General features: G+C 55.0%; 104 protein-coding genes, 1 tRNA gene, 2 rRNA genes and 1 riboswitch (1 of these 108 cut by a window edge). Of the genes, 40 read left to right on the top strand and 67 right to left on the bottom strand.

What is annotated here, in order from left to right; translation table 11 throughout:
- The 3 genes from acs to CUN67_RS01535 all read left to right on the top strand — a co-directional run.
- On the top strand, nucleotides 1–1779 hold the 3' portion of the coding sequence (gene acs / locus CUN67_RS01545) for an acetate--CoA ligase (RefSeq protein ID WP_208713715.1). The gene continues 177 nt to the left of window position 1, outside the view; 1779 of the gene's 1956 nt are visible here — the last part of the coding sequence; the start codon falls outside the window, past its left edge; it ends in the stop codon at nucleotides 1777–1779.
- 172 nt (nucleotides 1780–1951) lie between these two features.
- The gene (locus CUN67_RS01540) at nucleotides 1952–2281 is read left to right on the top strand and encodes a DUF485 domain-containing protein (RefSeq protein WP_208713714.1); all 330 of its coding nucleotides are present in this window, start codon (nucleotides 1952–1954) and stop codon (nucleotides 2279–2281) included.
- On the top strand, nucleotides 2278–3927 hold the full coding sequence (locus CUN67_RS01535; protein WP_208713713.1) for a cation acetate symporter: 1650 nt from the start codon (nucleotides 2278–2280) through the stop codon (nucleotides 3925–3927). The genes CUN67_RS01540 and CUN67_RS01535 overlap by 4 nt, the downstream gene beginning before the upstream one ends.
- Before the next feature lie 74 nt (nucleotides 3928–4001).
- Here the strand turns inward: CUN67_RS01535 and CUN67_RS01530 are convergent, their stop codons facing one another.
- The 3 genes from CUN67_RS01530 to CUN67_RS01520 all read right to left on the bottom strand — a co-directional run bounded on the left by CUN67_RS01530 (nucleotide 4002) and on the right by CUN67_RS01520 (nucleotide 5806).
- Complete coding sequence (locus CUN67_RS01530) at nucleotides 4002–4547, bottom strand: YfaZ family outer membrane protein (protein ID WP_084871864.1); 546 nt, start codon at nucleotides 4545–4547, stop codon at nucleotides 4002–4004.
- A 145-nt stretch (nucleotides 4548–4692) separates the two neighbouring features.
- Entirely contained in the window at nucleotides 4693–5388 is a 696-nt protein-coding gene (locus CUN67_RS01525) for an LrgB family protein (RefSeq protein WP_084871863.1), read from the bottom strand.
- Complete coding sequence (locus CUN67_RS01520; protein WP_208713712.1) at nucleotides 5381–5806, bottom strand: CidA/LrgA family protein; 426 nt, start codon at nucleotides 5804–5806, stop codon at nucleotides 5381–5383. Before CUN67_RS01520 ends, CUN67_RS01525 begins: the two co-directional genes overlap by 8 nt.
- A 106-nt stretch (nucleotides 5807–5912) precedes the next feature.
- Between CUN67_RS01520 and CUN67_RS01515 the strand changes: the two genes are divergently transcribed.
- Complete coding sequence (locus CUN67_RS01515) at nucleotides 5913–6815, top strand: LysR family transcriptional regulator (RefSeq protein ID WP_208713711.1); 903 nt, start codon at nucleotides 5913–5915, stop codon at nucleotides 6813–6815.
- A 15-nt stretch (nucleotides 6816–6830) separates the two neighbouring features.
- Here the strand turns inward: CUN67_RS01515 and CUN67_RS01510 are convergent, their stop codons facing one another.
- From CUN67_RS01510 to soxR, 4 genes are all read right to left on the bottom strand, one after another.
- Entirely contained in the window at nucleotides 6831–8480 is a 1650-nt protein-coding gene (locus CUN67_RS01510) for a Na+/H+ antiporter (protein ID WP_208713710.1), read from the bottom strand.
- 139 nt (nucleotides 8481–8619) lie between these two features.
- Nucleotides 8620–9969, bottom strand: a complete 1350-nt coding sequence (locus CUN67_RS01505) for an NCS2 family permease (RefSeq protein WP_084871859.1) — start codon at nucleotides 9967–9969, stop codon at nucleotides 8620–8622.
- Nucleotides 9970–10177: 208 nt separating this feature from the next.
- Nucleotides 10178–10843 (bottom strand): glutathione S-transferase family protein, encoded by a 666-nt coding sequence (locus CUN67_RS01500; protein ID WP_208717048.1) that lies wholly within the window; start codon nucleotides 10841–10843, stop codon nucleotides 10178–10180.
- Between the two features lie 50 nt (nucleotides 10844–10893).
- The gene (gene soxR / locus CUN67_RS01495) at nucleotides 10894–11370 is read right to left on the bottom strand and encodes a redox-sensitive transcriptional activator SoxR (protein WP_084871857.1); all 477 of its coding nucleotides are present in this window, start codon (nucleotides 11368–11370) and stop codon (nucleotides 10894–10896) included.
- 83 nt (nucleotides 11371–11453) lie between these two features.
- Between soxR and soxS the strand changes: the two genes are divergently transcribed.
- Both soxS and CUN67_RS01485 read left to right on the top strand, forming a co-directional pair.
- Nucleotides 11454–11882 (top strand): superoxide response transcriptional regulator SoxS, encoded by a 429-nt coding sequence (gene soxS / locus CUN67_RS01490; RefSeq protein WP_084871856.1) that lies wholly within the window; start codon nucleotides 11454–11456, stop codon nucleotides 11880–11882.
- 327 nt (nucleotides 11883–12209) lie between these two features.
- Nucleotides 12210–12491, top strand: a complete 282-nt coding sequence (locus CUN67_RS01485; protein WP_208713709.1) for a YjcB family protein — start codon at nucleotides 12210–12212, stop codon at nucleotides 12489–12491.
- A 54-nt stretch (nucleotides 12492–12545) separates the two neighbouring features.
- Here CUN67_RS01485 and CUN67_RS01480 read toward each other — a convergent pair whose 3' ends face one another.
- Both CUN67_RS01480 and CUN67_RS01475 read right to left on the bottom strand, forming a co-directional pair.
- Entirely contained in the window at nucleotides 12546–13496 is a 951-nt protein-coding gene (locus CUN67_RS01480; RefSeq protein WP_208713708.1) for an ATP-grasp fold amidoligase family protein, read from the bottom strand.
- Nucleotides 13497–13504: 8 nt separating this feature from the next.
- Nucleotides 13505–14761: an oligosaccharide flippase family protein gene (locus tag CUN67_RS01475; protein ID WP_208713707.1), complete on the bottom strand. Its 1257-nt coding sequence runs from the start codon at nucleotides 14759–14761 to the stop codon at nucleotides 13505–13507.
- Between the two features lie 526 nt (nucleotides 14762–15287).
- Here CUN67_RS01475 and CUN67_RS01470 point away from each other — a divergent pair.
- The gene (locus tag CUN67_RS01470) at nucleotides 15288–15683 is read left to right on the top strand and encodes a transposase (protein WP_084871852.1); all 396 of its coding nucleotides are present in this window, start codon (nucleotides 15288–15290) and stop codon (nucleotides 15681–15683) included.
- 905 nt (nucleotides 15684–16588) lie between these two features.
- Here the strand turns inward: CUN67_RS01470 and CUN67_RS01465 are convergent.
- Together CUN67_RS01465 and CUN67_RS01460 are read right to left on the bottom strand one after the other, a co-directional pair.
- Complete coding sequence (locus CUN67_RS01465; RefSeq protein ID WP_208713706.1) at nucleotides 16589–17548, bottom strand: DMT family transporter; 960 nt, start codon at nucleotides 17546–17548, stop codon at nucleotides 16589–16591.
- Nucleotides 17549–17620: 72 nt separating this feature from the next.
- Nucleotides 17621–18451: an AraC family transcriptional regulator gene (locus tag CUN67_RS01460; protein ID WP_208713705.1), complete on the bottom strand. Its 831-nt coding sequence runs from the start codon at nucleotides 18449–18451 to the stop codon at nucleotides 17621–17623.
- 125 nt (nucleotides 18452–18576) lie between these two features.
- Here CUN67_RS01460 and CUN67_RS01455 point away from each other — a divergent pair, with 125 nt between their 5' ends.
- The gene (locus CUN67_RS01455; protein WP_439332270.1) at nucleotides 18577–19119 is read left to right on the top strand and encodes an isochorismatase family protein; all 543 of its coding nucleotides are present in this window, start codon (nucleotides 18577–18579) and stop codon (nucleotides 19117–19119) included.
- Here the strand turns inward: CUN67_RS01455 and CUN67_RS01450 are convergent.
- Nucleotides 19109–20242: an L-dopachrome tautomerase-related protein gene (locus CUN67_RS01450; protein WP_208713704.1), complete on the bottom strand. Its 1134-nt coding sequence runs from the start codon at nucleotides 20240–20242 to the stop codon at nucleotides 19109–19111. The genes CUN67_RS01455 and CUN67_RS01450 overlap by 11 nt on opposite strands.
- A 198-nt stretch (nucleotides 20243–20440) precedes the next feature.
- On the opposite strand from CUN67_RS01450, the gene parS reads away from it, so the two are divergent.
- The 3 genes from parS (at nucleotide 20441) to CUN67_RS01435 (ending at nucleotide 21701) form a co-directional block, all read left to right on the top strand.
- Nucleotides 20441–20884 carry a type II RES/Xre toxin-antitoxin system antitoxin gene (gene parS / locus CUN67_RS01445; RefSeq protein ID WP_208713703.1) on the top strand — a complete coding sequence of 148 codons (444 nt, stop codon included), beginning with the start codon at nucleotides 20441–20443 and terminating at the stop codon, nucleotides 20882–20884.
- A complete protein-coding gene (locus CUN67_RS01440; RefSeq protein ID WP_208713702.1) occupies nucleotides 20881–21342 on the top strand; it encodes an RES family NAD+ phosphorylase in 462 nt (153 codons plus the stop codon). Before parS ends, CUN67_RS01440 begins: the two co-directional genes overlap by 4 nt.
- A 149-nt stretch (nucleotides 21343–21491) precedes the next feature.
- Nucleotides 21492–21701 carry a YdgH/BhsA/McbA-like domain containing protein gene (locus CUN67_RS01435; RefSeq protein WP_208713701.1) on the top strand — a complete coding sequence of 70 codons (210 nt, stop codon included), beginning with the start codon at nucleotides 21492–21494 and terminating at the stop codon, nucleotides 21699–21701.
- A 156-nt stretch (nucleotides 21702–21857) separates the two neighbouring features.
- Here the strand turns inward: CUN67_RS01435 and ssb1 are convergent, their stop codons facing one another.
- Entirely contained in the window at nucleotides 21858–22403 is a 546-nt protein-coding gene (ssb1, locus tag CUN67_RS01430; RefSeq protein WP_208713700.1) for a single-stranded DNA-binding protein, read from the bottom strand.
- 213 nt (nucleotides 22404–22616) lie between these two features.
- Between ssb1 and uvrA the strand changes: the two genes are divergently transcribed.
- Nucleotides 22617–25445, top strand: a complete 2829-nt coding sequence (gene uvrA / locus CUN67_RS01425; protein ID WP_208713699.1) for an excinuclease ABC subunit UvrA — start codon at nucleotides 22617–22619, stop codon at nucleotides 25443–25445.
- A gap of 224 nt (nucleotides 25446–25669) precedes the next feature.
- Complete coding sequence (locus CUN67_RS01420; protein WP_084871842.1) at nucleotides 25670–26734, top strand: NAD(P)-dependent alcohol dehydrogenase; 1065 nt, start codon at nucleotides 25670–25672, stop codon at nucleotides 26732–26734.
- Here CUN67_RS01420 and CUN67_RS01415 read toward each other — a convergent pair.
- The 6 genes from CUN67_RS01415 to dnaB form a co-directional block, all read right to left on the bottom strand.
- Nucleotides 26731–27081: an MmcQ/YjbR family DNA-binding protein gene (locus CUN67_RS01415; protein ID WP_208713698.1), complete on the bottom strand. Its 351-nt coding sequence runs from the start codon at nucleotides 27079–27081 to the stop codon at nucleotides 26731–26733. The two genes, CUN67_RS01420 and CUN67_RS01415, sit on opposite strands and share 4 nt — an antisense overlap.
- 2 nt (nucleotides 27082–27083) lie before the next feature.
- Nucleotides 27084–27500, bottom strand: a complete 417-nt coding sequence (locus CUN67_RS01410; protein ID WP_208713697.1) for a secondary thiamine-phosphate synthase enzyme YjbQ — start codon at nucleotides 27498–27500, stop codon at nucleotides 27084–27086.
- 137 nt (nucleotides 27501–27637) lie between these two features.
- Nucleotides 27638–28831 carry an amino acid aminotransferase gene (locus tag CUN67_RS01405; protein WP_208713696.1) on the bottom strand — a complete coding sequence of 398 codons (1194 nt, stop codon included), beginning with the start codon at nucleotides 28829–28831 and terminating at the stop codon, nucleotides 27638–27640.
- A gap of 48 nt (nucleotides 28832–28879) precedes the next feature.
- On the bottom strand, nucleotides 28880–29494 hold the full coding sequence (locus CUN67_RS01400; RefSeq protein WP_208713695.1) for a YitT family protein: 615 nt from the start codon (nucleotides 29492–29494) through the stop codon (nucleotides 28880–28882).
- Nucleotides 29495–29722: 228 nt separating this feature from the next.
- Nucleotides 29723–30214: an Lrp/AsnC family transcriptional regulator gene (locus CUN67_RS01395; protein ID WP_084871837.1), complete on the bottom strand. Its 492-nt coding sequence runs from the start codon at nucleotides 30212–30214 to the stop codon at nucleotides 29723–29725.
- A gap of 128 nt (nucleotides 30215–30342) precedes the next feature.
- Nucleotides 30343–31749 carry a replicative DNA helicase gene (dnaB, locus tag CUN67_RS01390; RefSeq protein ID WP_208713694.1) on the bottom strand — a complete coding sequence of 469 codons (1407 nt, stop codon included), beginning with the start codon at nucleotides 31747–31749 and terminating at the stop codon, nucleotides 30343–30345.
- Between the two features lie 74 nt (nucleotides 31750–31823).
- Between dnaB and CUN67_RS01385 the strand changes: the two genes are divergently transcribed.
- A complete protein-coding gene (locus CUN67_RS01385) occupies nucleotides 31824–32807 on the top strand; it encodes a quinone oxidoreductase (RefSeq protein ID WP_208713693.1) in 984 nt (327 codons plus the stop codon).
- Between the two features lie 191 nt (nucleotides 32808–32998).
- Here the strand turns inward: CUN67_RS01385 and pspG are convergent, their stop codons facing one another.
- The 3 genes from pspG to CUN67_RS01370 form a co-directional block, all read right to left on the bottom strand.
- The gene (gene pspG, locus CUN67_RS01380; RefSeq protein WP_208713692.1) at nucleotides 32999–33265 is read right to left on the bottom strand and encodes an envelope stress response protein PspG; all 267 of its coding nucleotides are present in this window, start codon (nucleotides 33263–33265) and stop codon (nucleotides 32999–33001) included.
- A 257-nt stretch (nucleotides 33266–33522) separates the two neighbouring features.
- Complete coding sequence (gene dusA, locus CUN67_RS01375) at nucleotides 33523–34518, bottom strand: tRNA dihydrouridine(20/20a) synthase DusA (RefSeq protein ID WP_208713691.1); 996 nt, start codon at nucleotides 34516–34518, stop codon at nucleotides 33523–33525.
- Nucleotides 34519–34616: 98 nt separating this feature from the next.
- Entirely contained in the window at nucleotides 34617–35867 is a 1251-nt protein-coding gene (locus CUN67_RS01370; protein WP_208713690.1) for a conjugal transfer protein TraF, read from the bottom strand.
- 449 nt (nucleotides 35868–36316) lie between these two features.
- Here CUN67_RS01370 and zur point away from each other — a divergent pair, with 449 nt between their 5' ends.
- The gene (gene zur / locus CUN67_RS01365) at nucleotides 36317–36838 is read left to right on the top strand and encodes a zinc uptake transcriptional repressor Zur (RefSeq protein WP_208713689.1); all 522 of its coding nucleotides are present in this window, start codon (nucleotides 36317–36319) and stop codon (nucleotides 36836–36838) included.
- Between the two features lie 69 nt (nucleotides 36839–36907).
- Here zur and CUN67_RS01360 read toward each other — a convergent pair whose 3' ends face one another.
- The 4 genes from CUN67_RS01360 to CUN67_RS01345 form a co-directional block, all read right to left on the bottom strand.
- On the bottom strand, nucleotides 36908–37120 hold the full coding sequence (locus CUN67_RS01360) for a CsbD family protein (protein WP_084871830.1): 213 nt from the start codon (nucleotides 37118–37120) through the stop codon (nucleotides 36908–36910).
- A gap of 163 nt (nucleotides 37121–37283) precedes the next feature.
- Complete coding sequence (gene dinF, locus CUN67_RS01355) at nucleotides 37284–38609, bottom strand: MATE family efflux transporter DinF (protein WP_208713688.1); 1326 nt, start codon at nucleotides 38607–38609, stop codon at nucleotides 37284–37286.
- A gap of 92 nt (nucleotides 38610–38701) precedes the next feature.
- Nucleotides 38702–39316 (bottom strand): transcriptional repressor LexA, encoded by a 615-nt coding sequence (gene lexA, locus CUN67_RS01350; protein WP_208713687.1) that lies wholly within the window; start codon nucleotides 39314–39316, stop codon nucleotides 38702–38704.
- A gap of 105 nt (nucleotides 39317–39421) precedes the next feature.
- Nucleotides 39422–39790: a diacylglycerol kinase gene (locus CUN67_RS01345; RefSeq protein WP_208713686.1), complete on the bottom strand. Its 369-nt coding sequence runs from the start codon at nucleotides 39788–39790 to the stop codon at nucleotides 39422–39424.
- A 126-nt stretch (nucleotides 39791–39916) separates the two neighbouring features.
- Between CUN67_RS01345 and plsB the strand changes: the two genes are divergently transcribed.
- Nucleotides 39917–42340, top strand: coding sequence for a glycerol-3-phosphate 1-O-acyltransferase PlsB (plsB, locus tag CUN67_RS01340; protein WP_208713685.1), 2424 nt, complete (start codon nucleotides 39917–39919; stop codon nucleotides 42338–42340).
- A gap of 70 nt (nucleotides 42341–42410) precedes the next feature.
- Here plsB and ubiA read toward each other — a convergent pair whose 3' ends face one another.
- The 4 genes from ubiA to CUN67_RS01320 all read right to left on the bottom strand — a co-directional run bounded on the left by ubiA (nucleotide 42411) and on the right by CUN67_RS01320 (nucleotide 45141).
- Nucleotides 42411–43295, bottom strand: a complete 885-nt coding sequence (gene ubiA, locus CUN67_RS01335; protein ID WP_208713684.1) for a 4-hydroxybenzoate octaprenyltransferase — start codon at nucleotides 43293–43295, stop codon at nucleotides 42411–42413.
- Between the two features lie 5 nt (nucleotides 43296–43300).
- The gene (gene ubiC, locus CUN67_RS01330; protein ID WP_208713683.1) at nucleotides 43301–43819 is read right to left on the bottom strand and encodes a chorismate lyase; all 519 of its coding nucleotides are present in this window, start codon (nucleotides 43817–43819) and stop codon (nucleotides 43301–43303) included.
- Nucleotides 43820–43961: 142 nt separating this feature from the next.
- Nucleotides 43962–44372 (bottom strand): phosphate-starvation-inducible protein PsiE, encoded by a 411-nt coding sequence (gene psiE, locus CUN67_RS01325; RefSeq protein ID WP_084871824.1) that lies wholly within the window; start codon nucleotides 44370–44372, stop codon nucleotides 43962–43964.
- Nucleotides 44373–44442: 70 nt separating this feature from the next.
- The gene (locus CUN67_RS01320) at nucleotides 44443–45141 is read right to left on the bottom strand and encodes a UTRA domain-containing protein (RefSeq protein WP_208713682.1); all 699 of its coding nucleotides are present in this window, start codon (nucleotides 45139–45141) and stop codon (nucleotides 44443–44445) included.
- Between the two features lie 225 nt (nucleotides 45142–45366).
- On the opposite strand from CUN67_RS01320, the gene CUN67_RS01315 reads away from it, so the two are divergent.
- The 6 genes from CUN67_RS01315 to CUN67_RS01290 all read left to right on the top strand — a co-directional run bounded on the left by CUN67_RS01315 (nucleotide 45367) and on the right by CUN67_RS01290 (nucleotide 51620).
- Nucleotides 45367–46428 carry an ABC transporter substrate-binding protein gene (locus CUN67_RS01315; protein ID WP_208713681.1) on the top strand — a complete coding sequence of 354 codons (1062 nt, stop codon included), beginning with the start codon at nucleotides 45367–45369 and terminating at the stop codon, nucleotides 46426–46428.
- Between the two features lie 12 nt (nucleotides 46429–46440).
- Nucleotides 46441–47253, top strand: a complete 813-nt coding sequence (locus tag CUN67_RS01310) for an alkaline phosphatase family protein (protein WP_208713680.1) — start codon at nucleotides 46441–46443, stop codon at nucleotides 47251–47253.
- Nucleotides 47250–48095, top strand: a complete 846-nt coding sequence (locus CUN67_RS01305; protein WP_084871820.1) for an ABC transporter permease — start codon at nucleotides 47250–47252, stop codon at nucleotides 48093–48095. Before CUN67_RS01310 ends, CUN67_RS01305 begins: the two co-directional genes overlap by 4 nt.
- A gap of 10 nt (nucleotides 48096–48105) precedes the next feature.
- A complete protein-coding gene (locus tag CUN67_RS01300) occupies nucleotides 48106–48891 on the top strand; it encodes an ABC transporter permease (RefSeq protein WP_208713679.1) in 786 nt (261 codons plus the stop codon).
- Nucleotides 48892–48893: 2 nt separating this feature from the next.
- The gene (locus tag CUN67_RS01295) at nucleotides 48894–49886 is read left to right on the top strand and encodes an ABC transporter ATP-binding protein (protein WP_208713678.1); all 993 of its coding nucleotides are present in this window, start codon (nucleotides 48894–48896) and stop codon (nucleotides 49884–49886) included.
- Nucleotides 49887–49994: 108 nt separating this feature from the next.
- Nucleotides 49995–51620, top strand: coding sequence for a Na/Pi cotransporter family protein (locus CUN67_RS01290; RefSeq protein ID WP_208713677.1), 1626 nt, complete (start codon nucleotides 49995–49997; stop codon nucleotides 51618–51620).
- 30 nt (nucleotides 51621–51650) lie between these two features.
- Here CUN67_RS01290 and gntU read toward each other — a convergent pair whose 3' ends face one another.
- From gntU to gntR, 3 genes are all read right to left on the bottom strand, one after another.
- Entirely contained in the window at nucleotides 51651–52991 is a 1341-nt protein-coding gene (gene gntU, locus CUN67_RS01285; RefSeq protein ID WP_208713676.1) for a gluconate transporter, read from the bottom strand.
- A gap of 2 nt (nucleotides 52992–52993) precedes the next feature.
- The gene (gene gntK, locus CUN67_RS01280; RefSeq protein ID WP_084871815.1) at nucleotides 52994–53530 is read right to left on the bottom strand and encodes a gluconokinase; all 537 of its coding nucleotides are present in this window, start codon (nucleotides 53528–53530) and stop codon (nucleotides 52994–52996) included.
- Nucleotides 53531–53670: 140 nt separating this feature from the next.
- Nucleotides 53671–54666, bottom strand: coding sequence for a gluconate operon transcriptional repressor GntR (gene gntR / locus CUN67_RS01275; protein ID WP_208713675.1), 996 nt, complete (start codon nucleotides 54664–54666; stop codon nucleotides 53671–53673).
- A gap of 330 nt (nucleotides 54667–54996) precedes the next feature.
- Here gntR and CUN67_RS01270 point away from each other — a divergent pair, with 330 nt between their 5' ends.
- Nucleotides 54997–55491, top strand: coding sequence for a GNAT family N-acetyltransferase (locus CUN67_RS01270; protein WP_208713674.1), 495 nt, complete (start codon nucleotides 54997–54999; stop codon nucleotides 55489–55491).
- Nucleotides 55492–56167: 676 nt separating this feature from the next.
- Here CUN67_RS01270 and ggt read toward each other — a convergent pair.
- Entirely contained in the window at nucleotides 56168–57910 is a 1743-nt protein-coding gene (gene ggt / locus CUN67_RS01265; RefSeq protein WP_208713673.1) for a gamma-glutamyltransferase, read from the bottom strand.
- 190 nt (nucleotides 57911–58100) lie between these two features.
- Between ggt and CUN67_RS01260 the strand changes: the two genes are divergently transcribed.
- Nucleotides 58101–58391 (top strand): DUF2756 domain-containing protein, encoded by a 291-nt coding sequence (locus tag CUN67_RS01260; protein WP_208713672.1) that lies wholly within the window; start codon nucleotides 58101–58103, stop codon nucleotides 58389–58391.
- Here CUN67_RS01260 and ugpQ read toward each other — a convergent pair.
- The 10 genes from ugpQ to CUN67_RS01210 all read right to left on the bottom strand — a co-directional run bounded on the left by ugpQ (nucleotide 58388) and on the right by CUN67_RS01210 (nucleotide 68454).
- Nucleotides 58388–59131 (bottom strand): glycerophosphodiester phosphodiesterase, encoded by a 744-nt coding sequence (gene ugpQ / locus CUN67_RS01255; protein WP_208713671.1) that lies wholly within the window; start codon nucleotides 59129–59131, stop codon nucleotides 58388–58390. The two genes, CUN67_RS01260 and ugpQ, sit on opposite strands and share 4 nt — an antisense overlap.
- Nucleotides 59128–60201: a sn-glycerol-3-phosphate import ATP-binding protein UgpC gene (locus tag CUN67_RS01250; RefSeq protein WP_208713670.1), complete on the bottom strand. Its 1074-nt coding sequence runs from the start codon at nucleotides 60199–60201 to the stop codon at nucleotides 59128–59130. The genes ugpQ and CUN67_RS01250 overlap by 4 nt, the downstream gene beginning before the upstream one ends.
- A 1-nt stretch (nucleotide 60202) precedes the next feature.
- Nucleotides 60203–61048 (bottom strand): sn-glycerol-3-phosphate ABC transporter permease UgpE, encoded by an 846-nt coding sequence (ugpE, locus tag CUN67_RS01245; RefSeq protein ID WP_208713669.1) that lies wholly within the window; start codon nucleotides 61046–61048, stop codon nucleotides 60203–60205.
- Complete coding sequence (ugpA, locus tag CUN67_RS01240) at nucleotides 61045–61932, bottom strand: sn-glycerol-3-phosphate ABC transporter permease UgpA (protein WP_208713668.1); 888 nt, start codon at nucleotides 61930–61932, stop codon at nucleotides 61045–61047. Before ugpA ends, ugpE begins: the two co-directional genes overlap by 4 nt.
- Before the next feature lie 61 nt (nucleotides 61933–61993).
- On the bottom strand, nucleotides 61994–63310 hold the full coding sequence (gene ugpB / locus CUN67_RS01235; protein ID WP_084871806.1) for a sn-glycerol-3-phosphate ABC transporter substrate-binding protein UgpB: 1317 nt from the start codon (nucleotides 63308–63310) through the stop codon (nucleotides 61994–61996).
- Between the two features lie 223 nt (nucleotides 63311–63533).
- On the bottom strand, nucleotides 63534–64247 hold the full coding sequence (gene livF / locus CUN67_RS01230) for a high-affinity branched-chain amino acid ABC transporter ATP-binding protein LivF (RefSeq protein ID WP_208713667.1): 714 nt from the start codon (nucleotides 64245–64247) through the stop codon (nucleotides 63534–63536).
- A gap of 1 nt (nucleotide 64248) precedes the next feature.
- Nucleotides 64249–65016, bottom strand: a complete 768-nt coding sequence (gene livG, locus CUN67_RS01225; RefSeq protein ID WP_013507459.1) for a high-affinity branched-chain amino acid ABC transporter ATP-binding protein LivG — start codon at nucleotides 65014–65016, stop codon at nucleotides 64249–64251.
- The gene (locus tag CUN67_RS01220; protein WP_208713666.1) at nucleotides 65013–66284 is read right to left on the bottom strand and encodes a high-affinity branched-chain amino acid ABC transporter permease LivM; all 1272 of its coding nucleotides are present in this window, start codon (nucleotides 66282–66284) and stop codon (nucleotides 65013–65015) included. Before CUN67_RS01220 ends, livG begins: the two co-directional genes overlap by 4 nt.
- Complete coding sequence (gene livH, locus CUN67_RS01215; protein WP_084871802.1) at nucleotides 66281–67207, bottom strand: high-affinity branched-chain amino acid ABC transporter permease LivH; 927 nt, start codon at nucleotides 67205–67207, stop codon at nucleotides 66281–66283. Before livH ends, CUN67_RS01220 begins: the two co-directional genes overlap by 4 nt.
- Before the next feature lie 119 nt (nucleotides 67208–67326).
- Nucleotides 67327–68454 carry a branched-chain amino acid ABC transporter substrate-binding protein gene (locus CUN67_RS01210; RefSeq protein WP_208713665.1) on the bottom strand — a complete coding sequence of 376 codons (1128 nt, stop codon included), beginning with the start codon at nucleotides 68452–68454 and terminating at the stop codon, nucleotides 67327–67329.
- Nucleotides 68455–68858: 404 nt separating this feature from the next.
- Between CUN67_RS01210 and panM the strand changes: the two genes are divergently transcribed.
- A complete protein-coding gene (gene panM, locus CUN67_RS01205) occupies nucleotides 68859–69245 on the top strand; it encodes an aspartate 1-decarboxylase autocleavage activator PanM (protein WP_208713664.1) in 387 nt (128 codons plus the stop codon).
- Between the two features lie 53 nt (nucleotides 69246–69298).
- Here panM and rpoH read toward each other — a convergent pair whose 3' ends face one another.
- The 4 genes from rpoH to ftsY all read right to left on the bottom strand — a co-directional run bounded on the left by rpoH (nucleotide 69299) and on the right by ftsY (nucleotide 73438).
- The gene (gene rpoH, locus CUN67_RS01200; RefSeq protein WP_208713663.1) at nucleotides 69299–70156 is read right to left on the bottom strand and encodes an RNA polymerase sigma factor RpoH; all 858 of its coding nucleotides are present in this window, start codon (nucleotides 70154–70156) and stop codon (nucleotides 69299–69301) included.
- A gap of 249 nt (nucleotides 70157–70405) precedes the next feature.
- Nucleotides 70406–71389: a permease-like cell division protein FtsX gene (gene ftsX / locus CUN67_RS01195; protein ID WP_208717046.1), complete on the bottom strand. Its 984-nt coding sequence runs from the start codon at nucleotides 71387–71389 to the stop codon at nucleotides 70406–70408.
- Complete coding sequence (gene ftsE, locus CUN67_RS01190) at nucleotides 71379–72047, bottom strand: cell division ATP-binding protein FtsE (protein ID WP_084871797.1); 669 nt, start codon at nucleotides 72045–72047, stop codon at nucleotides 71379–71381. Before ftsE ends, ftsX begins: the two co-directional genes overlap by 11 nt.
- Nucleotides 72048–72052: 5 nt before the next feature.
- Nucleotides 72053–73438, bottom strand: a complete 1386-nt coding sequence (gene ftsY / locus CUN67_RS01185) for a signal recognition particle-docking protein FtsY (RefSeq protein ID WP_208713662.1) — start codon at nucleotides 73436–73438, stop codon at nucleotides 72053–72055.
- 229 nt (nucleotides 73439–73667) lie between these two features.
- On the opposite strand from ftsY, the gene rsmD reads away from it, so the two are divergent.
- Nucleotides 73668–74258 carry a 16S rRNA (guanine(966)-N(2))-methyltransferase gene (gene rsmD / locus CUN67_RS01180; RefSeq protein ID WP_208713661.1) on the top strand — a complete coding sequence of 197 codons (591 nt, stop codon included), beginning with the start codon at nucleotides 73668–73670 and terminating at the stop codon, nucleotides 74256–74258.
- On the top strand, nucleotides 74258–74527 hold the full coding sequence (locus tag CUN67_RS01175; protein ID WP_208713660.1) for a DUF1145 family protein: 270 nt from the start codon (nucleotides 74258–74260) through the stop codon (nucleotides 74525–74527). The genes rsmD and CUN67_RS01175 overlap by 1 nt, the downstream gene beginning before the upstream one ends.
- Before the next feature lie 84 nt (nucleotides 74528–74611).
- Here CUN67_RS01175 and CUN67_RS01170 read toward each other — a convergent pair whose 3' ends face one another.
- Nucleotides 74612–74968 (bottom strand): DUF2500 domain-containing protein, encoded by a 357-nt coding sequence (locus CUN67_RS01170; RefSeq protein WP_208713659.1) that lies wholly within the window; start codon nucleotides 74966–74968, stop codon nucleotides 74612–74614.
- Between the two features lie 165 nt (nucleotides 74969–75133).
- Between CUN67_RS01170 and CUN67_RS01165 the strand changes: the two genes are divergently transcribed.
- Both CUN67_RS01165 and CUN67_RS01160 read left to right on the top strand, forming a co-directional pair.
- Complete coding sequence (locus CUN67_RS01165; protein WP_208713658.1) at nucleotides 75134–75763, top strand: lysoplasmalogenase; 630 nt, start codon at nucleotides 75134–75136, stop codon at nucleotides 75761–75763.
- 93 nt (nucleotides 75764–75856) lie between these two features.
- Nucleotides 75857–78124, top strand: a complete 2268-nt coding sequence (locus CUN67_RS01160; protein WP_208713657.1) for a zinc/cadmium/mercury/lead-transporting ATPase — start codon at nucleotides 75857–75859, stop codon at nucleotides 78122–78124.
- 17 nt (nucleotides 78125–78141) lie between these two features.
- On the opposite strand, the gene tusA is transcribed toward CUN67_RS01160, so the two are convergent.
- Complete coding sequence (gene tusA / locus CUN67_RS01155) at nucleotides 78142–78393, bottom strand: sulfurtransferase TusA (protein WP_208713656.1); 252 nt, start codon at nucleotides 78391–78393, stop codon at nucleotides 78142–78144.
- Nucleotides 78394–78711: 318 nt separating this feature from the next.
- On the opposite strand from tusA, the gene CUN67_RS01150 reads away from it, so the two are divergent.
- Both CUN67_RS01150 and CUN67_RS01145 read left to right on the top strand, forming a co-directional pair.
- The gene (locus CUN67_RS01150; protein WP_208717045.1) at nucleotides 78712–79377 is read left to right on the top strand and encodes a 7-cyano-7-deazaguanine/7-aminomethyl-7-deazaguanine transporter; all 666 of its coding nucleotides are present in this window, start codon (nucleotides 78712–78714) and stop codon (nucleotides 79375–79377) included.
- A 117-nt stretch (nucleotides 79378–79494) separates the two neighbouring features.
- Nucleotides 79495–80052, top strand: coding sequence for a DcrB family lipoprotein (locus CUN67_RS01145; RefSeq protein ID WP_208713655.1), 558 nt, complete (start codon nucleotides 79495–79497; stop codon nucleotides 80050–80052).
- Between the two features lie 83 nt (nucleotides 80053–80135).
- Here the strand turns inward: CUN67_RS01145 and glgP are convergent, their stop codons facing one another.
- The 5 genes from glgP to glgB form a co-directional block, all read right to left on the bottom strand.
- A complete protein-coding gene (gene glgP / locus CUN67_RS01140; RefSeq protein ID WP_208713654.1) occupies nucleotides 80136–82583 on the bottom strand; it encodes a glycogen phosphorylase in 2448 nt (815 codons plus the stop codon).
- Between the two features lie 21 nt (nucleotides 82584–82604).
- Nucleotides 82605–84038, bottom strand: coding sequence for a glycogen synthase GlgA (gene glgA, locus CUN67_RS01135; protein ID WP_208713653.1), 1434 nt, complete (start codon nucleotides 84036–84038; stop codon nucleotides 82605–82607).
- Between the two features lie 61 nt (nucleotides 84039–84099).
- The gene (gene glgC / locus CUN67_RS01130; RefSeq protein ID WP_208713652.1) at nucleotides 84100–85395 is read right to left on the bottom strand and encodes a glucose-1-phosphate adenylyltransferase; all 1296 of its coding nucleotides are present in this window, start codon (nucleotides 85393–85395) and stop codon (nucleotides 84100–84102) included.
- Nucleotides 85396–85405: 10 nt separating this feature from the next.
- A complete protein-coding gene (gene glgX / locus CUN67_RS01125; RefSeq protein WP_208713651.1) occupies nucleotides 85406–87385 on the bottom strand; it encodes a glycogen debranching protein GlgX in 1980 nt (659 codons plus the stop codon).
- Nucleotides 87385–89568, bottom strand: coding sequence for a 1,4-alpha-glucan branching enzyme (gene glgB, locus CUN67_RS01120; RefSeq protein ID WP_208713650.1), 2184 nt, complete (start codon nucleotides 89566–89568; stop codon nucleotides 87385–87387). The genes glgX and glgB overlap by 1 nt, the downstream gene beginning before the upstream one ends.
- A gap of 108 nt (nucleotides 89569–89676) precedes the next feature.
- On the opposite strand from glgB, the gene CUN67_RS01115 reads away from it, so the two are divergent.
- Entirely contained in the window at nucleotides 89677–89853 is a 177-nt protein-coding gene (locus CUN67_RS01115; RefSeq protein ID WP_208713649.1) for a hypothetical protein, read from the top strand.
- A gap of 68 nt (nucleotides 89854–89921) precedes the next feature.
- Here CUN67_RS01115 and asd read toward each other — a convergent pair whose 3' ends face one another.
- The gene (asd, locus tag CUN67_RS01110; protein WP_208713648.1) at nucleotides 89922–91031 is read right to left on the bottom strand and encodes an aspartate-semialdehyde dehydrogenase; all 1110 of its coding nucleotides are present in this window, start codon (nucleotides 91029–91031) and stop codon (nucleotides 89922–89924) included.
- Nucleotides 91032–91242: 211 nt separating this feature from the next.
- On the opposite strand from asd, the gene CUN67_RS01105 reads away from it, so the two are divergent.
- Nucleotides 91243–91836 (top strand): YhgN family NAAT transporter, encoded by a 594-nt coding sequence (locus tag CUN67_RS01105; RefSeq protein ID WP_208713647.1) that lies wholly within the window; start codon nucleotides 91243–91245, stop codon nucleotides 91834–91836.
- Between the two features lie 107 nt (nucleotides 91837–91943).
- Here CUN67_RS01105 and panS read toward each other — a convergent pair whose 3' ends face one another.
- The 3 genes from panS to lysC form a co-directional block, all read right to left on the bottom strand.
- On the bottom strand, nucleotides 91944–92861 hold the full coding sequence (gene panS / locus CUN67_RS01100; protein ID WP_208713646.1) for a ketopantoate/pantoate/pantothenate transporter PanS: 918 nt from the start codon (nucleotides 92859–92861) through the stop codon (nucleotides 91944–91946).
- Nucleotides 92862–93050: 189 nt separating this feature from the next.
- Nucleotides 93051–93743: an aquaporin Z gene (aqpZ, locus tag CUN67_RS01095; protein ID WP_208713645.1), complete on the bottom strand. Its 693-nt coding sequence runs from the start codon at nucleotides 93741–93743 to the stop codon at nucleotides 93051–93053.
- Nucleotides 93744–94005: 262 nt separating this feature from the next.
- Nucleotides 94006–95361: a lysine-sensitive aspartokinase 3 gene (lysC, locus tag CUN67_RS01090; protein ID WP_208713644.1), complete on the bottom strand. Its 1356-nt coding sequence runs from the start codon at nucleotides 95359–95361 to the stop codon at nucleotides 94006–94008.
- Between the two features lie 113 nt (nucleotides 95362–95474).
- Nucleotides 95475–95669, bottom strand: a riboswitch (Lysine riboswitch).
- Between the two features lie 419 nt (nucleotides 95670–96088).
- On the opposite strand from lysC, the gene pgi reads away from it, so the two are divergent.
- From pgi to CUN67_RS01065, 5 genes are all read left to right on the top strand, one after another.
- Nucleotides 96089–97735: a glucose-6-phosphate isomerase gene (gene pgi / locus CUN67_RS01085; protein ID WP_208713643.1), complete on the top strand. Its 1647-nt coding sequence runs from the start codon at nucleotides 96089–96091 to the stop codon at nucleotides 97733–97735.
- 638 nt (nucleotides 97736–98373) lie between these two features.
- Entirely contained in the window at nucleotides 98374–98622 is a 249-nt protein-coding gene (yjbE, locus tag CUN67_RS01080) for an exopolysaccharide production protein YjbE (RefSeq protein ID WP_084871778.1), read from the top strand.
- A gap of 75 nt (nucleotides 98623–98697) precedes the next feature.
- The gene (locus tag CUN67_RS01075) at nucleotides 98698–99345 is read left to right on the top strand and encodes a YjbF family lipoprotein (protein WP_208713642.1); all 648 of its coding nucleotides are present in this window, start codon (nucleotides 98698–98700) and stop codon (nucleotides 99343–99345) included.
- Nucleotides 99342–100079 carry a capsule biosynthesis GfcC family protein gene (locus tag CUN67_RS01070; protein WP_208713641.1) on the top strand — a complete coding sequence of 246 codons (738 nt, stop codon included), beginning with the start codon at nucleotides 99342–99344 and terminating at the stop codon, nucleotides 100077–100079. The genes CUN67_RS01075 and CUN67_RS01070 overlap by 4 nt, the downstream gene beginning before the upstream one ends.
- Nucleotides 100079–102172 (top strand): YjbH domain-containing protein, encoded by a 2094-nt coding sequence (locus CUN67_RS01065; protein WP_208713640.1) that lies wholly within the window; start codon nucleotides 100079–100081, stop codon nucleotides 102170–102172. Before CUN67_RS01070 ends, CUN67_RS01065 begins: the two co-directional genes overlap by 1 nt.
- 104 nt (nucleotides 102173–102276) lie before the next feature.
- Here CUN67_RS01065 and metH read toward each other — a convergent pair whose 3' ends face one another.
- Complete coding sequence (metH, locus tag CUN67_RS01060; RefSeq protein ID WP_439332269.1) at nucleotides 102277–106008, bottom strand: methionine synthase; 3732 nt, start codon at nucleotides 106006–106008, stop codon at nucleotides 102277–102279.
- Nucleotides 106009–106158: 150 nt separating this feature from the next.
- Here metH and iclR point away from each other — a divergent pair, with 150 nt between their 5' ends.
- Nucleotides 106159–106989 (top strand): glyoxylate bypass operon transcriptional repressor IclR, encoded by an 831-nt coding sequence (gene iclR, locus CUN67_RS01055; RefSeq protein WP_208713639.1) that lies wholly within the window; start codon nucleotides 106159–106161, stop codon nucleotides 106987–106989.
- Here the strand turns inward: iclR and aceK are convergent.
- The 4 genes from aceK to metA form a co-directional block, all read right to left on the bottom strand.
- Nucleotides 106986–108719 (bottom strand): bifunctional isocitrate dehydrogenase kinase/phosphatase, encoded by a 1734-nt coding sequence (gene aceK / locus CUN67_RS01050; protein ID WP_208713638.1) that lies wholly within the window; start codon nucleotides 108717–108719, stop codon nucleotides 106986–106988. The genes iclR and aceK overlap by 4 nt on opposite strands.
- Before the next feature lie 48 nt (nucleotides 108720–108767).
- Nucleotides 108768–110072: an isocitrate lyase gene (aceA, locus tag CUN67_RS01045; RefSeq protein WP_208713637.1), complete on the bottom strand. Its 1305-nt coding sequence runs from the start codon at nucleotides 110070–110072 to the stop codon at nucleotides 108768–108770.
- 17 nt (nucleotides 110073–110089) lie between these two features.
- Entirely contained in the window at nucleotides 110090–111688 is a 1599-nt protein-coding gene (gene aceB / locus CUN67_RS01040) for a malate synthase A (RefSeq protein WP_208713636.1), read from the bottom strand.
- Nucleotides 111689–111952: 264 nt separating this feature from the next.
- Nucleotides 111953–112882: a homoserine O-acetyltransferase MetA gene (metA, locus tag CUN67_RS01035; RefSeq protein ID WP_208713635.1), complete on the bottom strand. Its 930-nt coding sequence runs from the start codon at nucleotides 112880–112882 to the stop codon at nucleotides 111953–111955.
- A 488-nt stretch (nucleotides 112883–113370) separates the two neighbouring features.
- Here metA and CUN67_RS01030 point away from each other — a divergent pair, with 488 nt between their 5' ends.
- On the top strand, nucleotides 113371–114696 hold the full coding sequence (locus CUN67_RS01030; RefSeq protein WP_208713634.1) for a carbohydrate porin: 1326 nt from the start codon (nucleotides 113371–113373) through the stop codon (nucleotides 114694–114696).
- Between the two features lie 116 nt (nucleotides 114697–114812).
- Here the strand turns inward: CUN67_RS01030 and rrf (CUN67_RS01025) are convergent.
- The 3 genes from rrf (CUN67_RS01025) to rrf (CUN67_RS01015) form a co-directional block, all read right to left on the bottom strand.
- Nucleotides 114813–114928, bottom strand: a 5S ribosomal RNA gene (gene rrf, locus CUN67_RS01025).
- Nucleotides 114929–114960: 32 nt separating this feature from the next.
- Nucleotides 114961–115036 (bottom strand) — tRNA-Thr (locus tag CUN67_RS01020).
- A 14-nt stretch (nucleotides 115037–115050) separates the two neighbouring features.
- Nucleotides 115051–115166, bottom strand: a 5S ribosomal RNA gene (gene rrf, locus CUN67_RS01015).
- Nucleotides 115167–115343 lie beyond the last annotated feature (177 nt).

Genomic DNA, 115343 nt, shown 5'->3' with positions numbered 1-115343 from the left:
TTTGCCCCGGATAATATTTCCATTCGCTGGTATGAAGATGGCACGCTGAATCTCGCGGCCAACTGCCTTGATCGCCATTTGCAGACGCGTGGTGATCATCCCGCCATCATCTGGGAAGGCGATGACGCCAGCGAAAGCAAAACCCTCACCTTCCGCCAGCTGCACGGGGAAGTGTGCCGTTTTGCCAACGTACTGAACGGCCTTGGCGTGAAGAAAGGCGACGTGGTCGCTATCTATATGCCCATGGTGCCGGAAGCCGCGATTGCCATGCTGGCCTGCGCCCGTATCGGCGCGGTGCATTCGGTGATTTTTGGTGGTTTCTCACCGGAAGCGGTGGCCGGACGCATTGTCGACTCCAGCGCCAGACTGGTGATCACCGCCGATGAAGGCGTGCGCGCCGGACGCAGCATTCCGCTGAAGAAAAATGTCGATGACGCCCTGAACAACCCCAACGTCACCAGCGTCAGGAACGTGGTGGTGTTTCAACGCACCGGGAAAGATACCGGCTGGCGTGAGGGGCGTGACCTGTGGTGGCATGATCTGATGGCTGACGCCTCCGATCAGCATCAACCGGTGGCGGTGAACGCGGAAGATCCGTTGTTTATCCTTTATACCTCCGGCTCCACCGGTAAGCCGAAAGGCGTGCTGCATACCACCGGCGGTTATCTGGTGTATGCCGCGACCACCTTTAAGTATGTCTTTGATTATCATCCTGATGATGTTTACTGGTGCACCGCCGATGTGGGTTGGATCACCGGTCACAGCTACCTGATTTATGGCCCGCTGGCCTGCGGTGCCACCACGCTGATGTTTGAAGGTGTGCCAAACTGGCCGAAGCCGAGCCGTATGGCGGAGGTGGTGGATAAACATAACGTCACGCTGCTGTACACCGCGCCGACGGCGATTCGCGCGCTGATGGCCGAAGGTGACAAAGCCATCGAAGGCACCCATCGCACCAGCCTGCGTATTATGGGGTCAGTGGGCGAACCGATTAACCCGGAAGCCTGGGAGTGGTACTACAACAAGATTGGTGACGGTCGTTGCCCGATTGTCGATACCTGGTGGCAAACCGAAACCGGTGGCTTCATGATCACCCCGTTACCAGGTGCCATCGAGCTGAAAGCCGGTTCCGCCACCAAACCCTTCTTTGGTGTGCAGCCCGCGTTAGTGGATAACGAAGGCAATACCCTCGAAGGGGCAACCGAAGGCAATCTGGTGATTGTCGATTCATGGCCAGGCCAGGCGCGTACCCTGTTTGGCGATCACCCGCGTTTCGAGCAGACCTATTTTTCCACCTTCAAAAATCGCTACTTCAGCGGTGACGGTGCCCGCCGTGATGAAGATGGTTACTACTGGATCACCGGCCGCGTGGATGACGTGCTGAACGTTTCCGGTCACCGCCTCGGTACGGCGGAAATTGAATCCGCGCTGGTGTCGCATCCGAAGATTGCCGAAGCGGCGGTGGTGGGCATTCCGCACAGCATCAAAGGCCAGGCGATCTATGCTTACATTACGCTGAACCATGGTGAAGAACCGTCGCCAGAGCTTTATACCGAGGTACGTAACTGGGTACGTAAAGAGATTGGCCCGATTGCCACCCCGGATGTGCTGCACTGGACCGATTCACTGCCGAAAACCCGCTCCGGCAAAATCATGCGTCGTATTCTGCGCAAGATTGCCGCGGGCGATACCAGTAATCTGGGCGATACCTCAACCCTGGCCGATCCTGGCGTGGTAGAGAAACTGCTGGAAGAGAAACAATCCATCAAAATGCCCTGATGGAGCTTAACCCCGGCGGTGAGGTTCAGCCTGCTTAGCAAGGCTCCTCATCGCCAGCCTTACCTTACGTCGTACTCTTCAACATCGCATTTATTAAATAATTAGAACATTCAGGCAGTTAACATCACGCTTTGGTGAGGTTGCTGCCTGCCTTGCCTCTGGAGAAACTGTGATGAACGAAGCCGTAAACCCTCAGGAAGCTGTGTGGCAGCAAATCGAGAGCAATCCGCGCTTTCAGGAACTGGTGCGTAAACGCCAGGCCTTTGCGCTGTTGCTGAGCCTGATCATGCTGGTGTTGTACGTGGGTTTTATCCTGCTGATCGCCTTTGCCCCCGCCTGGCTTGGCACGCCGCTCCATCCCGGCACCAATGTGACGCGGGGCATCCCCATCGGCGTGGGCCTGATTATCATTTCCTTCGTGCTGACCGGCGTCTATGTCTGGCGCGCCAACGGCGAATTTGACCGTCTGACCAAACAGATCCTGCGCGAGGTGAAACAATGAAGCGCCTGCTCCCGCTGTTCCTCGCCGCTGCACCACTCAGCGCCTTTGCCGATGCCATCACCGGTGAAGTACAAAAACAGGCCACCAACTATGAAGCCATCATCATGTTCGTGGTGTTTGTTGCCGCGACGCTGGGCATCACCTATTGGGCCTCAAAACGTACCCGTTCACGCAGTGATTATTACACCGCAGGCGGCAACATTACCGGCTTTCAAAATGGGCTGGCGATGGCGGGTGATTTTATGTCTGCCGCGTCGTTCCTTGGTATTTCGGCGCTGGTGTATACCTCGGGTTATGACGGCCTGATTTATTCACTCGGCTTTCTGGTCGGCTGGCCGATGATCCTGTTTCTGATTGCCGAACGCCTGCGTAACCTTGGTCGTTTTACCTTTGCCGACGTCGCCTCTTATCGCCTGGCACAAAAACCGATTCGTACCCTCTCCGCCTGCGGCTCGCTGGTGGTGGTGGCGCTGTATCTGATTGCGCAGATGGTCGGAGCCGGAAAGCTGATTCAGCTGCTGTTCGGCCTTAACTACCATATCGCGGTGGTGCTGGTGGGGATCCTGATGGTGATGTATGTGTTGTTCGGCGGCATGCTGGCAACCACCTGGGTGCAAATCATCAAAGCGGTGCTGCTGCTGTTCGGGGCCAGCTTTATGGCGCTTATGGTGATGAAGGCCACCGGCTTCAGTTTCAATACCTTGTTTACCGAAGCGATGGCGGTGCACCCGAAAGGCGCGGCGATTATGCAACCTGGCGGGCTGGTGAAAGATCCGATCTCCGCGCTGTCGCTGGGGCTGGGGCTGATGTTTGGTACCGCCGGTTTGCCACATATCCTGATGCGCTTCTTCACCGTGGCAGATGCGCGTGAAGCGCGTAAAAGCGTGTTCTGGGCCACCGGATTTATGGGCTATTTCTACTTCCTCACCTTTATTATCGGCTTCGGTGCGATCCTGCTGGTGGGGGCGAATCCGGCGTTTAAAGATGCCAGCGGCGCGCTGATTGGCGGCACCAATATGGCGGCGGTACATCTGGCGGATGCGGTGGGCGGCAGCCTGTTCCTCGGCTTTATCTCCGCCGTGGCCTTCGCCACCATTCTGGCGGTGGTGGCCGGTCTGACTCTGGCCGGTGCCTCTGCGGTTTCTCATGACCTGTACGCCAGCGTGATCCGTAAGGGTCAGGCCACCGAGCGTGAGGAGCTGCACGTATCGAAAATCACCGTGCTGGTGCTGGGCGTGGTGGCGATTGCGCTGGGGATTTTGTTTGAGAAGCAAAACATCGCCTTTATGGTCGGCCTGGCGTTCTCGATTGCGGCCAGCTGTAACTTCCCGATTATCCTGCTATCGATGTACTGGTCAAAACTGACCACGCGCGGTGCGATGATTGGTGGCTGGCTTGGCCTGCTGACGGCGGTGGTGCTGATGATCCTCGGCCCGACGATTTGGGTACAGGTGCTGGGACATGCGACACCGATTTATCCCTATGAATATCCGGCGTTGTTCTCGATGCTGGCGGCCTTTATCGGCACCTGGCTGTTTTCCATCACCGACAGTTCAGAGCAGGGAGCCGCTGAACGGCGACGTTTCCGTGGACAGTTTATTCGTTCGCAGACGGGAGTGGGGATTCAGCAGGGGAAATCGCACTGACCAGGTCGGCATGAATGCCGACCCTACAACAATCACGTAGGGTGCGCATTCATGCGCACCTTGACGGGATCACATCAGAAACGCAGTGATGCGCCCACATACGGGCCATCGGCCAGTACGTTGTCTTTGCGGCTGCCTTTGTTGTTCAGCTCGATGTACTGATAACCGACACGCACGTTCAGCAGCGAGATCGGGGTGAAGCTCAGGCCGCCAGACATTTCCTTGTAGCTGTCGAGGTGATCAGAGAACGCTTCTGGCGCGTAGTAGTAGCCACCGTACAGGCCCCACATACGGTTGAAATTGTATTGCGCACCCGCACCCACTGCCACAGTAAAGCCGTCTTTACCATCTTCCGGATGAGTGAACAGCGCTTTCGCGGTCGGTGCCAGACGCAGACCGCCGAAATCAACGTTATAACCCAGCCCCAGGCCGTAGCTGCTGCCGTCGTGATCGCTGCGCAGCCAGTTGCCATTGAGGAACAGGCCCGGTGAGGTCGTACCAAGGCCAAGGTTGAGGTTGGTGGTGTGTTCACCCACGTCAACACTGCCCTCAATTGCCTGCGCGCCGCTGCTCAGCAGTGCCAGACCCAGTACGCTTCCTGTAACAAGTTGCTTTAACATGTAATTCCACTCCATGAAGGACAATCAATTCGGCGGAAAGGGTAAACAGCCAGGCGGCAGGAAACAACTTTATTTGGCAAGCTTTACGTAAACAGGAATTACCAGATAGAGCAAAACGGCCCTTACGGGCCGTTAAGTGCAGAGATTATGCCTGCCACATCAGGTGGCCCAGCAGCGGTGCGAGGATCACCGTTACCACGCCGGAAAGCATCATCACCAGGCTGGAAACCACGCCTTCCTGCTGGCCAATCTGGTAAGCACGCGCCGTACCGGCACCGTGCGATGCGGCACCAAAGCCCGCGCCTTTCGCCACCCCCTGCTTAATCGCGATCCGCAGGAACAGAAAATCCCCGACCGCCATGCCAAACACCCCGGTGATCACCACAAACAGCGCCACCAGATCCGGTTGACCGCCAATCGGTTTAGCCGCTGCCAGCGCGAATGGCGTGGTGATGGAGCGCACCGCCAGGCTGCGCTGGATGGATTCCGGCAAGGTCAGCAGCCGTGCCAGCCATACTGAGCTACAAACGGAAACCAGCGTCGCCGTCGCCACGCCAAGACTGAGCGATAACCAGTGGCGTTTAATAATTTCCTGGTTTTCATACACCGGTACCGCAAAGGCCAGGGTGGCCGGGCCGAGCAGCCACAGCAACCAGTGGCTTTCGGCGATATAGTCTTTCCAGCTCACATGGGTTACCAGCAGCAGCACCACTAACACCAGCGGCGTCATCACCAGCGGCATCAACAACAAGGTACGCCAGCGACGATAAAGCCGTTTGTTGAGGTAATACACCAGCAACGTCAGCACCAGACATATCAGGCTGATAATCAGGTCATTCATGACGTGCCTGCTTACGCGCGGCGCGCGCCATTTCAAAACGGTAAACCCTGTCAACCACCAGCGAGGTGGCAGCCAGTACCAGCAGGGTACTAAGCGCAATCACCACACAGATGCGCCAGCCTTCGCTACGCAGCAGATCGCTGTAGTTCACCACCGCCACCACCGCCGGAACAAAGAACAGCAGCATCTCGGCCAGCAACCAGTTCGCCCCGGCTTTGACCCAACGCAGCGGAATCACATGCGTCATGATTAACACCAACAACAAAACCATGCCGACAACGTTGGCGGGTAGCGGCAAATGCAGCCAGCCCACCAGTTTGTCGCTGGCCATAAACAATCCCACATACAGCACCAGCTGTAACGGGACGAAAACACGCTGCAGGATGTCCGTTCTGCGCGGACTCAATGCGAACGCCATTTTCCCTTCTCCCCGGTAAATAAATCAGGTGTTCAGTATAAAACGCAGGCAGAGTGTGAAAAAAATGAATTAATATTATTCAATCTATGCCAATAAGGAATACTTTATGGACGTCCGCGCTCTGCGCTACTTTACCGAAGTGGTGCGCCAGCAAAGTTTTACCCGCGCCGCGCAGAAACTCTATGTCACTCAGCCCACTATCAGCAAAATGCTGCGCCAGCTGGAAGAGGAGCTGGGCTGTACGCTGCTGCTGCGTGACGGGCGTAAGCTGCACCTTACCGATAGCGGCCAGGCGGTGTATCAGCGTGGACTGGCAATTTTGCAGGAATTTCATCAGCTGGAAGCCGAGATTGGTGACATCAACCAGTTGAAAACCGGTGAGCTGCGCCTCGGTATTCCGCCGATGGTCGGGATGCAGATTGCCGGTTCCATCTCGGCGTTTCGCCGCCGCTATCCGGGTGTTGAGCTGAAGATCGCTGAATTTGGTGGTCTGACTGTGCAGCAGGCGGTGCTGGATGGCAGTCTCGATATCGCGCTGACCGCGCTGCCGGTTGACCCCGATCTCCCGCTCAATACGCTGGAGCTGATGCATCATCCCCTCTGTGTGCTGCTCCCCCGCACCGCACCCTGGCTCAATCGTACTCACCTTGGCTTAGGCGAGCTGGCGGAGCATCCGCTGCTGATTTTCAACGAAGAATTTTCCCTGAACCGGCAGCTGATGAAGGCGTTCCATCGCCTTGGCTTAACCGCGAATATCGCGGTGCGCAGCGGTCAGTGGGATTTTCTGGCGGCGATGGTGCAGGCAGAGATGGGGCTGGCGATTCTGCCGGAACCGATTTGTCAGCGGCTGGATAAGCAATCGCTGCTGTGGCTGCCGCTGGAATCGGAGCTGAAGTGGAGTCTGGGATTGATCTGGCGGGAAGGCAGTTATTTGTCGCGCAGTGCCCAGGCGTGGATTGCCTGCTGCCGTGAGCACTGGCCGGATAATGCGCCGCGCATCTCAGTGTGATGCGCGGCCCATCCGTTACTCCTCTTTCTCGATCAGCAGGGCTTCCAGCAGGTCGAGATCGCGCAGCAGTTTCTGCATGGTTTCATTGGAGATTTGCTGGGTGGCGCGCAGATGGTAAACCTCAGCGCGTTCCGCCCTGATCGCCGTGAGACGGAAGCGGCGTTCAAGGTTTTCGGCAAACAGTGCCTGTTCCAGCTCATCTTTACCCACGACGCGACGACGCAGGTTGCCAATCACCCGCAGGCTGACTTCTTTCAGCAGTTCCGGATCGATGTTTTCCTGGGTGTCTTTTTCCAGACGTTCTTCCATCTTATGCAGGCTATCAATCGCCACTGTCGCCATCGCGGCACGCGCGCTTTGCACCTCGCGACGATGCCCCGCTTTGTCGGTGCCCTCAATCCCACGCAGCAGGAGCGGCAGCACCACTACGCCGACCAGCAACGAGAACAGGATCACGCCCGTGGCGATAAACACCAGCTCGTAACGCGCCGGGAAGACATCACCGTTAGTGAGGAACAGCGGAATTGACAGCACACCGGCGAGGGTGATCGCACCGCGTACCCCAGCGAAAGAAGCAATCAGCAGCTCACGCAGCGAGTAGCTGGCGAACTCCAGCGGCTTTTTCTTCAGGAAACGCTGACTGCCGCGTTTCATCAACCACAGCCAGCCAAAACGCACCACCATCAGCGCGCCATACACCAGCATGATATCGGTAAACAGCATCCACAGTTCAACATTGGGATCGGCATTGGCTTGCGCCACTGAAGTTTCGAGGATGTCCGGCAGTTGCAGACCCAGCATCAGGAACACCATGCCGTTAAACACGAATTCCAGCATCTGCCAGACGCTGTTCGCGCGCAGACGCATCGCCAGCGGTGCCTGGCGGATAATACCGGAACGGGTGATGGTCATACCCGCCGCCACTGCCGCGAGGATGCCCGACACCCCAAGATGTTCCGCAATCAGATACGAGGCAAACGGCAGCAGCAGCAGCAACACGGTTTGCGTCGCCGGATCATCCCCGCTCCAGCGGCTCAGCAGGCGCAACGAGCGACCGTACAGCCAGCAGACCGCCACACCGGCCACCAGGCCGCCCACCGCCACTTTGAGAAACTCAACGCTGGCGCCGCCCCAGCTGAACACCATGGTGCCCATCGCCACGGCGACGGCAAATTTAAGTGACACCAGGCCGGATGCATCGTTCATCAGGGCTTCGCCCTGCACAATCGACATAATTTTCTTCGGGATACGCCCTTCACCGACGATACCAGAGAGCGCCACCGCATCGGTGGGTGACAGTACTGCCGCCAGGGCGAAGGCCGGGATCAGCGGGATGCCCGGCACCAGCCAGTAAATCAGGTAACCGATCCCCACCACGGTGATCAGCACCAGCACCAGTGCCAGGCCGATGATTTCGCGCCCGTGATGCAGGAATTCGTTAATCGGCGTTTTCCAGCCGTCGGCGAACAGTAAGGGCGGAATGAACAGCACCAGAAACAGTTCAGGATCAAAATCGACATGCAGACCAAAGGTGGGCCAGGCGAGCATCGCACCAGCGGCAATCTGCACCAGCGGCAGCGGGATTTGAAACGGCAAAATACGGGCCGCGACGCCGGAGAGGGACACCACCAGCGTCATGATGAGAATAGTAAAGAAGATTTCCATGCTTTCCTTAGGCGAATCGTAATCGTTAAAGCGATGTTGTTGCGCTGGAAAGTGTAAAACAAAATGCCGCACGACAGGGAAACCCGTCGTGCGGCAGCGCAAGGAAAGATAATAATTCGGACTTCAGGAGATTTTCAGATCAGATGGCCCAGCCACCGGCGTAGAAAGCCACCAGCGCCACAGCAATCACCACGGTGCCGAAATTCAGCTTACGCCATTCACCGGCAAACAGGCGACCAATCACCAGGGCCGCAAAGCCGAGCATGATGCCGGTAACAATGTTGCAGGTCAGCACGATAAACACCGCCGTCAGCAGACCGGACATGGCATCGACAAAATCGTTGAAATCGATTTTTGCCACGTTGCTCAGCATCAGCAAACCGACGTACATCAGCGCAGGCGCGGTGGCGTAAGCCGGGACCAGATACGCCAGCGGTGACATAAACAGAATCACCAGGAACAGCAGGCCAACCACAATCGCCGTCAGACCGGTTTTACCGCCCGCCGCCGTACCAGCCGCCGATTCGATATACACCGCTGCCGGGGAGGCCCCCACCAGGCCAGCAAACAGGCTGCTGACGGAGTCGGTGGTCAGCGCGCGGCCGCCATTAATGATCTGCCCGTCTTTATCCAGCAGATTGGCCTGACCGGCTACTGCACGAATGGTGCCGGTGGCATCAAAGACTGCGGTCATCACCAGGGCCAGCACCGTCGGCAACACGGCCGGTTGCAGCGCGCCCATGATATCAAGGCTGAACACCAGCGACTGACCACTGGCATCTTTCAGGCTCGGCATGGCAAACAGCCCCTGATATTTCACCGCCGGATCGAAAATCAGCCCGACGATAGAAATTCCGACAATGGTCAGCAGGATGCCGCCTGGCACGCGACGTTTTTCCAGACCGAAAATAGCCGCCAGCCCGACCAGCGCCATGATTACCGGGAAGGAGGCAAAGTGCCCCAGTTCCACTGGCAAACCGGCTGCCGGATTTTTCACTACCAGGCCAATGCTATCGGCAGCAATCAGCAGCAGGAACAGGCCGATACCGATCCCCGTACCATGCGCTACGCCCATTGGCAGGTTGCGCAGAATCCAGGCACGAATGCCGGTAGCGGAGATTACGGTAAACAGCAGTCCCATCAGGAATACCGCCCCGAGGGCAATCGGCACACTGATATGCTGCCCCAGCACCAGGCTAAAGGCGGTGAACGCGGTCAGCGAGATGGCACAACCGATCGCCATCGGCAGGTTTGCCCACAGCCCCATCAGGAGGGAACCGAAGCTTGCCACCAGGCAGGTCGCGACAAAGACCGCCGTCGGAGAAAAACCCGCTTTGCCGAGCATGCCCGGTACCACAATGACGGAATAAACCATCGCCAGGAAGGTGGTTAACCCTGCCAGCACTTCCTGACGCACGCTACTACCGCGTGCTGAAATCTTGAACCAGGCGTCCAGTTTTCCACTGGCCGGGCGAGAATCGCCAGACATAATTAATCCTCTGCATTTTTTGTGTTGTGAGTGGCCGCGCGGCTACCGTTTGCCTGCCGTCCTGGTGCACGTTTCTGTTGTGAAGAAACAAAGCAAACGTTTACGTAGCCGCGTATTTCTGGTCGTAAAAGGGGGAACACAGAAAAAAGGCAAACGATTATCCGGTTAATGGCGGGCGATTTTCAACTGATAATCTGGCATAACCCATTTAACCGCTGAAATTTATCGGACCGCCCTGCTCCAGCGCCCGCTGCCAGGCTGCCCGTTGCTCCATGCTTTCCAGCCAGCGCTGGCTGGCGGGCATATCACGCAAACCGCTGCGCGCGCGCATCGCCAGCAACGGAAAACTCATCTGGATATCGGCAATGGTGAAACGATGACCGGCAAAGTAAGGATGCTGGCTCAGATGTTGCTCTATCACGCTACCGTGCAACACCAGTTGTTTGTTTAGCCAGGCTTTCTGGATACCCGCGCTGAGCGCTTTGCCCGCCGGGCGCAGCAGCCAGGGCACGGGCTTTTTGCCCAACTGGCCGAATACCAGCTTCATCACCAGCAGTGGCATCAACGATCCCTCGGCATAATGCAGCCAGTAGCGAGCCTGAATCTGCGCATCCTCATCGGCAGGTTTCAGCCGATACTCGGCATCATATTTTTCTGCCAGATATTCGAGAATGGCCCCGGACTCCGCCACCACGCGATTGCCATCGGTGATCACCGGGGATTTGCCCAGCGGATGCACTTTTTTCAGCGACTCCGGTGCCAGCAAGGTGCCTTCACGTTGGTAGCGCTTGATTTGATAAGGCACCGATAACTCTTCCAGCAGCCACAGCACCCGATGTGAACGAGAATTTTCAAGATGGTGAACAGTGATCATCATGGCTTCCTGACCAATGGATTGACCCGGCAAGTATAGATGATGAGGAATCAGCGTTTCTGTTCGTCCTGTTGTGGATCGAGTAACACTGCGCCTGAACCCTGCTCTGCCAGCCGGTCACCGGGGTTGCGTAACGGACAGTCGCGCATCGACAAACAGCCGCAGCCGATACAACCGTCGAGATCGTTACGCAGCCGCGTGAGCGTTTCAATGCGTTTATCCAGCTCCTCGCGCCAGTGCTGGGTTAATGCGTCCCACTCCTGGGTCGACATACGTTTGTTGGCAGGCACATGCATCAGGCTGTCGCTCACCGTGGCGAGCGGAATACCGATGCGTTGCGCAATTTTAATGATTGCCACGCGACGCAGCACATCACGGCTGTAACGCCGCTGATTGCCGTTGTTACGCGTGCTGGAAATCAAACCTTTGGTCTCATAGAAATGTAGCGCCGAGACCGCCACGCCGCTGCGCTTCGCCACTTCGCCCGGCGTCAGGACGGGTTTCGGGTAGTTGCGTTCTTTTTTCATTTGGCTCTTTACCTCAAGTTAACTTGAGGAATTATACTCGCTCCCCATTGAAACTTCGAATATCTACTCAGAAGGATGTGGTTATGATGCAAGAGGAAATCATTCATTCACTGACGCACTGGATCGATCAGAATCTGGATAAAACCCTGTCAATTGATGAAGTAGCGGCCAAATCAGGTTATTCCAAATGGCACCTGCAACGTATGTTCCGTACCGTGACGAAACAAACGTTGGGCGGCTATATCCGCGAACGTCGCTTAACGCTGGCAGCAGAAGCGCTGCGCCAGACGCAACGCCCGGTATTTGATATCGCGATGCAATACGGTTACGACTCACAGCAAACTTTTTCCCGCGTATTTCGCCGTCAATTTTCACAAACACCGACCGCCTATCGCCATACCATGCGCCGCCAGGCGATGATCCAGCGTCCACGGCTGGTGAGCTTTGATTGTAACGAGAATTTGGCCAGCTTTACCCAGCGTACCACCGGCGAGTGCTGCCCGATCCGCTAATCCTTGCTGCGCGCCCCCTGCGGGCGCAGTTAAAAAGACGCGCGATAAATCGCGCCGCTACGGTTCCGTACTGTGGTTTATCAGGTCAGCATAAATGCTGACCCTACGCCTGGAACAAAATCCTCCCCACTACATCGATAAAATTTTTTCTACCATACCAGGTATAAATTTTGTTCAAAGTTTCAAATCGAGTGATATAATGTGACCCAAGTCACAGAATAATACGTAGTACGACGGCCTGAAGGGCCTCCCTGACCTTCCTTCTTTGCCGCCAGTGATGTCCGATGAGTGTCAGGGATGTTACTGATTCATAGAGGTTCGTTGCAGATGGCTACTTTAACCACCAGTCTTATCGTTATGCGCTGGGAATTGCTGAGCGCAATAATGATGTTTTTCGCCAGCACCCTGAAAATTCGTTTTCGTCAGAACAGCCACCATGTGATGGCACTGATGTGCGGCGGAATCGGCCTGGGCATGTCCTGCTGGTTTGTCACCGGCCTGTTGGGCATCACCCTGAGCCTGGAAAATCTGCATAACTTTATGGAAATCACCAAAAACGCCTTCGTACAGGTGATGAGCCAGACCCCTGCCGATTGGCCAATGCCCTGATTTCTGGCAATAAAAAACCCCGCATCGCGGGGTTTTTTATTTTGCTGTGTGATTTCAAATTTTCTTCAATACGGCCGGGATGTTGACATCCCCCACCGCACCGCCCGGGGTCTTCGCACCGAGACGGTCCTGAATCCACATATCACCCATCATCTGATTAAGCCCACGATCCAGTCCGGTGACCATCCCAGCCCCTGGCGTAAACGTCAGCTCGCCAAAGTAAACCTGCTGTTCGTGGATGTACCAGTCAACACGCACATAATCGAAATCACTCGCCAGTTTCTTACTCAACGCTAAGGCATGTTGCAGTGCTGCCAGCTGCGCCGAGATATCCAATCCGGTATCACGGATCTTATGATAGGCCTCATCCAAGGTGTTGACATAAAAATTCATGGATATTAACGGGTTACATCGATTATAAATCACCTGCAGCACAAATTCGAAGTTGCCATCGCGCTTATTAAACATATGGAATTTGTAATCAATCGGTGCGGTTTTGCCGTCACCAATGTATTTCTCCACCAGAATGCGCGGCTTGATGTAACGGTAATGAATCTCACGCGCCTCATCCGCATAGTCCTTTTTCAGCCAGCGCTGGCAGTTGCTGATGATCTGCTGCTTTTTCAGCGCATCCGGTTCTTCCAGCAGGATTTCCACCATATTGGAACCGTGATTAGGCTTGATCACCGTATTCTTCCAGCTCGGCAGCGTATGCAGTGAATGAGGGTCGCTGGTTTCATATAGCAATGGGATCAAATATTCGCTGCCTACCTTCTCGGCGACGTAGTCACGAACCGAATATTTATCCGACAGACGTCCATAATTCTGGTAATCGCCATAAACAAACTTACGGTACAGGATCTTTTCGTTAAACACTTTCGGCTCACGCAGATTGGGTAAACGACGGAATTTACGGAAATAAAAAATCCGATCCTGATAAGCCCAGGGCATTTTCCTGATGAAATACCGCACACTTTTTCTCAGTTCATCTTTCAACTTAAGCATATCTGACCTCATTTGTAGGTTTTGTAGTTGAGTGAGGAAACCTGAATCTTGTAAATGACGCCGTTTCTGAAGAAGTAATTCATTACGGTGAGGGACAGAAGTTCAGTCAGGAAAACGCTCCAGGCAGCGCCCATAATGCCGTACCCCTGAATCAGCCACCACGACAGCGGAAGACCGATGGCGACCAGGCAGAGAATTTTCCTGAGCAAATAATTAAATCCTCCCTCTTTAACGATATAGCGGTATGCGACGGTCCCCATCGCCGAAAAGCTGGAGGCTATCGACAGCAACGTAATGAGACTTCCTGACTGCGTATAATCGTGACCATATAAAGCAATGATGATTTTTTCGCCATATAAGGCGATGACTAATAACAGAATCAATGAAACACCCAACACATAACCGTTCAGACGCGCCGTAAGCTTAATTGCCGCTTCGCCGCGCTCTCTGAAAATTTCAGAAAAACTGGAAGTGATGATGGCGAGTGGAATAAAGGTCCACGATGCCGATATGGTATTGGCCGCAGCGAACAAGCCGAGGTCGCGCGCTGAAGCGATACCGACCAGGAACATCTGGGCAGTTTTCACCTGTACAGAAATAAAGATGCTGGAAATCGCCAATGGCAGGCCGGCATACAGCAGATAGCGCAGATAAGGGCCACGTTTCACGCGCGCCGGTGATTGCTCCTGGTTCTCGCGATAAAAGTTGTAGCGCTTGATAGCGTAGGGAACCAGCGTCACTGCCACGATCGACAGGGTCAGCCATAACGGGCTTAGCCGAAACCAGGCAATGGCGAAACTGAGCGAGAAGCCCAGCAGCAGGCCGACAGAGTTAGCAATGGTATTAAGGCGTGAGGCCAGACGCGCATTGTTATACACGCTGAAAGTGTCCTGGGTCACAAACACTGAGGCGATGAACGAGGCCAGAGCAAACGCAAGGAAGTTTTCCTGCATATTGTACCAGACCCAAATCAACACCGGCACCGAAGTCAGCACCAATAACGCCAGCCGCAACGTCCGCGCCACGTTCATCAGACGCACCCCTTTCGGCGCACTCTTGCTGATGGTTTTGAACAGTATCGTTTCGGTGCCAAACATCGCTACGGTCTGCACCATAGAGAAAAGTGAGGTAGAAAACGCCATTTGACCAAACACCGTTGGGCCAAAGGATTTTGCCACGTAGGAGGTAACAAATATGACGCCAAAAACAGAGACAATCTTCTCAGACATCATCCAGGCGGCATTTGACATTACGCTTAATTTCATCAACTCGTCCTTAGTATTACTTACTGCTACTGCAAGCGGTACAACGTCCTTGAAAAGAATTAAACAAGTCTTAGTGGGCCTGACTTAAATTAATAACTTCAGACCATGCTGGCCCGAAAAATGAGACTCGCATCAGGATTCAGAGAATGAATTCAGGAAAATTCCGATTAAATCCGGTGCGAAACTCTGCGGATGTAAACGATTTCAGTCTAAATTTCGACTAAAAGCTTACTGGCACATCCTGTCAATTTTGCAAGCAGGTTATGCCGATTTTCCAATGAATGTAGTATTTTTCCGCAGTTGGGATGAAATGAATCTATATCAAAAACCCAATACCAGGAAGGTGTTCAACAGCAATCAGAATAAAATAAGACTTATCCCATGATGATATTTATTACAAATAACTTAATTTAATCCTCGCAATTCTAATCGCGCACTTTAATACTGCATTAATAGTGTTTTTGCAGTACCAGATATTAATACAGTAATTCTCATCCACTAATTGATAAGAAAGGTAATAGCATTTATGAGAAAGTCACGATATAGCGAAGAGCAAATCACAAATGCCATTAAAGCTTCTGAAACAGGAGTGAAAGTCAGGGAGATTTGTGAGGAGCTTGGCATTTCCGAGGCCACTTTCTATAGCTGGAAGAAAAAATTCTCCGGACTCTCTTCTGAGGAAGGTAGAAAAATCAAAGAATTGGAGGATAAGCTCCAGATACTCACCCGCGAGTTACAGGCACTCAGCTCTGATAAGGAGATGCTGCAAAGCGTGCTGAAAAATTTCTTCACCACCAATGAAAAGCGCCAGGCGGTTAACTTTCTGCAAACCACCTTCGACATTGGAACCCGTCGCAGCTGCCGCTTGCTGGATATTAGCCGCAGCGTTTATCACTATCCTTCAGGTACAGATAATCGCTAATACTTTCGGGGCCGTTGTTATTTGATTTAATGCTGGGATTTGTTCTTACCAGAAGAGATGAAGGCCATTTAATTCAGTGTTCATAACATAACAATTCGCACCACGTTTTCCTGATGAGTTTCATCACGGAACCACTTCCTTTTTTGCGGTAAAATTGATTCACATCAGCAAAAGTCTCGCTATTCAAGCTATTTACGCCCGACCCAATCTCATTTCGGTGAGATTGGGGCTTTCATTATTACTTAACCAACATTAATGCTCTGCACTGAATACGGATTATTCTGTTTAGCAATGATGAACAACCCAATGAAATCCTTCTCACCATACTCTTTTTTAAACTGGAACTACGGCGATTTCGGGTGATCATCGTCTTTCTGCCCCAAAGAACTATTCGTGCTTTTAACGCCAGGAATTATCCTGAAGAGAAACGTTATCATTACTAAACATTAAAGCGATCCCCGCTGCCTGTAGCATTAATATCACCTCACTATTCATCGCTAAACTTAAACAATTTCTCCCACAGCGATCGCGAAAGAATCTCAGCTAATCTGCAACACCTTAAGGAAAAGGTGGTTCCGGCAGCGCAAATTCAGTGCCAAAAGGCGCTAAAAAGCGCGTCAGGGCCGGAGGTTTTCTCCATATTTCGCTCTCGTTGCGGCCCACTCCCTGGTTAATCAACCCTTTCGCCGGGGAAATCCAGCGCATATCAGGATAAATTTTGTCCTGATACCCGCGTTGAGATATACCATTTCATTGTAGAAAGGAGTGCAGATAGCGCGGGAATAGTTATAAGACGCCATTTTTTACGCGCAAAAATGGCAAAAGGAGAGGATTTCAGGCTGGTGTTATTCTTAAAAATGCTGGCATTTCACGATGCCAGCTTAATGGCTGGCATCGTCATACGCTTAAATCTCCAGCGGTGTCACTACTGGCTGCGGTTTGATGCGCATTGCCGTGATAACCCCGATGATCAGGCAGCAGATACCCACCGCCGTTAATACTGGCGGCCAGCTTTGTCGCCACAGGAAGGTCCAGAACAGCCCGGACAAGGTTTCAAACACAATCAATGGCCCCATAATTACCATCGGCAGACGCTGGCTGGCAGCGTTCCAGCACAGCGTCCCAAGCCATGAACAGAACAGGCCAATCGCCAGCATCAGCAGCAGAAACACTTCGGGTTGCGGGCCAAACGGCAGCCCAAAGCCCGGCTGCTGCCAGTGGATCTGCCCACATACCAGTAAATAAAACACCAGCGCCAGGGGTAATGTCACCAGCCCCTGCGCCGTCGCCCAGCTACCGGGTTTGTGCTGAGGATGGCTGCGCAACCAGCGCGCATTACGTAACGGATACCAGGTCCAGCAGCCCACCGCCAGCACTGCCAGCAGCAGGCCGGTAAGATAACGTGACCAATCCAGGGCCGCGCCCTGAGCCTGCAACTCGGCGGCGTTCACGCAGATCAGCCCAACGGAAATAATCAGCAAGGCAGGCGTCAAACGCCGCCAGGGTAAGCGCCCTTCCAGGTGTCCATAGCAAAGGTTGGCTGTCACCGACATCACCACCGGTAACGTGCCGATGATCATGGTGGATACGGGCGCACCGGTGCGCTGAATGGCGCTGGCAAGAAAGGCGTAATACATCAGGTTGCCCACCAGTGACAGTTTCAGCGCTTCAACCCAGTCTTTACGCGCCAGTTGGCGCAGACGCCGCCGATCCAGCCAGGCGAGGGGTAAAGCAATCAGTCCAAAAGCAACATAGCGTCCTGCGGACTGTAACGTTCCGGGGTAATCCGGCACCAGCAGCGGGCCGACAAAGATCAGCCCCCACATCAATCCCGCCGCCAGCGCGAACAATATTCCAGCTAACATAATCTCTTCCTTTATCGCAATTCCGCCACAGTGTGACGGAACACCGCCGCAAAGGCTTGTAGCAGATTGCTGTTAGCGCGCAGGAAAGACCTGTTTCTGGTAGCGGCCAGGGGTAATGCCGTAACGATGGGCGAAGGCTCGCGTCAGGTGCGCCTGGTCGGTTAAGCCGACGGCGGCTGCCACCGCCGCCGCACTCTCCCCCTGAGCCAGACGCAATTTGGCGTCATAAAGACGGAACGCCATCAGCATCTGATGTGGCGTCACATGAAATTGCTGGCGGAAACTGCGCAGAAAATGCCACGGAGAGAGTCCCGCCAGCGTTGCCAGCTCATCCAGCCTGACCGGTTCGGCGAGGTTATCCCGCAGATAAGATTTCACCTGATCGAAACGGTGTCCCCCCTCAGCAGGACGTGATTGCCCGCGGCGCGCCAGCGGACGCAGCAATTCCAGCAGCTCGGTCAGCAAACCTTCACGTTCCAGAGCAGTGTCGGCCTGACATAAAGCCGCCAGCCGCAAAGAAAACGGCTGCGCCAGGCGTGCATCGGTGCGCAGCGCGTCGCTGAACCACCAGTTGCGGTCACCGGTGAGCCTTTCTATTTCATCCGGCTGAATGTAGATCATCCGGTAGCGCCATCCTTCCTCGCAGGCTGACTCGCCGGTATGCAACTCGTCAGGATTCATCATCACCAGAGAATGCTGCGGCGCGGTGTAATGGGTGCCGCGATAACGGAAACGCTGCGCACCGGACTCAATGGTGCCGATGCCAAAGGCTTCGTGAGTATGCGGTTCAAAGGCATAACGGGAGATGTGCGCCTGGTACAGCTCGATGCCGGGCAGTTCAGCAAATTGCTGGAACTGCGCCCGATCGCGCTCACAGGGAAAAGTTGCAGGAACCACTGACACGGCACACCTCCATCGTTAATCAGATAACCAGCATGCCCCGTCAGGCAGGTGAAATGCAAAACAGATTTGCTTTACCTGTGACGGGTTTCAGCGCGACACTGACGCGCAGGCATATAAAGGAGACAATGATGAGCAACAATGTGGTGATGGTGGTGGACATGCAGAACGGCGTGCTGGCAACGCCGCGTTTTGATCGTGCCGGGCGTTGCGCACGCATTAATCAGCTAATCGCTGCCGCCGACCAGGTGATTTTTATCCAGCACGTCGGCCCCGGACTTGAGGCCAATAGCGCAAGCTGGGGTATCGTACCTGAGCTGCAGCAACCGGCTGACGCTATCTACGTCAATAAAACCGCCTGCGACAGCTTCTGGCAAACCGAACTGGCGGCAAAGCTGACGCAACACGGTATTACCTCTTTAGCGATCTGTGGCTGTGCGACCGATTATTGCGTCGATACCACCATCAAAGTCGGTGCCAGCCTCGGCTATCACATTACCGTTGCAGCCGACGCGCACACCACTGCCGATCGCACCTTTGCTTCAGCTGAACAGCTCATCAACCAGCACAACGAAGTCTGGGCAGATCTGATTCTGCCGGGCAATCCTGTGCAGGTTCGCCCGACAGCCGAACTGATCTCCAGCTGGCAGCTGGCAGCCGTTAACCCGTAACCGGGCCGCCGAGGCTGATCCCCTGAAACTCATCTGGCAGCGACAGCTTATAAATGGCAAAGCGCGCAGCCGCACCTGGTTGCGCTGCCAGTGGTTGTTTTACCGGAATGTAGAGCTGCCGATCACCACTGATAAAAGTGCCGTCTGGCCTCAGTAGCCGCTCATCACTGGTCAGCACCCGCGTTTCACCGGAGGGAGCAAGTACCCGAATGTTGTGGGTCACGGTTTCGGAAAAATAGATATTCCCCGCCGAGTCCATGCAACAACCACCAGAGAAATTATTGTCGTACACCTGCTCAACATGGCTGATGAGTTGCTCATCGCTCAGATCAGTTTGTTGCAGCCAGCGGGTCTCCACACGATATAGCGGGCCGGTTGGCGCTGCCCAATAGAGCCACTGACCATCGGCGGTGATTTCGATCATATCGCTGTTGGGCGGATGGAAGGTTTTACCGCCTTTTATCCCGGATAACATCGCTGGCGGGGCTTTGTCTGACGCTTTCACCACGCGCGTGCCTGACAGGCGACGCTGCGTTTTGCCACTGACCATGTCATGCACGATGATGCCGCCCAGGCCGGAATCGGTAATATAAAGCGAGCTACCGTGGAAACGCAGATCGTTCATTTGCGCGCCCGGTGGCAGAATCTGATCGTCAAAACGCAGGACTTGCAGGATTTCACCACTGTGAGCATTCAGCTGCACCAGTTTCTGTGCCCCAGGCTGCGGCACCGCATCTTCTGGCGAGAAGACCCCCGCGCTGAGTGAACCCTGATCGACACACCACACCGTATCATCCGCAAAAATATGCACGGAGTTAAGGTAGACAAACGCATTGCGTCCATCTTTACCTGGCTGCCATTCATTCCAGCTATTGCCAGGGAAGGGTCGCAAGGTGCCATCGGCTTCACGCCGTGCCAGTGACGGCGTCGGCTTATCTTTGGCATAGCGCGGCAAGCCGAGAAACAGCAGATTCTGACGCGTCAGCGCCACCTGATTCGCCATCCACGGTGAAACTAACACTACATCCAGTGGCAAAGGATCTTCCGCAGTGAACGCCTGAACATTGCGGGCCACGCCCAGCGCACCGAGGGCGAACAAAAATCTACGGCGGTTGAGGTTCACTCACGCTCCTTATTCAGCCGTGATATTGGGTCAGACAGGATGGCGGAGCGGGATAGCGTATGAACGGCTTTTTGTGCCACTTCAGAGGGAATGTGGCAAAAGGTTAAATGATTACCAACCCTGATCAGAGCAAAAACCATTGCAAAGAACAGACAATTGTCAATAATGATATATGACAAATGTCAGAGGAGACGTCATATGAAAACCTATATTCCGCACGGGCAGCCCCATGATAATGCGCTCTGGCGCGTCGCCGGCCTGGCTCCCCGGGGGCTTGAGTTAACCCGTATGCTTGAATCTGGTTTACCTGTCGAAGTGATCGACAATATCCGTCACTGGTCTTCCATGTCTCGCTCAGAGATTCTGCAAGTCACCGGCCTCAATGAACGCAACATCGCACGTCGTAAAAGTGCTGGCAAAAGCCTTTCACCGGACGAAAGCGAACGGGTTGCCCGTTTTGTGCGTGTGATGGATGCCGCAGTGAAACTGTTTGACGGTAACAAACAGGATGCAACTGCGTGGTTGGGTCGACCAGTAAAAGGTTTAGGTAATATTGCGCCAATTACTCTGTTGATTAGCGAGACCGGTGCGCTGGATGTGCTGGACTTGATTGGCCGACTGGAACATGGTGTCTTCGCGTGATTTTTTATCGACTAACCAAAAGCATGTATGCCGCAGATGCGTGGAATGGCTACGGCGCAAAACAATATGGTGGTCGCTGGAATCACAAAGGCTATCCCACGATATATGTCGCCAGTTCAATCGCGCTTGCCGCCCTGGAAATACTGGTACATGTCGCGAAAGAGTCGCTGCTGGATAATTACAGCTTATTCAGCATTGAAATCCCCGATGATGATGTGACCCGGCTCCCTGCTGAATATTTGCCGCAAAACTGGCGGCAGGACCCGGCACCCATTGCGACCATGGATTTGGGAACCGGCTGGTTACAATCTGGTGAGGGAGCAGCACTTATTTTGCCGTCCTGCATTATTCCTATGGAAAATAATGCGATCCTCAATCCGCAACATCCAGCCTTTCCGTCGTATCTGGCGAGTGTGAAAGAGCTTCCCTTTGTCTTTGATAGCCGGTTGATTTCGTAGTCTTGCGATTTATCGCCTCAATTTTGATCAATTTTTTTGAATAATTTCAGCAAAACCCTCAGCTTTTAATCACCAGGCTACAGGTCTATTATTTCTCACATCGGGGCACAACGCTCCACCAACTAAAAATTATCTCTGAGGAAATGACCATGAAATCTATCAAAACTTTCGTTGCAGTTGCGGCCCTGTCACTGGTTTCTTTCGGCAGCTTCGCACAGAGCATCACCGCTTCCGCTACGACTCTGGATGGTGCCGAAGCCAAAATCGCCGCTCAGGCTGCACAGCAGGGTGCGCAGTACAAAATTACTGAAGCACACGCCAATAACCGCGTTCATATGACCGCAGAACTGTATAAATAACGGATGGTCGTACAGGGAAGTACCGGGACAGGTCGCCGCAAGGCGGCCTTTTTCGTATGTGGGGTTTGGGTGATAAATCAGGCCGTTATGACGGAATTGAAGCCATAAAAAACCCCGGCAAGCGGGGTTTTTATAACGTCTGCGAAAAAAATCGACTCAGAACGGGATGTCGTCATCAAAGTCCATCGGCGGTTCATTGTTCGCCGGTGCGCTCTGCTGCTGCGGACGCTGCTGTGCGCCGCCGCTGAACTGGTTACCGCCGCTCTGCTGCGGCTGCTGTGGCTGGCCCCAGCCGTTATTGTTGCCGCCACTCTGGCCGCCCATCGGCGCACCACCGGCACTAGCGCCCTGCTGACGTCCACCCAGCATCTGCATGGTGCCGCCAACGTTGACCACGATTTCCGTGGTGTAACGATCCTGGCCGCCCTGGTCCTGCCATTTACGGGTACGCAGCTGACCTTCAATATACACCTGCGAACCTTTACGCAGATATTCACCCGCTACTTCCGCCAGTTTGCCAAACAGCACAACACGGTGCCATTCAGTAATCTCTTTGTTTTCACCGGTTTGCTTATCGCGCCAGCTTTCTGACGTAGCCAGTGTAATGTTGGCAACTGCACCACCATTCGGCATATAACGCACTTCCGGATCCTGACCCAGATTCCCGACAAGAATCACTTTGTTAACGCCACGACTGGCCATGTTGCTGTCTCCCGATGAGTTGATGCGTCAATTCTAAACGATCAAGTCTAACATGTCCTGGCTGCTGTTCCCACTTTCGAGCACGCTTCCAGAATAGACAAAAAAACACAAAATACTGGATATTTATTCAGTCTATTTTTTGTGCCATAATACGCGTTTCTTCTGGCCGCCGTCGGCAAGGCGCGGCGAGTGCTTCTAATCCGGGAAAGGTGAATGGATAAGATCGAAGTTCGTGGTGCCCGCACCCATAATTTGAAAAACATCAACCTGATCATCCCTCGCGACAAACTCATTGTGGTTACCGGCCTGTCAGGCTCCGGTAAGTCCTCTCTGGCGTTTGATACGCTGTACGCGGAAGGTCAGCGTCGCTATGTGGAGTCGCTCTCTGCCTATGCGCGCCAGTTTCTTTCTTTAATGGAGAAGCCGGACGTTGACCATATTGAAGGTCTCTCGCCCGCCATCTCCATTGAGCAAAAATCCACGTCCCATAACCCGCGCTCGACGGTCGGCACCATCACGGAAATCCATGATTATCTGCGTCTGCTGTTTGCCCGCGTCGGTGAACCGCGTTGCCCGGATCATGATGTCACGCTGGCGGCACAGACTGTCAGCCAGATGGTGGATCAGGTGCTGTCGCAGGAAGAAGGCCGCCGCCTGATGCTGCTGGCCCCGGTGGTGAAAGATCGCAAAGGCGAACACACCAAAACGCTGGAAAACCTGGCGACCCAGGGGTACATCCGCGCCCGTATTGATGGCGAGGTGTGCGATCTGTCCGATCCCCCGAAGCTGGAGCTACAGAAGAAGCACACCATCGAAGTGGTGATTGATCGCTTCCGCGTGCGTGACGATCTCGCCACCCGTCTGGCCGAATCCTTCGAAACCGCGCTGGAACTCAGTGGCGGTACGGCGATTGTGGCTGATATGGATGACAGCAGCGTCGAAGAGTTGCTGTTCTCGGCTAACTTTGCCTGTCCGATATGTGGCTACAGCATGCGTGAGCTGGAACCGCGTCTGTTTTCGTTTAACAACCCGGCGGGTGCCTGCCCGACCTGTGACGGTCTCGGCGTGCAGCAATATTTCGATCCTGACCGCGTGGTACAAAACCCGGAACTGTCACTGGCTGGCGGCGCGATCCGCGGCTGGGATCGTCGTAATTTCTACTATTTCCAGATGCTGCGCTCCCTGGCAGAACATCTGGATTTCGATGTCGAAGCCCCGTTCAACAGCCTGAGCGACAAAGCGCAGCAGGTGATTTTGTATGGCTCCGGCAAAGAAAGCATTGAGTTCAAATATATCAACGACCGCGGCGATACATCGGTGCGTCGCCATCCGTTTGAAGGCGTACTGCATAATATGGAGCGCCGTTATAAAGAAACGGAATCCAATGCAGTCCGCGAGGAACTGGCCAAATTTATCAGCAACCGCGCCTGTGCCAGCTGCGAAGGCACCCGCCTGCGCCGCGAAGCACGTCACGTGTTCGTGGAAAATACCAATCTGCCGACCATCTCGGATATGAGCATCGGTCACGCGATGGATTTCTTCCGCGACCTCAAACTGAGCGGCCAGCGCGCCAAAATCGCGGAAAAAGTGCTGAAGGAGATTGGCGATCGCCTGAGCTTCCTGGTCAACGTGGGGCTGAATTATCTTTCCATGTCACGTTCCGCCGAAACCCTTTCCGGCGGTGAAGCACAGCGTATCCGTCTGGCGAGCCAGATCGGTGCGGGGCTGGTTGGCGTGATGTATGTGCTGGATGAACCCTCCATCGGTCTGCACCAGCGTGATAACGAACGTCTGCTGAGCACGCTGATTCACCTGCGCGATCTCGGCAACACGGTGATTGTGGTGGAACACGATGAAGATGCTATCCGGGCCGCTGACCATATTATTGATATCGGTCCAGGTGCCGGGGTACACGGCGGCCAGGTCGTGGCTGAGGGTGATGTCGATGCCATCATGGCGCATGAAGACTCCCTCACCGGGCAGTTCCTGAGCGGCAAACGTGAAATCGCCGTGCCGAAGGAACGTGTCAAAGGCGATCCGGCCAAAGTGCTGAAGCTAACCGGCGCACGCGGCAACAACCTGAAAGATGTGACGCTGACGGTGCCGGTTGGCCTGTTTACCTGTATCACCGGCGTCTCCGGTTCCGGTAAATCAACGCTGATTAACGATACGTTGTTCCCGATTGCTCAGCGCCAGTTAAATGGGGCCACCAGCGGCGAACCCGCACCGTATCGCGAGATCGCCGGCCTTGAGCATTTCGACAAAGTGATCGATATCGATCAAAGCCCGATCGGCCGTACTCCGCGCTCTAACCCGGCTACCTATACCGGCATCTTCACCCCGGTACGTGAGTTGTTTGCCGGTGTGCCGGAAGCGCGTTCCCGTGGTTATAACCCAGGCCGCTTCAGCTTTAACGTGCGCGGCGGACGCTGTGAAGCCTGTCAGGGCGATGGCGTGATCAAAGTGGAAATGCACTTCCTGCCAGATATCTATGTCCCCTGCGATCAGTGCAAAGGCAAACGCTATAACCGCGAAACGCTGGAAATTAAGTACAAAGGCAAAAGCATCCACGAAGTGCTGGAGATGACCATTGAAGAAGCGCGTGACTTCTTTGATGCCGTGCCTGCGCTGGCGCGTAAGTTGCAAACGCTGATCGATGTGGGCCTGTCTTATATCCGCCTTGGGCAGTCTGCCACCACCTTATCCGGTGGTGAAGCACAGCGCGTTAAACTGGCGCGCGAGCTGTCGAAACGCGGTACTGGCCAGACGCTGTATATCCTCGATGAGCCGACGACCGGCCTGCACTTCGCTGATATCCAGCAACTGCTGGAAGTGCTGCATCAGCTGCGTGACCAGGGCAATACCATCGTGGTGATTGAGCACAACCTTGACGTGATTAAAACCGCGGACTGGATTGTCGATCTTGGCCCGGAAGGTGGCAGCGGCGGCGGTGAAATCCTGGTAGCAGGGACACCTGAAACCGTGGCGCAATGTGAAAAATCCCACACGGCACGCTTCCTTAAACCAATGTTAAGCAAATAATTCCCTGCCCAGGCCCGCGATTGCGGGCCTGATTTTTTCTGCCGGATTCCGCAGCGAAATGCAGAAACAGGCAAGAATCAGACAACTTCAGGCATATACGCTTTCCACCTGGCTGACTATCCTTACACAGTTCCTTTTTGGCGCGTTTAACGTGCCTTTATCCCGCCCGCTTCGGTTGACGGGATCCCGCAAAAAACTCACGACACATCGTAACTGGAGACACCATGAATATTACGCATGCCTATGCCGCACAGGACGCGAAATCCAAACTCGCCCCGTTCGACTATAAGCCGCGCGAACTGCGCGCTCATGATGTGCAGATTGAAGTGTTGTACTGCGGCGTCTGCCACTCTGACCTTCATACTGCGCGTAATGAATGGAAAAACACCATTTTCCCGGTGGTGCCGGGCCATGAAATCGTTGGCCGCGTCACTGCGGTTGGCGCACACACCCACAAATACAAAGTGGGTGATCTGGTGGGTGTAGGTTGTTTGGTTGACTCCTGCCGCAGCTGTCCGAGCTGCCAGGAAGGTCTGGAGCAATATTGCGAAAACGGTTTTGTCGGCACTTATAACGGCGAAGATCGCGAAACCAAAGCCATCACTTACGGCGGCTACTCCACCAGCATGGTCGTGGATGAAAACTTTGTGCTGCGCGTACCGGAAAACCTCGACCTGGCCGGTGTTGCACCGTTGCTGTGTGCCGGGATCACCACTTACTCACCGCTGCGCCACTGGAACGTCGGTCCGGGTAAAAAAGTGGGGATTGTCGGCCTGGGTGGCCTCGGCCATATGGGTGTAAAACTGGCGCATGCGATGGGTGCCCATGTGGTGCTGTTCACCACTTCACCGTCAAAAATCGAAGATGGCAAACGCCTGGGCGCTGACGAAGTGGTGATTTCAAAGGATGCCGATCAGATGGCACAGCACCTCAACAGCTTTGACTTCATCCTCAACACCGTGGCAGCACAGCACGATCTCAACCCGTTTATTGCTCTGCTGAAACGCGATGGCAATATGACACTGGTGGGTGCACCGGAGCACGATCACCCGGCACCGCAGGTGTTTAACCTGATCTTCAAGCGTCGCAGCATCGCTGGCTCGCTGATTGGTGGCATTGCGGAAACCCAGGAAATGCTGGATTTCTGTGGCAAGCACGGTATCACTTCCGATATCGAGTTGATCGCCATGAACCAAATCAACGAAGCCTACGAGCGTATGCTGAAAAGCGACGTGAAGTACCGCTTTGTGATTGATATCAACACCCTGCGTGAGGAAGCTGCGGCTTAATCCTCGTTATGGCTGACGCCCGCCGCGCGCGTGGCGTCAGCCTGTTGCCAGGAGGCATCCACCAGATAGTAAATCTGCGAATCTTTCAGCGAACCATCCAGCCACAGGGTGCTCCAGTGGGTCTTGTTCAGATGCTCACTTGGAAACACATCGCTATGCTCCTCACGTAATAACTCGGCCAGCGCCGGTGTGGCTTTCAGCGATACCGCCGGACGTCCCTTTACGTCATGTACCATGGCAAACAAAATGCCATCACTTTTAATCTGCGTGGCTTTCCAGTCACTGTGTACGCTCTGCTCCGCGCCCGGCTTGCTCATGCAATACGTCAGTAAATCCGAAGTGTTCATGGTTACTCCCCTTGTAAGGTGGCGACAATGCGCCGCGATCCGCCGTGTACCCGATGTTCACCGAGATAAATCCCCTGCCAGGTACCCAACATCAGCCGTCCCCGGCTGACCGGAAGTAACAAGGATACGCCGAGTAACGATGACTTAATGTGCGCAGGCATATCATCTGCACCTTCATAATCATGCTGATACGGGGCATTTTCCGGTACGTGACGCAGGAAATGTTGCTCCATATCGCTACGTACCGTGGGGTCACAATTTTCATTGAGTGTCAGCGAGGCTGAAGTGTGCTGTAGCAACAAATGCAGCTGCCCGATACGCACATCTGATAGCGCACGAATTTGCCCGACAACCTCGTCAGTGATCAGGTGAAAACCACGAGGTTTGGCGCTAAGCGTTAAGGTTTGCTGGTGCCACATACTGGAATCCTGAATTAAACACACCGTTTAAGTGTGCAGCATGTCGGCAAAAGGTAAAGGAAAAAGCGGCCTGGAATTGTGCGAAAAAAACCGCCAGCCCGAAGGCATGGCGGTTCAGATACGGCCAGAGGCAGGAATTACATTACGGCAGCAAAGGCTTCCGCCACCTGATGCACGTTGCGGCTGTTCAGGCCCGCCACACACATACGGCCGCTGGCAATCAGGTACACGCCAAACTCGTCACGCAGGCGATCAACCTGCTGGGCGCTGAGACCGGTGTAGCTAAACATCCCGCGCTGCTTCAGCAGATAATCAAAGTTTTGGCCCGGCAGCTTCTCACGCAGTACCGCAACCAATGCCTGACGCATTTCGATGATGCGCAGACGCATCGCTTCGACTTCCGCCAGCCAGTTGTTCAGCAACGCTTCATCGTTCAGCACGCAGGAAACCACCTGAGCACCAAAGTTTGGCGGGCTGGAGTAGTTGCGACGCACGGTGGCTTTCAACTGACCCAGCACGCGACCCGATTCTTCTGCGCTATCACAGACGATGGAGAGTCCGCCAACGCGCTCACCATACAGTGAGAAGATTTTTGAGAAGGAGTTACTGACCAGTGCCGGCAGGCCAGCTGCGGCAACCGCGCGAATCGCATAGGCATCTTCATTCATGCCTGCGCCAAAGCCCTGATAAGCGATATCGAGGAACGGAATCAGCTCCTGCGCCTTCAGCACCTCAACGGTTTGATCCCACTGCGCATTAGTCAGGTCGGCACCGGTCGGGTTGTGGCAGCACGGATGCAGCAGCACGATGCTTTGCTTCGGCAGGGTTTTCAGCGCCGCGATAAAGGCATCAAATTTCACCCCGTTGGTCTCGGCGTCATACCAGGGATAGGTATTCACCTCGAAGCCTGCGCCATTAAAGATAGCGATATGGTTTTCCCACGTCGGATCGCTGACCCAGACATTGGAATGCGGGAAGTAACGTTTGAGGAAGTCTGCACCCACTTTGAGCGCACCGGAACCACCCAGCGTCTGAATAGATGCAATGCGCCCGGCTTGCAGCATCGGGTGCTCACTGCCAAACAGCAGCGGTGCAATCGCGTTACGATACGGACCAAAACCTTCCATCGGCAGGTAGAGCGAAGCCTGATGCGGTGCCGCCTGCAGGCGTTCTTCCGCCGCGGCCACTGCCTGCAGCTGAGGAATGATGCCCTGCTCGTTGTAATAGAGGCCGATGCTCAGATTCACTTTCTTGTCACGCGGGTCCTGTTTGAAGGTTTCCATCAACGACAGAATCGGATCGCCGGCATAGGCATCAACATTTTGAAACACGGTGCAGATCTCCATGATTGGTCATAAAAGTCAGGTAACGATGCATCATCAAACCATATAGCGGCCGGGGCGGTGATTCATGGCGATGATCAAATTGAGGACCACCGCGCCCGCTATCGAGGCAAGCAACATAGGTACAGAGACCACAAATAACGACGCCAGCACCACACAGGTATCGACCGCCATTTGCAGCTTTCCGGCACGCAAACCAATGCGGTCCTGCAGCCAGAGTGCCAGAATATTGACGCCACCAAGGCTGGCCTTGTGACGAAACAACACTATAAACCCAATTCCCATCACCACGTTACCGAACAATGTCGCATAAAACGGATTTAGCACAGAAAAATGGATGAACAGGGGATGCAGATGGGTAAATAGCGACACCAGCCCCACGGCACAGAAGGTTTTCAGGGTGAATTCCCAGCCCATACGGCGCACTGCCAGCCAGTAAAACGGCAGGTTAATCAGGAAAAACGCGCTGCCAAACGAAAGCGGTGTCAAATAGCTAATTAAGAAGGCTATCCCGGCAGAGCTGCCGGTAAGCGCGCCTGCCTGCTTCAGCATAATCACGCCAAAGGAGACCATCAGCGTCCCCAGCACAATCGCCAGAGCATCTTCAATGCGGGAATGGGGGATTTTGGTAGGTTGAACAACGTTATCCATGGATTTTTCTCATTGCAATTGATGCGGTTCAAATGCAAAAAACGCACCACATCGGCGGCGTCTGCTCGCCGCCGATGGGTGCCAGTGATTATCCAATTGATAACTAAGGCGCTTTATTGCAGGTTTTTGTGCATCGATTAAGGACTAATCCATAAATCCATGCACAAATCTGTTATCTGGTGCGCGTTTTTTGCATTTGAATGGCATTAATTGCACCAGACTAGCACATCACGCACTTTTTTGGCGCGTTTTGTGCTCGGGGATTATCATCAAACCGTTCTCTTTTAACCGGCTTAAGACCACCGACGTTTTCACATGAGCCACGCTTTGATGTCCCGACACCAGTTGGCTGATTAACGCGCTCAACGAAGCCAGGTCAGACACGGCAACTTTCAGCAGATAATCGGCGTCACCGGTGGTTTTAAACGCATCGACGATGGCGGTTTCCTGTTCCACCATCCGGTGAAAACTCTCTTCATAATCGGGGGTGTGGTTGATCAGCCGCACTTCGATCAATCCCACCATGCCGAGGCCGATAGCATCGGGCGACAACCGGGCGTGATAGCCGAGAATCAGGTTTGCCTGTTCCAGATTGATGCGTCGGCGTGAACATTGGGACGCCGAAAGGCCAACCAAATCACTGAGTTCCTGGTTAGTGAGGCGGCCATTAGATTGTAATAGTGTCAGTATCTTAAGGTCGTAATCGTCTACCTGAGTCATTCTGCTTCCACAGCGTAATTGAGTGCGCTTTGCTACAGATAACCTGATTAAAGACGGGGTTGTCCAACACTATTTTGTGATGACGTGAAATGCATGCACAAATCGTGCATGCATGAGGGGGAAGAGGGTTATTCGTCGTCGTATTGCGGGCCTGCGTAGTTATCAAAACGCGACCAGTGACCATTGAAGGTCAAACGTACTGTACCAATCGGGCCATTACGTTGTTTACCGAGGATGATCTCGGCAATACCTTTCATATCGCTGTTTTCGTGATAAACCTCATCACGATAAATAAACATGATCAGGTCGGCATCCTGCTCGATCGAGCCGGATTCACGCAGATCCGAGTTGACCGGACGCTTATCGGCACGCTGTTCCAGCGATCGGTTCAACTGCGACAATGCCACGACCGGCACATTCAGCTCTTTCGCCAGCGCCTTCAGCGAGCGCGAGATCTCAGCGATCTCCAGCGTGCGGTTGTCTGAAAGCGAAGGCACACGCATCAATTGCAGGTAGTCAATCATGATCATGCTCAGGCCATCGTTTTCACGATAGATACGGCGCGCACGCGAACGGACTTCCGTCGGCGTCAGGCCAGAAGAATCATCGATATACATGTTCTTCTTTTCCAGCAGGATACCCATGGTGGCGGAAATACGCGCCCAGTCTTCATCTTCCAGCTGACCGGTACGGATGCGGGTCTGATCAACGCGAGATAAGGAAGCCAGCATACGCATCATGATCTGTTCACTGGGCATCTCCAGACTGAAAATCAGTACCGGCTTTTCGTGCAGCATGGCAGCGTTTTCGCACAGGTTCATGGCGAAGGTGGTTTTACCCATCGACGGACGTGCCGCGATGATAATCAGGTCCGAGCGCTGCAGACCGGCGGTTTTTTTGTTCAGATCCTGGTAACCGGTATCTACCCCGGTCACACCATCGTGCGGCGTTGAAACCAGCGATTCGATACGCGAGACCGTGGCTTCGAGGATTTGCTCAATGTTTTTCGGGCCATCATCTTTGTTGGCGCGTTGTTCCGCGATTTTAAAGACGTTAGATTCGGCAAAATCGAGCAGGTCTTCGCTGCTGCGGCCCTGCGGATCATAACCGGCATCGGCGATCTGGTTCGCCACTGAGATCATTTCACGCACTACCGCACGTTCACGCACGATGTCCGCATAAGCGCCAATGTTCGCGGCGCTTGGGGTATTTTTCGCCAGTTCGGCAAGATAGGCAAAGCCCCCTGCCATATCCAGCTCAGCGCGTGTTTCCAGCGATTCCGACAGCGTAATCAGGTCGATAGGTTGACCGGCTTCCAGCAGCCGTTGCATTTCGGAGAAGATCAGCCGGTGTGAGCGATTGAAGAAATCTTCCGCGACCACACGCTCGGACACATTGTCCCAGCGCTCGTTATCCAGCATCAACCCACCGAGTACCGACTGCTCCGCTTCAATGGAATGAGGAGGCATTTTCACACCTTCCAGCTGACGGTCGCGGGGTTCGTTCGATTTGTTGGTGGGTTTATTTCCTGCCATAGTGAATGCATTACCGATCTTAAGTAGTGACGCGCAAGTATAACGTCACAGGCTGAACAATCACAGGAGTCAGAATGGTAAAGCGTATTCAGTTCAACGAACATGGCGGCCCTGAAGTCTTGCAATGGGTAGACTTTGAGCTCAATGATCCCGCTGAACATGAAGTGCAGGTGGAAAATCGGGCGATTGGCATCAATTACATCGACACTTACGTGCGCAGCGGATTATATCCGGTCACCGTGAAGCCCTCCGGGCTGGGTACCGAAGCGGCGGGCGTAGTAAAAAAAGTGGGTTCTGCGGTGACGCGTTTTAAGGCAGGCGATCGCGTGGTGTACTGCCAGTCGCCCCTCGGTGCCTACAGCGAGGCGCACAATGTGCATGAAGATCGTCTGGTGATTCTGCCAGAGCGTATCAGTTTTGAGCAGGGTGCAGCCTCGTTCCTGAAAGGTCTGACGGTGCAATATCTGCTGCGCCAGACCTATAAAGTCAAAGCGGATGAAACTTTCCTGTTTCACGCGGCGGCTGGCGGCGTGGGTCTGATTGCCTGTCAGTGGGCGAAAGCGTTGGGTGCACATCTGATTGGCACCGTCGGCTCAGCCGAAAAAGCGCAGATGGCAAAAGATGCCGGAGCCTGGGCTACCATTAACTATCGCGACGAGAATATTGCGCAGCGTGTCAGCGAGCTGACGCAGGGTAAAAAAGTGGCGGTGGTTTACGACTCCGTCGGTAAAGATACCTGGGAACCTTCGCTCGATAGCCTGCGCCGTCATGGTCTTATGGTGAGTTTTGGTAATGCTTCCGGGGCAGTAACCGGTGTTGATTTGGGGATTCTGAATAAGAAAGGGTCGCTGTTTGTCACACGCCCTTCGCTGTTCGGCTACATTACTAACCGCGAAGAACTCGACAGCGCCAGTGCTGAACTGTTTTCTCTGATCGCCAGCCATGCGATTAAAATTACCGTGCCGGAACAACAAAAATTTGCCCTGAGCGATGCGGCCCAGGCACATCGGGTGCTGGAAAGCCGTGCCACCCTGGGATCCAGCCTGCTGATTCCCTGAGGCCAGAAAGCAAACGGGGCTTCCCGTAGGAAGCCCCTTTTTCTTTTTTATAGTTCGCGCTGGTGTAGGGACAGCGGCGATGAATTCATTTTGACTCAACGGCAGCTATCCTGGCAGAAAACATAAGTAAAAAATATGTTTAATTGCGTATTTGTACTAAGCAATGATTAACTCTGTGATCACACCCGCATTTAGCGCCAGCTATTCTTTTCTAACTTACTGATTTTTCTTTTCAGTCGCTGCATCTTTATTTCGCCTTCTGGCGTGGTGAAGGCACGGTATAACCAGACCGTAACCACGGCCAGCACCAGCCACGGCAACAATTTTATAACAATTGCGAACACCCCACCGAGGAACATCAGCACCGTTGCAACAATCAGCGCAGCAATCACTCCCAGCAGCGATACGCCAGTCAGCAGCAGCATAAGAAAAAAGCCGATAACAAATAATATTTCCACGAAGGCTCTCCTGTGTTGGTAACAGGGAATGCATTACAAGATGCGTGCCAGAATGAGGATTGTGGTAACCCACTGATATTATTGGCAGTGACGCGGATGACGTGCAGATAAAATGGTGAGATTCACTAACTTGTGGTGTAAATAAAACCGTGCTTGTGATACCTGATAGCATATTGCCGTAGCGCCGCGCTTTATCGCGCAGGCTTTCCAACAACGTGCACGAAATTGCGCGATAAATCGCGCCGCTACCAGGTCAATCAGGCTTCCTGTGGGATCTTATCTGCCACCAGTGCCAGTGCCGCTTCCAGCACACGCACATCGGCTCCCGGTTTGTGAGCATTCTCACTCAGATAGCGACGCCATTGACGCGCCCCCGGAATCCCCTGGAATAGCCCCAGCATATGGCGTGTAACATGGCCGAGGTAAGTTCCTTTCGCCAGTTCCGCTTCAATATAGGGGTACATACTGCGCACTACCGCTACCGGATCCACCACCGGGGTATCGCGGCCAAACAGTTCACAATCAACCTGCGCCAGAATGCCAGGATTCTGATAGGCTTCGCGCCCCATCATCACACCATCCATATGTTGCAGGTGGATTTTCGCCTCTTCCAGCGTCTTGATACCGCCATTGATAGCCATGGTTAAATGCGGGAAATCACGCTTCAGTTGGTACACGCGTGGATAGTCGAGTGGCGGTATCTCACGGTTCTCTTTTGGGCTAAGACCCGAAAGCCAGGCTTTACGTGCGTGGATAATGAAGGTGTCACAACCCCCCTGCTGCGCCACGGTGCCAACGAAATCACACAGGAATGCGTAGCTATCCTGATCGTCTATACCGATGCGGGTTTTCACCGTCACCGGAATGCTCACCACATCGCGCATCGCTTTAATGCAATCCGCGACCAAGGCCGCCTCACCCATCAGACAGGCACCGAAACGACCATTCTGCACACGATCGGACGGGCACCCCACATTAAGGTTGATCTCGTCATAACCACGCGCTTCTGCCAGTTTTGCACACTGCGCTAAAGCCGCCGGATCGCTGCCGCCCAGTTGCAGTGCTACCGGATGTTCATCCTCGCTAAAGGCCAGATAGTCGCCCTTACCATGAATGATTGCGCCAGTGGTCACCATTTCAGTGTAAAGCAGCGTGTCGCCGCTTAACTTGCGGTGAAAATAACGACAATGACGGTCAGTCCAGTCGAGCATGGGGGCAATGGAAAAACGTTGCGAAGAGAAGGTATCGGTCATGAAACGCAGTAAATCCGGGGTTAAGTGATGAGAATCTGCGCAATCATATCACAGGATTGACGGGCGACACAGCCGCCCGTCGGTGTGAAGAACATCAATCAGAAGTTAAATCCGAGCTGCAACATCGCACCCCAGGTATTGTCTGCGCCAACCGAACCAGCCAGATCCAGATGTACCGTATTGTTAAACGGTGACAGACCAAAACCGGCAGTGAAAACATTGGTGTCAGTCGAATTCATATCGGCACGATAACCGGCACGCAGCTGCAACCAGTCCAGCACACGATATTCTCCGCCCACGCCGACATACTGGCTGCTATCTTCTGATTTGAAACGCTTAGTTTGCGTCAGATCGACATCGCCTGTCAGGGTGACGGGGCCGTAGTTCCAGGCCAGACCGGTGGTGACCAGCGGGCGGATTTGGTAAGTATCACGATAACCATTCACTTCTTTGGTATCGATGTTGCGCGAAATCAGGTTCTGACCGGTGACCCCGAAAGTCCAGTTGTCGGCAAAATCAGTGGCAATACCCGCATCCACGTTGAAACCGGTATCTGAGCTGCGATAACGGCTGCTGTTGATGTCGCTTTTGTCGTAGTTGTAGATGCTGGCGGTGTAATTATAAAGCCAGGTTTTTTGCAGTTTCGGCGTAATTCCCACCGAGACCGGATGTCCGGCAATGCTGAACTCATGTGCCACGGCAATACCGTAATCAGTCACTAACGCCGCCAGCCCATTGGCACTGGAGGTCAGATTATCTTCATCGCCCGGTAGCGGAATTCTGGAGCCGTCAGCGACCCCTTCCAGATAATCGATATCGCTTTGCGTCACGTTAGCGCGGATATGCGCAGTGCCATAGGCTTTGGTGACAAACGCAAAAGGTAAGGTTTCATTAGGTACGGTGACAGCCAGTGCCACTCCCGCTGAACCATCCGCTGTATTGCCACGCAGATCGCGGAGCTGGTTCGCCATATCACCCGCAGCAGCTTTGAGCTGTGGATACCCATTGAGGTAATCCTGCCAGGTTAAGCTATTAATCACATCCTGATAACGGTCGACGGTATCCGTAATGTCATCGACTTTATTAATCAATTTGTCTTTATCAGTAACCTGAATCCCTGCTGAAGGGAAAATGATGCTTACATCATCCTCAGGTTTTGCTTTGGTCATCAATGCCGGGTTCGCCAGTACCGCAGAGCTCCAGGTAGAAGAAGCCACACCCGTGCCGCCCATTGCGTCATTGCGCGCGTCATACCAGGTACCTGCTGCCAGAGCTGAAGAGGAAAGAAATACTGAATTCAAAACAACAAGATAAGCAACTTTTTTGCGTCTGAATAATGTCTTCACCATGAGCCTGCCATCACCTTTCAAATGTCGTCACCATGTCATCGACGAAACAATTTACCAGCCCTTATTGTGAACCTGGGCTAACGATTTATTGCTGTGAAATAAAAGGAAATAGCACTGCTATTCGCAGAATTGACTGCTGGTGCAGCAATCTGTCGTGTATTTATGCAAAAAATTAAACGCTTTCTAAATTAAGGCCAGACATTACTTAAGCCCTTTTGAACCTTAGACGCTAAGTTGGTGAGTTGCAAAGCAAAAACCTATTAGCCGGCTTGATAATAAATCCGCAACAAGGAATACAGATGACAGTATGAGAAAAAGAGGGAATTGACACTGATATTAATCTTATGAAAAACAAGATTTTTCCTGACAATATTCACCGGAAAAAGCAATCACAGCAGCGTAAATATTTGTGTGATAAAATAACATCACTCGCTACCCGGAGAACACTTATGTCAAATTTGTCGCCAGACCAACTTCTGAACCAGGCTGAAACGCTTTGCCTGCAACGCGGCGTGCGTCTGACCACACAACGTGCCGAAGTGCTGCGCCTGATGGCCGAGCAAAATGGATCGATCAGTGCTTATGATTTACTGGATCAGCTGCGCGTGAGTGAACCCCAGGCAAAGCCACCAACCATCTATCGTGCACTGGATTTTCTGCTGGAGCAGGGATTTATCCATCGCGTGGAATCCAACAACAGCTACGTGGTTTGCCATCATTTTGATGAACCCGCGCACACCTCAGTGATGCTGGTTTGCGATCGCTGTGCCGCAGTGAGCGAAAAGCATGCGCATGGGGTGGAAAAGATCATTTCCGGATTAGCTGAACAAGCCGGTTTTGCGTTGCGCCATAGCGTGATTGAAGCGCATGGACTATGTGAAAATTGTGCGGAAGTGGAAGCCTGTACCCATCATGACAGCTGTGATCACGATCATCAGGTTGAGGGGAAAAAGCGGTTGCGGAAGGGATAATTGGCACATCCCTGTGCCAACCCGATCATCAGGATCGGAGCTTAGGAGCATCGTCCTTAAACGGGTCCGTTACCAGCGATAATCCTTGTTGTGACCTTCCCAGTCTTTCACTTCACGCTCGGCCTGATCTTTTGCGTAACCGTAGCGTTCCTGAATTTTACCGACAAGCTGATCGCGTTTCCCTTCGATGACAGTCATATCATCATCTGTCAGCTTGCCCCATTTTTCTTTCACTTTCCCTTTGAATTGCTTCCAGTTTCCGCTCGCTTCGTCTTTGTTCATAACCATGCTCCATGTCATTGTCATTGAGGCTGGCGGCATACCCAAATCTAATGGGCAAAACCGATATAAAGCGCTACTTAATTGCGCTGTTAAGGGTAATTATAGTAGACAATGAATATAAGCCAGCACACTTACGGATTATTCTGTACAGAACACATCATAGTTAACTGAACAAAAACCAACTATCATGACGCCAGTGACGACGCCAGACCAGCCACAAGGTGATGCCGCGTAATGCCAGAAATACCGTCACCGCCAGCCACAAACCATGATTTCCCAACCAGGGTAAGGTGAGCAACGACAAGCCATAGCCCAGTGCCGCCAGTGCCATGCTGTTACGCATTTCCCTGCCACGCGTCGCGCCGATAAACATACCATCCAGCAGATAACACCATACGCCGACCAATGGCATCACCACCTGCCACACCAGGTAACGATCAGCGGCTTCGCGGAGTTCCTCCAGCGAAGTCAGCAACCCGACAATCTGCTCCCCGCACAAGGCATACAACATGGCGAACAGCAGCGCCACCAGACCCGCCTGGCGGCAGGCCGCGTGCCACACCAGCAACAACTGGCTGCGATCTTTCGCGCCGACCGCTTCACCCGAGCAGGCTTCAACCGCATAAGCGAAGCCATCCAGCGCATAGGCGGTAAAGGTAAGAAACATCAGCAGAACCGAGTTGACTGCAACCACATCCGGTCCAATGCGCGCACCGAATATCGTCAAAGAGGCAAAACAGATTTGCAGCAGAAAGGAGCGCAACATAATGTCGCGATTGAGACGAAACAGACGGGCAGCACCGCCGCGCCAGCTCGCTTTCAACAGAGCAAAATCAATGCCACGCAGTTTTAATACCCGCGCGACCATGAATAGCCCGACGCCCAGCGTGACATATTCAGCCAGCGCCGTTGCCGCGGCAGCACCTGCCACTCCCCAATGCAGACCGAGGACAAACAGCAGATCCAGCAGGATATTGACCAGATTGCCCACCACCAGCAAAACCACTGGCGCACGCGCATACTGCACGCCCAACAGCCAGCCAAGGAGCACCAGATTAGCCAGCGTGGCGGGAGCGCTGAGCCAGCGAATCTGAATAAACAGTTGTGCCTGTTGCTGAACCGCAACGCTGCCCCCCATTAGCGCAGCCGCCAGATTGCTGACAGGGGTGCGTAACAAAATAAACAGCACGCCCGCCACCAGGGCGATAAGCAGCGGTTGGGTAAGCGCACGCGCCAGTGCCATTTTATTGCTGGCACCAAATGCCTGGGCCGTGAGTCCGGTTGTGCTCATGCGTAAAAACAGCAACAGCATAAAAATGAAACTGGTTGCTGTGCTACCCACAGCCACGCCACCGAGATAGATCGGGCTGTCGAGATGGCCAATCACTGCGGTATCCACTACGCCGAGCAATGGCACCGTGATATTCGAGAGGATCATCGGCAGCGCCAGCCGCCAGAGTGTCTTATCAGAGGGGGAAAACAGCTGCATCAGCCCGTCCCGGTTTGTGCTGCGCTACAGTTATTTTGACAAATCAAACCACGGCAGCACCAAGGCACTACCGTAGCAGGGAATTTAAAGGATCAGAGCCATTCGCCGTTGCGCACGATACCAACAGCCAGCCCTTCAACGGTGAGAGACTGTTCACGGGTATCCACCACAATCGGCTGGAATTCGCTGTTTTCTGGCAGCAACTGCACAATCGCACCCTGCTTTTTCCAGCGTTTCACCGTGACTTCATCATCAATGCGCGCCACCACAACCTGGCCATTACGCACTTCCTGAGTCTTGTGTACCGCCAGTAAGTCACCATCCATAATGCCGATATCTTTCATCGACATGCCGCTAACGCGCAGCAGGAAATCAGCGGTAGGTTTGAAGAGGTTAGCATCCACCTGGTAATGGGCCTCAATGTGCTCCTGCGCCAGTAATGGTTCACCGGCAGCGACACGGCCAATCAACGGCAGCCCCTCACTGGCTTCTTCTTCCATTAATAAACGAATACCGCGCGACGCACCGGAGACGATTTCAATCACGCCTTTGCGTGCCAGAGCTTTCAGATGTTCCTCTGCCGCATTAGGTGAGCGGAAGCCCAGTTGAGCAGCAATTTCCGCACGCGTTGGCGGCATGCCCGTCTGGTTGATATGGTCGCGAATCAGATCATAGACCTGTTGCTGCCTGCTGGTTAACGCTTTCATCCCGCCCCCTGGTTGTTTATACAGTCGCTGTGAGTATATACAGGTATTGGCGAAATGGAAACCAAAACTGAGGGAAAAATCAGCGAGTTGATGAATCCGGAATCCTTATCGCACATGCGACCAAAGCAGCGCGATCCAGACGAAAACAGCCAGTAAGATAGCCAACAATACGGCAGCCGACCCCATATCCTTAGCGCGTCCTGCCAACGGGTGGCGCTCCTGACCGATGCGATCAACGACGGCTTCAATGGCACTATTCATGATCTCGACAATGACCACCAGCACCACAGAACCAATCATCAGCACACGGGAAACGGCGTCAACATCCAGCCAGCATGCCACCACCATCGCCACCAGTGCGGCGATGGTCTCCTGGCGAAACGCCGCTTCATGTTGCCAGGCGGCACGCAATCCCCGCCAGGAATAACCGGCAGCTTTTACTATTCTGAGAATACCGGTGACGTTATTTGCCATGTCGTTGAACCCTTTACTCGTTTTGACGTCAATGTCTGGGCAGCCGGGAATGGCACAGCCACAGATCTTCGCGGCACTTTCTGGTATGCTTGCCGCGCTTTGCTAACAAGAGGCTTGAAGTTGTCTATGTCAGGTTGGCGTAAACTTTATTATAAATTATTGAATTTACCACTCTCCATTTTGGTAAAGAGTAAGGCTATTCCGTCGGATCCTGTGTCTGAACATGGGTTAGATCCGACGCGGCCGATCCTATATGTGCTGCCTTACGATTCCAAGGCCGATCTGCTCACACTGCGTTCGCAGTGTCTGAAACACGATCTGCCAGATCCGCTCACACCGCTGGAAATTGATGGCACATTGTTGCCTCGCTATGTCTTTATCCACGACGGTCCGCGCGTTTTCCCTTATTTCGTGCCGAATCTGGAGTCAGTGAAGCTATTTCATGACTATCTCGATCTGCATCGCAGCAATCCTGAGTTGGATGTGCAAATGCTGCCGGTGTCGGTGATGTTTGGGCGCGCACCAGGGCGTGAAGTACAGGGCGAACAGACGCCACATCTGCGCATTCTTAACGGTGTTCAGAAGTTCTTTGCCATTCTCTGGCATGGCCGCGACAGCTTTGTCCGCTTCTCGCCGACGGTGTCGCTGCGTCAGATGGCCTCCGAACACGGCACTGACAAATCAATTGCACAAAAGCTGGCCCGCGTGGCGCGTATTCACTTTGCCCGCCAGCGTTTGGCTGCCATCGGCCCGCGTTTACCCGCCCGTCAGGATCTGTTCAACAAGCTCTTGCAATCCAAAGCTATTGAAAAAGCAGTGGAAGATGAAGCACGCAGCAAAAAGATTTCCCATGAGAAGGCACAGCAGAACGCCATTGAAATGATGGAAGAGATTGCGGCTGACTTCTCGTATGAGGCTATTCGCGTCACTGACCGTGTAATGGGATGGATGTGGAGCCGTCTCTATCAGGGTATCAACGTTAATGGCGGCGAGCGCGTGCGTCAGCTGGCGCAGGATGGACACGAGCTTGTCTATGTTCCCTGCCACCGCAGCCATATGGATTACCTGCTGCTCTCCTATGTGCTTTACCACCAGGGTCTGGTCCCCCCGCACATCGCTGCCGGTATCAATCTTAACTTCTGGCCTGCGGGTCCGATTTTCCGTCGCCTGGGCGCGTTCTTTATTCGCCGTACATTCAAAGGCAACAAGCTCTATTCCACTGTTTTTCGTGAATATCTTGGCGAGTTGTTTAATCGCGGCTACTCGGTTGAATACTTTGTCGAGGGCGGGCGTTCACGTACCGGCCGACTGCTGGATCCGAAAACCGGCACCCTGTCGATGACGTTACAGGCCCTGTTGCGTGGCAGCAGCCGTCCGATTACCTTCGTGCCGATTTACATTGGTTACGAGCATGTGATGGAAGTCGGCACCTACGCCAAAGAACTACGCGGGGCGGTGAAAGAAAAAGAAGGCTTTATGCAGATGGTGCACGGCCTGCGTAAGCTGCGCAATCTGGGCCAGGGCTATGTCAACTTCGGCGAACCGCTGCCGCTGGTGAATTACCTGAACAAACATGTGCCGGAATGGCGTGAGTCCATCGATCCGATTGAACCACCGCGTCAGGCGTGGATGACCCCCGCAGTGAATGACATTGCGAACCGTCTGATGGTGCGGATTAACGAAGCCGGTGCCGCCAACGCGATGAATCTGTGCGTTACTGCGCTGCTGGCATCGCGTCAGCGTTCGCTGACTCGTGAACAACTGATCGAGCAACTGGAATGCTATACCCAATTGCTGCGCAATGTCCCCTACTCATCAGAATCCACCGTGCCGGATCTCAATGCTGAAGCGCTGCTTGATCACGCCATGGGCATGAACAAGTTTGAGACCGAGCAGGACAACATTGGTGACATCATCATTCTGCCGCGCGAGCAGGCGGTACTGATGACTTACTACCGCAACAACATCCAGCATATGCTGGTGATGCCATCACTGATTGCCGCGATTGTGCAGCAGCACCGGGAAATCGATGAAGCGGAGTTACTGCGTCAGGTAAGCCTGGTGTATCCAATGCTGAAGAGTGAACTGTTCCTGCGCTGGAGCAGCGAAGAGTTACCTGCCTTGCTGCAGGACCTGTGTGGCGAAATGGTGCGCCAGGGTCTGGTTAGCCAACAGGATGGTATGCTGAAGCTGAGTGCTGCACGCTATCGTACCCTTCAGCTGCTGGCAGCCGGTATTCGTGAAACCTTACAGCGCTTTGCCATTACCTTCTCTATCCTCAGCGCAAAACCCGGCATCAACCGTGGCACGCTGGAGAAAGAGAGCCGCACGCTGGCGCAGCGCCTGTCCGTGCTTCACGGCATTAACGCACCAGAGTTCTTTGATAAAGCGGTATTCACGACGCTGGTGATGACCCTGCGTGATGAGGGCTATATCAACGACAGCGGCGATGCCGATGTGCAACGCACGCAAATTATGTGGCAGATGCTGGCAGAGCTGGTCACCAGCGATGTGCGCCTGACGATTGAAAGCGCCACCGCTCACGACTAAGGTCAGTCAGAAATAAAAAAGCCGCCATCCTTTACCGATGACGGCTTTTTTTTCGTCTGATATACCGCTACTACATCAAATTAATAAACGGCAGGGTATTCAACAGGATGCCAATAAACAGCACCAGGCCAACGTAGTTATTGTTGAGGAACGCCTGGAAGCAGGGATCACGCTCACGCCGGGCAATCAGTTTCTGCTGATGGACAAACAAGCCTGCGGCCAGCAGCAGCGACCAGTAAAATGCGCCATTCAGATTCAGCAATAATCCCACCACCACCATCAGACCCAGCGTCGCCAGTTGCAGCAGGCCGATGATCAGCTTGTCATAACGACCAAACAGAATCGCCGTCGATTTCACCCCAATCTTCAGATCATCATCCCTGTCCACCATCGCGTATTGTGTATCGTATGCGACGGTCCAGCACAGGTTAGCAATGAACACCAGCCAGCAGACAAGAGGTAAGGACTCACTTACCGCTGCCCAGCCCATTGGAATCGCCCAGCCAAATGCCGCTCCCAAAACGACCTGGGGCAGATGGGTGTAGCGCTTCATAAAGGGATAGACCCAGGCCAATGCCAGCCCGACAACAGACAGCAGAATCGTCATACGATTCATGGTCAGTACCAGTACAAATGCCAGCAACGCCAGGCCAACAAACAGCAGCTTCGCCTCTTTCTCCGACACCAGCCCACTGGCCAGCGGTCGGGCGGCAGTTCGTTTCACATGCCCATCGACTTTACGGTCAGCGTAGTCATTGATCACACAACCCGCAGCACGCATCACGATCACACCCAACACAAACACCAGCAGTACCGATAACGGCGGGATCGCCATACCCGATAGCCACAGCGCCCATAGCGTGGGCCACAACAACAGCAAGGTGCCAATGGGTTTATCAATGCGCATCAGGCGGCAGTAAGCCTGCCATTTATTTATTCCCAGAGTCTTTTGCACAATCCTTATCCTTTAACCAGCGCGCGGTACAGCGGCGACGCAGGTAAAAACAGTTCAGTTAACAACAGTGGCTTGCCTGATAAACGCAGGCGAGAACGCCGTCCCCACAATTCATCAACCTGGCCTGGCTCGATAAAATCGCGTGTCAGCGTTGAAGAGGCGAAAAGATAACGACCCAGTGGACGTGTGCCAAGTTGCTGTAGCATCTGTTCGGGTCCATTGAGCGTGCTTTCCGGCACCAGAGTTCGCCCCGCCAGCCAGGGGATGCCATCACCACACAGGATAATTTCCCGCAGCCAGAAACGTTCGTCCTCTGGCAGTTGCTGGCCTTCATCCCCCAGCTCGCTGGCAGGGATAAAACCTTCACGCACCACCTGAACGGTAACCTGCTGGCAATGCTGCTCAAAACGCCGGGTCATTGAATCTTCTTCCATAAGCCAGTCCAGCAAAGGGGCTGAAAGCGTGGGGGAAGAAGCGGGTAACCAGTGCAGCGCGCGCAGTTGCGCCAGCGCATCCTGAGACATAAAAACACTCCACAGAAAAAAGTGCCTCAGTGTAACGCACCACCGGCGCTGCGTGCTTGCACGAATTGATAACGGCGCGGTTTTCGGCACACGACGGCAAAATAAAACCCGTGCGATAAACCGCGCCGCCAGAGGAAGTGGATTACTCGCGTTTCAGGCGGTTGCTGTTCGCCAGCCACAAGGTAATCACCAGAATCAGAATCGCCGCCGAATAACACAGCGTATCGAAAGGATTTTTATGGTCGACAATAATCAGGCGAATAATCGCGGTAATACCGATATAGACAAAGTAGCGCAACGGGAAGTGATAGCCCGACTGGAAATACTTCACAATCAGCGCGATAAACTCGAAATAGAGAAAATAGATCACGATCCCTTCGATCAGCAGAAATGACGATGCCTGTTCGCCAGTGCTGAACAGCACATTCGCCAGATGAATGGTTTCTTTACCGAGAAACACCACCAGAATGATCGCCAGGATCACCAACCCCAGGTTCAGCACCCATTGCAGCCCCCTGGCAATCAGTTGCCCCGCCATTGATTTTTCAGTCATTTTTTCGCCTTAATAGAACGCGTTATCTCTGGCGCTATCATGCGATAGTGTGATCAAAATCACAATATACTCAGACATCAACATCCACACAGAGCGCATCGTAGCGCCAGTATTCACAGTCACAGTCAATCACCCGTTTATGCTGGTCACGGTTGATACGGGTGATCAGCAATCCCGGTGTGCCGCTGGCAACGTTTAGCGCAGGCGCTGCGCGAGCGGGCAATGGCCCCGGCAAAATCGTAAAGCGCGCACCGCCGTAGCGAATGCCGTAGCGCTGGTTGTAGAGATCCGTCAGGGAGCGAGTGAGATCTTCTTCCAGCAGGCCGGGAAAATAATGTGGATTAAGGTAGTGCTCCACATACAACACCGCACGGCCATCAATGCGCCGCAGGCGACGAATCAGATAAACATCATCCCCCTCCGCCAGCTGCAACTGTTGCGCTACCGATGGCAGCACCGGGACCTGGCGCGCCTCAATCACTTCGGTGCTGGCAATACGTCCCTGCTGCGCCGCCATGGCGTGAAAATGGCTGTGATGCAGCGGGTTATACACCAGCCTTGGCGGTGCCAGAAACCATCCACGCCGCAATTCACGGTAGATAATACCCTGTGCTTCCAGCAGTCCCAGCGCTTCACGCAGGGTAATACGGGTAGTGGAATATTGTTCACTCAGGCTGCGTTCAGCCGGTAAGCGCCCGCTGGCGAACTCCCCTGCATCAATACGACTGTGCAGCGCGGCTGCAATTACGTCCGCCGTTTTCGACGACATCTATAAAGCCTCATTTTGGGGCGAAGCTGCACTATGACAGTTCGATGACAGTCCGATGACAAGCTTAACCTGGCATCATTGCGCTCCAGCATGGCATGTGGATTTGCTCGCCACACCACATTTCACTGCCTTAGTCATAAAACCTTCATATGCAAAGGCTACATTGGCTCGGTTCTTGCTGGACTAGACCAAGATGTCCCTCAACTTACACCGGGAGCAACTGAGATGAAAGCGTTAATCGCCTCTGTAGTAGCCAGTGCCGTACTGCTTGCGCTGCCCGCCGCGCAAGCTGCCGACAATGATCTTGCCGCGCTGGAAAAAGCCGCGCGCAGCGAAGGTCAAATCAACAGTGTCGGCATGCCAGATAGCTGGGCCAACTGGAAAGACACATGGAATGACATCAGCAGCAAATATGGCCTGAAGCACAGTGATACCGATATGTCTTCGGCGCAGGAACTGGCGAAATTCGCCGCAGAGAAAGAGAACGCCAGCGCCGATATCGGTGACGTGGGTGCCGCTTTCGGTCCTGTTGCGGTGGCGAAAGGTCTGGCGCAGCCTTATAAGCCAACGCACTGGGATCAGGTCCCGGATTGGGCGAAAGACAAAGAAGGTAACTGGATGCTGGCTTATACCGGCACCATCGCTTTCCTGGTCGACAAACAGCAGGTTAAAGATGTGCCGCACAGCTGGGCCGATCTGAAGAAAGGTAAGTATGTGGTCACTATCGGTGACGTCGGTGTGGCTGCTCAGGCTGCCAACGGCGTGCTGGCGGCCAACTATGCGCTGGGCGGTGATGAAAAGAACCTGAAACCGGCACTGGGTTTCTTTGCTGATCTCGCTAAACAGGGTCGCCTGGGTGTGACCGATCCGGTGATTGCCAACATCGAAAAAGGCGAAATCCAGGTTGCTGTGGTGTGGGACTTTAATGGCCTGAACTATCGCGATCAGATCGACAAAAACCGCTATGAAGTGGTGATCCCGTCTGATGGCTCCGTGACCTCGGGTTACACCACCATCATCAACAAATACGCCAAACACCCGAACGCCGCCAAACTGGCGCGCGAATATATCTTCTCTGATGCTGGCCAGACCAACCTGGCGAAAGGTTATGCACGCCCGATTCGTGCCCAGTACCTGACGCTGCCAGCAGACGTGCAGGCCAAACTGCTGCCGCAGTCTGAATATAAAAATGCCCGTCCGATCAAAGACCAGGCTGCCTGGGACAAATCGTCAAAAGCGCTGCCGCGTCTGTGGCAGGAGAACGTCATCATCAATATGCAGCAGTAAAAGGAGAAGGGGATGAAAACGATCCTGGTGGTACTGGATGGGTTGAGCAATCAGGTCGCACAACATGCGATGGGCTATCTGTTTGCCGAATGCGCGCAGGGCAATGGTCAATATTACACCCTGACCTGCGAACTGCCGTCGCTGTCGCGACCGCTGTATGAATGCATTCTCACCGGCATCACGCCGGTGCGCAGCGGTATTATTCATAACGGCGTCAGCCGCTTGAGTACCGAGCGCAGCATCTTCCATTACGCGCGTGCCGCGGGTTTAACCACCGCCGCTGCCGCCTACCACTGGGTGAGTGAACTCTATAACCAAACCCCCTTCAACGCAGCGCGCGACCGGCACACGGTCGCGCCTGACCTGCCCATTCAATATGGGCACTTTTACTGGGACGACGGCTATCCGGATTCCCACCTGTTCGAAGACGCGGAAAGCCTGCGTCTGCGTCACGACCCTGACTTTCTGTTGATCCACCCGATGAATATCGACGATGCCGGGCACAAACATAGCCTGTCATCGCCGCAGTATCGCAACCGTGCGCGTATGGCCGATGGCTATCTGTCCCACTGGATGCCGGGCTGGCTGGCTGCCGGTTATCAGGTGATTGTCACCGCCGATCACGGCATGAACGACGACCGTTCACACGGCGGCATTTTGCCGGAAGAAACCCATGTCCCGTTGTTTGTGTTTGGCGAGGGCTTCTCAAAGCAGCCTGATCTGGAACCACAACAGACGGAACTGTGCGGTATCGTCTGCACCCTGCTGGGCGTCGGGCATGACAAACCCGTCTGCCGTGGCCTGCTGGCGGAGCCGCGCCCATGAAGGGTAAAGGTCTCGCGCTCCTGCTGTTGCTGCCCTTTGCCCTGTTCTGGGTGGCATTCCAGCTCGCGCCCTTGCTGTGGATCGCCATCAACAGCTTCTGGAGCGATATGAATGAAGCCTGGGGGCTGGATAATTACACCGATATCCTGACCTCACCCTTCTATTTACAGGCGTTTCGTCTGTCGCTGGATATTTCCATCTGGTCGAGTATTTACGGCCTGCTGATCGCGCTGGTTGCCGGTTATTCGCTGCATCAGCTGGGCAGCGGGCGTTTTCAGCGCTTTTTGATGTCGTTTACCAACATGACCAGTAACTTCGCCGGCGTCCCGCTGGCGTTTGCCTTCGTCATTTTGCTGGGTCTGAACGGCTGTCTGACGCTGCTGCTGCGTCACTACAACTTGCTGGAGAGCTTCAAACTGTTCTCGCGCGACGGCATGGTGATTGTCTACACCTGGTTCCAGATCCCGCTCGGCATTCTGTTGCTTTATCCGGCCTTTGATGGTTTGCGCCAGGACTGGCAGGAATCCGCTGCGTTGCTGGGTGCCAGCCGCTGGCGCTACTGGTGGCATATCGGCCTGCCGATTCTGTTCCCGGCCCTGCTCGGCACTTTTGTGATTCTGCTGGCGAACGCCCTTGGCGCTTACGCCACCATTTATGCACTCACCACCGGTAACTTTAACGTGGTGCCGGTGCGGATTGCCGCGCTGGTATCGGGCGATATCTCGCTCGATCCCAACACCGGTGGCGCACTGGCGATGTTGCTGGTGCTGCTGATGGCGCTGATTACCGTGGTGCAGCAATATCTGGTGCGCCGCAGTTATCTCAACGCAAAACCGTCCTGAGGAGCGGCCCATGTCTCGCGTAGAAAAATTCTATCATCGCCTGATTGTCTGGCTGCTGCTGATTATCCTGGCCACGCCACTGATCGCGACCTTGTTGTACGCGCTCTCTTCAGAATGGAGCGATACCATTCTGCCGCAGGGCTACACGCTGAAATGGTTCTTTGCACTGTGGAGCGACAGCCGGTTCCTGACTGCGCTCGGTCACTCGCTGCTGATTTGCTTTGGCGCGCTGCTGTTCTCGTTAGTGCTGGTACTGCCTGCGATGTTTGTGATCGCTTACTATTTTCCGAAGCTGGATGCGGTAATGAACGTGCTGATCCTGATGCCGTTTGCCGTACCGCCGGTGGTTTCGTCAGTGGGTTTATTGCAGCTCTATTCGTCATCGCCGCTGATGCTAACCGGCACGCCGTGGATTCTGGTGGGGTGTTACTTCACCATCGCGCTGCCGTTTATCTACCGCGCCATCTCCAACAATATGCAGGCCATCAACCTGCGCGAGTTGATTGATGCCGCACACCTGCTCGGTGCCAGCACCTGGCAGGCGGCGCTGTTTGTGGTGCTGCCCAACCTGCGCAAAGGGGTGTTTATCGCCGTGCTACTCTCCTTCTCTTTCCTGATAGGTGAGTTTGTATTCGCTAACCTGCTGGTCGGCACCCGCTATGAAACCTTACAGGTTTATCTCTACAACATGCGCAATGGCAGCGGCCATTTCACCAGCGCGCTGGTGATCTCCTATTTTGTTGTCGTCCTGCTGGTCACCTGGCTGGCGAACGCCCTCAATCCTGAACGAGGCTGACCATGAGTTATCTGAACGTCACACAGCTGAATAAAAGCTACGGCCCAACCACCATTTTCGAAAATATCGATTTCAGCGCGGATGAAGGTGAATTTGTCACCCTGCTCGGCCCCAGTGGCTGCGGCAAATCAACGCTGCTGCGCTGTATCGCCGGGTTGACCTCGGTCGACAGCGGCCAGATTTTGTTGCAGGGTCAGGATATCGTGCCGCTGCCACCGCAGAAGCGCACCATCGGCATGGTGTTTCAGAGCTATGCGCTGTTCCCGAATATGACGGTGGAAAAGAACGTCGCTTTTGGTCTGAAGATGCAGAAACTGGCAGCCAGCGAAATCCAGCAACGGGTGATGGAAGCGCTGGCACTGGTTGAACTGACCGATTTCGCTCGCCGTTATCCGCATCAGCTGTCCGGCGGCCAGTGTCAGCGAGTGGCGCTGGCTCGCTCGCTGGTGACACGTCCGCGTTTGCTGTTGCTGGATGAACCGCTGTCGGCCCTTGATGCGCGTATTCGCCGTCATCTGCGCGAACAGATCCGCAATATTCAGCAGGAACTGAAGCTCACCACCATCTTCGTGACTCACGATCAGGAAGAAGCGCTGACGCTCTCCGACCGTATCGTGCTGATGAATCGCGGTAAAATTGTGCAGAACGGTAACGCCGAAGCGTTATATACCCAACCCGCCGACCTATTTGCTGCTGGTTTTATCGGCAACTACAACCTGCTGAGCGCAGAACAGGCCACCCAGCTGACCGGCCAAACCTTCACCGGCCAGGTGGCGATCCGTCCGGAATCGATCCTGATCTGCGCCCCGGCAGCGGGTATTCCGGCCACGATTCTCAGCCACAGCCTGCTGGGCAACGTCATCCGTTATCGTGTGCTGGCGCACAATGTCGAGCTTTCGGTTGATGTTTTGAACCGTAGCGTCGCCGATTTACACCCCACCGGGATGCAGATTGGGCTACAGTTAGAGATGTCGACGTTGCGCCAGGTCGCTTAAATTACAGGAAAAATTGGCAACGCAGCGCGGCATTACCTTGTACAGGTTGCGCTATCCGTCAGGCTCGCAGCCTGCTGTTAAAGCCTGACGGTTAAGGAGCCTGCTTACGTGTTAACCCTGTTAAACCTGTTGTCTGCCGTGGCCCTGCTGGTATGGGGCACCCACATCGTCCGTACCGGGATTATGCGGGTCTACGGTGCTGATTTACGCCGCGTACTCAGTCGCAGCGTTGAAAAAAAACCGATGGCATTTCTCGCCGGTATCGGCGTCACCGCGCTGGTTCAGAGTAGCAATGCCACCACCCTGCTGGTCACCTCGTTTGTCGCCCAGAACCTCGTCAGCCTGACCCCCGCCCTGGTGGTGGTGCTCGGCGCGGATGTCGGTACGGCGATCATGGCGCGTATCCTGACCTTCGATCTCTCCTGGCTCTCGCCGCTGTTTATCCTGTTTGGTGTGATCGCGTTCCTCAGCCGCAAGCAGATGCGCATCGGCCAGCTGGGACGTGCCAGCATTGGCCTCGGACTGATTCTGCTGGCATTGCAGCTGATCGTGGCAGCCGCCCGTCCCATCACCCAGGCAGCAGGCGTGCAGGTCCTGTTCGCCACCCTGACGGGTGACGTAATGCTGGATGCGCTGATTGGTGCGGTGTTCGCCATCATTAGTTACTCCAGCCTTGCCGCCGTGCTGATTACCGCCACCCTCACCGCCACCGGCGTGATCTCCTTTAAGGTGGCGTTGTGTCTGGTGATTGGTGCCAATCTCGGCAGCGGCCTGCTGGCAATGATTAACGCCAGCGGCTCCAATGCGGCGGGTAAACGCGTGGCGCTCGGCAGCCTGCTGTTCAAATTGATCGGCTGCGTTGCCATCCTGCCATTCGTCAATCCGGTTGCCGATGTGCTGGATAAGTTGCCGGTGCATGATGAAGAACTGGTGATCTTCTTCCATGTGTTTTACAACCTGATTCGCTGTCTGGTGATGGTGCCGTTCGCCGAACCCATGGCGCGCCTGTGTCGCCGGATGATCAGCGATGACACGGAAATCGATGCACGCCTTAAGCCGAAGCACCTCGACAGCAGCGCGCTCGACACTCCCGCGCTGGCGCTGGTGAATGCGGCGCGTGAAACGTTGCGTATCGGTGATGTGGTTGAGCAGATGGTGGAGACTTTCAGCAAAGTGGTGCATGGCGACCTGCGCGAGGAGCGAGCGGTGCGCAGGCTGGACGATGACGTTGACGTGCTGTACACCGCCATCAAACTCTATCTGGCGCGCATGCCGAAAGAGGATTTACCGGAAGAGGATTCACGTCGCTGGGCTGAGATCATTGAGATGGCGCTGAACCTGGAACAGGCGGGAGATATCATCGAACGCATGAGCGCTGACGTAGCGGATAAAGCGCTGGCCGCACGTCGGGCCTTCTCACCCGAAGGGCTGGAGGAGCTGGAGACCTTGCAGGAACAGATTCTGAATAACCTGCGGCTCAGTCTGTCGGTGTTTTTGTCACACGATGTCGCCAGCGCCAAACGCCTGCGTCGCGCCAAGCATCGTTTCCGCATTCTGATTCGCCGTTTTTCCCATGCCCACGTCGAACGCCTGCACCAGCAGAACGTGCAAAGCATCGAAACCAGTTCGCTGCATCTTGGCTTACTGGGAGATATGAAGCGTCTGAACTCGCTGTTCTGTGCCGTCGCTTACACGGTGCTGGAGCAACCGGATGACGACCGGGATGATGAATAAAAAAACGGCGCGATGAATCGCGCCGCTACATTACGACAACAACGTAAACGCGATCATACCGACAATCGCGCCGGTGGTGCCGAGGATGGTTTCCATCATCGTCCAGGTCTTCAGCGTCTCGCCTTCGGAAGCGCCGGTGAAGCGGCCAAACAACCAGAAGCCCGCGTCATTGACGTGGCTGATGATAATGGAACCGCCGCCGATACAAATTGACAGCGCCGCCAGCTGCGCGCCGCTGTAATGCAGCGGTTCGATCACTGGCATCACCAGGCCGACGGTGGTCAGACAAGCTACCGTTGCCGATCCCTGAATCACACGTACCGCACCCGAGAGGATAAAGCAGGCCAACGCAATCGGCAGGCCCGCGCCAATCAGCGCATGACCCAGAACCGGGCCAACCCCGGAATCCACCAGCACCTGCTTGAACACGCCACCGGCACCAATCACCAGCAGAATGATCCCTGCCGGTTGCAGCGCGCTGCCGCACACCTGCATCACCTTCTCTTTATCCATGCCCTGGCGATACGCCAGACCATAGATCGCCACCAGACAGGCCAGCAGAATCGCGGTAAACGGATGGCCGATAAATTCCAGCCACTCATACAGACGCGTATCCGGCGTGGTGAAGCGTGCGCCAATGGTTTTCAGCCCCACCAGCAGCAGCGGGAACAGGATCAGCGACAGGCTGAAACCAAACGATGGCAGCTTGCCCTCTTCCACATCCGGCTGATGATCCTCTGGCGGCGAGCTAAAGGTCACATGCTTAGCGATCAGATTGCCAAACAGCGGACCGGCAATCAGCATGCCCGGAATGGCTGCACACAGGCCCAGCAAAATCATCCAGCCAAAATCAGCGTGCATCTGTGACGCCAGCAGCATCGGAGCCGGTCCCGGCAGCAGGAACGCGGCAGATGCCGCCACCCCGGCAAACAGGGGGATCACCAGCTTCACCAGGTTGTCGCCAGTGCGACGCGCCACAGCAAAGGCAATGCTGATCAGCAACACCACCGCCACTTCGAAGAACAGCGGCAACGCGCAGATCAACCCGGCAATGCCCATCGCATAATGCGCGCGGCTTTCACCAAAGGTTTTCAGCATGCGGATGGCAATCTGATCGACCGCGCCGGTTTCATGCAGGATTTTGCCGAACATCGCGCCCAGCGCCACCACAATGGCGAGGAAACCGAGCGTACCGCCCATACCTTTTTGCATGGTATCGGCAATTTTGTCGAGCGGCATACCGGAGAACAACCCGGCACCAATAGAGACTAACATCAGGGCGACAAAGGCGTGCATACGCGCTTTCATCACCAAAAACAGCAGCAGCAGGACAGAGCCTGCTGCGGTTAACACCAGCGTTGCGGTACTCATGACTAACCCTTGTTGATTGCTCCCTTGATGGTCGCAACCGTGGCCGCAACTACCTCATCCAGTGAATGATTAATATCAACCACCAGTACATCGGGTTCGTTCGCACCGGGTTCTTCCAGCGTGGCAAACTGCGTTACCAGCATCTGTGGTTTGAAGAAGTGGCCTTTGCGGGCTTTCAGGCGTGATTCGATGGTTTCAAAATCGCCCTTCAGATAGACAAATTTCAGGTTGTGGTTGCCCTGACGCAGGATATCGCGATAGGACTTTTTCAGCGCTGAGCAAACAATGATGGAGACTGCCTGGGTACGCTGCATAGCAAAGGCGGCATCGTTCAGCGCCTGTAACCACGGACGGCGATCGTTGTCATCCAGCGGGTGACCTTCCGCCATTTTCATGATGTTGCTACGCGGATGCAGAAAGTCACCGTCGAGAAAGGCGGTGTTAAGTTGGTGTGAAACCTGATTGGCGACGGCAGACTTTCCGCTGCCGGACACACCCATCAGGATAAAAACATGGTGCGACGGGGATGGCGTTGTCATTTTTTTGCGCTCCGGCAGTGATTCCTGCCAATGTTACCGATAACAAATTCGATCATCATTGTCGGCACCCGGTCACAGGCTGGCAACCCTTTTACCGGGAAAAGCACGAAAGTGTGAACTGACTCAAAAAATCACCAGAATCAGATGCTGCCGCCTTCGGCAATTTCAAAGCCGACATCCAGCGGTACGTTGGCAGAGCGATCGCCGCCAATCCGCGCCAGCAGCATCGCCGCTGACTCCCGCCCCATGCGCTCACGCGGGGTCAGCACCGTCGCCAGACGCGGATTCACCACCTGGGAGATATCGTGGCCGTGGAAACCGGCGATCGCCATCTGGTCGGGCACACGCAAGCCCTGGCGCTGACACTCAAACATCGCACCGACGGCAAGGTCATCGTTGGTACAGAACAGGCTGTCCGTTTGCGGATAGCGCTTTTGTGCCTCGCGCAGCAGCAAGGCTCCGGCGCTGAATGACGAGGCGTCTTCCATCATCACGCTGTGTGGCGTTAACCCCGCCTCACGCATGGCCTGCTCATAACCCTGCTGCTTCTGGAGGGTACGTTCATCAAGGCGTGCGCCGAGATAAACGGTGTGGCGATGCCCTTTTTTCAGAATAGCATGGGTCATCTGGCGTGCGGCTTCGACGTTATTAAAGCCGACAGCCATATCGAGGCACGGCGAGACCGAGTCCATCATTTCGATCACCGGAATACCCGCCACTTCCAGCATACGCAGCGTGCCCGGTGTGTGGCTGCGCTCCGTCAGAATTACCCCATCGATGTTCCAGCCCAGCAACGAACGCAGCTGGAGTTCCTCTTTCTGTGCGTTGTAGCCGAAGTGCGCCACCAGCGTCTGATACCCCGCCTCATCGGTGACGGTTTCTATCCCACGCAGCACGTCCGCAAAAACCTGGTTGGTGAGCGAGGGAAGCAATACGCCGATGGCGCGGCTGGTGGCGTTGGAGAGCATATCTGGCGCGCGGTTCGGGATATAACCCAGTTCATCCAGCGCGATGGCGATTTTGTCACGCAGCGCGGCGGAGACCTGCTCAGGATTGCGCAGGTAGCGGCTGACGGTCATTTTTGTGATGCCGATGCGATCGGCAACGTCCTGTAGTACCGGTCTTTTCTTCTTCATCGTAAGCGCCTGAGGTCAGAGATACGCTGAGTCTATCATTAAATTGTCATACGTTTGTAAACGGGGAACGGGAAGCGGGATCGGTGCCAGATGTTGGGAAAAAGGCAAAAAAAAAGCCAGCACCCGAGCTGGCTAAGTAATACTGGAAGCAATGTGAGCAATGTCGTGCTTTCCCGGTTTGTCAGGAGGACTTCCCGGGACCGCATCGCAATAATAATCATTATCATTCTCGTCTGTAAAGCTCTTTCGCGAATTATTTTCCATTGACGCAATGAAAAAAATCCTTGATGTTAAAGGGGATTTTCTCATTTTTGCATAAGGAGCCGCACCATGAGTCCCATCGTTGTCCGCCACACCACGCCCGCTGATGCCACCGCGCTGTTCCAGTTGTATAGCCACGCAGAAACCCAGGCGAATACCCTGCATCTGCCGCTGCAATCGCCAGCACTGTGGCAGGAACGACTGCAAAACACCCGTCCGGGTGAGCAACGGCTAGTGGCGTGCATTGATGGGCAGATCGTGGGGCAACTGACGCTCAGCGTGCTGGAGCAGGCGCGCCGTCGCCATACCGCCACTCTGGGGATGGGCGTCGATCCGGCGTTTCATCGCCGTGGCGTGGGTTCCGCGCTGATGGCGGCGATGGTGGATCTTTGCGACAACTGGTTGCAGGTGACGCGCATTGAACTGACGGTGTTTGCCGACAATGTCGCGGCCATTGGTCTGTATAAAAAGTTCGGCTTTGAGCGGGAAGGCACCGCGCGCCGCCACGCCATGCGTAACGGCGAGCTGGTGGATACTGATTATATGGCGCGTTTGAAGGGGTAAAGCCCGATCCTGGTGGGCAGCAGCGGTTTAGCTTCGCAGGGGTTCCGCCCGCCAGGCTTCAGGCAGTTTCAGGGCCGCCTGTGCAGGCGGACGGGCAAAGGTGCGATGGCGCGCACCTTTGCAATCCGCGCCCTGCGGCGTCCTCGCGCAGCGCTTCGCGCTGTCCCCTCGCTTATCACTCAGGCCTCACGGACCTCGCGGATTTGCCATCCCTGGCTCATGCCGCGCTCTCGCCGCATCCATGCGGCTCATCCTGGCCTTCCTTCTGCGCTCGGCGCTGCGAATGCCGCCAACACCCCCGCCTGCAAGCCCGTGCTATCTGAGTTGCGCGATAAATCGCGCAAAAAAGCAATGAAGAAATAAATGGAAAGCAAAATGCGTGCAGCGGGGGTGTAAGCGCCATCCGGACTCGCTGAGCGCGGGAGCGATTCCAGGATGAGCCGCATGGATGCGGCGAAAGGCGGCGTTGAGCAGGAGCGAATCGACGCCGGTCCGTCGGAAACGTGAGTAAGCGAAGGGACCGCGAAGCGGCGAGGAAGGCGGCGCAAGGCCGGGGAATGCAAAGGGGACGGCCAGGTCCCCTTTGCTCGGTCGCCGCACCGGCGAGCTGAAACTACCTCAACCCCTGGCGAACGAAACCACCTCAGAACCGAACGACATCCCCCCTGAACGAGGTTCAATACCCCGCACTCAAATCATCCACCGAACGCGGATCTGACGCACCATAACGCATGCCATCCGGCCCAATCATAATGCTCTGGGTGCTGCCCATCGCCGGCAGCACCTTCACATGCTGCCCTTTGTTCTCCAGCAGACGCAAAGTATCCGGGCTAAATCCCTTCTCCACGCGCAACTGATCCGGCAGCCACTGATGATGGAAGCGCGGCGCATTGGTCGCTTCTGCGACGTTCATGCCAAAATCGATGCTGTTAACCACCATTTGCAGCACGGTAGTGATGATACGGCTGCCTCCCGGACTGCCGGTGACCAGCCAGGTTTTGCCATCTTTCGCCACGATAGTTGGCGACATCGAGGAAAGCGGGCGCTTGGCAGGCTGTACCGCGTTAGCGTCACCACCGACTAAACCATAGACGTTCGGCGTGCCCGGTTTAGCGGAGAAATCATCCATTTCGTTGTTCATCAGGATGCCACTCTGGCCCGCAACGATACCGCTACCAAAATAAGTATTCAGGGTGTAGGTGACCGCCACCGCATTGCCGTCTTTATCCACCACGGAGAAGTGGGTGGTTTGGTTGCTTTCATACGGCTCCAGCTTGCCGGGTTTGATGTCGCTTGATGGACGCGCTTTGTTGATGTCGATGTGCTGCGCCAGCGATTTCGCATAGGCTTTGCTGGTCAGCGCCTGCTGCGGCACCTTAACGAAATCAGGATCGCCGAGATATTCCGAACGATCGGCATAGGCATATTTTTCCGCCTCAGCCATCACCTGCATCGCATCAGCGCTGCCGAACCCCATTTTTGCCAGATCAAAATTTTCCAGGATATTGAGGATCTCAATAATGTGGATGCCGCCGGAAGACGGCGGTGGCATGGAGAACACTTCATAGCCGCGATAGCTGCCGCTTACCGGTTTACGCTCGACAGCCCGATAAGCCGCGAGATCGGCCTTGCCAATCAGGCCGCCGTGCTGCGCCATCTCTGCGGCGATTTCGTCCGCGATTTTGCCTTTATAGAAAGCATCTGGTCCCTGCTGGGCAATCAGTTGCAGGCTGTGCGCGAGGTTTTTCTGCACCAGACGATCGCCTTGCTGGTAAGGCTGACCATCCGCTTTGTAGAAGATGGCGCGGCTGTTGTCATGATGAATCAACGTCTCTTTGCCGTAGGTGGCCAGATCGTCCGCCAGCGCATCATTGACGATGATTCCGTTACGCGCCAGCTTGATCGCCGGAGCCAGCAAGGTACTTAACGGCAGGGTGCCATATTTATGCGCAGCCAGCGCAAAACCGGCGACAGTGCCCGGTGTACCAGAGGCCAGATGAGAAGTGAGTGATAACTTACTGTCGGCGTTGCCTTGCTTATCGAGGAACATATTGCGCGAGGCGCGTGCCGGGGCCATTTCACGAAAATCGATGGCGGTGGTGTGGCCGGAAGCGGTACGTAGCAGCATAAATCCGCCACCGCCGAGGTTACCGGCCTGCGGATGGGTGACCGCCAGTGCAAAGCCGACCGCCACTGCGGCATCGACTGCATTACCGCCCTGCCTGAGAATCTGCACCCCGACTTCCGTGGCCGTCGCATCCACCGAGGCCACCATGCCGTGTTTTGCCTGCACCGGATGAAAGGTGTCGCTATCCACACCGTAAGAAACCGGTGGCGCGCTGGTCGGTGCCGCCTGGGCTACACTGAAACTCATCAACAACGCCCAGCTCAACCGGCGCACACTGCCTTGTATTCTCATGCCGCTACCATCCTTTTCAGTTGTTTATAATTGTTTACATTGATGCAAGTGATTACAAATACTGAAAAAGATTAGCAGCTAACCCAAATTAGGTGCACTCCTGGATTGGACCTTTTTAATATCGCATAAACTTATGGAAGCCGCTTTCCCGCCTGACACACAGCACAGCGGTATTAATGGAGGAATGACCATGAAAAAATGGCTAATCGTTTTCGCGGCCCTGCTGCCGTTAAGCAGCATGGCGAATATGCTGAATAATACCAATCAACCGTTCGAACCCGGTTATAACCCAAGTCAGCAACGGATGCAGACGCAGATGCAGATTCAGCAGCAACAGCAGAAGCTGAAGCTGCAACAGGATCAGCAGCAGCAGAAACAGGATTTGCAGCGCAAAATGCAGGAACATCGTGATAGCGCCCAGCAGCGCGTAATTAAAACGCAGCCGGGCCAGCAACAGCAACAACAGCAGAACGGCGACTAACGGAAGTCGGGACCGATAATATCGATGCGGTCGGTACAGATCGCATCGACCCCCCAGTTCAGCAGCTCGCGCGCCCGCTCGGGCTGATTCACGGTATACACCAGAATGTGCAGGCCTGCCGCCTTCAGCTGCGCGGTGCGTTCGGCATCCAGCAACTTGTGGTTGAGATGAATCGATACGCAATCGAGGTTTGATGTCAGCGCCTGCCAGTCATCATGCCAGCTATCCAGCAGCAAACCGCGCGGCAGTTCCGGTACCGCCTGCATAGCCGCTTCCAGCGCTTCATAAGAGAAAGATGACAGCAGTGGCGCAGTTTGCCCCTGCCACAGATCGCGCGCAGCTAACGCCACATCACGCCCGGTCTCCACCTCTTTGCCGGTGGTCGGTTTGATTTCAATATTGGCCATCATCTGATGCTGACGACAACGCGCTGCCACATCACTCAGCAACGCCAGCGGCTCACCGGCAAACTTGTTGCTAAACCAGCTACCGGCATCCAGCCGCGCCAGTTTGTCCCAGGGCAGATCGCCCGCCACGCCCCAGCCATTGCTGGTACGATCCAGCGTGTCGTCATGTAACAGGAAAATCTGCCGATCGTCGGAGAGTTTGGCGTCAAACTCAATCATCTGATGGCGATAATGCGCGCCCATATCAATGGCGGCGAGGGTATTTTCCGGGGCCAGTTTCCCGCCGCCACGATGGGCAACGATGTGCGGATAAGGCCAGTTGTGCTTACTCATTCCAGACGCTTTCCATGGGTTGAATCGAAGAAATGTAACGCATCCGCCGGCAGTTGCAGCCACAGGGTGCTGCCCGCCTGCGGGCGTTCGCTGTGCGGCAAACGTACCACCAATCGCGCGTCACCGATACGACCATGCGCCAGATTATCCGCACCCAGCATTTCCAGCGTTTCCACCACCAGCGGAATGCCACCGGCTTCACGACTGCTGAGCTGAATATGTTCCGGGCGAATACCCAGCGTCAGGGGACGATTGGCCCATTTCGCTTTGCTTTCCCCGAGCGGCAGCGCATGCAGTGCATCGAGATTGAAACGCGTGCCGTCGCTGTTGATTTGCCCCGGCAGCAGGTTCATCGCCGGTGCGCCGATAAAGGCGGCGACAAACTGGCTGGCGGGACGTTCGTACACTTCAACTGGCGTGCCCAACTGTTCCACCACCCCTTTATTCATCACCATCACCCGTTGTGCCAGCGTCATCGCTTCGACCTGATCATGGGTCACGTACAAACTGGTGGTTTGCAGACGGCGATGCAGCTGCTGCAACTCCAGACGCATCTGCACACGCAGACGGGCATCGAGGTTCGACAAAGGTTCATCAAACAGGAACACCGCCGGTTCACGCACGATAGCACGTCCCATCGCCACACGCTGGCGCTGGCCGCCGGACAGCTCGCGCGGACGACGCGTCAGCAGGTGATCCAGCTCCAGGCTGCGGGCCGCCTCCAGCACGCGCTGGCGAATCTGTTCTTTGCCCATACCACGGATTTTCAGGCCATAGGCCATGTTCTCTTCCACCGTCATATGCGGATAGAGCGCGTAGTTCTGGAACACCATGGCAATGCCACGCTCTTTCGGTTCGAGGTCGGTCACGCGTTTGTCGTCGATATAAATATCGCCGGAGGTGACGCGTTCCAGCCCGGCCACCATACGCAGCAGCGTCGATTTACCGCAGCCGGAAGGCCCCACCATCACCATAAATTCACCGTCGTTGATGGTGATATTCAGCGGCTGAATGATCTGATTTTTGCCGTCATACGATTTGGTGACGGTCTGAAGGGTTACGCCTGCCATTTTATTTCTCACTCTCCACCAGGCCACGCACAAAGGCACGCTGCATGACTAAAACCACCACCACCGGTGGGATCAGGGTTAATAACATTGCCGCCATCACTTCGTTCCACTGCGTCGGCCCGCCGCTGGTGTTGATCATACTTTTCACCCCCGCCACCGCGGTACCGAGGCTGGCGTCATTGATAATCAGCAGCGGCCACAGGTACTGGTTCCAGCCGTAGATAAACGTGATCACGAACAGCGCCGCCAGATTGGTTTTCGACAGCGGCAGCACGATATCCCAGAAGAAACGCATTGGGCTGGCACCGTCGATGCGCGCCGCTTCAATCAACTCATCCGGCAGTGACATAAAGAACTGACGAAACAGGAAGGTGGCGGTGGCCGATGCCATCAGCGGCAGTGTCAGACCACTGTAGCTGTCGAGCATATGCAGCGTCGAAATCACTTCCACCGTCGGGAAGATACGCACTTCAACCGGCAGCATCAGGGTGATGAAAATCAGCCAGAAAAACAGCGAGCGCAGCGGAAAACGGAACCACACCAGCGCAAACGCTGACAGCATCGAGACGGCAATTTTTCCCACGGTAATGCCGAGCGCCATCACCAGGCTGTTGAACAGCATCAGACCAAAGGCCGGGCCACTGCCGTTCACCCCCTGGGTCCAGATGCGGGCAATGTTGTCCCATAAATGCGTGCCAGGGATCAGCGTCATCGGCACCTGATACACCGCGTTGTTGTCCAGCGTGGCCGCCACAAAGGCGACATACAGCGGAAACAAAATGGTCAGCACGCCCAGCACCAGCAGCGTGTGGCTGAAGATATCCAGCCCGCGTCGGTTCTCAATCATTGGTATTGCACCTTACGCTCGACAAAGCGGAATTGCAGGATAGTCAGGCCAATCACCAGCAGCATCAGCACCACCGATTGCGCCGCCGACGAGGAGAGATCCAGCCCGGTAAAACCTTCGCGATAAATTTTATAAATCAGCGTGGTGGTGGCCTGCACCGGACCGCCACCGGTCGCCGCATCGATCACCGGGAAGGTATCGAAGAAGGCGTACACCAGGTTGACCACCAGCAGGAAGAAACTCACCGGGGTGATCAGTGGCAGGGACAGGTTAAAGAAACGACGCACCGGTCCGGCTCCATCAATCGCTGCCGCTTCCACCAGCGATTTGGGGATCGATTGCAGTGCGGCAAAGAAAAACAGGAAGTTGTAGCTCATCTGCTGCCAGATCGACGCCAGAACAATCAGGAACATCGCCTGGCCGCTATTCTGCGCGTAGTTCCAGTCGTAGCCGATTTGGTTCAGGAGATGGCTGAACAGACCGAGTCCGGGGTTAAACAGAAACATCCACAGCACCGCCGCCACTACCGGAGCCACCGCATAAGGCAGCAACAGCAGGGTTTGATACAGCTTCTTCAGCCGCACCACGTAATCCACCAGCGCCGCCAGCAGTAGCGAAAACAACATGCCGCATACCGTCACCAGCGCGCTGAACTCAATGGTGGTCCAGAAGGACGCCAGGTAGTATTCATCGTTAAACAAGCGACGGAAGTTATCCAGCCCGACAAAGGTGCTGGTGATGCCAAAGGGATCAAGGTTTTGCAGCGAATACCACAGCGCTTCACCCGCTGGCCACAGAAAGAAGATGGCGGTAATCACCAGCTGCGGCAGCACCAGCAAGTAAGGTAACAAACGGGAGCGGAATACGGGGCGTGATGAGGACATAGCAGACTCGGTCAGACAAAAAGATCGGGGCAGATCGCAGGGATCTGCCCCGTTACGGCGGTTACTTCACCTGCTGCTCAAAACGGCGCAGCAGTTCGTTTCCGCGTTTCACTGAGTTATCCAGTGCTGCCTGCGGCGACTGTTTGCCAGTCCACACGCCTTCCAGCTCCTCGTCCACGATGGTACGAATCTGCGGCATGTTGCCCAGACGCATCCCTTTGGTGAACGGCAGCGGATCTTTGTTCAGCATCTGACGCGTCGCAATGTCTGCGCCTGGGTTCTTGTCATAGAAGCCCTGCTGTTTGGTCAGCTCATAAGCTGCGGTGGTGATCGGCAGATAACCGGTTTTCTGGTGCCATTCCGCTGCGATTTCCGGCTGGGCCAGGAACTGCATAAATTCCGCGACACCTTTGTAGGTGTTGGCATCTTTCCCTTTCATCACCCACAGGCTGGCACCACCGATGATGGCGTTCTGCGGTGCGTTCGGTACGGTGGAGTCATACGGCATCATGCCAACGCCAAAGTTGAATTTGGCGTAATGTTTGATATCCGCCAGTGAACCGGAAGAGGCTGTGGTGATGCCGCAATCGCCGTTATAGAACTTGGCGGTTGATTCATCTTTACGGCCAAAGTAGGTGAAGTCACCCTTCTTGTTCATATCTTCCAGCATCTGGATGTGGCGAACCTGCACCGGCTTGTTGAATTCCAGCACTGCGTCTGTGCCGTCAAAGCCGTTGTTTTTGGTCGCTACCGGCAGAGCATGCCAGGCGCTGAAGTTTTCAATCTGAATCCAGCCCTGCCAGCCGCTGGCGTAACCACAGGTCATGCCTGCTTTACGCAGCGCATCGGCGTCTTTCGCCAGTTCCTGCCAGGTTTTCGGCGGCTGATCCGGGTTCAGACCGGCTTTTTTGAAGGCGTCTTTGTTGTAGTACAGCACCGGCGTCGAGCTGTTAAACGGCTGGGAGATCAGATGACCGCTGGAGTCGCTGTAGTAACCTGCCACGGTCGGGACGAACTGTTTTTCATCGAAAGCGATACCGGCATCCTGGAAGACCTGATGCACCGGCACAATGGCTTTTGACGCCATCATGGTGGCAGTGCCGACTTCGTACACCTGCAAAATAGCCGGTGCTTTGCCGGTACGGACTGCTGCAATCCCCGCCGCCAGGCTCTGTTCATAGTTGCCTTTGTAGACCGGGACGATTTTATAGTCTGGGTGAGCCTGGTTAAAACGTTGTGCCAGAGAATCAACTTCTTTGCCTAACTCGCCTTCCATTGAGTGCCAGAAAGGAATTTCGGTAGCAGCCAGCGCATTACCGCTGAGCGCCAGACCGAGCAGTGCACTCATCAGGCGGGGACGAAGCGTAAAAGCGGACATAAAGTTTTCCTGTGCTGTTAGATACGCGCGAAATCACGCATTTTTTGTTCGCGAAGTAACATGACACGGGAAAATGACGGAAAAATAACAGGTTAATGACGGGAGTGTGACAGGGGTGAATCTGGTTTAACATGGTACGAATTGTAGAAAAGGTCGCCATAAATGGCGACCCTACGGGTGGATGTGTTTGTTGCGTAGGGTCGGCATTCATGCCGACCTGGTATCAGGCACCCAAATACGCGCTGCGCACCGCTTCGTTGGATAGCAACGCGGCGCCGGTATCCTCCAGCACCACATGCCCGTTCTCCAGCACGTAGCCACGGTCGGCCAGTTTCAGCGCCTGGTTGGCGTTCTGCTCCACAAGGAAGATGGTCATCCCTTCTTTACGCAGCTGTTCGATGGTGTCGAAAATCTGCTGAATGATGATCGGTGCCAGGCCCAGTGATGGCTCATCCAGCAACAGCAGACGCGGCTGGCTCATCAGCGCACGGCCAATCGCCAGCATCTGCTGCTCACCGCCCGACATGGTGCCTGCACGCTGCACCTTACGCTCTGCCAGACGTGGGAACAGATCATAAACGCGTTCAATGCGCTCCTGATACTGGCTGCGGCTGGCAAAGAAGCCACCCATCGCCAGGTTCTCTTCCACCGTCATGCGCGAAAACACTCGCCGCCCTTCCGGCACGATGGCGATCGCCTCGCGCATAATGCGCGCGGTTTGCCAGTCGGTGATGGTTTTGCCATCAAAAGTGATGGCACCCGAGGTGGCGCGTGGCTCACCGCACAGCGTGCCGAGTAGCGTAGTTTTACCCGCGCCGTTGGCACCGATCAGGGTGACAATCTCCCCCTGGTTGATATACAGGCTGACGTTATGCAGCGCCTGAATTTTGCCGTAATGCGCGCTGACGTTTTCAATGGTTAACATCGGGTTGGCCATATTACGCCTCTCCTAAATAGGCACGGATCACGTCCGGATTGTTACGAATCTCTTCCGGCGTGCCATTGGCCAGCGGCGTTCCCTGATTGACCACGTAGATGCGATCAGAAATACCCATCACCAGCTTCATATCATGTTCGATCAACAGCACCGACACCTTATGGGTGCCGCGCAGTTCAGCGATCAGCTCATCCAGTTCGTGCGTCTCTTTCGGGTTAAGACCGGCGGCAGGCTCATCCAGCATCAGGATTTCCGGACGCGTCACCATACAGCGCGCAATCTCCAGACGACGCTGCTGACCATAAGCCAGGTTACCCGCCTGGCGGTTCGCCAGTTCAAGCAGACCAATACGCTCCAGCCAGGTGGCGGCACGGTCCAGCGCTTCGCTTTCCCCTTTGCGGAATGCCGGGGTTTTAAACAACCCGGAGAACACGCCGCTTTTCAGATGCTGATGTTGCGCCACCAGCAGGTTTTCAATCACCGTCATCTCACGGAACAGACGCACGTGCTGGAAGGTACGCACAATGCCCATTCGCGCGATTTTCTGCCCCGGTAATCCTGCCAGATTCTGATCACGCAGTTTGATGCTGCCGCCCGTTGGCTTATAGAAACCGGTCAGACAGTTGAACACCGTGGTTTTACCGGCACCATTCGGGCCGATCAGCGACACGATTTCCTGCTCACGCAGTTCCAGCGCCACGTTGTTCACCGCTAGCAGGCCACCAAAGCGCATCATCAGGCCTTCTACCGCTAATAAAGGCTGACTCATGCCTGCTCTCCTGCTTTACCCTGTTTCAGTTTCAGATGCGGACGTTTCATCGGCAGCAGACCCTGCGGTCGCCAAATCATCATCAGCACCATTAAGCCGCCCAGCACCAGCATGCTGTATTCATTCAGATCGCGCATCAGTTCACGCGATACCACCAGCAGCACCGCCGCCAGGATCACCGCAAACTGCGATCCCATACCGCCCAGCACCACAATCGCCAGTACAAACGCTGACTCGACAAAGGTGAAGGACTCCGGGCTGACAAAGCCCTGGCGTGCGGCGAACAACGTACCGGCAAACCCGGCGAAGGCGGCACTGATGGTGAACGCCGTCAGCTTGATGCGCGTCGGGCTAAGGCCGAGTGAACGACAGGCGATTTCATCCTCGCGCAGCGCTTCCCAGGCACGTCCCAGCGGCATGCGCAGCAGACGGTTGATGATAATCAGTGTCAGCACCACCAGCAGCAGCGCGACCAGATAGAGGAAAATAACGCGGTCATTCGGGTCGTATTTCAGACCAAACACCTCATGGAAGGTGCCCCAGCCGCCTTCGCTGACCTTGCGGCCAAACTCCAGACCAAAGAAGGTCGGTTTCGGGATCTGCGCGATGCCGTTCGGACCACCGGTAATGGCGGTGTTATTCAGCAGCAGGATACGCACAATCTCACCAAAGCCGAGGGTGACGATCGCCAGGTAATCACCGCGCAGACGCAGCACCGGGAAGCCGAGCAGCAAACCAAACGCACCAGCCACCAGCCCCGCCAGCGGCAGGCTCTGCCAGAAGCCAAAACCGTAGTAGTGATTGAGCAAGGCGAAGGTGTAAGCACCGATGGCATAGAAACCGCCATAGCCCAGTACCAGCAAACCAGACAGCCCCACCACCACGTTAAGGCCCAGACCCAGCATCACGTAGATCAGCGTCAGGGTGGCGATATCCACGCTACCGCGCGACACCAGGAACGGCCAGACCACCGCCGCAACGATAAACAGCACCATCACCAGCTTCTGCTTCGGCGTCGAACCATCAAAGCCCGGCAGCACCAGCCCGTTTCCGCCACGTTTCAACACGCCCTGGAATAACGGACGCAGCAGCTGGAACAAAAACACCACGCCGCAACCGACAAAAATCCAGTGCCAGCGCACCGTTCCGGCGTTTGACACCACCAGTTTGGTGCCATCAAGATCAAGGCGCATGCCCATAAAAAAGGTGGCAAGCACCAGCAACATCACCGTAGAGATAACGGCATTAACCAGACCGAGGCGCTTCATACTTTTTCCACCTCCGGACGGCCAAGGATACCGGTCGGCATCACCAGCAGCACCACAATCAGCAGCGCAAAGGAAACCACATCTTTATATTCAGTGGAGAGATAAGCCGACGTCAGCGCTTCGGCAATACCCAGCACCAGGCCGCCAATCATCGCCCCCGGAATGCTGCCAATGCCACCCAGCACGGCGGCGGTAAAGGCTTTCATGCCCGCCATAAAACCGATAAACGGGTTGATGGAGCCGTAGAACTGCCCCAGCAACACCCCGGCGACAGCTGCCATCGCCGCGCCAATCACAAAGGTCAGCGAAATCACGCGGTCGGTGTTGATACCCAGCAGGCTGGCCATTTTCAGGTCTTCAGCGCAGGCACGGCAGGCGCGGCCCATGCGCGAATAACGGATAAAAATCGTCAGTGCCAGCATGGCGATAAAGGTCACTACCCAGATCATCAGCTGCATGGTGGAGAGCGTGGCGGCAAAGCCGTTGCTTTCGCCCAGCGTCCATTGGCCGGTGATCAGGCTCGGTAACGCGAGATCGCGCGAGCCTTGCGTCAGGCTGACGTAGTTTTGCAGGAAGATCGACATACCGATGGCGGAGATCAGCGCTATCAGGCGCTTCGAGGAACGTACCGGCTTATAAGCCACGCGTTCGATGCTCCAGCCGTAGGCGCTGGAGATGATGATCGCCATGACAAACCCGGCGGCAATCATCAGCCAGGTGGTGTCGATGCCCATCATCATCAGCGCGGCAATCACGATAAAGGAGACGTAGCTACCGATCATGTACACCTCGCCGTGGGCGAAGTTAATCATGCCGATGATGCCATAAACCATGGTGTACCCGATGGCAATCAGCGCATAGGTGCTGCCCAGGGTCACTCCGTTGAACATCTGCTGGAGGAAATAGAGGAACTGCTCGGACATAACAAGTACCTTAGAAACACGTCCGTGATGGTAAATCGTTACCGCGACTGGCGGTAAATTGACCGGATTTGATTAAGGGCGGCCTGAAGGCCGCCCTGATTTCGTGCTGGATGCAACGATTACTTGATCGCTGTAGATGAGCCGTCTTTGTGCCACTTGAAGATGCCGAATTCGAAGCCTTTCAGGTCACCTTTCTGATCCCAGCTCAGGTCGCCCATCACTGTCGGCACCGGTGCGCCTTCTTTCAGGTTCTTCGCAATGGCATCCGGCTCGTCGCTCTTGCTGCGCTCGATACCCGCCACCAGCGACTGAATCGCCGCATAGGTGGTCCAGACGAACGGACCGGTCGGATCTTTGCGGTTCGGTGCGGTGTTGGCTTTGATCGCATCAACAATGGCTTTGTTGCCCGGCAGCTGGTCATAACGCTTCGGCAGCGTCACGTACAGGCCTTCAGACGCATCACCCGCGATGTTAGACAGGGAAGCGTTGCCGACACCCTCTGGTCCCATAAAGCCCGCGTTCAGGCCTGCCGCTTTCGCCTGGCGCAGAATCTGGCCCAGCTCCGGGTAGTAACCACCGTAGTAAACGAAATCGACGTTATCTTTCTTCAGACGTGCAATCAGGGTAGAGAAATCTTTATCACCGGCGGTGATACCCTCGAACAGCACCACGTTGCCGCCTTTGGCTTTCAGGGTTTTCTGCACGGATTCCGCCAGGCCCTGGCCATACTGCTGCTTATCATGCACCACCGCGATACGTTTCGGTTTGATGGTGTCCAGGATGTAGTTTGCCGCTGTCGGGCCCTGATCGGAATCGAGGCCGGTGGTGCGCAGCACGTCAGCATAACCACGCGCCGTCAGTTCCGGTGCGGTGGCCGCCGGGGTGATCATCAGCACGCCTTCGTCATTGTAGATGTCAGACGCCGGCTGAGTTGAAGAGGAGCAGAGGTGGCCGATAACGTATTTGATGCCATCGTTAACCACTTTGTTAGCCACCGCGACCGCTTGTTTCGGGTCACAGGCATCATCATATTCCACGCCCACCAGCTTATCGCCGTTGACACCGCCTTTGGCGTTGATGTCCTTGATTGCCTGCGCTGCACCGGTAAATTGCATGTCACCGTACTGGGCTACCGGACCGGTTGCCGCACCAACGATGGCAATTTTGATGTCTTTCGCCAGCGCCGCGTGGCTCATCGCCAGCGCCACGCAGCCCGCCAATAATGCGCGTCCTTTACTCATTTTCATGCGAACTTCCCCATCTGTTGTGTCGTGTCTGTTGTGTGTTGGTTTATTTTCTGCCAGTGAAAGAGGAAAACTGATTCAGGAATAATGAGTTAGCGCACTTTTCTGGCATTTATAGGTAATAAGGCGTTATTTTTCAGGTTATTAAACAGGAACTTTCTTCTGTAAATCAACTGACATATTCAGTAATGCCCCGGTCAAACAGCAGAATCCTCTGGTTGTTATGGCCACATTTTAGCCACATCACCAGCGTATTATGCTGGCTTAATACACAACACTCGGACTGTTAAACCATAATACTGGCAAACTGGATGTTGTTTGACCTGTTTTTATCAAAAAAAAGTGACAGCGCTCTGACTGTCTAAATTCGCTACACTATGCCCTTTGCACTAGTACAGGTACGGGTAATGAAGCTCACTATTCAGCGCTTAACATCGTTGACGACACAGGATCGCATCGACCTGACCAAAGTCTGGCCTGAGTTCGACATTTCGCAACTGGAAGCTCAGCTCAGCGAAACGCAGCGTGTCTATGCCGCGCGTTTTAATGACCGCCTGCTGGCGGCACTGCAACTGACGATTCAGGGCACTCAGGGGAAAATTACGCATCTCAGCGTGCGTGAAGTCACGCGTCGCCGTGGGGTGGGGAAATATTTACTGGAAGAGACGCTGGCGCAGAACAGTTCGCTGGCGGATTGGTGGATTGCCGATGACGGCGAGGCTGATCAGGGCATACGCGCCGCGTTTATGCAGGCTTGTGGTTTTCGTGCACAGGTTGATGGCTGGATTCGATGAATTGCGGGCATAAAAAAGGCGACTCCGGGAGTCGCCTGTTTTTCTGAGCCTTATCAGGCTTCAATCGCCATACGCAGTTTCTTCATGGCGTTCTTTTCCAGCTGGCGCACACGCTCTGCGGAAACACCGTATTGGTCGGCCAGTTCCTGCAACGTGGTTTTGTTTTCTTCATCCAGCCAGCGCGCACGGATGATGTGCTGGCTACGCTCGTCCAGACCCTGCATCGCGTCGGTCAGTTTGTCGGCGGCGTGCGCATCCCAGTTATCCTCTTCGATGCCATCGGCAAAGTCAGAGGTTTTATCCTGCAGATACAGCACCGGAGCCATGGTTTTGCTTTCGCCACTTTCGTCGTCAGACGACATGTCGAAAGTCATGTCCTGCGCTGCCATGCGGGATTCCATTTCGCGCACGTCTTTGCTGCTCACGCCCAGCTCGCGCGCTACCATTTCCACTTCATCCTGGTTAAACCAGCCCAGACGCTGCTTGGTTTTACGCAGGTTAAAGAACAGCTTACGCTGTGCCTTGGTGGTAGCGACCTTCACGATACGCCAGTTACGCAGTACGTACTCGTGAATCTCAGCTTTAATCCAGTGCACGGCAAACGACACCAGACGCACACCCACTTCAGGATTGAAGCGGCGCACCGCCTTCATCAGGCCGATGTTGCCTTCCTGAATCAGGTCCGCCTGTGGCAAGCCGTAACCGGAATAGTTACGAGCGATATGAACAACAAAGCGCAGATGAGACAGGATCAGCGTCTTAGCTGCATCCAGATCGCCCTGGTAATGCAGCCGTTCAGCCAGCGCTTTTTCCTCTTCTGCCGACAGCATCGGCCAGACGTTGGCGGCCCGGATATACGATTCCAGGTTACCAAGAGGAGCAATAGCTAAAGTTTGCATTTCTTTGGTCATTCAAACCCTCACAAATTCAGTTGAATATTGCCGCACATTTCTTTGGGCAGACGATACAGTATGTCAACGTCACCCGAAATCCGAAAGCAATCTGTGCTACCCGAACTTAGAGATCAAAGTTATCCACAAGTTCCATAGTAACAGTGAATATTTTACACACAGATGACAGGAAGGGAAGCGGAGAAAAAATCCTCTGCGCCCGAGTGCCGGCAGCAGAGGACTATTATACCAAAAAAATGTGTCAGACGTTTACTGCGGCGTAAATCGGCGTAAATGTTGTACTGTCGCCAGCCAGGCGGCAATCCAGCCAATAATCGCGGCAATCAACAGCAGCAGCAGCCCTTCATCCCAGGAAAAACCTTCCAGAACAAAGGTGGTACCGAACACCGTCGCCACCTGCGCCACCACAGATTGCAGACGCAGCACCAGCACTTCAGACAAAATCAGCGACAACACCGCACCGCTGAAACCGAGCAAGGCACCGCCGTACAGGAACGGACGCAGAATAAAGCCATCGGTGGCACCGATCAGCTTCTGCACATTAATGGTATCGCGACGGGCAAAGATGCTGAGACGCACGCTGTTGCCAATCACCAGGAACACCGCAATCACCATCAACAGGCCGATCATCGAGGCAATTTGCCCAACCAGACCGGTCAGCGCTGCCAGACGGGCAAACCAGCTGTCATCCATCCGCACTTCATCCACGCCCTGCACTTTCGCTACGCGGTCGCGCAGATTCGCCATGGTATCCGAGTTCTGGAAATTCAGTTTCGGCGTGATGATCGCCACCGCAGGCAACGGATTCTGCTCCAGCATATCCATCGCACCACCAAAACCAGACCAGTTGCGGAACTCGTTGAGCGCCTCTTCACGCGTCAGATAATTGACGTTATCCACGCCGTCCAGCTGCTTAAGCTGTGCGGTGACGTTTTCTGCCGCAGTGTCATCCAGCGTTTTGGAGAGATAAACCGTCAGCTGCGGTGCCGGATACCACTGGGTCGCCGCCTGGCTGACGTTTTTCCACACCATATAGCAGACGCTCGGCAGCGTCAGCGAAATAGCAATAACCATCACCGTCAGCAGTGTCGCCAGCGGCTGACGCCACATATCAGACACCGTGCCGCGCAGCGCATAGCGCCACTGTTCCTGCCAACCGCCCTTCAGCGCTTTGCTTTTCGACGGTTGTTTCGCTTTTGGCGCAGGTGCGCGCTTATTGCGTTTATTGACCATCATGGCCTCCGTGCAGGCGTCCCTGATTAAGCGTCATCATGCGGTAGTTACGCCGGGCTATCAGCCCCATATCATGGGTCGCCATCAGCACCGTGACACCCACGCGATTGAACTCTTCAAACAGGCGCAAAATATCTTCAGACAAGGCTTCGTCGAGGTTACCGGTCGGTTCATCCGCCAGCAGCACGGCGGGCTTATTCACCACGGCACGGGCAATCCCGACGCGTTGCTGTTCACCGCCAGAGAGCTGAATCGGGAAACTTTTCGCTTTGTCGAGCAGGCCGACTTTATCCAGCGCCGCCGACACGCGACGACGAATGTCCTCACCGCTGGCACCCGAGATAATCAGCGGGATTGCCACGTTGTCATACACTGAACGGTCCATCAGCAGATGGTGATCCTGGAAGATCATACCAATCTGGCGACGTAAAAAGGGCACTTCGCTATTCCGCAGCCGGGTAATGTCGTGCCCGCTGAACCAGATCTGCCCGGCGCTCGGGCGCTCAATGCCACAAATCAGCTTCAGTAAGGTACTTTTCCCCGCGCCAGAGTGGCCGGTCAGAAACGCCATTTCGCCGGGGCGCAGATGGAAATCCACACCCTGGAGCGCCTGGCGTCCGCCCAGATATGCCTTACTGACCTCTTCAAAGCGAATCATCCCAATTAGTCCTCTCGGGCAAACAGTGCCTCAATAAAGTCTGCGGCCTTAAACGGCCGTAAATCCTCGATGCCTTCCCCGACACCGATATAACGAATCGGAATGCCAAACTGATCGGCAACCGAGAAGATCACACCGCCTTTCGCGGTGCCATCCAGTTTTGTCAGCGTGATGCCGGTCAGGCCCACCGCTTCATGGAACAGTTTGGCCTGGCTGATCGCGTTTTGCCCGGTGCTGGCATCAATCGTCAGCATCACTTCGTGCGGCGCATCTTCATCCAGCTTCTTCATCACACGGGTGATTTTCTTCAATTCTTCCATCAGGTGCGATTTGTTCTGCAGGCGGCCCGCCGTATCGGCAATCAGGACATCGACATGACGCGCTTTCGCCGCCTGAATAGCGTCAAAAATGACTGACGCGGAATCAGCACCGGTATGCTGCGCGATAACAGGAATGTTATTACGCTGGCCCCAAACCTGAAGCTGCTCAACCGCAGCGGCACGGAACGTATCACCCGCAGCCAGCATCACAGATTTGCCTTCGGCCTGATACTGGCGCGCCAGCTTACCGATAGTGGTGGTTTTACCGACGCCGTTGACACCCACCATCAGAATAACGAATGGCGTTTTGCCCGCGACATCCAGTGGCGCATCCACTTTATCGAGAATGCCGGCCATCTCTGCCTTCAACAAACCGTATAACGCTTCTGCATCACGCAGCTGCTTACGGTTCGCCTGCTGGGTCAGATTGGCGATAATGCGGCGCGTGGTTTCGACGCCAACGTCCGCAATCAGCAGCTGTTCTTCCAGCTCCTCAAACAGATCGTCATCGATTTTCTTGCCGCGGAACAGCCCGATAAATCCGGAACCAAGATTTTCACGGGTTTTTACCAGGCTGCGTTTCAGACGGGCAAAGAAGCCCTCTTTGGTTGGACGCTCCTGCTCCTGCGGAACAATCGGTGCGGCGGCCAGCGGCAGATCGCTGACGGTGTCCTCCGGTTCCTCTGTCTCAGGTGCAGTTTCAGCCAGTGCCAGCGCTTCCAGTTCTTCATCGCTCAGCGCAATGTCGTCCTCGTCCTGTGCCAGCTCTTCAATCTGAGGTTCTTCTTCAATCGGTGCGACCTCAGGCTGTACGCTCGCTTCCGGCAGAACCTCTTCTTCAACCGCAGTAATGGGTTCAGCGACAGGGGCTTCCTGTTGTTGTGCCACCTGCTCGGTGACGGCAACGGTTTCTTCAGCCTGCGCTTCGGCACGATCTAACGCGCTCTCTTCAACGGCTGGCTCCTGCGCCACTTCAGCAGGTTGCTGCTTCTCTTCCGCTGGCTGTTGCGCCTCTTCTTCTTTGCCAAAGCCTAGCCAGGAAAAAAAGCCGCGTTTTTTCTCTTTTGCCATTGTGTGACTACACTCCTCGATGGCTTATTCCCGGTAGCACGCTGTTCCCAGGGGATAAAAAATTCAATTTGAAGGCTTCAGCCGCGTAAAAATCAGTGAATTACGCGTGCCATACCAACTCACTAGTCTAACACTTTCCAGCCAGCGCACCACAGCACCCTTTTTTACGTTTCTTCTGCCTGCCACGCCCGTTAAACTACGCAACAAATTATGACGAGTTGTGAGCAAAATGAGTAAATCCCCCCGCAGCAGCGGCGCTGCTGGTCAGATCCGTATCATTGGCGGCCAATGGCGCGGTCGTAAATTGCCCGTTCCCGATAGCACGGGCCTGCGGCCGACCACCGATCGGGTGCGTGAAACCCTGTTTAACTGGCTGGCCCCGGATATCCAGCAGGCGCGCTGCCTGGATTGTTTTGCTGGCAGTGGCGCACTTGGCCTGGAAGCGCTGTCGCGTTTTGCCGCCTCCGCCACCCTGCTGGAGCTGGAGCGGCCGGTGGCGCAGCAACTGACGCAGAACCTGCAAACGCTGCGTGCCGGTAACGGCAAAGTGGTCCAAACCAATACGCTGCAATGGCTGAGCCAGCCGGGTGAGCCTTTTGATGTGGTGTTCGTCGATCCACCATTTCGTAAGGGGTTATTGCAGGAGACGCTGGCCCTGCTGGAGCAGAACGGCTGGCTGGCGGAAGATGCGCTAATCTATGTCGAAAGCGAAGTGGAACATGGCGCGTTACCGGTGCCTGCTAACTGGGATCTTTATCGCGAGAAAATTGCCGGACAGGTCGCTTATCGCTTATACCAACGCCAACAAGGAGATGCGTGATGTGGCTTAATCTGGGACGTTTATTGATGATCTGCGTCTGGGCGTTTTTACTGTTAAATCTGGTGCATCCGTTTCCCGTGCCGCTGCGCTATTTTGTGCATGTCGCGCTGTTCTTTATGGTCATCATGCATGGGTTGCAGCTGGTATTGCTGCGCGCCACGCAGCCGAAAGAAGCGCCAAAGCTGGGGCGAGCCACACAATGGAAAATATTCTTTTTCGGCGTGTTTGAGTTGCTGGCGTGGCAGAAAAAGCATTACCCGAAGATGTAACCTGGTTCAGGTGCGCATAAATGCGCACCCTACATCGTAGGGTCGGTATTCATGCCGACCGTGCCAATAACCGCACAGCCATAATTATTGCACCGGGGTAAAACTCACAAACCGGCTGCCCTGCATTTTCAGTTCGCCCTTCACGCCTTTATCCATCTGATGATAATCGCCGGCATTAATGATCAACCTGAAATCCCCTGCGCCATTCAGAGGATGGAACCAGGCTTCATAACGCATATCTTCCCCGGCAATCACTTCACGCTGACGCGAGCGACGGTTCGGTGACGGATACTCACGCTTGGTTTTAACCTCGACACTCAGGGAGCGGATCGGGGAAACATCGTTTACCGCGGTTTCGCGGCGCTGTTTGATAAACTGACGGGTCGCCAAAACGGCAATAATCGCCAGAACGATAAAAAAGAGTAGCGGTGGTTTGCTCATGTTTTCGCTCGTGCTTTGCGTTAGTGTCGGAAAGGTAAAGACGACAAAGCATACAACCAGAGTTGCCCGATTGTCACATTCATCGCCGGTAACATACACTGGGTTGGCGATTTTGGGAAAATTCATCAGACTGGCGGACAACACGTCCAGAAAAAGGGAGAAAACATGCTTTGGTCTTTCCTTGCCGTACTTTTTTCCGGTTGGCTCTATGTCGATGCGACATACCGCGGCCCCCAGTGGCAGCGCTGGTTATTTAAACCCGTCACCCTGCTGCTGCTGTTAGCCTGGGCCTGGCAAGCACCCACCTTCAACACCACCGACTATCTGATTGTGGCCGGCCTGGTCGCCACGCTACTTGGCGATGCTCTGACGCTATTGCCACGCCAGCAGATGCTGTATGCCCTCGGGGCGTTCTTTCTTTCGCATCTGCTGTACACCATCAGCTTCGCCGCGCATATGACGGTGAGTTTCTTCTGGCCGATTCCACTCACGCTATTGATCATCGGCGTGCTGTTGATTGGCATCATCTGGTCGAAACTGGAGGAACTGCGCTGGCCGGTATGCACCTTTATCGGCATGACGCTGGTGATGAACTGGATGGCCGCCGAGAACTACTTCTTCCGTCCGACCGATTACAGCTTCTCGCTGCTGGTCGGTGCCGGGCTGTTGCTGCTGGCAAATATCGTCTGGTTTATCACGCATTACCGCCGCCGGGTCAGCGCCGACAGCGCTCTCGTCGCAGCCTGCTACTTCGCCGGTCACTTTATGATTGTGCGCTCTTTGTGGCTCAACTGAAGAAAAAGTAACCTTAACGCTTGACTCTGGAGTCCACTCCAGAGTGTAGCATCAGGGGATGGGCTAATGCCCGCCCCTGAATCCGGAGGTTACATGCATCAACATTCTCACCCCTGCCGTTGTGGTAAAAGCCATAGCAAACCGCAGCCGCTGTGCAGCATCAGCAGCGCACGCCCGGTGACATTACAGATTTCCGCTGCCCAGCCGGTGACGCCGGAAAGCAGCTGCGACTGCTGCGACAGTGGCAGCCCCGGCGGTGGCGAAGCCGACGAAGAGAGCGACAGGCCCGGCCCCGGTACGCAACAATTCCGCTGGCAAATTGCTGGCATGGATTGCCCGAGCTGCGCCCGCAAAATCGAAAACGCGGTGCAAAAATTACCGCAGGTGCACAGCGCCCGTGTGATCTTTGCCAGCGAAAAACTGGTCGTCGACGCAGAAAATGATATCCGTCCGGCCATTGAGCAGGCAGTAAAAAACGCCGGTTTTAGCCTGATCTCCTCCGATCCACAGATTCAGCCCAGCCGTTTACGGGAAAATGCCGGTTTGCTGCTGCTGGGCGTGTTGATGCTCGCCAGCTGGCTGCTAAGCCAGGTCTCCCCCATCTGGGGCGATCGTCTGTTTATTGCCACCACTCTGGTCGGCTTGCTGCCGGTCGCGCGCAGTGCCTGGCGTTTGCTGCGCAGCGGCTCACCCTTCAGTATCGAAACCCTGATGACGCTGGCTGCCGCCGGTGCCCTGGTGATTGGCGCACACGCCGAAGCGGCGATGGTGCTGCTGCTGTTCCAGCTGGGGGAACGACTGGAAGCCTATGCTGCCACCCGTGCTCGCCGTGGCGTGACCGCGCTGATGGCGCTGCGTCCCGATACAGCCATCCGCGTGCGTGGCGCGCAGCGCCAGCAGGTCGCGCTGGCAGATTTGCAGCCGGGTGATGTGATTGAGGTTGCCGCCGGTGGCCGTTTACCGGCCGATGGTGAGTTGCTTGACCAAAGTGCCAGCTTTGACGAGAGCGCCCTCACCGGTGAATCGGTACCCGTAGCACGTCAGCCCGGCGAAACGGTGATGGCCGGTGCCACCAGCGTTGATCGACTGGTGATGCTGAAGGTGCTCTCAGAGCCAGGTCACAGCGCCATTGACCGCATCCTGCAACTGATCGAAGAAGCGGAAAGCCATCGCGCGCCGGTTGAACGTTTTATTGACCGCTTCAGCCGCCTCTACACCCCGGCAATTATGCTGCTGGCGTTGCTGGTGATGGTGCTGCCGCCGTTGCTGGCTGGCGCAGGCTGGCTGCCGTGGATCTATAAAGGGCTGACATTGCTGCTGATTGGTTGCCCCTGTGCGCTGGTGATCTCCACCCCGGCCGCCATCACCTCCGGCCTGGCTGCTGCTGCGCGTCAGGGCGCGTTGATTAAAGGCGGAGCTGCACTGGAACGACTGAGTCGCGTCAGGATGATGGCGTTCGATAAAACCGGCACGCTGACCGAAGGTAAGCCACAGGTGACCGACATCGTCGCTTTCGACAACGCGCAGACGGACTCGTTGCTGGCGCTGAGCGCTGCGGTTGAACAGGGTTCCAGCCATCCTCTGGCGCTGGCTATTGTGGCGGAATCGGTGCGTCGGCGGCTGCCCCTCCCCGCCGCCAGCAACCAGCAGACACTGGCAGGCAGCGGGATCCAGGCGAAGATTCACGGCCTCAGCTATCAGTTGCTGGCACCGCGCGAGGTGACAAACCTGGCTGAAGAACAACAGCAGGCCATCGCGCAGTATGAAGCGCAGGGTAAAACCGTGGTGCTCTTGTTACAGGATACACGCCCGCTGGGTCTGCTGGCGTTGCAGGATCGGCTGCGCGCCGAGGCGGTTACTGCCCTGAGCGCGCTACAAAAACTCGGTATCAGTAGCCTGATGCTGACCGGTGATAACCCGCGCGCCGCTGCGGCGATTGCCGCGGCGTTGCAGATTGATTATCGCGCCGGTCTGCTGCCTGCGGACAAAGTCACCGCCGTTCGTGAACTGGATAAACAACATCCGCTGGCAATGATTGGCGACGGTATCAACGATGCCCCGGCGATGAAAGCGGCCACGTTAGGCATTGCGATGGAAAGCGGTACCGATGTGGCGCTGGAAGCCGCCGACGCAGCCCTGACGCAAAACCGCCTGGCGATTCTGCCGCGCACCGTGGCGCTGGCTCGTCGCACGCGGCGCATTATCCGTCAGAATATCGCGCTGGCGCTGGGGCTGAAGGGATTGTTCCTGGTCACCACGCTGCTCGGCTTTACCGGTTTATGGCTGGCGGTGCTGGCGGATTCCGGTGCTACCGCGCTGGTCACCGCCAATGCGCTGCGGTTACTGCGTTCGCGTGACTAACAAGTGGATGCCTGATATCAGGCATCCGTTCCTTTCTGGATCAGGTACTGATACGGCAACGTTTCCGTTTGCTGCGCCAGCAGGGTATGTTCCATAAAACGGCAAAAGCCGGGAATATCACGCGTCGTGGCCGGATCGTCGGCAATAATCAGCAGGGTTTCACCGGCCTGCATCTGACGCACGGTTTTGCGCACCATCATCACCGGCTCCGGGCAACGCAGGCCAAGGGCATCGAGTGTGTGGTCCGGCGCGGGAAAAAGATCGCTCATGATTCTCTGTCTGCAAACAAGTAAGGCCGCTCATTCTAGCGCGCCCGATGACCAGCGCAAGACGATAACGGTTGCGTTAATATTAACCATTGCATAAATCGCACAACGCGATAAGATGCGGCCGGTTTTTTATTAACCATATTAAACGTCATACCCTAAATAATTCGAGTTGCAGCAAGGCGGCAAACTTGAGAATCCCCAGGAGCTTACATAAGTAAGTGACTGGGGTGAGCAAGTGAAGCCAACGCAGCGGCAACTTGAAGTATGACGGGTATGGAAATGGGTTCCCTCACCCCAGCACTAAAAAGGCTCAATATGATGATCGCTTTTTCTCCGCGTCAGCGCATGTTTGCGCTGTTCTGGCTGTCGCTATTTCATCTGCTGGTAATTACCTCCAGTAACTACCTGGTGCAGTTGCCGGTGGCTATTTTTGGTTTCAACACCACCTGGGGTGCCTTCAGCTTCCCGTTTATTTTCCTCGCCACCGATCTTACCGTGCGCATTTTCGGCGCGCCGCTGGCTCGTCGTATTATCCTGGCGGTAATGGTCCCGGCGCTGGTGATCTCTTATGTCGTCTCCTGCGTGTTTTATCAGGGCGAGTGGCAGGGGTGGGCAGCGCTGGAGCAGGTGAACCTGTTCGTGGCGCGCATCGCCAGCGCCAGCTTTATGGCCTACGCGCTGGGGCAGATTCTGGATGTGCACGTCTTTAACCGCCTGCGCCGTCTGCCACAATGGTGGATTGCGCCAGCCGCAGCGATGTTCCTGGGTAATATCAGCGATACGCTGGCCTTTTTCTTTATCGCTTTTTACAAAAGTCCGGACCCGTTTATGGCCCAGCACTGGGTGGAAATCGCACTAGTGGATTACAGCTTCAAAGTGCTGATCTGCATGATTTTCTTCCTGCCGGCCTATGGCGTGCTGCTTAACGCGGCGTTAAAGCGTCTGGCGGAACGTTCGGCCCAGCGTCAGCTCAATTTCGGTTAATTGCACGTAGTACGATCCTCTGCTGCCCGCTAAGATTTCCTGACAAACCGGCGGTTGCTTTTAGCCGCCGATTTCGATTTGATAACATCCGACTGGAATCTTGTGAAAGGGATAGGAATGCGTAACTTAGTGAAATATGCGGGCATTGGCCTGCTGGTGCTTGGCCTCGCGGCCTGTGACCAGAAGAAAGATGACGCAGCAGCGGCTGACAATGGCGCCAGCGCCAGCCAGTCAAGCCAAACGGTTAATCTGCTGGATGGCAAACTGAGCTTTGCCCTGCCAGCGGGCATGTCTGATAAGAGCGGTAAACTCGGCTCAGAATCAGCCAATATGCACGTATATGCCGATCAGACCGGCGCTCGCGCCATTATCGTGATTGCCGGTGACCCGACCACCGAAGCACTGGATACGCTGTCACAGCGTCTGGAGCAGCAACAGCGCAGCCGCGACCCGCAGTTGCAGGTGGTGTCTGATAAAGCCGTGACGCTGAGCGGACAGCCAGCTCAGCAGCTGGATACGGTGATTTCTGCTAATCACCAGACCTCCTGGTCGTCGGTGATTATGGCGAAAGTGGATGACAAATTGCTGACCATCCAAATCACCCTGCCTGCGGATAACCAGCAGCAGGCGCAAAGCGATGCAGACAGCATCGTGAAAAGCATCACGCTGAAATAATCCACCGTTATTTGCCAGGTCGGCATAAATGCCGACCCTACGTTCTGCTGTAGGGTGCGAATTCATTCGCACCTGGCCCAGTGCTACAACCTCACCGCCGAAATATGCCAGATCTCATCGGCATACTCCTGAATGGTTCGGTCCGCCGAGAAATACCCCATATTGGCGATATTCAGCGCCGCACGCCGTTGCCACTCGTCTGGGTGACGATAAAGCTTATCCACCTTGTCCTGGGTATCGACATAGCTGCGATAATCCGCCAGCAACTGGTAGTGATCGCCGAAGTTAACCAGCGCATCAAACAAATTGCGGTAGCGGCCCGGCTCCTGCGGGCTGAACAGGCCGCTGGCGATTTGCGTCAGCGCCTGATGCAGCTCGGCATCCTCTTCGTAATATTTACGCGGGTTATAACCATCACGGCGTAATTTCTCCACCTGCGGCGTGGTGTTGCCGAAGATAAAGATATTCTCCTCACCCACATGTTCCTGCATCTCGACGTTAGCGCCGTCCAGCGTACCGATGGTTAACGCCCCGTTTAGCGCGAATTTCATGTTACTGGTGCCGGAAGCTTCCGTGCCCGCCGTGGAGATCTGCTCGGAGAGATCCGCCGCCGGGATAATGATCTGCGCCAGGCTGACGCCATAGTTCGGAATAAACACCACTTTCAGCTTGTTCTTCACATCAGCATCGTTGTTGATCACCTTCGCCACATCGTTGATCAGATGGATGATGTGCTTCGCCATGTAATAGGCCGAAGCGGCTTTTCCGGCGAAGATATTGACGCGTGGTACCCATTCCGCCGTGGGATCGGCCTTGATGCGGTTATAGCGGGTGATGACGTGCAACACATTCAGTAGCTGACGTTTGTATTCATGGATACGCTTGATTTGCACATCAAACAGCGCGTGCGGGTCCAGCACGATATCGAGGTTTTTTGCCACCCAATCGGCAAGACGTTTTTTGTTGGCAAATTTGGCATCGGCGATCTGTTCGATAAACGCCGGGAAATCAATCTGGGGCGTGAGATCGCTGAGCTGGCTGAGATCGGTGCGCCAGGTACGGCCAATCGCCTCATCCAGCACCTCAGAAAGCGCCGGGTTGGCCAGCGCCAGCCAGCGACGCGGCGTGACGCCATTGGTTTTGTTACAGAACCGGCCTGGGAACAGGCGGGCAAAATCGGCAAACAGCGACTGCACCATCAGATTGGAATGCAGCTCAGAAACCCCGTTGACCTTGTGGCTCACCACCACCGCCAGCCATGCCATACGTATCTTACGACCATTGTTCTCATCAATGATCGAGATACGCGCCATCAGATCCCAGTCATCCGGGTAATACTCCTGAATGGTTTTCAGGAAGTAGTCATTGATTTCAAAGATGATGCTGAGGTGGCGTGGCAGGATCTTGCCGATCATATCCACCGGCCAGGTTTCCAGCGCTTCCGTCATCAGCGTGTGGTTGGTGTAGGAGAACACCTGGCAGGTCACTTCAAACGCATCATCCCAGGTAAATTTCTGTTCGTCGATCAACAGCCGCATCAGTTCGGGAATCGCCAGCACCGGGTGGGTGTCATTGAGATGAATCGCGATTTTATCCGCCAGATTGTCCCAGGTCTGGTGCATTTGCCAGTGACGATTAAGGATATCCTGCACCGTCGCGGAGACGAGGAAATACTCCTGGCGCAAACGCAGTTCCCGGCCAGAGTAGGTCGAGTCATCGGGATACAGTACCCGCGACACGTTCTCTGAGTGGTTTTTATCCTCCACCGCCGCGAAGTAATCCCCCTGGTTAAATTTACCAAGGTTGATCTCATTACTCGCCTGCGCGCCCCAGAGCCGCAGCGTGTTGGTGGCGTCGGTGTCGTAACCGGGAACGATCTGATCGTAGGCAATCGCCAGGATCTCTTCGGTTTCGATCCAGCGTATCCGGCTGCCTTCGTGTTGCAGGCGGCCGCCGAAACGCACTTTGTAGCGGGTATTAAAGCGCTGAAATTCCCACGGGTTACCGTATTCCAGCCAGTAATCCGGCGATTCACGCTGCTGCCCGTCAACAATATTCTGCTTAAACATACCGTAATCGTAACGGATGCCGTAACCCCGTCCCGGCAGGCCAAGCGTGGCGAGCGAGTCGAGGAAGCAGGCCGCCAGACGCCCGAGGCCGCCGTTACCCAGGCCAGGGTCGTTCTCTTCTTCCATCAGTTCGCTGAGATCCAGTCCCATCTCATCCAGCGCCTGGTTGAGATCGTCATAAATTCCCATCGCCAGCAATGCGTTGCCCAGCGTGCGTCCCATCAGGAACTCCATCGACAGGTAATAAACCTGGCGAACATCCTGCGACAGCTGCGCGCGGCTGGAACGCAACCAGCGTTCCACCATCCGATCGCGTACCGCCAGCAGCGCGGCGTTCAGCCATTCATGTTTATTGGCGATAGAAGGGTCTTTACCGATGGTGAACATCAGCTTATAGGCTATCGAGTGCTTCAGTGCATCAACCGTCAGGGTGGGTGAGGCATAGGTGAAAGGTGCGTTCATATCAAGTATCCCAATCTCTCATTACAGCAAACGTTGATAAAGATCGCGGTAGGCTTGTGCTGCCACCTGCCAACTAAAATCCATCCCCATCGCCTGACGCTGAACAAAGCGCCACAGGGAAGGACGGGACCACAGTACAAATGCGCGCCGGATCGCCCGTAACAGCGACCAGGCATTACTGTCTTCGAAGCTGAAACCACTGGCGATGCCATCGGCCAGGTTTTCCAGCGAACTGTCATTCACCGTATCTGCCAGCCCGCCAGTGCGTCGTACCAGGGGCAGCGTGCCGTATTTCAAACCATAAAGTTGTGTCAGACCGCACGGTTCGAACCGGCTTGGCACCAGAATCACATCCGCCCCGCCGACGATGCGATGCGAGAAAGCTTCATGGTAGCCAATCTGTACGCCGACACTGCCGGGATGCTCCGCCGCTGCCGCCAGAAACCCCTGCTGCAACTCCGCATCACCCTGACCGAGCAACACCAGCTGGCCGCCCTGCGCCAGTAAACCGGGCAATGCTTCCAGCACCAGATCCAGGCCTTTTTGCCGGGTTAAGCGACTGATGACGCAAAATACCGGCACTTTGTCATCCACCTTCAGCCCCATGGCAATTTGTAGCTGACGTTTGTTTTCGGCTTTGCTCTCCAGCGTGTCGCGGTTATAACGCGCGGTCAGCAACAGGTCATGTGCCGGGTCCCAAATCGCCGGATCGACGCCGTTAAGCACGCCGCTTAATCGCCCTTCACGCAGGCGCTGTGCCAGCAACGCTTCCATGCCGTAGCCAAACTCCGGCCGGGTGATCTCCAGAGCATAAGTCGGGCTAACGGCAGTAATATGATCGGCATAAAACAGTCCGGCCTTGAGGTAAGAAATCTGACCGTAAAACTCCAGCCCGTGCATAGTGAAAAATGCGCGTGGCAGCTGGATCTGTTCCAGATGATTTGCCGAGAACAGACCCTGATAAGCCAGGTTATGCACGGTAAATACTGACTTCGCCGGACGGCCGCGCGCTTCCAGATAGGCGCAGGTTAAGCCAGCATGCCAGTCATGCGCATGCACGATATCGGGTCGCCAGAAGGTATCCAGGCCACAGGCCAGTTCACAGCCCATCCAGCCGAGCAGCGCAAAACGCAGATAGTTATCGACATAGGCAAACTGTGATTCGTCGTGGTACGGACTTCCGGGACGTTCATACAATCCCGGCGCATCAATTAAATAAATGCCAACACCGTTGAAATGTCCAAAAAGTAAACGAACAAACCCGGCAAAGGTAGGCAGTTCCGCCACAATTTCCGTATCCGGAATCCCTTTACGCAGGTCAGGATACGCGGGAAGCAGTACCCGCGTATCCGTACCACCGGCAATCTGTGCCTGCGGTAATGCGCCGACAACATCAGCCAACCCGCCAGTCTTCAAAAGCGGGAAAAGTTCTGAACAGACATGTAAAACCTGCATCCTGGACCCCTTTTGTGTTATCGCTCGCGCTCCACGCGTCGATTGTCTGTGTGCTTTTTCGTTATCTGCCGACGGCACCCGCCAACCTGGCCAACATAGCGCGCGTCACCAGAACGATGCCCTCTTCTGAACGGTAAAATCGGCGGCTGTCTTCGTCCGGGTTTTCGCCAATCACAATGCCTTCCGGCAACACGCAGGCGCGATCAATCACGCAGCGGCGCAGACGGCAGGATCGGCCAACCACCACATCCGGCAGCAGAACCGAAGAATCGATATTGCAAAACGAATTGACGCGAACGCGCGGGAACAGCACCGAATTCACCACCACGGAACCGGAGATGATGCAACCTCCGGAGACCAGCGAGTTCATCGTCATACCGTGACTGCCCGAGCGGTCCTGAACAAACTTCGCCGGGGGTAACGGCTCCATGTGGGTGCGGATTGGCCAGGTATGGTCATACATGTCCAGTTCCGGTGTGACGGAGGCTAAATCCAGATTGGCACGCCAGTAGGCTTCGAGTGTCCCGACATCGCGCCAGTAGGGTTCGGCAGATTCGTCACTCTGCACGCAGGACAACGTGAAGGAGTGCGCGTAACCCTCGCCCCTGGCCACAATTTTCGGCAGCAAATCTTTACCGAAATCGTGATTGGACTCAGGTATCTGCGCGTCTTCTTCCAGCAGCTGGTAGAGATAATCCGCGTCAAACACATAAATCCCCATGCTGGCCAGTGCCTTGCTGTCATCGCCGGGCATTGACGGGGGAACGGGGGGTTTTTCCACAAAATCGACGACGTTGTTCTCGGCATCGACCGCCATCACGCCAAAAGCCGTGGCTTCCTCCAGCGGCACGGGCATGCAGGCGATGGTGCATTTCGCACCCCGATCCACATGATCCAGCAGCATGCGTGAGTAATCCATTTTGTAGATATGATCCCCGGCGAGGATCACGATGTACTGCGCGTCATAGCGGCGAATAATGTCGAGGTTTTGCGTGACCGCATCCGCCGTGCCGCGATACCAGTGTTCAGTGGATAAACGCTGTTGCGCGGGCAGCAGATCGACAAACTCATTCATCTCTTCGTTGAAAATCGACCAGCCACGCTGGATATGCTGCACCAGCGTATGTGACTGATATTGCGTAATCACGCCAATGCGCCGGATGCCAGAATTAAGGCAATTGGAAAGCGCAAAGTCGATGATGCGGAACTTCCCGCCAAAGTGCACCGCAGGTTTGGCGCGTTTGGCTGTCAGGTCCTTCAGGCGAGTACCACGGCCCCCGGCAAGGATCAGGGCCACCGTCTGTGTAGGGAGCTGGCGTGCCAGCATCAGATGATCTGTTCTATCTAAATTCACCATGTCTGACTCCTTATGATTGCTTTTGGAACACACACACACCGTGTGCGGGCCCGTGCCAGACAGTTGTCAAAATGGGGTTATCTTCCCCGGCGAATGGAGGAATGGCGCGCCACTCTCCGTCTGGTAAGGCGAGGTCACTCACCGTATCCGTGGCGTTAATTGTTATTAACCAGCGGCTGGAGAGCAGGATCTGCATTCTATGCGCCCCCTGTCCCCACTCTTGATCCTCCAGTGGCTTGCCGCTGGCATTGAACCACTGCACGTTGCCATCGCCTTCCTGCCACCAGCGATCCGCGGTCAGCGCGGGAATGCGCTGACGCAGATGGATTAACGCGGCAGTGAAGTCGATCAGTCCTGAATCATCCTGTTGCCAGTCCAGCCAGGCCAGCGGGTTGTCCTGACAATATGCATTGTTGTTGCCATGCTGGCTGTGACCACGTTCGTCACCGGCCAGCAGCATTGGCGTCCCCTGCGCCAGCAACAGCGTTGTCAGTAGCGCATGCACGCTGAGCCGCCGCCGCTCGACAATATCGAAACTGACATGCAGCCCTTCATGACCGTGGTTATTGCTGAAGTTGCTGTTGTTGCCGTCGCGATTGTCTTCGCCGTTAGCCTGATTGTGTTTATGGTTGAAACTCACCGCATCACGCAGCGTAAAGCCGTCGTGGGCAGTGATCAGATTGATACTGGCATGCGGCAGACGTGCCGCATGCTGGAAAACGTCGCTGGAGGCGGCAAAACGCCGGGCAAAATCACCGTTGTTCAGCTCACCGAGCAGCCAGTAGCGCCGTGCCGTATCACGAAAATGATCGTTCCACTCGGCAAACGCTGGCGGATAGTTGCCAACCTGATAACCGCCGGGACCGACATCCCAGGGCTCGGCAATCAGTTTAACTTTAGACAAAATCGGACAGGCTTTGATGGCCGCAAACAACGGCGCATCCTGGCGGAATTCCGGTGTGCGTCCCAGCACCGAGGCCAAATCAAAACGAAAGCCGTCAATGTGGCAGTCACGCACCCAATGGCGCAGCCCTTCCAGCACCCATTCCATCACCTGAACATCGCTGAGGTTGAGCGTGTTGCCACAGCCGGTCCAGTTCTGGTACTCGCCCTGCCCGTTAAGCCAGTAATAACTGGCATTGTCGATGCCACGCATCGACACCACCGGGCCGATTTCATCCAGCTCAGCAGTGTGGTTGAACACCACGTCGAGAATCACCTCGATACCCGCCGCATGCAGCCGTTTGACTGCCTGCTGAAACTCCTGCAACGGCGTCAGGCCATCTTCACCCGAGGCATAGCGCGGATCGACCGCCCACAGCGCCACCGGGTTATAGCCCCAGTAATTACTCAGCCCCAGCCGCAGCAGGCGCGGTTCACTGGCAAAGTGGGCAATCGGCAACAGTTCCAGCGCCGTGATACCGAGATGGCGCAGGTGCTTAACCATAACAGGATGCCCCAGTGCCGCATAAGTCCCGCGCAATCTTTCCGGAATTTCCGGATGTTGCCGGGTTAACCCGCGGACATGCGCCTCGTAAATCACCGTCTTACCCCACGGGGTCCGCAACGGCCGGTCATCATCCCAGTCAAAATCCTCGGCGATCACCAGCGATTTTGGCGCGATGGCGGCATTATCCTGCTTGTCCGGCGTGGTACTGCCGTTGAAAAAGCGCGGGTCGTCCGGCACATCACCGACCACCGCTCTGGCACAGGGATCCACCAGTAGCTTCGCCGGGTTAAAACGATGCCCCTGTGCGGGCGTCCAGGGACCGTGCACGCGATAGCCGTAACGCTGTCCCGGTTTTAGCCCGGGAAAATAGCCATGCCAGATATCGCCGCTGCGCTGCGGCAGTGGGAAGCGTCGTTCAACACCATGATGGTCGAACAGGCACAGCTCCACTTTTTCCGCATGGCGGGAAAACAGCGTGAAGTTGACGCCATGACCATCATAATTTGCGCCCAGCGGTGAGGGCTGCCCGCTTTCCAGCATTATTCTCCCTCCCGCACCAGCCAGACCGTCGCCAGCGGCGGCAGGGATAAACTCAGAGACTGCGTGCGTCCGTGACTCTGAATGTCGTCGGTATGCACCAGAGGATTACGCAGGTCGCTGCCGTGGTAGTCATGCTGATCGGTATTCAGCACTTCACGCCAGCTACCAGCCTGATTCACACCAAAGCGATAGTGGTGGCGAGCCACCGGAGTGAAGTTACTGACCACGATAACTTCATTACCCTCACGATCGCGCCGCGCAAAGGCAAAAACCGAGTTCTCATGATCGTCCACCACCAGCCATTCAAAGCCCTGCGCATCAAAATCGAGCTGATGCAGCGGCGTGTAGTGGCGATAGGTATGGTTGAGATCGCGTACCAGGCGCTGCACGCCGTGGTGCCAGTTATCCGCCCCTTCCAGCAGATGCCAGTCAAGGCTGGTGTCATGGTTCCACTCTTTGCCCTGGGCAAATTCACCGCCCATAAACAACAGCTTCTTACCGGGGAACGCCCACATCCAGCCGTAATAAGCACGCAGGTTGGCGAACTTCTGCCAGGGATCGCCCGGCATCCGATCCAGAATGGAACGTTTGCCATGCACCACTTCATCATGGGACAGCGGCAGCACGAAGTTTTCGGTGTAGTTGTACAGCATGCCGAAGGTCATCAGGTTGTGATGGTAACGTCGGTGGACCGGGTCATGCTTCATGTAATCCAGCGTGTCGTGCATCCAGCCCAGATTCCACTTGAACCAGAAGCCAAGGCCCCCTGCTTCCGGCGGCCTTGATACACCAGGGTAGTCGGTGGACTCTTCCGCCACCGTGATACTGCCGGGTGCCGCGCGCCCGAGGATACGGTTGGTGTAACGCAGGAAGGAGATGGCCTCAAGGTTATCGCGGCCACCGTATTGATTGGGGATCCACTCACCTTCAGCGCGGCTGTAATCGCGATAGATCATCGACGCCACCGCATCAACCCGCAGCCCGTCAATGCCAAAGCGTTCCAGCCAGTACAGCGCATTCCCGGACAGGAAATTGCTGACTTCACGGCGGCCAAAGTTGTAGATCAGGGTGTTCCAGTCCTGATGGTAGCCTTCACGCGGGTCGCTATGCTCGTAAAGTTCAGTGCCATCAAACTTCGCCAGACCGAAGTCATCGCTGGGGAAGTGACCTGGCACCCAGTCCAGCAGCACGTTGATGCCTGCCGCATGGGCGCTGGCAATAAACTGGCGGAACTCGTCACGCGTGCCGAAACGGCGGGTGGGCGCATACATGCCGAGTGGCTGATACCCCCAGCTGCCATCAAACGGATGTTCATTAATCGGTAGCAATTCAATATGGGTAAACCCCATCTCTTTGACATAAGGAATCAGCTGTTCCGACAACTCTTTGTAACTTAGCCAGAAGTTATTCTCGGTGTGTCGCCGCCAGGAACCGAGGTGAACTTCATAAATCGAAATCGGCGCGTCGAAACCATTCGCCGCTTTACGCTCCGGCGTCATCTCGGTTTTCGGCGGCAGACCACAGATCATCGATGCCGTCTGCGGGCGCATCTGCGCCTCAAAGGCAAAGGGATCGGCTTTGATACGCATCTGGCCATACGCATCGATGATCTCGAATTTATACAGCTGGCCGTTAAACGCCCCCGGTACAAACAGCTCCCAGATGCCCAGTTCGCGCCGGAAACGCATCGGATGGCGACGGCCATCCCAGAAGTTAAATTCACCGACCACCGAGACGCGCCGGGCATTCGGTGCCCAGACGGAAAAACGCGTACCGCTGACGTCATCAATGGTGGTGCCATGCGCACCGAGGGTTTCGTAAGGACGTAGATGGGTGCCTTCCGCCAGTAGCCAGGCATCCATCTCTTCCAGCAGCGGACCAAAGCGATAGGCATCATCGATCAGATTCTGCTGACCATGCCAGTTCACCGCCAGCTGATAGCGAAACAGATTTTTACGGCGCGGGATCACACCACAAAAGAAACCACGTGAGTCGAGACATTCAAGCTGGGCGCATTTACGTCCGGTGTTGGTTTCAATCACCCACACCTCTGACGCATCAGGCAGTAAAGCCCGCACCTCCAGACCTTCTGCGGTCTGGTGCATCCCCAGCAGAGAAAACGGATCGGAATAATTGCCCGCAAACAGGGCATTGATCGCCTGGCGATCGGGAAGCTCTGACATGATTTCTTCCTGTGACATTTGGCAGGCGAACTGCGTCAGACGTTAAGCCTTATCAGATGCGCTGCTCATCATTGAGCCATGAGTACAGAGCAAGGAAGGTGACCGTCCGTGGAAAAAATCTTTGCTATGTACAACAACCATTCAGTACGGAAAGCAAAACAACCAACTACCGGCACATCATTGTTAAATCATAGCTTGGGGCTGGCAGAAGCCAGGGGGGATCGCAAAAAATTATTTTCGGGTGAGCAAAAAGGGGAAGCCGATCACTTGTCAGGCGTAATTTAGGTTAAGTGTTGCAGCCTGAAATGCAAAAAAAGGCCGGGAAACCCCGGCCGACATGTATCGCGTTACGCTTAGTCCACCAGCAGACGCAACATACGGCGCAGCGGTTCCGCCGCGCCCCACAACAGCTGGTCACCGACGGTGAAAGCCGAGAGGTATTCCGGCCCCATATTCAGTTTACGCAGACGACCTACCGGAGTTGCCAGGGTGCCGGTGACTGCCGCCGGGGTCAGTTCACGCATGGTGATGTCACGATCGTTCGGCACCACTTTCACCCATTCATTGTGCGCAGCCAGCAGCTGTTCAATTTCAGCCAGCGGCACATCTTTTTTCAGTTTCAGGGTAAATGCCTGGCTGTGGCAGCGCAGTGCACCCACGCGCACGCACAGGCCATCCACCGGGATCACTTTCTGGCTGCCGAGGATTTTGTTGGTCTCAGCCTGGCCTTTCCACTCTTCGCGGCTCTGGCCGTTTTCCAGCTGTTTGTCGATCCACGGGATCAGGCTGCCCGCCAGCGGTACGCCGAAATTATCGGTCGGCAGGGTGCCGGAACGGGTGAAATCGGTCACGCTACGCTCGATTTCGAGGATAGCTGAGGCCGGGTTCTGCAATGATTTCGCCACGTGATCGTGCAGCATGCCCATCTGAGTCAGCAGTTCACGCATATGACGCGCACCGCCGCCAGAAGCCGCCTGGTAAGTCGCCACTGAAGCCCACTCCACCAGGTCATTAGCGAACAGGCCGCCGAGAGACATCAGCATCAGGCTTACGGTGCAGTTACCGCCAACAAAGGTTTTGATACCGCTGTCGAGGCCCTGGCGAATCACCTGATGGTTGACCGGATCGAGAATAATGATGGCGTCATCTTTCATGCGCAGCGTAGAAGCGGCGTCAATCCAGTAACCCTGCCAGCCGCTGGCACGCAGCTTCGGATAGACTTCACTGGTATAATCGCCACCCTGGCAGGTGATAATAATATCGAGCGCCTTCAGCGCATCAATATCAAAAGCATCCTGCAACGCACCGGTCGACTTACTACCGAAGGTCGGTGCCGCCTGGCCAAGTTGCGAAGTGGAGAAGAAGACCGGATTGATCACATCAAAATCACGTTCTTCGCTCATGCGGGACATCAGCACGGAGCCGACCATACCACGCCAACCAATAAAACCTACATTCTTCATTTTCTGTCCGTCTCAGGCGCTTCTTCAGAGGCCCTGTCTGGTGCGAGGGAAAAAACCAGCCGGATTAACCTGCTGGTCTGCGTAATAATCAGGTTTACCTATGACCCCCAACTCTACAAAATGCTGCATTTCTGGCAAGTGAATTAATTCGATTGCGCTAACTTTTTCAGCAGCGCAACTAATAACACCCTAAAGGGATGGGTAAACACCGATGACTGAAATGATTTCCGCCACCATATTATTGCTGCTGATTATGGACCCGCTGGGTAACCTGCCGATATTTATGTCGGTTCTGAAGCACCTGGAACCCAAACGGCGGCGGGTGGTGCTGATTCGCGAGATGCTGATTGCGCTGGCTCTGATGCTGCTGTTTTTATTCGCCGGTGAGCGCATTTTGCTATTTCTCAATCTGCGCACGGAAACGGTCTCGATTTCCGGCGGCATCATTTTGTTTCTGATCGCCATTCGCATGATTTTCCCCTCTGCCGAGAACAGCAGTACCGGTTTGCCCGCCGGAGAGGAGCCGTTTCTGGTGCCGCTGGCAATTCCGCTGGTTGCCGGGCCGTCGCTGCTGGCGACGCTGATGCTGCTATCGCATCAATATCCTAACCAAATGCTGCATCTGGTCGGGGCGCTGATGATTGCCTGGGGCGTCACGGTGGTGATTTTGCTGCTGTCCGGATTGTTTCTGCGCCTGCTGGGCGATAAAGGCGTGAATGCGCTGGAACGATTGATGGGGTTGATTCTGATTATGCTGGCGACGCAGATGTTTCTGGATGGGATCCGTGCCTATCTCAAACTGTAACGCGACTTACCCGTAGCGGCGCGATTTATCGCGCAAATTCTGACAGGGAGCGGTGCCGCTGCCAGGAAAAAACGCGCGATAAATCGCGCCGCTACGGGTGCAGGTCTTTATTTTTTCTTAATCGGTTTGCCTGACCAGTAACCGGCCAGCAGCGAACCCGACAGATTGTGCCACACCGAGAACAATGCGCCAGGCAGCGCGGCCAGCGGCGAGAAGTAGATTTTGCCCAGCGTCGCCGCCAGACCGGAGTTTTGCATCCCTACTTCCAGCGCCAGGGTACGGCAGGTGGATTCGTCGAAGCCGAACAGCTTGCCCCCCCAGTACCCCCCCAGCAGGCCAATAGCGTTGTGCATAATCACCGCGGCAATCACCACCAGACCCACTGAGCCGATAAAGCCCTGGCTGCCCGCCACCACCGCGCTGATAATCAGCAGAATGCAAAGCATGGAGAACGCCGGCAGATAAGGTTCGACACGGCGCACAACGCTATTCATCGAGTGATGGATAATCAGGCCCAGCCCAATCGGGATCACCACGATTTTGACGATGCTAAGCAGCATGCCAACCACATCCACCTGGATATGGGTATCGACATAGAAACGCGTCAGCAGCGGTGTGGCAAAGACGCCCACCAGCGCCGAGACGGAGGAGATGGTTACCGACAAGGCCACATCGCCCTTCGCCAGGTAAATCATCACATTAGAAGCAGTACCACTGGCGACGCTGCCCACCAGAATCATGCCCGCAGCCAGGTCCGGCGGCATCTGGAATAACTTTGCCAGACCCCAGGCGGCCAGTGGCATCACCAGATAATGCAGGAAAGTCCCGGCAATAACCGGAGCCGGACGCACCAGCACACGTTTGAAATCATCGATATTAAGCGTCACGCCCATGCCAAACATAATCAGCATCAGCAGATACGTCACCCACGGGCCAATGCCAAGGAAGGTAGACGGTGAATAGTAGGCCGCGACGGAGAGCAGCACAGCCCAAAGCGGGAACAGGCGGGTAATTTTGCCAAGCATGGACGAACTTCCTTATGCAGGTTTTATTATGTCATTACGGAGTGTTGCCACAGAAAAAGCGTCGTGCAGGAAACGGCTGTCACGACGGACGCGGGATCATAACATTTCGTTATCGTGACGTAAGGCCGGATGTGAAGATGCAGGGAAAATGCGGATCGGCTGCTACCGATCCGTAGAAATTAGCCAAAATTACTCTGCTTTTTCCAGTAAAAGGCGGTAGATCGCACCGCCAATTGCGGCACCGATGATGGGCATCAGCCAGAACATCCACAACTGCGACAGCGCCCAACCGCCCTGGAACAGTGCCACGCCGGTGCTACGCGCCGGATTTACCGAGGTGTTGGTCACCGGGATGCTGACCAGATGAATCAACGTCAACGCCAGGCCAATGGCAATCGGCGCAAAGCCTGCCGGAGCGCGTTTGTCTGTGGCTCCCATGATAACGATCAGAAATACCGCGCTGAGTACCGTTTCACTGATCATACCGGACATCAGGCTAAAGCCGCCGGGCGAATGTTCACCATAACCATTGGCAGCAAAACCGCTGGCCGCAGCATCAAAACCCGCTTTGCCACTGGCGATCAGATACAAGACCGCCGCCGCGGCTATCGCTCCCAGGAGTTGTGAAACGATATAAGGGACTACGCGTGTAGCAGGAAAACGCCCGCCAATCATTAATCCAACGGTAACAGCCGGGTTAAAATGACCGCCCGAAATATGTCCGACCGCAAACGCCATGACCAATACGGTCAAACCGAAGGCCAGTGCCACACCGGCAAAACCAATTCCCAGTTGCGGAAACGCAGCGGCCAGCACCGCACTGCCACACCCACCTAACACCAGAACAAAAGTACCGAAGAACTCTGCAATGAACTTTTGCATAACTATTCCCTCAATAAAATTGATGATTTAGCAGCAGAATTGTCATTCGCGATAGCTGAAGCGCAACCGCACAAACTGAGCGTAGTGGGCTTTTTAGACAATTCCAGCGCAGAACAACGGGTTGCGATGCGGGTGATAAGCAGAGATAAGAAAATTCTGGTGCGGATTATGCTGTAACTTTTTGCTTAATTAACTGTTTAGGCATATTTACCAATAAAAAAGCCGGACCCTGTCCGGCTTGATATCGGGCTTAAAATTTTTTTTAACAACCAAACAGATTCATATGCAGCGTGCGCACCACTTCTTCCGCATCGCCACCCGGTACCAGGAAGCACAGGTTATAGCTGCTGGCTCCGTAGCAAATCATACGCAGATTAAACGGCTCCAGAACACCAAACACCTCTTTGCCAACGCCACAGGCTTTCGACAGGTTGTTACCGATAATCGCCACCAGCGCCAGATTCTCTTCCACTTCCACGCGGCACAGGGAGGAGAGTTCGGTCAGCAGCGCCTGAGTCAGCAGGCTGTCGCCGGTTGAGGTGGAACCGGTGGTGTCCAGCGTCAACGCCACGCTCACTTCGGAGGTGGTAATCAGATCAACGGAGATACTGTGGCGCGCCAGAATGGCGAACACTTCCGCAAGGAAACCACGCGCATGCAGCATGTTCAGGCTGTGCAGCGTCAGCAGGGTTTGCTTACGACGCAGCGCCAGCGCGCGGAACAGCGGCGGGTTTTGCGTCTCGTTGCAGACGCGTGTGCCCCCAGCGGCCGGATCCTTACTGGAGCCGACGAACACCGGGATATCACTGCGCACGGCAGGCAGCAGCGTCGCCGGATGCAGCACTTTGGCACCAAAGGTGGCCATTTCCGCCGCCTCTTCGAAAGTGATTTCATCGATGCGTTTCGCCGCAGGTACCACACGCGGGTCGGTGGTGTAGATGCCCGGCACGTCAGTCCAGATATCAATACGTGCCGCCTGCAAAGCTTCACCCAGCAGTGCCGCAGTATAGTCGCTGCCGCCACGACCCAGCGTAGTGGTGCGGCCTTTGCTTTCGCTGCCAATAAAGCCCTGCGTGATCACCAGCGCCTGCGCGGTGCGCGGTTGCAGCAGTGCGGCAGATTGTTCTTTCAGTGCCGAGACGTCTGGCTCAGCACGACCAAAACGGTCACTGGTACGCATCACTTTACGCACATCAAACCATTCGGCATTCACCTTGCGCTCACGCAGAATTTCCACGAACAGCAGCGTCGACATCAGTTCGCCGTGGCTGACCAGTTCATCGGTGAGGGCATTCGAGGTTGCCAGTGCTGCCGCTTCGGACAGCATGGTGATGTTTTCCAGCATGCGATCAATCTCTTCGCGGATCACATCCGGCGCTTGCAGACAATCGATGATGGCGTATTGAATACAGCGAATTTCATCCAGCAGGGTCGCGCGTTGCGCCTGTTCCTGGCCTTCAGCAAGGGATACCAGCAGATTGGTGACACCGGCAGAGGCGGAAAGGACCACCAGGCGGGTGTTAGCATCGGACAGCACCACATCGGCGCTACGATTCATAGCAGCAAAATCGGCAACGCTGGTGCCGCCAAATTTCGCCACGATCAGAGTTTGAGACATGTAACGAACCTCGTGTCAGGTTATCTTTCTCCCGCTTTATTGGGACGGAAGACATTCTATCAGCCTTGGCACAAGAGAAGAGCAGAAATGGGCAGACAAGATCATGAGACGAGTCACCCAGAAGCGCTTCACCTTGCGAAACGTCCGACTGTGGACGCTTCTGGTGACAACCCAGAGGATTCAGCCCCTGCAGCCGACAGCACAACACACCGCGTGTTGCCCCACCTCGGCGTCGCACCCCCTGATGTGTTTTCCCCGGATACGGTTCCTCCAACACACTGCCTGGGCGACGCGCCTCTTCTGGCTTACGCCCTGGGGCGTAAGTAGCGCGCACATAAATATCGGTTAATTGTTCCGCTGTCAACGCCTGATGTTTGAGGATTTTTCACTTTCGCTGCACGCAGTGAGCATCGCAGAACAAACAGCAGGCTAAACTCACGCCTAAAGTAGTGGCTGGTTGCCCACAACCCGCCCTTTTGCTGATGCGGCACAGGGTATCTGTGGCGGATTTTCCTGAAAATGCGTAAGAACAATCGCAGCAACCGCCGCCGCTCCCCTCAGTCAGCGGCTGACGGGGGGCACAATTTTTTTCCTTTCAGTAGCAACTGTGGTCATACTGAAACCCGTTGCGGCCGCTTCAACCGCCGCCAGAATGCTAAGCAAGCCGGGCCAGCTGGATGCGCCCGGATGGAATGACAGTTCTTTTTATTTCAACAAGAGTGTTGCCATGAAAAATATCAATCCGACACAAACCGCTGCCTGGAAAGCGCTGCAGCAGCATTTTGACCAGATGAAATCGGTGCAGATCGCCGACCTGTTCGCTCAGGATGCCGATCGTTTTGCGAAATTCTCTGCCACCTTCGACGATCAGATGCTGGTCGATTTCTCAAAAAACCGTATTACCCAGGAAACCCTCGACAAACTTCAGGCGCTGGCCAAAGAGACCGATCTGGCGGGAGCCATCAAATCGATGTTCTCCGGTGAGAAAATCAACCGCACCGAAGATCGTGCCGTGCTGCACGTCGCCCTGCGTAACCGCAGCAACACGCCGATTGTGGTCGATGGCAAAGATGTGATGCCGGAAGTCAATGCGGTGCTGGCGAAGATGAAAGGCTTCTCTGAGCGTATCATCAGCGGTGAGTGGAAAGGTTATACCGGCAAAGCCATCACCGATGTGGTTAACATCGGCATCGGCGGCTCTGACCTGGGTCCGTTCATGGTGACCGAAGCGCTGCGTCCCTATAAAAACCACCTGAATATGCATTTTGTCTCCAACGTGGATGGCACGCATATTGCTGAAACGCTGAAGGACCTCAGCCCGGAAACCACGCTGTTCCTCGTGGCATCCAAAACCTTCACCACCCAGGAAACCATGACCAACGCCCATAGCGCGCGTGACTGGTTCCTGAAAACCGCAGGTGACCAGCAGCATGTGGCGAAACACTTTGCTGCGCTCTCCACCAACGGTAAAGCCGTGGGCGAGTTCGGTATCGATACCGCCAACATGTTCGAGTTCTGGGACTGGGTCGGGGGTCGTTATTCCCTGTGGTCAGCGATCGGCCTGTCGATCATTCTGTCCATCGGCTTTGAGAACTTCGAACAGCTGCTGAGCGGCGCGCACGCCATGGACCAACACTTCGCCACCACGCCTGCCGAGCAGAACCTGCCGGTGCTGCTGGCGCTGATCGGTATCTGGTACAACAACTTCTTTGGTGCTGAGACCGAAGCAATTCTGCCTTACGATCAGTACATGCATCGTTTTGCTGCCTATTTCCAGCAGGGCAACATGGAATCCAACGGTAAATATGTCGATCGCGACGGTAACGCCGTGGATTACCAGACCGGCCCAATTATCTGGGGTGAGCCAGGCACCAATGGGCAGCATGCCTTCTATCAGCTGATTCATCAGGGCACCAAACTGATCCCGTGTGATTTTATCGCACCGGCACAGACCCATAACGCGCTGGCGGATCACCATCAGAAACTGCTGTCGAACTTCTTCGCACAGACTGAAGCCCTCGCCTTTGGTAAATCACGAGATGTGGTTGAGAAAGAATTCACCGATGCTGGCAAATCCGCCGCCTCTGTGGCCCACATCGTGCCGTTCAAAGTGTTCGAAGGTAACCGTCCGACCAACTCCATCCTGCTGCGCGAAATCACCCCGTTCAGCCTTGGTACGTTGATTGCGTTATATGAACACAAAATCTTTACCCAGGGTGCCATCCTGAATATCTTCACCTTTGATCAGTGGGGTGTTGAGCTGGGTAAACAGCTGGCAAACCGTATTTTGCCAGAACTGGAAAATGACGCGAAAATTGCCAGCCACGACAGTTCCACCAATGGTTTAATTAATCGCTATAAATCCTGGCGTTAATTTTTACCCATTTTGTAATAAGGCGGCCTTATGGCTGCCTTTTTTTATGACAACTATGCAATAAATCTGCGGATATTGTTATTTCTTCGGCTATCATCGGTTAGATAATTCCTAAATTGACCTAGGCAAATTCTGAAGATTAAGTTCATAAATTAAGCTAACCTCTAAAAAATATGGATCTATTTAAGTCAAATTTTTTATCTATCACCATGATTAATAGATTCTTTTTATTTAAGCCTGTTAAGGGAATTCTGAATATTCTGATTCCGTACCAATTCTTAATGCAAAAGTGAAAAATCCTGCCTGAATTCTTACAACCACGCGGTTATTCCAGTTCAAATAAAAACTCCAATTAAAAAAAGCAGCTATCGCTGATTTGCCCTATTTATCACCAGACGCATCCATGATTTTCGTCCCCTTCCCCTCGCGCTGAACTCTGGTAATTTATTGCCCTATACTGAACGCGCTCCGAAAGGGGCCAGCCCTAAATGATTCGGATTGCAGGAAGGCGGCAAACGAATTCATCCCCAGGAGCTTACTCAGGTAAGTGACTGGGGTGAATGAGTGCAGCCAACACACCTGCAATCTGAAGCATGACGGGCTACATCCTTCATTCATTTAAATGCAGGAACGTTGTTATGAAAAAACTTATGGTTGCCGGTGCAGCCTTACTTTACGTTGCCGTTTCTTCCGCTGCGATTGCCGCACCGGAAGAAACCGGTGCTGCAGCAGGCGCGCAGGCGGGAGCAATGTCCGCAGGTGCGTCCACCGCTGTGGGTATCGGGGCTCTCGGTGCGTTGGTAGGTCTCGGCATTGCCGCTTCTGGCGGTGGTGACGGTGCAAATACCGGTACAACAACCACGACCACAACGAGTACCACTCGTTGATGTAGCACCTTTAAACATAACCACACAGCCGTGTGGTTATTTTTTGCTTTGATTCGATTTAATCAGGGACACACAGTGCGCCGACTTCCTTTGCTGCTTCTCTGCCTGCTGCTACAGGCCTGCACACAAACCCAGAAAGGTCTGGAACAGACCGTCATGCTCGCCATTAAAGGGCCGGATGATGTCACGGTGACCAATGAGCAGGTGGCAAGCCTGCCTTACGCCAGCCTCTACGCCCGCATTAATGAAGGTCCGCGCATCTTTGTGGTGCTGGGTTACAACGAAAACGGCCAGCAGAAATGGGTAACTCAGGATAAAGCCATGCTGGTACTCCAGCATGGTCGCCTGGTGAAAACCCTGGGTCTGACTGACAACCTGTTGCAGGTCAGCAATCTGGCGCAGGACCCATTAGCGGACGCCTTGCATCTGCAAAACGGTGCCAGCTGGACGCGCGTCGTGCAGTGGTCTGAGCAGGATAAGCCGCGTGCCGCCACCGCCGTCTCGCACTTCCAGCGCGCTGACGACACGGTGCTGACTGTCGCCGGTCAGAGCGTAGCCTGCCGGGTATGGCACGAAACTGTGCGCATCGACAGCATTGGGCGCGAGTGGCAGAACACCTTCTGGATTGATAACCGCGACGGCACGGTAGTCCAGGCGAACCAGATGCTGGCTGCTGGCGACTTCCCGATTGAAACCACCATTCTGAAACCGGCGAAATCATGAAAAAAATAACGTCTTTGCTGGCGGGACTGGCGCTGTTCACTGCGGGCAACGCGCTGGCCGATAGCCAGGTTATCGTCCACGATGGGCAAAATCGCGCGACTTTACAGATCGATCATGCACAAAAACTCAGCCAGCTGGTGACGAACCCGGCGATCCACACTTGGTGGCCCGGTACGGTGATTGCCGAACGCGGCGCAACGGCGGTAGCGAAACAGCAGCAACAACAACTGCTGGCCGATTTGCGTGCCTGGCAGGCAGATAACAGCGGTGACCGTGCTGCGGCGATTGGTGCCGTCATCCGGCAATTATCGGCGATGCCGGTGACAGGTCGTCAGTTTACCCCACTCGACCCCGACTGGGTGCGGTTACGCCCGGAAGCCAACCGGACGCTGCAAGGCAACTATGACCTCTACACGCTGGCCCCGCCGACCCAGGTGCTGGTGCTCGGCGCGCTGGAAAATCCCGGCAAAGTGCTCTGGCAGCCGGGCCGCACGGTGCGTGACTATCTTGACGACCACGATCGTCTTTCCGGTGGCGACCGCAGTTTTGCCACGGTGATTGCGCCCTCCGGTCAGACCCGGCAGGTCCCCATCGCTTACTGGAATCAGCGCCATGTGGAAGTCGAGCCGGGCAGCATTATCTGGCTTGGATTCTCGTCCTGGAGCCTGCCATGGGGCCAGAGCGACCTGAATGACCGCATGATTTCTGTTCTGACTCACCGGATCCCAGACTGATGAAAAAACAATTACTTCTCAGCCTGCTGGCTGTGGCTGTTTCCGCTGCCTGTGATGCTCATGCGGCAACCTATGACGATCCGATTGGCCCGTCACAGTCTGACTTCGGCGGCGCGGGCCTGATGCAGGTGCCTACCGCGCGTATGTCCCGTGATGGCGAGTTCAGCCTTAACTATCGTAATAACGATCAATACCGCTACTATTCAGCATCACTGCAACTGTTCCCGTGGCTGGAGACCACCGTGCGTTATACCGACGTGCGTACCCGTCGCTACAGCTCCTCGGAAAGCTTCAGTGGTGACCAGAGTTATAAAGACAAAGCGTTCGACCTGAAACTGCGCCTGTGGCAGGAAAGCTACTGGCTGCCGGAAGTGTCATTCGGCGCGCGCGATTTGGGCGGTACCGGTCTGTTCGACAGCGAATATCTGGTGGGCACCAAAGCCTGGGGGCCGTTCGATTTTACCTTCGGCATTGGCTGGGGTTATCTCGGCAACAGCGGCACCATCAAAAACCCGTTCTGTTCCTACAGCGACAGCTTCTGTACCCGTACTAACGGCGGTGGTACGGCGGGATCGATTAACGGTTCCCAGATGTTCCACGGCCCGGCAGCGCTGTTCGGCGGTATCGAGTATCAAACGCCATGGCAGCCGCTGCGGCTGAAAGTCGAATACGAAGGCAACAACTATCAGGACGATTTCGCTGGCCGCCTGGAACAAAACAGCAAGGTTAACGTCGGCGCGATTTATCGCATCACGGACTGGGCGGATATCAACGCCAGTTACGAGCGCGGCAATACCTTTATGTTTGGCTTTACGCTGCGGACTAACTTTGACGATTTACGCCAGCCGCATATCGACAGCGCCAAACCGGCTTACAATCCGCAGCCGCAGGGCGACCTGTTGCAGTCCACGGTGGTGGCCAACCAGCTGACCGATCTGAAGTACAACGCCGGTCTTGATGGTCCGAAGATTCAGACCAAAGGCGATACTTTGTATGTCTCTGGCGAGCAGACCAAATACCGCGACACGCGCGAAGGCGTCGATCGGGCTAACCGCATCATCGTCAATAACCTGCCAGAAGGCATCAATACCATTGATGTCACTGAATCGCGCTTCAATATGCCGCAGGTGACCACACGCACCGATGTCGCCAGCCTGAAAAATGATCTTTCCGGTTACCCGCTGGGCCACGAACAACCTCTGCAGCAGACGCGCATCGATCCGGTCGATCCCGGCGCAACCGAACAGGGTTATTTCATCCGCAGAGATCGTCTGAATTACAGCCTGTCGCCGGTGCTGAATCAGTCGGTGGGTGGGCCGGAAAGCTTCTACATGTACCAGCTGGGCGTGATGGGCAACGTCGATTACCAGCTGACGGACCACCTGCTGGTGAGTGGCAGCCTGTTCGGCAACCTCGCCAATAACTACGACAAGTTTAACTACAACGGGCTGACGGCCAATTCCGCCCTGCCGCGCGTGCGTACCCATATTCGCCAGTACGTTGAGAACAACGTGTATGTGAATGACCTGCAGGCCAACTATATGCGCTACCTCGGCAATGGTTTCTATGGCCAGGTGTACGGCGGTTATCTGGAAACCATGTACGGCGGTGTGGGTGGCGAAGTGTTGTATCGTCCGGTGGACAGCAACTGGGCGTTTGGCGTCGATGCCAACTACGTCAAGCAGCGTGACTGGGACAACATGATGCAGTTCACCGACTACAAAGCGCCAGTCGGTAATCTGACCGCTTACTGGCGTCCGTGGTTTATGCAGAACGTGTTGGTGAAAGCGAGCGTAGGCCAGTATCTGGCGAAGGATAAAGGTGTGACGCTGGATATGTCGAAGCAATTCGACAGCGGCGTGATCGTCGGTTTCTATGCCACCAAAACCAACGTCTCGGCGGAAGAGTATGGCGAAGGCAGCTTCACCAAAGGCTTCTATATTTCGATCCCGATGGACCTGTTTACCGTCACGCCAACCCGTGGTCGTGCGCAGGTGAACTGGGTACCGCTGACGCGTGATGGCGGCCAGATGCTGGGTCGCAAATATCAGCTGTATGATATGACGTCAGATCGCGACGCACGGTTTAATTAACCGCCATAAAAATGGGCGACCCTGTGGGCCGCCCAATATGCGCGATAAATCGCGCCGCTACGGGACTGTGCGTATTTGTAGCGGCGCGATTCATCGCGCAACAATCAGTCTGCGTCATACCCGAGATTCGGTGCTAACCAACGCTCGACTTCACTGACACTCATCCCCTTACGCGCCGCATAATCCTCAACCTGATCGCGCTGAATCTGCGCCACGGCAAAATAACGGCTGTCGGGATGGCTGAAGTACCAGCCGGAAACCGACGCGCCCGGCCACATGGCAAAGGATTCCGTCAGCTTCATACCGGTGTGGGTCTCCACATCCAGCAGTTGCCAGATCTGCGCTTTCTCGGTGTGCTCCGGGCAGGCCGGGTAACCCGGTGCCGGGCGGATTCCCTGATAGTTCTCACGAATCAGCTCGTCATTGCTGAGATTCTCATGCGCACCAAAGCCCCAGATCACCTTACGCACCCGTTCATGCAGATATTCCGCAAAGGCTTCTGCCAGACGATCCGCGACCGCCTTGATCATAATTTTGTTGTAGTCATCATGCTGCTGGTCATACGCCTCGGCCAGCGCATCTTCTTCCAGCCCGCCAGTCACCGCAAACGCGCCGAGATAGTCCGCTTTGCCGCTGGATTTCGGTGCGACAAAATCAGCCAGACAGTAATTAGCAAAGTCGGTCTTTTCGGTTTGCTGACGTAAGTGATGGCTCACACACAACACCTGGCTGCGGCTTTCATCGCTGTAAATCTGGACATCATCCCCCACCCGATTGGCCGGGAAAATCCCCACCACACCCCGCGGTTGCAGCGTCCCGCTCTGGCTCAGCATATCGAGCATCGCGTTTGCATCGTGGAACAGGCGCTGCGCCTCTTCACCCACCACCTCATCTTCCAGAATGCGCGGATATTTGCCGGCCAGTGACCAGGTCATAAAGAACGGCGTCCAGTCAATATAGTTACGCAGCGTTTCGATGCTGGCTTCCACCGGGCTGACGCCGAGGCGATGCGCCACTGGCGGCGTGTAGCTTTCCCAGTCAAAGGAGAAATCGTTGTCACGCGCGGTTTGCAGGCTGACCGGCGGCGTGCGCGGCTTTTTACGCGCGTGCTGAATGCGCACGGTGTCGTACTCTTTGCGCGTACGCGCGACAAAATCTTCTTTCAGGCTGGGCGACAGCAGCGATGACACCACGCCGACAGTACGTGAGGCGTTCTGAACGTAAACCGTCGGGCCGCTATAGTTCTGCTCGATTTTCACCGCGGTATGCGCTTTCGAGGTCGTGGCACCGCCAATCAACAGCGGGATGGTGAAGCCCTGACGCTCCATCTCTTTCGCCACGTTGACCATCTCATCCAGCGACGGCGTAATCAGCCCGGACAGGCCAATAATATCGGCCTTCTGTTCGATCGCGGTTTTCAGGATTTTGTCACTCGGCACCATCACGCCGAGATCGATAATTTCGTAGTTGTTACATTGCAGCACCACGCCGACGATATTTTTGCCGATGTCGTGTACATCACCCTTCACCGTCGCCAGCACGATTTTACCGTTGCTGCGGCCTGCTTCTTTGCTGGCCTGGATAAAGGGTTCAAGGTAAGCCACCGCCTGTTTCATCACGCGCGCGGATTTCACCACCTGCGGCAGGAACATCTTCCCTTCACCAAACAGGTCGCCGACCACATTCATGCCGGACATTAGCGGCCCTTCAATCACCTCAATCGGCCGGGCGGAAGCCTGGCGCGCTTCTTCGGTGTCCTGCTCAATAAATTCGGTGATGCCTTTGACCAGCGAATATTCGAGGCGCCTGACCACATCCCAGCTGCGCCATTCCGCTAGCTGCTTTTCCTGTTCGCCATCGCCTTTGGCTCCACGGTATTTCTCCGCCAGCTCCAGCAGCCGTTCGGTGCCATCATCACGGCGATTGAGGATCACGTCTTCTACCGCATCGCGCAGCTCGGCAGGCAAATCGTCATAAATAGCCAGCTGACCGGCGTTCACAATCCCCATGTCCATACCGTTGCGGATGGCGTAGTAGAGGAACACCGCGTGAATCGCTTCGCGCACCGGGTCATTACCACGGAACGAGAACGATACGTTTGAGACGCCGCCGGAAATCATCGCATGCGGCAGTTCGCGTTTGATGTCTTCGCAGGCACCGATGAAGTCCATCGCATAGTTGTTGTGTTCTTCGATACCGGTGGCGACAGCAAAAATGTTCGGGTCGAAAATGATGTCTTCTGGCGGGAAGCCCACCTCTTCGGTGAGGATCTGGTACGCACGGCGGCAGATCTCGATTTTACGCGCGCGGGTATCCGCCTGACCCACTTCGTCAAACGCCATCACCACCATGGCGGCACCATAGCGACGCACTTTACGTGCGTGATCGATAAACGCCTCGATACCTTCTTTCATCGAGATCGAGTTAACGATGCCTTTGCCCTGGATGCATTGCAGCCCTTTTTCGATCACCTCCCATTTGGAAGAGTCGATCATAATCGGCACGCGAGCGATATCCGGCTCGCCGGCAATCAGGTTCAGGAAGCGAACCATCGCCGCTTGCGCATCCAGCATGCCTTCATCCATATTGATATCGATGATTTGCGCGCCGCTTTCGACCTGCTGGCGCGCCACATCCAGCGCTTCGTTGTATTTTTCTTCTTTAATCAGACGCTTAAATTTGGCTGAGCCGGTCACGTTGGTACGTTCCCCGACGTTCACAAACAGCGAGTCAGCGCTGATATTCAACGGTTCCAGCCCGGATAAACGGCAGGCAACCGGTATCTCCGGCAGCTTACGTGGCGCAACGCCGTCCACTGCCGCGACCATCGCCGCAATATGCTCCGGCGTGGTGCCGCAGCAGCCACCAATGATGTTCAGGAAGCCCGAACGCGCCCATTCACCAATTTGCTCCGCCATGGTGGCGGCATCCAGGTCGTACTCGCCGAACGCATTCGGCAGACCGGCGTTCGGGTGCGCGGTGACATAACCTTCGGCAATGCGCGACAGCTCAGCCACGTACTGACGAAGTTCATCCGGCCCCAGCGCGCAGTTAAGACCGAAGGATAGCGGCTCGGCGTGGCGCAACGAGTTATAAAAGGCTTCAGTGGTTTGTCCGGACAGGGTACGACCAGAGGCATCGGTGATGGTACCGGAGATCATCAGCGGCAACTTCACGCCCATCGCTTCCATCTCGGTCTGTACCGCATAGATAGCCGCTTTGGCGTTCAGGGTATCGAACACCGTTTCGATCATGATGAGGTCGGAACCCCCTTTGATCAGCGCATGGGTGGATTCGCGATAGGCCTCCACCAGCTGATTAAAGGTCACGTTACGAAATGCCGGATCGTTCACGTCCGGTGAGATGGAGCAGGTACGGTTGGTGGGGCCAAGCACCCCGGCGACGTAACGCGGACGCTCAGGCGTTTTGGCGCTCCACTCATCGGCGCAGGCGCGCGCCAGCCGGGCAGCTTCGAGGTTAATCTCCGCCGACAGCGCTTCCATTTCATAATCCGCCATCGCAATGGTGGTGGAGTTGAAAGTGTTGGTTTCCAGAATATCAGCACCTGCCGCGAGGTAAGCGTTATGGATCTCGCGAATCACCTCGGGTTTGGACAGCACCAGCAAATCGTTATTGCCTTTGAGATCGCACGGCCAGTCAGCAAAGCGGCTGCCGCGAAAATCCTGCTCATCCAGTTTATAGCTCTGGATCATGGTGCCCATACCACCGTCCAGAATCATGATGCGTCGCGCGAGCTGCTGATGCAGCGCTTCTATTCTGTTACTCACTGTTGCCCCGTCCACGTCATTACGTTGGCTGAAATGCCAGCCAGACATACTGGCACAACTTTCAGATGGGTAAAAGTGATGACGGATGAGACATTTTCAGGGCGAAACCCATACAGATCCGACCAGTAAGTCAGCATTTGCATTCGCAGGGCGAAAAACGAAAATGGTTTCCATATCTGATGCGACTACGGAGAAGTCATGGCTACCCCTGCGCCCGCGAAACGCGGCAAAAAACCCCGTACTGCGGCGGCGACTGCGGCCCCGGCTGGCGGCCAGGTCCAGTCCCTGACGCGCGGTCTGCGTCTGCTGGAACTGATTGCAGAATCCAACGGCAGCGTAGCGCTGACCGAGCTGGCTCAACAGGCCGGTCTGCCCAATTCCACCACCCATCGCCTGCTGACCACCATGCAGCAACAAGGCTTTGTCCATCAGGTGGGAGATTTAGGCTTCTGGGCCATCGGCTCGCATGCCTTTGTGGTTGGCAGCAGCTTCCTGCAAAGCCGCAATCTGCTGGCGATTGTGCATCCGATTCTGCGCAAGTTGATGGAGGACGCCGGGGAAACGGTGAATCTGGCGGTGCTGGATCTCAGCGATTACCAGGCGGTGATTATCGACCAGGTACAGTGCACCCAGCTGATGCGCATGTCCGCGCCGATTGGCGGCAAGCTGCCGATGCACGCTTCCGGGGCCGGAAAAGCCTTCCTGGCCCATCTGAGTGATGACCAGGTCACCACGCTGCTGCATCAGAAGGGCCTGCATTACTACACGCCGAAAACACTGATGTCACCGCACAGCCTGAAAGAGAATCTGGCGCTGATTCGCAAAGTGGGTTTTTCCCATGATGATGAAGAACACGCGCTGGGGCTGCGCTGCGTGGCGGCACCGATATACGATGAACACGGTGAACCTTTCGCCGCCATCTCCATTTCCGGACCGATTGCGCGCATGACCGATGACCGCATCACCGAACTCGGCGCGCTGGTGATCCGCGCAGCGAAACAGGTGACGCTGGCTTACGCCGGCCGCTAAGCCGGGACCAAAGCATAGCGCACGCTAAAGCGCTGTGCCGCGCGCCACGCCATCACCTCTTCAATATGTCCCTGGCGAATCCGCGCCTGCTGCGCGCGCCACCAGCCGGGATCGAACAGCTCCGGATGCAGCGCCAGCAGTAACTTACCGGTGGCCGGTTCGCTGCACAGTGCGTAGCGGAAGGTTTCCGGGAAGACATCGTCCGGTCCGACGCTGTACCACGGCTCGGCCTGCAACTCGTCCTCTTCGTAACGGGCTGGCGGCACATCGCGGAACTGGAGTTCGGTCATCGGGCGGATTTCATCGTAATCGTAAAACACCACCCGCCCGTGGCGCGTCATGCCAAAATTTTTAAACAACATGTCGCCGGGGAAAATATTGGCTGCCGCCAGTTGCCGTATGGCATCGCCATACTCTTCAATCGCGTGCTGACGCTGCGCCGGGCTGGCCTGCATCAGCCACAGGTTCAGCGGCTGCATGCGTCGCTCCAGCCACAGATGGCGAATGATCACCACGTCATCTTCGATACAAATTTTCTCCGGGATATCGCGCTCGAACTCCGCCATCAACTCCGCAGGAATACGCGCGCGCGGCAGCGCAAAGTGCTCAAATTCCTGGGTGTCGGCCATACGGCCTACACGGTCATGCTCTTTGACCAGCCGATAACAATCACGTACCTGCGCATCCGTTACCTCTTTCTGCGGGGCAAAGCGGTCTTTAATCACCTTAAACACCCGGTCAAAACCCGGCAGCGTGAACACCAGCATCACCATGCCGCGCACGCCAGGCGCGATGGTGAAATCTTCCTGACTGTGTGCCAGGTAATGCAGATACTCGCGATAGCACTCGGTTTTACCGTGCTTCTGGCAACCAATCGCCATGTAGCGTTCAGCGGTGGTTTTGCCGGGCAGAATCGGTTGTAGCCAGTCCACCAGCGCGGCGGGCACCGGGGCATAAACCATAAAGTAGGCGCGGGCGAAACCGAAGACGATGCTGGCATCGTTGCTATCGGTGAGACAGGTATCAATCCACAGCCGCCCTGCTTCATCGCGCTGAATCGGTAACAGGCACGGCAGCGTGTCATCGTCCAGTTGCAGACGCGCCACAATCCACGCGGTTTTATTACGGTAAAACAGCTCGCTGGCGACATCCAGCGTCGCCGTCGCCAGCTGAGCTGCGCTGAATTGCTCATGCAGATGACGCACGATCCAGCTGATATCGCGCGCCTGATCCTGCCACGGCAAACGTAACGGAATGTCGTTGAAGATCTGGCGCAGCGTTTCCTGCCAGCTGTGCTGTGGCCGATACAGGCGTGACAGCGGGCGTGGTGATTCCGGGGCCGGGGCAAACGGCTGCGAAGGAAAGATAAACAATCGTTGTGGTGTCAGGTGGCTATGGCCCTGCAACCGGCAATACACCGAATTGAAGAAGCTCTCGGCAATCTCATGACGTGGATAGCCCGGCAACAGGGTTTCGTAGTGGCTTTTGACCCGCAGCCAGAAACCTTCATCCCAGTCTGCCGCTCCATTGAGGATGCGCAGCTGATTTGCCACCAGCCCAACATGATGATCATAAAGATGGATACGCGCTTTCATCGCCTGCTGCACGGCATGCCAGTCAGCCTGTTCAAAACGCTGCTGCGCACCAGCGGTGATATCGAGAAAGCGACCATACTGCGCGTCAAAGCCTTGCAGGATGGTGTGAGCAATGAGGGATTCTCTGGGCGGCATCGGCACGTCTCCCGGTAATATGGCCCCTCCGTGGGCCAGCATCACAACTCAGAACTGCGCGGCTTCGGTAGAACCGGTTAACGCGGTGACCGACGACTGGCCTCCCTGGATCACCGTGGTGATGCGATCAAAATAGCCGGTGCCCACTTCCTGCTGATGTGAAGAGAAGGTGTAACCCTTATCGCGCGCGGCAAATTCCGGCTGCTGCACCTTCTCCACGTAGTGGCGCATGCCCTCACCCTGCGCATAGGCGTGCGCCAGGTCAAACATGTTGAACCACATGCTATGGATACCCGCCAGGGTGATGAACTGGAAGCGGTAGCCCATCTCGCTCAGCGCCTGCTGGAAGCGGGCGATGGTGCGATCGTCGAGGTTTTTCTTCCAGTTGAACGACGGCGAGCAGTTGTAGGCCAGCAACTTGCCGGGGTACTGCGCGTGAATCGCCTCGGCAAAACGCTGCGCCAGTGCCAGATCCGGTGTGGAGGTTTCACACCACAGCACATCGGCGTAAGGCGCATATGCCAGACCACGGCTGATGGCCTGCTCAATCCCGGCACGGGTGCGGAAGAAACCTTCCGAGGTGCGTTCGCCGGTGATAAAGGCGCGATCGTATTCATCACAGTCGGAGGTGATAAGATCGGCCGCATCCGCGTCGGTACGGGCAATCAGCACCGTCGGAACGTCCATCACATCAGCCGCCAGACGTGCCGCCACCAGTTTCTGGATCGCTTCCTGAGTCGGCACCAATACCTTGCCGCCCATATGGCCGCATTTCTTCACTGCCGCCAGCTGGTCTTCAAAATGCACCGCCGCCGCACCCGCCTGAATCATCGATTTCATCAACTCAAAGGCGTTGAGCACCCCGCCAAACCCGGCTTCCGCATCCGCCACAATCGGCAGGTAGTAATCAATAAAGCCCTCGACTTCCGGCGACATCCCGCTGGCCCACTGAATCTGATCGGCACGCTGGAAACTCTGGTTAATACGCTCCACCACCGCCGGGACCGAGTTCGCCGGATAAAGCGACTGGTCCGGGTACATCTGCCCGGCAAGGTTGGCATCCGCCGCCACCTGCCAGCCAGAGAGATAGATAGCCTCAATGCCCGCTTTCGCCTGTTGCACTGCCTGGCCACCCGTTAATGCACCCAGGCTGTTGATATACCCTTTCTGCGATTCTCCATTCAGCAGCGACCATAACTTTTGCGCTCCCCGCTCCGCCAGGGTACAGGCCGGGTTAACGGAACCGCGTAAATTCACCACATCCTGGGCGCTATAGGGGCGGGTAATTCCCTGCCAGCGTGCATCCTGCCAGGCGGTTTCCAGCTGTTTGATTTGTTGCGTGCGAGTCGTCATAACAATATCTCCCGGGGTCAGGGCAGCAGGCGGTAGCCTGGCAGGGTGAGGAAAGGAACCAGCTCATCATCGGTGGTGATTTGCGCCATTAGCGCGGCAGCATCGGCAAAACGTCCGTTACGGAATCGCTCTTCGCCGAGGCTGTGCTGTAACGCGGTCAGTTCTTCATCCAGCAGCTGTTCAAACAACGCCGCCGTCACCAGTTGACCATCGCTGAGAATTTGCTTGTGGTGCATCCATTGCCAGATCGAGGTACGGGCAATCTCGGCGGTGGCCGCATCTTCCATCAGGCCATCAATCGGCACACAGCCGTTTCCGCTGATCCAGGCTTCAAGATATTGCAGCGCCACGCGAATGTTGGCACGCATCCCTGCTTCGGTGCGTTTGCCACGGCAGGGCAGCAGCAGCCGTTCGGCGGTGACCGGGCTATCCTGCTCACGGCTGACATGCAACTGGTTGGGTTGGTCGCCCAGCTGACGATTAAATTCCGCCATCGCGATATCGGCCAGGCCCGGATGTGCCACCCAGGTGCCATCGTGACCGTTCGCTGCTTCGCGCGCTTTGTCTTCCTGCACCTTCTGCGTTACCCAGGCATTACGTTGCGGGTCTTTGCTCGGAATCAGCGCCGACATCCCCCCCATCGCCAGTGCACCACGACGGTGGCAGGTTCTGATCAGCAAGCGCGAATACGCATCGAGAAACGGCTGATCCATGCTGATTTGCTGGCGATCCGGCAGGATACGCTCACCATGCTGACCCAGGGTTTTGATGTAGCTGAAGATGTAATCCCAGCGGCCACAATTCAGTCCCACCACGTGATCGCGCAGTTCCCACAGGATCTCATCCATCTGGAATACCGCTGGCAGCGTTTCAATCAATACCGTGGCTTTGATCGTGCCGCGCGGCAGATCAAAGCGATCCTCACTGAAACGGAAGATCTCACGCCACCACGCAACTTCGCTGGCATGCTCGGTTTTCGGCAGATAGAACCAGGGCCCGTGGCCCTTCTCCAGCAGCGCGTCGACGTTGTGAAACAGATACAGCGCAAAATCAAACAACCCACCGGGGATAGCGCGATCGCGCCACTCCACATGCTTTTCATCCAGATGCAAACCGCGGACACGGCACATCAGCAGCGCGGGATCGGATCGTAACTGGTAGATCTTGCCGGTTTCACTGGTGAAACTCAGCGTTCCCTTCACTGCATCACGTAACGCCAGTTGACCATCGACCAGTTTTTCCCAGGTCGGTGCCAGCGAATCCTCAAAATCTGCCATAAAAACTTTCACGTTGGCATTCAAGGCATTGATCACCATTTTACGATCCGGCGGACCGGTGATCTCAACGCGGCGGTCGCGCAGCAATTGCGGTATCGGGCGAACCTGCCACTCGTTTTCACGAATGGAAGCCGTTTCCGAATCAAAGCCTGGCAATGCACCCTGATCATAACGCTGCTGGTGTTGCTGACGGGCTTTCAGCAGACGCTCGCGTTCCGGGGCAAAACGCGCCACCAGAGAGTGCAGAAAGTCGATGGCTTCCGGGGTGAGCAGCTGCTTTTCCGCGTGGGTAAAGGGCTGGCTAAAGGTTAATGTGCTGCTGATAACCGAGTCTGTCATGCGGGCTGCCTCCTGTGTTGATCCCGTTCTGGGTTAGGGGATCCGGCTGTAGGGTGTTTTTTAACCTGCAAGATCAGAGCATAATGATTTTTATTTTATTTTCAAAAACTATTTCCATTTTTATAATTAAATGAGTTTATCATTTTGATTTTTATGTAATTTAAAGACTCGAAATAAAGGCAATAGCTTCCACCTCGTGATTCAGGCAAAAAAAATGCCGTGGCTACCCGAGGCGGCCACGGCATGGTTAAACAGATATATCGCTTATTCGAGTGTTGGGTTCATATGTCGCAGATCAAACGGTGTGATCTGATACACGTAGTAGTTCAGCCAGTTGGAGAACAGCAGGTTGCCATGGCTGCGCCAGGTCGCGCGCGGCGGCAGTTCGGGATTGTCCTGTGGGAAATAGTTCCACGGCACCTCTGGGTTCAACCCGGCATCGTAATCGCGATGGTATTCACCGGATAACGTCAATGCATCGTATTCCGGATGGCCGGTGACAAACGCAAGGCGCTTATCCTTACTCGCCATCAGATAGGCACCGGTGGTTTCCGATTCAGCGAATAACTCCAGATCGGTGTAATCACGAATCAGCTGGCTGGGGAAATCAGCATAGCGTGAGTGCGGGGCAAGGAAGTTATCGTCAAAACCGCGCGTCAGTAACGCATGTGGATGTAGAATCTGATGTTCATAGACACCGGATAGCTTGTTCTGGCGCGTCTGCTTAGGGATGCCATACAGAATATTCAGCGCCGCCTGCACCGCCCAACAGACAAACAGTGTCGAAGTGACGTGTTCTTTTGCCCAATGCAGCACGCGCTGAATCTGCGGCCAGTAAGCCACATCGTTGAAGTCTACCAGACCGAGCGGTGCGCCGGTGACAATCAGGCCATCAAAGTTATCATGCTGAATATCATCGAAATTACAGTAAAAGTTGTTCAGGTGCTCGGTTGGCGTATTGCGTGACTCACGGCTGTCGATACGTAGCAGCTGAATATCAATCTGCAACGGTGAGTTGGATAGCAGACGCAGAAACTGGTTTTCGGTTTCAATCTTCTTCGGCATCAGATTGAGTACCAGCACTTTCAGCGGACGGATCTCCTGGACACTGGCGCGCGATGAGGTCATGACAAAGACATTCTCATTGCGCAGAAAATTCACTGCCGGTAACTCGTCGGGGATCCTGATTGGCATAACCTGCTCACCTCTTACAACCGTATAAACGTTTAGACATCCAGATGCCTGACATTAGCCTGGTGCAGTGAGAATGTCGAGTCTTCATGCGGTTTATGAAAATGTTTCAGCTTAATGCATCTAAAGGATCCTGGGCCGGTAATATGCTTCAGATACGTTAAATTAACCTCGCACCAACCCATCATTAATTAGCCATGATCCGCCTCTATATTTATTTGGTTCACAAGTCATACCTTTTTGGTTTATTAAATATCAATGATAAAACATGGAAAAATAGTTTTTTATTAATTTAATTAAAATATAAAAATCAATTAATTCATTGAATTAAAAATTTTATTGTTTTCAGTCAAAAGTCGCATATAAATTTTTCTAAAATTAAAAACCTTCCTGCGGTATAAGTCATTACTGTCACAAATAACATCAATATTAATCAACATATATCCACTTAATTTTATTGGCACGGAATTATATCAGTAAGGTTTTTTATTATGCATAAACTTAAAATCGCCAGTTTGATTTGGCCAGGCATGATGCTGGTAGTTGCCGCACCCAATGGGTTCGCCGCGGACAGCCCCTTTTCCAGCAACTCACCGTGGATGCTGGGTGACTGGAATGGTCAACGCACGGCACTTCAGCAACAAGGCATTGATTTTAATGTCAATTATGTCATGGAAAGCGCGGCAAATCTGGCAGGGGGTTATCAATCGGCGACGACTGCACGTTACACCGACCAATGGGCGTTTGGTGCCCATCTCGACCTGCAAAAATTGCTGGGCTGGCAGGATACGGATTTCCAGGCCACAGTGACCGATCGTAACGGACAGAACCTTTCTGAGCAGATCGCGAATCCTAAAGCGCCTATGCTCTCCTCAGTGCAGGAAGTCTATGGCCGCGGGCAAACATGGCGACTGACTCAGTTCTGGTTACGCACCGGCTTTAGCGACGATCGTTTCAATCTTAAACTTGGCCGGGCAACCGTGGGTGAGGACTTCGGTACCATCGAAACCCATTTCCAGAACCTCGCGCTTGGACCCGGTATCCCCGGAAAATCACGTAGCGATCGCTGGATGAACTGGCCAGTGTCACAATGGATGGGACGCTTACAGCTCAATATCACCCCAGATGTCTATGTTAAGGTTGGATTTTATAACCAAAATGATGACAACGATAATCGTGGCAGCGGTTTTCATTTCTCGGTTAATCACTCGGATGGCAACCTTATTCCACTAGAAATCGGCTGGCAGCCGAAACTGGGTGCTGATGCATTACCGGGAAATTATCGTCTGGGTGCTTATTACTCTTCAGCTCGTGGCGGGGTTTATCATAGCTGGCAGCACGGTGAATATGGCGACACCGCTCATGGTTATGGCGCTTATGCCATTGTTCAACAGCAGTTATTTGCCTGGCAGCATGACAACCATCGTGGATTGTCGCTGACGCTTAGCCAGGTAATGCATGATAAACGCACGTCGAAACTGGATTATACCCAGACCGTCGCACTGACCTGGAAAGGGCTTTTTGCTGCGCGGCCACAGGATGAAATTGGCTTAGGAATGGCCCGGCTACATGTAAATTCAGCTTATAGCCGCATGCTGGAGCGGGAAAATGAAGAAAATGGCGTACAGAGCACCAATGACGCCACTTACCTGCCGGTGATCAGAGGTTCAGAATACGATTATGAACTCTACTATGCATGGAACGTCCGCCAGTGGCTGTCACTGCGTCCCAATTTGCAATACGTTGCCGCACCTGGTGCGGATAGCAGCGTGAAAGATGCTTTCGTTGGGGGGATTACCGCAAGTTTAACGTTCTAAAACCTGTAATTCATAACAGCGCGATAAATCGCGTTGTTATGAATCCGTGATTTTTCCTGATCTGCAGACGTAAAAAAGCCCTGAACTTTCGTTCAGGGCTTCTTCACTTAATTGATGCCTGGCAGTTCCCTACTCTCGCATGGGGAGACCCCACACTACCATCGGCGCTACGGCGTTTCACTTCTGAGTTCGGCATGGGGTCAGGTGGAACCACCGCGCTACAGCCGCCAGGCAAATTCTTTTAATCCGAACTCATGCCATAACTGGTGCTGATACCCAGAGTCGAACTGGGGACCTCACCCTTACCAAGGGTGCGCTCTACCAACTGAGCCATATCAGCACACTAAAATTGATGCCTGGCAGTTCCCTACTCTCGCATGGGGAGACCCCACACTACCATCGGCGCTACGGCGTTTCACTTCTGAGTTCGGCATGGGGTCAGGTGGGACCACCGCGCTACAGCCGCCAGGCAAATTCTTTCTGCTCTGTCCTGTGTCTTTTGCACTGCTGCTGCGTTGGCTGCATTCGCGTAAGTCAGTCACATACTTATGTATGCTCCTTCCTTCCGTCTCTTTTGCCGCCTTGCTTCAGCGCAAAATCCTTCGGACTTCAATCCGCAGGACATAACTGAATCCGGTAAACAATGC

This window comes from Pantoea cypripedii (assembly GCF_011395035.1).
Taxonomy (GTDB): Bacteria; Pseudomonadota; Gammaproteobacteria; order Enterobacterales; family Enterobacteriaceae; genus Pantoea; species Pantoea cypripedii_A.
The sequence above is the reverse complement of the archived record's forward strand: the minus strand, read 5'-3'. Positions and strand labels throughout refer to the sequence as shown.

What these genes read in the sequence shown, in the direction of transcription:
- CUN67_RS01540 (WP_208713714.1), top strand. Translation starts at nt 1,952, where the DNA reads ATGAACGAAGCCGTAAACCCTCAGGAAGCTGTGTGGCAGCAAATCGAG.
- CUN67_RS01535 (WP_208713713.1), top strand. Translation starts at nt 2,278, where the DNA reads ATGAAGCGCCTGCTCCCGCTGTTCCTCGCCGCTGCACCACTCAGCGCC.
- CUN67_RS01530 (WP_084871864.1), bottom strand. Translation starts at nt 4,547, where the DNA reads ATGTTAAAGCAACTTGTTACAGGAAGCGTACTGGGTCTGGCACTGCTG.
- CUN67_RS01525 (WP_084871863.1), bottom strand. Translation starts at nt 5,388, where the DNA reads ATGAATGACCTGATTATCAGCCTGATATGTCTGGTGCTGACGTTGCTG.
- CUN67_RS01520 (WP_208713712.1), bottom strand. Translation starts at nt 5,806, where the DNA reads ATGGCGTTCGCATTGAGTCCGCGCAGAACGGACATCCTGCAGCGTGTT.
- CUN67_RS01515 (WP_208713711.1), top strand. Translation starts at nt 5,913, where the DNA reads ATGGACGTCCGCGCTCTGCGCTACTTTACCGAAGTGGTGCGCCAGCAA.
- CUN67_RS01510 (WP_208713710.1), bottom strand. Translation starts at nt 8,480, where the DNA reads ATGGAAATCTTCTTTACTATTCTCATCATGACGCTGGTGGTGTCCCTC.
- CUN67_RS01505 (WP_084871859.1), bottom strand. Translation starts at nt 9,969, where the DNA reads ATGTCTGGCGATTCTCGCCCGGCCAGTGGAAAACTGGACGCCTGGTTC.
- CUN67_RS01500 (WP_208717048.1), bottom strand. Translation starts at nt 10,843, where the DNA reads ATGATCACTGTTCACCATCTTGAAAATTCTCGTTCACATCGGGTGCTG.
- soxR (WP_084871857.1), bottom strand. Translation starts at nt 11,370, where the DNA reads ATGAAAAAAGAACGCAACTACCCGAAACCCGTCCTGACGCCGGGCGAA.
- soxS (WP_084871856.1), top strand. Translation starts at nt 11,454, where the DNA reads ATGATGCAAGAGGAAATCATTCATTCACTGACGCACTGGATCGATCAG.
- CUN67_RS01485 (WP_208713709.1), top strand. Translation starts at nt 12,210, where the DNA reads ATGGCTACTTTAACCACCAGTCTTATCGTTATGCGCTGGGAATTGCTG.
- CUN67_RS01480 (WP_208713708.1), bottom strand. Translation starts at nt 13,496, where the DNA reads ATGCTTAAGTTGAAAGATGAACTGAGAAAAAGTGTGCGGTATTTCATC.
- CUN67_RS01475 (WP_208713707.1), bottom strand. Translation starts at nt 14,761, where the DNA reads ATGAAATTAAGCGTAATGTCAAATGCCGCCTGGATGATGTCTGAGAAG.
- CUN67_RS01470 (WP_084871852.1), top strand. Translation starts at nt 15,288, where the DNA reads ATGAGAAAGTCACGATATAGCGAAGAGCAAATCACAAATGCCATTAAA.
- CUN67_RS01465 (WP_208713706.1), bottom strand. Translation starts at nt 17,548, where the DNA reads ATGTTAGCTGGAATATTGTTCGCGCTGGCGGCGGGATTGATGTGGGGG.
- CUN67_RS01455 (WP_439332270.1), top strand. Translation starts at nt 18,577, where the DNA reads ATGATGAGCAACAATGTGGTGATGGTGGTGGACATGCAGAACGGCGTG.
- parS (WP_208713703.1), top strand. Translation starts at nt 20,441, where the DNA reads ATGAAAACCTATATTCCGCACGGGCAGCCCCATGATAATGCGCTCTGG.
- CUN67_RS01435 (WP_208713701.1), top strand. Translation starts at nt 21,492, where the DNA reads ATGAAATCTATCAAAACTTTCGTTGCAGTTGCGGCCCTGTCACTGGTT.
- ssb1 (WP_208713700.1), bottom strand. Translation starts at nt 22,403, where the DNA reads ATGGCCAGTCGTGGCGTTAACAAAGTGATTCTTGTCGGGAATCTGGGT.
- uvrA (WP_208713699.1), top strand. Translation starts at nt 22,617, where the DNA reads ATGGATAAGATCGAAGTTCGTGGTGCCCGCACCCATAATTTGAAAAAC.
- CUN67_RS01420 (WP_084871842.1), top strand. Translation starts at nt 25,670, where the DNA reads ATGAATATTACGCATGCCTATGCCGCACAGGACGCGAAATCCAAACTC.
- CUN67_RS01415 (WP_208713698.1), bottom strand. Translation starts at nt 27,081, where the DNA reads ATGAACACTTCGGATTTACTGACGTATTGCATGAGCAAGCCGGGCGCG.
- CUN67_RS01410 (WP_208713697.1), bottom strand. Translation starts at nt 27,500, where the DNA reads ATGTGGCACCAGCAAACCTTAACGCTTAGCGCCAAACCTCGTGGTTTT.
- CUN67_RS01400 (WP_208713695.1), bottom strand. Translation starts at nt 29,494, where the DNA reads ATGGATAACGTTGTTCAACCTACCAAAATCCCCCATTCCCGCATTGAA.
- CUN67_RS01395 (WP_084871837.1), bottom strand. Translation starts at nt 30,214, where the DNA reads ATGACTCAGGTAGACGATTACGACCTTAAGATACTGACACTATTACAA.
- dnaB (WP_208713694.1), bottom strand. Translation starts at nt 31,749, where the DNA reads ATGGCAGGAAATAAACCCACCAACAAATCGAACGAACCCCGCGACCGT.
- CUN67_RS01385 (WP_208713693.1), top strand. Translation starts at nt 31,824, where the DNA reads ATGGTAAAGCGTATTCAGTTCAACGAACATGGCGGCCCTGAAGTCTTG.
- dusA (WP_208713691.1), bottom strand. Translation starts at nt 34,518, where the DNA reads ATGACCGATACCTTCTCTTCGCAACGTTTTTCCATTGCCCCCATGCTC.
- CUN67_RS01370 (WP_208713690.1), bottom strand. Translation starts at nt 35,867, where the DNA reads ATGGTGAAGACATTATTCAGACGCAAAAAAGTTGCTTATCTTGTTGTT.
- zur (WP_208713689.1), top strand. Translation starts at nt 36,317, where the DNA reads ATGTCAAATTTGTCGCCAGACCAACTTCTGAACCAGGCTGAAACGCTT.
- CUN67_RS01360 (WP_084871830.1), bottom strand. Translation starts at nt 37,120, where the DNA reads ATGAACAAAGACGAAGCGAGCGGAAACTGGAAGCAATTCAAAGGGAAA.
- dinF (WP_208713688.1), bottom strand. Translation starts at nt 38,609, where the DNA reads ATGCAGCTGTTTTCCCCCTCTGATAAGACACTCTGGCGGCTGGCGCTG.
- lexA (WP_208713687.1), bottom strand. Translation starts at nt 39,316, where the DNA reads ATGAAAGCGTTAACCAGCAGGCAGCAACAGGTCTATGATCTGATTCGC.
- CUN67_RS01345 (WP_208713686.1), bottom strand. Translation starts at nt 39,790, where the DNA reads ATGGCAAATAACGTCACCGGTATTCTCAGAATAGTAAAAGCTGCCGGT.
- plsB (WP_208713685.1), top strand. Translation starts at nt 39,917, where the DNA reads ATGTCAGGTTGGCGTAAACTTTATTATAAATTATTGAATTTACCACTC.
- ubiC (WP_208713683.1), bottom strand. Translation starts at nt 43,819, where the DNA reads ATGTCTCAGGATGCGCTGGCGCAACTGCGCGCGCTGCACTGGTTACCC.
- psiE (WP_084871824.1), bottom strand. Translation starts at nt 44,372, where the DNA reads ATGACTGAAAAATCAATGGCGGGGCAACTGATTGCCAGGGGGCTGCAA.
- CUN67_RS01320 (WP_208713682.1), bottom strand. Translation starts at nt 45,141, where the DNA reads ATGTCGTCGAAAACGGCGGACGTAATTGCAGCCGCGCTGCACAGTCGT.
- CUN67_RS01315 (WP_208713681.1), top strand. Translation starts at nt 45,367, where the DNA reads ATGAAAGCGTTAATCGCCTCTGTAGTAGCCAGTGCCGTACTGCTTGCG.
- CUN67_RS01310 (WP_208713680.1), top strand. Translation starts at nt 46,441, where the DNA reads ATGAAAACGATCCTGGTGGTACTGGATGGGTTGAGCAATCAGGTCGCA.
- CUN67_RS01305 (WP_084871820.1), top strand. Translation starts at nt 47,250, where the DNA reads ATGAAGGGTAAAGGTCTCGCGCTCCTGCTGTTGCTGCCCTTTGCCCTG.
- CUN67_RS01300 (WP_208713679.1), top strand. Translation starts at nt 48,106, where the DNA reads ATGTCTCGCGTAGAAAAATTCTATCATCGCCTGATTGTCTGGCTGCTG.
- CUN67_RS01295 (WP_208713678.1), top strand. Translation starts at nt 48,894, where the DNA reads ATGAGTTATCTGAACGTCACACAGCTGAATAAAAGCTACGGCCCAACC.
- gntU (WP_208713676.1), bottom strand. Translation starts at nt 52,991, where the DNA reads ATGAGTACCGCAACGCTGGTGTTAACCGCAGCAGGCTCTGTCCTGCTG.
- gntK (WP_084871815.1), bottom strand. Translation starts at nt 53,530, where the DNA reads ATGACAACGCCATCCCCGTCGCACCATGTTTTTATCCTGATGGGTGTG.
- gntR (WP_208713675.1), bottom strand. Translation starts at nt 54,666, where the DNA reads ATGAAGAAGAAAAGACCGGTACTACAGGACGTTGCCGATCGCATCGGC.
- CUN67_RS01270 (WP_208713674.1), top strand. Translation starts at nt 54,997, where the DNA reads ATGAGTCCCATCGTTGTCCGCCACACCACGCCCGCTGATGCCACCGCG.
- ggt (WP_208713673.1), bottom strand. Translation starts at nt 57,910, where the DNA reads ATGAGAATACAAGGCAGTGTGCGCCGGTTGAGCTGGGCGTTGTTGATG.
- CUN67_RS01260 (WP_208713672.1), top strand. Translation starts at nt 58,101, where the DNA reads ATGAAAAAATGGCTAATCGTTTTCGCGGCCCTGCTGCCGTTAAGCAGC.
- ugpQ (WP_208713671.1), bottom strand. Translation starts at nt 59,131, where the DNA reads ATGAGTAAGCACAACTGGCCTTATCCGCACATCGTTGCCCATCGTGGC.
- CUN67_RS01250 (WP_208713670.1), bottom strand. Translation starts at nt 60,201, where the DNA reads ATGGCAGGCGTAACCCTTCAGACCGTCACCAAATCGTATGACGGCAAA.
- ugpE (WP_208713669.1), bottom strand. Translation starts at nt 61,048, where the DNA reads ATGATTGAGAACCGACGCGGGCTGGATATCTTCAGCCACACGCTGCTG.
- ugpA (WP_208713668.1), bottom strand. Translation starts at nt 61,932, where the DNA reads ATGTCCTCATCACGCCCCGTATTCCGCTCCCGTTTGTTACCTTACTTG.
- ugpB (WP_084871806.1), bottom strand. Translation starts at nt 63,310, where the DNA reads ATGTCCGCTTTTACGCTTCGTCCCCGCCTGATGAGTGCACTGCTCGGT.
- livF (WP_208713667.1), bottom strand. Translation starts at nt 64,247, where the DNA reads ATGGCCAACCCGATGTTAACCATTGAAAACGTCAGCGCGCATTACGGC.
- livG (WP_013507459.1), bottom strand. Translation starts at nt 65,016, where the DNA reads ATGAGTCAGCCTTTATTAGCGGTAGAAGGCCTGATGATGCGCTTTGGT.
- CUN67_RS01220 (WP_208713666.1), bottom strand. Translation starts at nt 66,284, where the DNA reads ATGAAGCGCCTCGGTCTGGTTAATGCCGTTATCTCTACGGTGATGTTG.
- livH (WP_084871802.1), bottom strand. Translation starts at nt 67,207, where the DNA reads ATGTCCGAGCAGTTCCTCTATTTCCTCCAGCAGATGTTCAACGGAGTG.
- CUN67_RS01210 (WP_208713665.1), bottom strand. Translation starts at nt 68,454, where the DNA reads ATGAAAATGAGTAAAGGACGCGCATTATTGGCGGGCTGCGTGGCGCTG.
- panM (WP_208713664.1), top strand. Translation starts at nt 68,859, where the DNA reads ATGAAGCTCACTATTCAGCGCTTAACATCGTTGACGACACAGGATCGC.
- rpoH (WP_208713663.1), bottom strand. Translation starts at nt 70,156, where the DNA reads ATGACCAAAGAAATGCAAACTTTAGCTATTGCTCCTCTTGGTAACCTG.
- ftsX (WP_208717046.1), bottom strand. Translation starts at nt 71,389, where the DNA reads ATGGTCAATAAACGCAATAAGCGCGCACCTGCGCCAAAAGCGAAACAA.
- ftsE (WP_084871797.1), bottom strand. Translation starts at nt 72,047, where the DNA reads ATGATTCGCTTTGAAGAGGTCAGTAAGGCATATCTGGGCGGACGCCAG.
- ftsY (WP_208713662.1), bottom strand. Translation starts at nt 73,438, where the DNA reads ATGGCAAAAGAGAAAAAACGCGGCTTTTTTTCCTGGCTAGGCTTTGGC.
- rsmD (WP_208713661.1), top strand. Translation starts at nt 73,668, where the DNA reads ATGAGTAAATCCCCCCGCAGCAGCGGCGCTGCTGGTCAGATCCGTATC.
- CUN67_RS01175 (WP_208713660.1), top strand. Translation starts at nt 74,258, where the DNA reads ATGTGGCTTAATCTGGGACGTTTATTGATGATCTGCGTCTGGGCGTTT.
- CUN67_RS01170 (WP_208713659.1), bottom strand. Translation starts at nt 74,968, where the DNA reads ATGAGCAAACCACCGCTACTCTTTTTTATCGTTCTGGCGATTATTGCC.
- CUN67_RS01165 (WP_208713658.1), top strand. Translation starts at nt 75,134, where the DNA reads ATGCTTTGGTCTTTCCTTGCCGTACTTTTTTCCGGTTGGCTCTATGTC.
- CUN67_RS01160 (WP_208713657.1), top strand. Translation starts at nt 75,857, where the DNA reads ATGCATCAACATTCTCACCCCTGCCGTTGTGGTAAAAGCCATAGCAAA.
- tusA (WP_208713656.1), bottom strand. Translation starts at nt 78,393, where the DNA reads ATGAGCGATCTTTTTCCCGCGCCGGACCACACACTCGATGCCCTTGGC.
- CUN67_RS01150 (WP_208717045.1), top strand. Translation starts at nt 78,712, where the DNA reads ATGATCGCTTTTTCTCCGCGTCAGCGCATGTTTGCGCTGTTCTGGCTG.
- CUN67_RS01145 (WP_208713655.1), top strand. Translation starts at nt 79,495, where the DNA reads ATGCGTAACTTAGTGAAATATGCGGGCATTGGCCTGCTGGTGCTTGGC.
- glgP (WP_208713654.1), bottom strand. Translation starts at nt 82,583, where the DNA reads ATGAACGCACCTTTCACCTATGCCTCACCCACCCTGACGGTTGATGCA.
- glgA (WP_208713653.1), bottom strand. Translation starts at nt 84,038, where the DNA reads ATGCAGGTTTTACATGTCTGTTCAGAACTTTTCCCGCTTTTGAAGACT.
- glgC (WP_208713652.1), bottom strand. Translation starts at nt 85,395, where the DNA reads ATGGTGAATTTAGATAGAACAGATCATCTGATGCTGGCACGCCAGCTC.
- glgX (WP_208713651.1), bottom strand. Translation starts at nt 87,385, where the DNA reads ATGCTGGAAAGCGGGCAGCCCTCACCGCTGGGCGCAAATTATGATGGT.
- glgB (WP_208713650.1), bottom strand. Translation starts at nt 89,568, where the DNA reads ATGTCAGAGCTTCCCGATCGCCAGGCGATCAATGCCCTGTTTGCGGGC.
- asd (WP_208713648.1), bottom strand. Translation starts at nt 91,031, where the DNA reads ATGAAGAATGTAGGTTTTATTGGTTGGCGTGGTATGGTCGGCTCCGTG.
- CUN67_RS01105 (WP_208713647.1), top strand. Translation starts at nt 91,243, where the DNA reads ATGACTGAAATGATTTCCGCCACCATATTATTGCTGCTGATTATGGAC.
- panS (WP_208713646.1), bottom strand. Translation starts at nt 92,861, where the DNA reads ATGCTTGGCAAAATTACCCGCCTGTTCCCGCTTTGGGCTGTGCTGCTC.
- aqpZ (WP_208713645.1), bottom strand. Translation starts at nt 93,743, where the DNA reads ATGCAAAAGTTCATTGCAGAGTTCTTCGGTACTTTTGTTCTGGTGTTA.
- lysC (WP_208713644.1), bottom strand. Translation starts at nt 95,361, where the DNA reads ATGTCTCAAACTCTGATCGTGGCGAAATTTGGCGGCACCAGCGTTGCC.
- pgi (WP_208713643.1), top strand. Translation starts at nt 96,089, where the DNA reads ATGAAAAATATCAATCCGACACAAACCGCTGCCTGGAAAGCGCTGCAG.
- yjbE (WP_084871778.1), top strand. Translation starts at nt 98,374, where the DNA reads ATGAAAAAACTTATGGTTGCCGGTGCAGCCTTACTTTACGTTGCCGTT.
- CUN67_RS01070 (WP_208713641.1), top strand. Translation starts at nt 99,342, where the DNA reads ATGAAAAAAATAACGTCTTTGCTGGCGGGACTGGCGCTGTTCACTGCG.
- CUN67_RS01065 (WP_208713640.1), top strand. Translation starts at nt 100,079, where the DNA reads ATGAAAAAACAATTACTTCTCAGCCTGCTGGCTGTGGCTGTTTCCGCT.
- metH (WP_439332269.1), bottom strand. Translation starts at nt 106,008, where the DNA reads ATGTCTGGCTGGCATTTCAGCCAACGTAATGACGTGGACGGGGCAACA.
- iclR (WP_208713639.1), top strand. Translation starts at nt 106,159, where the DNA reads ATGGCTACCCCTGCGCCCGCGAAACGCGGCAAAAAACCCCGTACTGCG.
- aceK (WP_208713638.1), bottom strand. Translation starts at nt 108,719, where the DNA reads ATGCCGCCCAGAGAATCCCTCATTGCTCACACCATCCTGCAAGGCTTT.
- aceA (WP_208713637.1), bottom strand. Translation starts at nt 110,072, where the DNA reads ATGACGACTCGCACGCAACAAATCAAACAGCTGGAAACCGCCTGGCAG.
- aceB (WP_208713636.1), bottom strand. Translation starts at nt 111,688, where the DNA reads ATGACAGACTCGGTTATCAGCAGCACATTAACCTTTAGCCAGCCCTTT.
- metA (WP_208713635.1), bottom strand. Translation starts at nt 112,882, where the DNA reads ATGCCAATCAGGATCCCCGACGAGTTACCGGCAGTGAATTTTCTGCGC.
- CUN67_RS01030 (WP_208713634.1), top strand. Translation starts at nt 113,371, where the DNA reads ATGCATAAACTTAAAATCGCCAGTTTGATTTGGCCAGGCATGATGCTG.